The sequence below is a fragment of the Streptomyces justiciae genome (assembly GCF_015163075.1).
Taxonomy (GTDB): domain Bacteria; phylum Actinomycetota; class Actinomycetes; order Streptomycetales; family Streptomycetaceae; genus Streptomyces; species Streptomyces justiciae.
This window is the reverse complement of the sequence record NZ_JADDXU010000016.1, coordinates 1-115,103: the sequence shown is the minus strand read 5'-3', so window position 1 is coordinate 115,103 and position 115,103 is coordinate 1. Positions and strand designations below refer to the sequence as shown.

At 71.8% G+C, this 115,103-nt stretch carries 98 protein-coding genes (1 of these 98 running past the window's edge); 39 read left to right on the top strand and 59 right to left on the bottom strand.

What is annotated here, in order from left to right; all coding sequences use genetic code 11:
* The 7 genes from IQ210_RS35350 to IQ210_RS35320 all read right to left on the bottom strand — a co-directional run.
* Positions 1-410, bottom strand: the beginning of a protein-coding gene (locus IQ210_RS35350; RefSeq protein WP_194083279.1) for a prolyl oligopeptidase family serine peptidase. Its footprint begins 1,555 nt before the window's first position; only the first 410 of its 1,965 coding nucleotides appear in the window; the start codon lies at positions 408-410; its stop codon lies beyond the left edge, outside the window.
* Positions 411-414: 4 nt separating this feature from the next.
* Positions 415-1,719: a M20/M25/M40 family metallo-hydrolase gene (locus IQ210_RS35345; protein ID WP_194083278.1), complete on the bottom strand. Its 1,305-nt coding sequence runs from the start codon at positions 1,717-1,719 to the stop codon at positions 415-417.
* Positions 1,712-2,545: a M55 family metallopeptidase gene (locus IQ210_RS35340; protein WP_194083277.1), complete on the bottom strand. Its 834-nt coding sequence runs from the start codon at positions 2,543-2,545 to the stop codon at positions 1,712-1,714. Before IQ210_RS35340 ends, IQ210_RS35345 begins: the two co-directional genes overlap by 8 nt.
* An 85-nt stretch (positions 2,546-2,630) precedes the next feature.
* Complete coding sequence (locus tag IQ210_RS35335; protein WP_194083276.1) at positions 2,631-3,356, bottom strand: class I SAM-dependent methyltransferase; 726 nt, start codon at positions 3,354-3,356, stop codon at positions 2,631-2,633.
* A gap of 155 nt (positions 3,357-3,511) precedes the next feature.
* A complete protein-coding gene (locus tag IQ210_RS35330) occupies positions 3,512-5,974 on the bottom strand; it encodes an ATP-binding SpoIIE family protein phosphatase (RefSeq protein ID WP_194083275.1) in 2,463 nt (820 codons plus the stop codon).
* A gap of 216 nt (positions 5,975-6,190) precedes the next feature.
* Positions 6,191-8,581 (bottom strand): MFS transporter, encoded by a 2,391-nt coding sequence (locus tag IQ210_RS35325; protein WP_194083274.1) that lies wholly within the window; start codon positions 8,579-8,581, stop codon positions 6,191-6,193.
* Positions 8,582-8,726: 145 nt separating this feature from the next.
* Positions 8,727-9,170, bottom strand: coding sequence for an SRPBCC family protein (locus IQ210_RS35320; RefSeq protein ID WP_194083273.1), 444 nt, complete (start codon positions 9,168-9,170; stop codon positions 8,727-8,729).
* A 171-nt stretch (positions 9,171-9,341) separates the two neighbouring features.
* Here IQ210_RS35320 and IQ210_RS35315 point away from each other — a divergent pair, with 171 nt between their 5' ends.
* Both IQ210_RS35315 and IQ210_RS35310 read left to right on the top strand, forming a co-directional pair.
* On the top strand, positions 9,342-10,373 hold the full coding sequence (locus IQ210_RS35315; protein WP_194083272.1) for an Rv2578c family radical SAM protein: 1,032 nt from the start codon (positions 9,342-9,344) through the stop codon (positions 10,371-10,373).
* A gap of 27 nt (positions 10,374-10,400) precedes the next feature.
* Positions 10,401-11,075 (top strand): HAD family hydrolase, encoded by a 675-nt coding sequence (locus IQ210_RS35310; RefSeq protein ID WP_194083271.1) that lies wholly within the window; start codon positions 10,401-10,403, stop codon positions 11,073-11,075.
* A 3-nt stretch (positions 11,076-11,078) separates the two neighbouring features.
* Here IQ210_RS35310 and IQ210_RS35305 read toward each other — a convergent pair whose 3' ends face one another.
* Positions 11,079-14,960 (bottom strand): nSTAND1 domain-containing NTPase, encoded by a 3,882-nt coding sequence (locus IQ210_RS35305; RefSeq protein ID WP_194083270.1) that lies wholly within the window; start codon positions 14,958-14,960, stop codon positions 11,079-11,081.
* 91 nt (positions 14,961-15,051) lie between these two features.
* On the opposite strand from IQ210_RS35305, the gene IQ210_RS35300 reads away from it, so the two are divergent.
* The 4 genes from IQ210_RS35300 to IQ210_RS35285 all read left to right on the top strand — a co-directional run bounded on the left by IQ210_RS35300 (position 15,052) and on the right by IQ210_RS35285 (position 18,197).
* Positions 15,052-15,519, top strand: a complete 468-nt coding sequence (locus IQ210_RS35300) for an NUDIX hydrolase (protein ID WP_194083269.1) — start codon at positions 15,052-15,054, stop codon at positions 15,517-15,519.
* Positions 15,520-15,651: 132 nt separating this feature from the next.
* On the top strand, positions 15,652-17,223 hold the full coding sequence (locus tag IQ210_RS35295) for an alpha/beta hydrolase (RefSeq protein WP_194083268.1): 1,572 nt from the start codon (positions 15,652-15,654) through the stop codon (positions 17,221-17,223).
* A 57-nt stretch (positions 17,224-17,280) separates the two neighbouring features.
* Positions 17,281-17,679 (top strand): Rid family hydrolase, encoded by a 399-nt coding sequence (locus IQ210_RS35290; protein WP_194083267.1) that lies wholly within the window; start codon positions 17,281-17,283, stop codon positions 17,677-17,679.
* Positions 17,680-17,693: 14 nt separating this feature from the next.
* Entirely contained in the window at positions 17,694-18,197 is a 504-nt protein-coding gene (locus IQ210_RS35285; protein WP_194083407.1) for a GNAT family N-acetyltransferase, read from the top strand.
* Here IQ210_RS35285 and IQ210_RS35280 read toward each other — a convergent pair.
* On the bottom strand, positions 18,184-18,759 hold the full coding sequence (locus IQ210_RS35280; RefSeq protein WP_194083266.1) for an adenylosuccinate lyase: 576 nt from the start codon (positions 18,757-18,759) through the stop codon (positions 18,184-18,186). The genes IQ210_RS35285 and IQ210_RS35280 overlap by 14 nt on opposite strands.
* Positions 18,760-19,148: 389 nt before the next feature.
* Here IQ210_RS35280 and IQ210_RS35275 point away from each other — a divergent pair, with 389 nt between their 5' ends.
* The 9 genes from IQ210_RS35275 (at position 19,149) to pssA (ending at position 30,046) form a co-directional block, all read left to right on the top strand.
* Entirely contained in the window at positions 19,149-20,954 is a 1,806-nt protein-coding gene (locus IQ210_RS35275; protein ID WP_194083265.1) for a 3-hydroxyacyl-CoA dehydrogenase family protein, read from the top strand.
* Positions 20,955-21,090: 136 nt separating this feature from the next.
* Complete coding sequence (locus tag IQ210_RS35270; protein ID WP_194083264.1) at positions 21,091-21,900, top strand: TetR family transcriptional regulator; 810 nt, start codon at positions 21,091-21,093, stop codon at positions 21,898-21,900.
* 390 nt (positions 21,901-22,290) lie between these two features.
* A complete protein-coding gene (gene ccrA, locus IQ210_RS35265) occupies positions 22,291-23,634 on the top strand; it encodes a crotonyl-CoA carboxylase/reductase (protein ID WP_194083263.1) in 1,344 nt (447 codons plus the stop codon).
* A 17-nt stretch (positions 23,635-23,651) separates the two neighbouring features.
* A complete protein-coding gene (locus IQ210_RS35260) occupies positions 23,652-25,700 on the top strand; it encodes a protein meaA (RefSeq protein WP_194083262.1) in 2,049 nt (682 codons plus the stop codon).
* Positions 25,697-26,656 carry an HpcH/HpaI aldolase/citrate lyase family protein gene (locus IQ210_RS35255; protein ID WP_031475710.1) on the top strand — a complete coding sequence of 320 codons (960 nt, stop codon included), beginning with the start codon at positions 25,697-25,699 and terminating at the stop codon, positions 26,654-26,656. Before IQ210_RS35260 ends, IQ210_RS35255 begins: the two co-directional genes overlap by 4 nt.
* Before the next feature lie 4 nt (positions 26,657-26,660).
* The gene (locus IQ210_RS35250) at positions 26,661-27,167 is read left to right on the top strand and encodes a MaoC family dehydratase (RefSeq protein ID WP_059195327.1); all 507 of its coding nucleotides are present in this window, start codon (positions 26,661-26,663) and stop codon (positions 27,165-27,167) included.
* Between the two features lie 5 nt (positions 27,168-27,172).
* Positions 27,173-28,378, top strand: coding sequence for an acyl-CoA dehydrogenase family protein (locus tag IQ210_RS35245; RefSeq protein WP_194083261.1), 1,206 nt, complete (start codon positions 27,173-27,175; stop codon positions 28,376-28,378).
* 170 nt (positions 28,379-28,548) lie between these two features.
* A complete protein-coding gene (locus IQ210_RS35240; protein WP_194083406.1) occupies positions 28,549-29,205 on the top strand; it encodes a phosphatidylserine decarboxylase in 657 nt (218 codons plus the stop codon).
* 22 nt (positions 29,206-29,227) lie between these two features.
* Positions 29,228-30,046 carry a CDP-diacylglycerol--serine O-phosphatidyltransferase gene (gene pssA / locus IQ210_RS35235; RefSeq protein ID WP_126277292.1) on the top strand — a complete coding sequence of 273 codons (819 nt, stop codon included), beginning with the start codon at positions 29,228-29,230 and terminating at the stop codon, positions 30,044-30,046.
* A 54-nt stretch (positions 30,047-30,100) separates the two neighbouring features.
* Here pssA and IQ210_RS35230 read toward each other — a convergent pair whose 3' ends face one another.
* From IQ210_RS35230 to IQ210_RS35210, 5 genes are read right to left on the bottom strand one after another with little or no spacing between them, the layout of a single operon-like run.
* Complete coding sequence (locus IQ210_RS35230) at positions 30,101-31,360, bottom strand: ABC transporter substrate-binding protein (protein ID WP_194083260.1); 1,260 nt, start codon at positions 31,358-31,360, stop codon at positions 30,101-30,103.
* Entirely contained in the window at positions 31,357-32,436 is a 1,080-nt protein-coding gene (locus IQ210_RS35225) for a branched-chain amino acid ABC transporter permease (protein ID WP_194083259.1), read from the bottom strand. The genes IQ210_RS35230 and IQ210_RS35225 overlap by 4 nt, the downstream gene beginning before the upstream one ends.
* Positions 32,429-33,319, bottom strand: coding sequence for a branched-chain amino acid ABC transporter permease (locus tag IQ210_RS35220; RefSeq protein ID WP_194083258.1), 891 nt, complete (start codon positions 33,317-33,319; stop codon positions 32,429-32,431). The genes IQ210_RS35225 and IQ210_RS35220 overlap by 8 nt, the downstream gene beginning before the upstream one ends.
* Complete coding sequence (locus tag IQ210_RS35215; protein WP_194083257.1) at positions 33,316-34,080, bottom strand: ABC transporter ATP-binding protein; 765 nt, start codon at positions 34,078-34,080, stop codon at positions 33,316-33,318. The genes IQ210_RS35220 and IQ210_RS35215 overlap by 4 nt, the downstream gene beginning before the upstream one ends.
* 4 nt (positions 34,081-34,084) lie before the next feature.
* Positions 34,085-34,879 (bottom strand): ABC transporter ATP-binding protein, encoded by a 795-nt coding sequence (locus tag IQ210_RS35210; RefSeq protein ID WP_194083256.1) that lies wholly within the window; start codon positions 34,877-34,879, stop codon positions 34,085-34,087.
* A 181-nt stretch (positions 34,880-35,060) separates the two neighbouring features.
* On the opposite strand from IQ210_RS35210, the gene IQ210_RS35205 reads away from it, so the two are divergent.
* Complete coding sequence (locus tag IQ210_RS35205) at positions 35,061-36,257, top strand: PucR family transcriptional regulator (RefSeq protein WP_194083255.1); 1,197 nt, start codon at positions 35,061-35,063, stop codon at positions 36,255-36,257.
* 39 nt (positions 36,258-36,296) lie between these two features.
* Here IQ210_RS35205 and IQ210_RS35200 read toward each other — a convergent pair whose 3' ends face one another.
* On the bottom strand, positions 36,297-37,415 hold the full coding sequence (locus IQ210_RS35200; RefSeq protein WP_194083405.1) for a glycerate kinase: 1,119 nt from the start codon (positions 37,413-37,415) through the stop codon (positions 36,297-36,299).
* Positions 37,416-37,606: 191 nt separating this feature from the next.
* Here IQ210_RS35200 and IQ210_RS35195 point away from each other — a divergent pair, with 191 nt between their 5' ends.
* The 5 genes from IQ210_RS35195 (at position 37,607) to IQ210_RS35175 (ending at position 41,853) form a co-directional block, all read left to right on the top strand.
* Positions 37,607-38,734, top strand: a complete 1,128-nt coding sequence (locus IQ210_RS35195; protein ID WP_228049028.1) for an ADP-ribosylglycohydrolase family protein — start codon at positions 37,607-37,609, stop codon at positions 38,732-38,734.
* Positions 38,731-39,225 carry an NUDIX domain-containing protein gene (locus IQ210_RS35190; RefSeq protein ID WP_194083254.1) on the top strand — a complete coding sequence of 165 codons (495 nt, stop codon included), beginning with the start codon at positions 38,731-38,733 and terminating at the stop codon, positions 39,223-39,225. Before IQ210_RS35195 ends, IQ210_RS35190 begins: the two co-directional genes overlap by 4 nt.
* A gap of 199 nt (positions 39,226-39,424) precedes the next feature.
* Positions 39,425-40,774, top strand: a complete 1,350-nt coding sequence (locus IQ210_RS35185) for a S8 family serine peptidase (RefSeq protein WP_228049026.1) — start codon at positions 39,425-39,427, stop codon at positions 40,772-40,774.
* 7 nt (positions 40,775-40,781) lie between these two features.
* Complete coding sequence (locus tag IQ210_RS35180) at positions 40,782-41,081, top strand: hypothetical protein (protein WP_194083252.1); 300 nt, start codon at positions 40,782-40,784, stop codon at positions 41,079-41,081.
* A gap of 46 nt (positions 41,082-41,127) precedes the next feature.
* Entirely contained in the window at positions 41,128-41,853 is a 726-nt protein-coding gene (locus IQ210_RS35175) for an SIR2 family NAD-dependent protein deacylase (protein WP_194083251.1), read from the top strand.
* Between the two features lie 231 nt (positions 41,854-42,084).
* On the opposite strand, the gene IQ210_RS35170 is transcribed toward IQ210_RS35175, so the two are convergent.
* From IQ210_RS35170 to IQ210_RS35160, 3 genes are read right to left on the bottom strand one after another with little or no spacing between them, the layout of a single operon-like run.
* A complete protein-coding gene (locus tag IQ210_RS35170; protein ID WP_194083403.1) occupies positions 42,085-42,567 on the bottom strand; it encodes a methylated-DNA--[protein]-cysteine S-methyltransferase in 483 nt (160 codons plus the stop codon).
* 27 nt (positions 42,568-42,594) lie between these two features.
* A complete protein-coding gene (locus IQ210_RS35165; protein WP_322657418.1) occupies positions 42,595-44,079 on the bottom strand; it encodes an AlkA N-terminal domain-containing protein in 1,485 nt (494 codons plus the stop codon).
* 49 nt (positions 44,080-44,128) lie between these two features.
* A complete protein-coding gene (locus tag IQ210_RS35160; RefSeq protein ID WP_194083401.1) occupies positions 44,129-46,174 on the bottom strand; it encodes a heavy metal translocating P-type ATPase in 2,046 nt (681 codons plus the stop codon).
* Positions 46,175-46,231: 57 nt separating this feature from the next.
* Here IQ210_RS35160 and IQ210_RS35155 point away from each other — a divergent pair, with 57 nt between their 5' ends.
* Both IQ210_RS35155 and IQ210_RS35150 read left to right on the top strand, forming a co-directional pair.
* Positions 46,232-46,588 carry an ArsR/SmtB family transcription factor gene (locus tag IQ210_RS35155; RefSeq protein ID WP_194083250.1) on the top strand — a complete coding sequence of 119 codons (357 nt, stop codon included), beginning with the start codon at positions 46,232-46,234 and terminating at the stop codon, positions 46,586-46,588.
* A 19-nt stretch (positions 46,589-46,607) separates the two neighbouring features.
* Positions 46,608-47,753 (top strand): MFS transporter, encoded by a 1,146-nt coding sequence (locus IQ210_RS35150; RefSeq protein WP_194083400.1) that lies wholly within the window; start codon positions 46,608-46,610, stop codon positions 47,751-47,753.
* Positions 47,754-47,762: 9 nt separating this feature from the next.
* Here the strand turns inward: IQ210_RS35150 and IQ210_RS35145 are convergent, their stop codons facing one another.
* From IQ210_RS35145 to IQ210_RS35125, 5 genes are all read right to left on the bottom strand, one after another.
* Positions 47,763-49,505, bottom strand: coding sequence for a SpoIIE family protein phosphatase (locus IQ210_RS35145; protein WP_194083249.1), 1,743 nt, complete (start codon positions 49,503-49,505; stop codon positions 47,763-47,765).
* Between the two features lie 96 nt (positions 49,506-49,601).
* On the bottom strand, positions 49,602-50,327 hold the full coding sequence (gene narI, locus IQ210_RS35140) for a respiratory nitrate reductase subunit gamma (RefSeq protein WP_194083399.1): 726 nt from the start codon (positions 50,325-50,327) through the stop codon (positions 49,602-49,604).
* A complete protein-coding gene (gene narJ, locus IQ210_RS35135) occupies positions 50,327-50,944 on the bottom strand; it encodes a nitrate reductase molybdenum cofactor assembly chaperone (RefSeq protein ID WP_194083248.1) in 618 nt (205 codons plus the stop codon). Before narJ ends, narI begins: the two co-directional genes overlap by 1 nt.
* Positions 50,941-52,443 carry a nitrate reductase subunit beta gene (gene narH, locus IQ210_RS35130; RefSeq protein ID WP_194083247.1) on the bottom strand — a complete coding sequence of 501 codons (1,503 nt, stop codon included), beginning with the start codon at positions 52,441-52,443 and terminating at the stop codon, positions 50,941-50,943. Before narH ends, narJ begins: the two co-directional genes overlap by 4 nt.
* 1 nt (position 52,444) lies before the next feature.
* Positions 52,445-56,098: a nitrate reductase subunit alpha gene (locus IQ210_RS35125; RefSeq protein WP_194083246.1), complete on the bottom strand. Its 3,654-nt coding sequence runs from the start codon at positions 56,096-56,098 to the stop codon at positions 52,445-52,447.
* Between the two features lie 243 nt (positions 56,099-56,341).
* Here IQ210_RS35125 and IQ210_RS35120 point away from each other — a divergent pair, with 243 nt between their 5' ends.
* The gene (locus IQ210_RS35120) at positions 56,342-57,091 is read left to right on the top strand and encodes a YwiC-like family protein (protein ID WP_194083245.1); all 750 of its coding nucleotides are present in this window, start codon (positions 56,342-56,344) and stop codon (positions 57,089-57,091) included.
* Between the two features lie 258 nt (positions 57,092-57,349).
* On the top strand, positions 57,350-57,913 hold the full coding sequence (locus IQ210_RS35115) for a hypothetical protein (protein ID WP_194083244.1): 564 nt from the start codon (positions 57,350-57,352) through the stop codon (positions 57,911-57,913).
* On the opposite strand, the gene IQ210_RS35110 is transcribed toward IQ210_RS35115, so the two are convergent.
* From IQ210_RS35110 to IQ210_RS35085, 6 genes are all read right to left on the bottom strand, one after another.
* Complete coding sequence (locus IQ210_RS35110) at positions 57,914-58,429, bottom strand: O-acetyl-ADP-ribose deacetylase (protein WP_194083243.1); 516 nt, start codon at positions 58,427-58,429, stop codon at positions 57,914-57,916.
* 77 nt (positions 58,430-58,506) lie between these two features.
* Entirely contained in the window at positions 58,507-59,922 is a 1,416-nt protein-coding gene (locus IQ210_RS35105) for a phytoene desaturase family protein (RefSeq protein ID WP_194083242.1), read from the bottom strand.
* Between the two features lie 241 nt (positions 59,923-60,163).
* A complete protein-coding gene (locus tag IQ210_RS35100; RefSeq protein ID WP_194083241.1) occupies positions 60,164-61,009 on the bottom strand; it encodes an inositol monophosphatase family protein in 846 nt (281 codons plus the stop codon).
* Positions 61,010-61,103: 94 nt separating this feature from the next.
* Positions 61,104-62,930, bottom strand: coding sequence for a gamma-glutamyltransferase family protein (locus IQ210_RS35095; RefSeq protein ID WP_194083240.1), 1,827 nt, complete (start codon positions 62,928-62,930; stop codon positions 61,104-61,106).
* Between the two features lie 103 nt (positions 62,931-63,033).
* Positions 63,034-63,705 (bottom strand): response regulator, encoded by a 672-nt coding sequence (locus IQ210_RS35090; protein ID WP_194083239.1) that lies wholly within the window; start codon positions 63,703-63,705, stop codon positions 63,034-63,036.
* Positions 63,706-63,889: 184 nt separating this feature from the next.
* Complete coding sequence (locus IQ210_RS35085) at positions 63,890-65,062, bottom strand: sensor histidine kinase (protein WP_194083238.1); 1,173 nt, start codon at positions 65,060-65,062, stop codon at positions 63,890-63,892.
* Positions 65,063-65,229: 167 nt separating this feature from the next.
* Here IQ210_RS35085 and IQ210_RS35080 point away from each other — a divergent pair, with 167 nt between their 5' ends.
* Entirely contained in the window at positions 65,230-66,237 is a 1,008-nt protein-coding gene (locus IQ210_RS35080) for a carboxymuconolactone decarboxylase family protein (protein ID WP_194083237.1), read from the top strand.
* Between the two features lie 249 nt (positions 66,238-66,486).
* Entirely contained in the window at positions 66,487-67,146 is a 660-nt protein-coding gene (locus IQ210_RS35075) for a hypothetical protein (protein ID WP_194083236.1), read from the top strand.
* Positions 67,147-67,178: 32 nt separating this feature from the next.
* Here IQ210_RS35075 and IQ210_RS35070 read toward each other — a convergent pair whose 3' ends face one another.
* The 9 genes from IQ210_RS35070 to IQ210_RS35030 all read right to left on the bottom strand — a co-directional run bounded on the left by IQ210_RS35070 (position 67,179) and on the right by IQ210_RS35030 (position 78,559).
* Positions 67,179-68,729, bottom strand: coding sequence for an NCS1 family nucleobase:cation symporter-1 (locus tag IQ210_RS35070; RefSeq protein ID WP_194083235.1), 1,551 nt, complete (start codon positions 68,727-68,729; stop codon positions 67,179-67,181).
* A gap of 118 nt (positions 68,730-68,847) precedes the next feature.
* Positions 68,848-69,867 (bottom strand): TIGR03842 family LLM class F420-dependent oxidoreductase, encoded by a 1,020-nt coding sequence (locus IQ210_RS35065; protein WP_194083234.1) that lies wholly within the window; start codon positions 69,865-69,867, stop codon positions 68,848-68,850.
* Between the two features lie 11 nt (positions 69,868-69,878).
* Positions 69,879-71,282 carry a dihydropyrimidinase gene (gene hydA / locus IQ210_RS35060; RefSeq protein ID WP_194083233.1) on the bottom strand — a complete coding sequence of 468 codons (1,404 nt, stop codon included), beginning with the start codon at positions 71,280-71,282 and terminating at the stop codon, positions 69,879-69,881.
* Positions 71,283-71,313: 31 nt separating this feature from the next.
* The gene (locus IQ210_RS35055; RefSeq protein ID WP_059195362.1) at positions 71,314-72,156 is read right to left on the bottom strand and encodes a nitrilase-related carbon-nitrogen hydrolase; all 843 of its coding nucleotides are present in this window, start codon (positions 72,154-72,156) and stop codon (positions 71,314-71,316) included.
* Positions 72,157-72,311: 155 nt separating this feature from the next.
* Positions 72,312-73,859 carry a PucR family transcriptional regulator gene (locus IQ210_RS35050; protein WP_194083232.1) on the bottom strand — a complete coding sequence of 516 codons (1,548 nt, stop codon included), beginning with the start codon at positions 73,857-73,859 and terminating at the stop codon, positions 72,312-72,314.
* A gap of 25 nt (positions 73,860-73,884) precedes the next feature.
* Positions 73,885-75,168: an aspartate aminotransferase family protein gene (locus tag IQ210_RS35045; protein ID WP_194083231.1), complete on the bottom strand. Its 1,284-nt coding sequence runs from the start codon at positions 75,166-75,168 to the stop codon at positions 73,885-73,887.
* On the bottom strand, positions 75,165-76,007 hold the full coding sequence (locus IQ210_RS35040; RefSeq protein WP_194083230.1) for a nitrilase-related carbon-nitrogen hydrolase: 843 nt from the start codon (positions 76,005-76,007) through the stop codon (positions 75,165-75,167). The genes IQ210_RS35045 and IQ210_RS35040 overlap by 4 nt, the downstream gene beginning before the upstream one ends.
* A gap of 170 nt (positions 76,008-76,177) precedes the next feature.
* Positions 76,178-78,175 carry a hypothetical protein gene (locus IQ210_RS35035; protein WP_194083229.1) on the bottom strand — a complete coding sequence of 666 codons (1,998 nt, stop codon included), beginning with the start codon at positions 78,173-78,175 and terminating at the stop codon, positions 76,178-76,180.
* Positions 78,176-78,307: 132 nt separating this feature from the next.
* A complete protein-coding gene (locus tag IQ210_RS35030; RefSeq protein ID WP_194083228.1) occupies positions 78,308-78,559 on the bottom strand; it encodes a helix-turn-helix domain-containing protein in 252 nt (83 codons plus the stop codon).
* A 33-nt stretch (positions 78,560-78,592) separates the two neighbouring features.
* Between IQ210_RS35030 and map the strand changes: the two genes are divergently transcribed.
* Complete coding sequence (gene map / locus IQ210_RS35025; RefSeq protein ID WP_194083227.1) at positions 78,593-79,366, top strand: type I methionyl aminopeptidase; 774 nt, start codon at positions 78,593-78,595, stop codon at positions 79,364-79,366.
* 230 nt (positions 79,367-79,596) lie between these two features.
* A complete protein-coding gene (locus tag IQ210_RS35020; protein WP_194083226.1) occupies positions 79,597-82,140 on the top strand; it encodes an ATP-dependent Clp protease ATP-binding subunit in 2,544 nt (847 codons plus the stop codon).
* Here the strand turns inward: IQ210_RS35020 and ggt are convergent.
* Positions 82,135-83,931: a gamma-glutamyltransferase gene (ggt, locus tag IQ210_RS35015; protein WP_194083225.1), complete on the bottom strand. Its 1,797-nt coding sequence runs from the start codon at positions 83,929-83,931 to the stop codon at positions 82,135-82,137. The genes IQ210_RS35020 and ggt overlap by 6 nt on opposite strands.
* Before the next feature lie 119 nt (positions 83,932-84,050).
* Between ggt and IQ210_RS35010 the strand changes: the two genes are divergently transcribed.
* Both IQ210_RS35010 and IQ210_RS35005 read left to right on the top strand, forming a co-directional pair.
* Positions 84,051-84,809, top strand: coding sequence for a hypothetical protein (locus IQ210_RS35010; protein ID WP_194083224.1), 759 nt, complete (start codon positions 84,051-84,053; stop codon positions 84,807-84,809).
* A gap of 116 nt (positions 84,810-84,925) precedes the next feature.
* Complete coding sequence (locus IQ210_RS35005; RefSeq protein ID WP_194083223.1) at positions 84,926-86,494, top strand: CocE/NonD family hydrolase; 1,569 nt, start codon at positions 84,926-84,928, stop codon at positions 86,492-86,494.
* Positions 86,495-86,646: 152 nt separating this feature from the next.
* On the opposite strand, the gene IQ210_RS35000 is transcribed toward IQ210_RS35005, so the two are convergent.
* A complete protein-coding gene (locus tag IQ210_RS35000; RefSeq protein WP_194083222.1) occupies positions 86,647-87,390 on the bottom strand; it encodes an amino acid ABC transporter ATP-binding protein in 744 nt (247 codons plus the stop codon).
* Between the two features lie 129 nt (positions 87,391-87,519).
* The gene (locus tag IQ210_RS34995; protein ID WP_194083221.1) at positions 87,520-87,927 is read right to left on the bottom strand and encodes a DUF6278 family protein; all 408 of its coding nucleotides are present in this window, start codon (positions 87,925-87,927) and stop codon (positions 87,520-87,522) included.
* Between the two features lie 172 nt (positions 87,928-88,099).
* Here IQ210_RS34995 and IQ210_RS34990 point away from each other — a divergent pair, with 172 nt between their 5' ends.
* Complete coding sequence (locus IQ210_RS34990) at positions 88,100-89,863, top strand: SGNH/GDSL hydrolase family protein (protein ID WP_322657406.1); 1,764 nt, start codon at positions 88,100-88,102, stop codon at positions 89,861-89,863.
* 1 nt (position 89,864) lies between these two features.
* Here IQ210_RS34990 and IQ210_RS34985 read toward each other — a convergent pair whose 3' ends face one another.
* The 4 genes from IQ210_RS34985 to IQ210_RS34970 all read right to left on the bottom strand — a co-directional run bounded on the left by IQ210_RS34985 (position 89,865) and on the right by IQ210_RS34970 (position 93,744).
* A complete protein-coding gene (locus IQ210_RS34985; protein WP_194083219.1) occupies positions 89,865-90,647 on the bottom strand; it encodes an exodeoxyribonuclease III in 783 nt (260 codons plus the stop codon).
* 30 nt (positions 90,648-90,677) lie between these two features.
* Entirely contained in the window at positions 90,678-91,313 is a 636-nt protein-coding gene (locus IQ210_RS34980) for an MBL fold metallo-hydrolase (protein WP_194083398.1), read from the bottom strand.
* Positions 91,314-91,391: 78 nt separating this feature from the next.
* Positions 91,392-92,699, bottom strand: a complete 1,308-nt coding sequence (gene pcaDC / locus IQ210_RS34975) for a bifunctional 3-oxoadipate enol-lactonase/4-carboxymuconolactone decarboxylase PcaDC (RefSeq protein WP_194083218.1) — start codon at positions 92,697-92,699, stop codon at positions 91,392-91,394.
* A 127-nt stretch (positions 92,700-92,826) separates the two neighbouring features.
* Positions 92,827-93,744 carry a LysR family transcriptional regulator gene (locus IQ210_RS34970; protein ID WP_194083217.1) on the bottom strand — a complete coding sequence of 306 codons (918 nt, stop codon included), beginning with the start codon at positions 93,742-93,744 and terminating at the stop codon, positions 92,827-92,829.
* A 123-nt stretch (positions 93,745-93,867) separates the two neighbouring features.
* Between IQ210_RS34970 and IQ210_RS34965 the strand changes: the two genes are divergently transcribed.
* The 4 genes from IQ210_RS34965 to IQ210_RS34950 are packed head-to-tail and all read left to right on the top strand — an operon-like array spanning position 93,868 to position 97,115.
* A complete protein-coding gene (locus IQ210_RS34965) occupies positions 93,868-94,365 on the top strand; it encodes a nuclear transport factor 2 family protein (protein WP_322657402.1) in 498 nt (165 codons plus the stop codon).
* A gap of 52 nt (positions 94,366-94,417) precedes the next feature.
* Positions 94,418-95,305: an alpha/beta hydrolase gene (locus IQ210_RS34960; protein ID WP_194083216.1), complete on the top strand. Its 888-nt coding sequence runs from the start codon at positions 94,418-94,420 to the stop codon at positions 95,303-95,305.
* Positions 95,302-96,144 carry an NAD(P)H-binding protein gene (locus tag IQ210_RS34955; RefSeq protein ID WP_194083215.1) on the top strand — a complete coding sequence of 281 codons (843 nt, stop codon included), beginning with the start codon at positions 95,302-95,304 and terminating at the stop codon, positions 96,142-96,144. Before IQ210_RS34960 ends, IQ210_RS34955 begins: the two co-directional genes overlap by 4 nt.
* Positions 96,141-97,115, top strand: coding sequence for an MBL fold metallo-hydrolase (locus IQ210_RS34950; protein ID WP_194083214.1), 975 nt, complete (start codon positions 96,141-96,143; stop codon positions 97,113-97,115). Before IQ210_RS34955 ends, IQ210_RS34950 begins: the two co-directional genes overlap by 4 nt.
* Before the next feature lie 18 nt (positions 97,116-97,133).
* Here the strand turns inward: IQ210_RS34950 and IQ210_RS34945 are convergent, their stop codons facing one another.
* The 6 genes from IQ210_RS34945 to IQ210_RS34920 all read right to left on the bottom strand — a co-directional run bounded on the left by IQ210_RS34945 (position 97,134) and on the right by IQ210_RS34920 (position 106,230).
* Positions 97,134-98,165, bottom strand: a complete 1,032-nt coding sequence (locus tag IQ210_RS34945; protein WP_194083213.1) for a hypothetical protein — start codon at positions 98,163-98,165, stop codon at positions 97,134-97,136.
* Between the two features lie 123 nt (positions 98,166-98,288).
* Entirely contained in the window at positions 98,289-100,691 is a 2,403-nt protein-coding gene (locus IQ210_RS34940; RefSeq protein WP_194083212.1) for an SWIM zinc finger family protein, read from the bottom strand.
* The gene (locus IQ210_RS34935) at positions 100,688-103,516 is read right to left on the bottom strand and encodes a DEAD/DEAH box helicase (RefSeq protein ID WP_194083211.1); all 2,829 of its coding nucleotides are present in this window, start codon (positions 103,514-103,516) and stop codon (positions 100,688-100,690) included. The genes IQ210_RS34940 and IQ210_RS34935 overlap by 4 nt, the downstream gene beginning before the upstream one ends.
* A gap of 96 nt (positions 103,517-103,612) precedes the next feature.
* Positions 103,613-104,197 (bottom strand): sugar kinase, encoded by a 585-nt coding sequence (locus IQ210_RS34930; RefSeq protein ID WP_194083210.1) that lies wholly within the window; start codon positions 104,195-104,197, stop codon positions 103,613-103,615.
* Positions 104,194-105,342, bottom strand: a complete 1,149-nt coding sequence (locus IQ210_RS34925) for an ROK family glucokinase (RefSeq protein WP_194083209.1) — start codon at positions 105,340-105,342, stop codon at positions 104,194-104,196. Before IQ210_RS34925 ends, IQ210_RS34930 begins: the two co-directional genes overlap by 4 nt.
* Positions 105,343-105,492: 150 nt before the next feature.
* Entirely contained in the window at positions 105,493-106,230 is a 738-nt protein-coding gene (locus IQ210_RS34920; RefSeq protein WP_194083396.1) for a GntR family transcriptional regulator, read from the bottom strand.
* 129 nt (positions 106,231-106,359) lie between these two features.
* Between IQ210_RS34920 and IQ210_RS34915 the strand changes: the two genes are divergently transcribed.
* Positions 106,360-107,361 carry a Gfo/Idh/MocA family protein gene (locus IQ210_RS34915; RefSeq protein WP_194083208.1) on the top strand — a complete coding sequence of 334 codons (1,002 nt, stop codon included), beginning with the start codon at positions 106,360-106,362 and terminating at the stop codon, positions 107,359-107,361.
* 34 nt (positions 107,362-107,395) lie between these two features.
* On the opposite strand, the gene IQ210_RS34910 is transcribed toward IQ210_RS34915, so the two are convergent.
* Genes IQ210_RS34910 through IQ210_RS34900 form a run of 4 tightly spaced genes read right to left on the bottom strand, consistent with a single transcriptional unit; the run spans position 107,396 to position 110,799 of the window.
* Positions 107,396-108,580, bottom strand: a complete 1,185-nt coding sequence (locus IQ210_RS34910; protein WP_194083207.1) for a cytochrome P450 family protein — start codon at positions 108,578-108,580, stop codon at positions 107,396-107,398.
* Between the two features lie 44 nt (positions 108,581-108,624).
* Positions 108,625-109,305, bottom strand: a complete 681-nt coding sequence (locus IQ210_RS34905; protein WP_194083206.1) for a response regulator — start codon at positions 109,303-109,305, stop codon at positions 108,625-108,627.
* Between the two features lie 45 nt (positions 109,306-109,350).
* A complete protein-coding gene (locus IQ210_RS48030) occupies positions 109,351-109,479 on the bottom strand; it encodes a hypothetical protein (protein ID WP_265584736.1) in 129 nt (42 codons plus the stop codon).
* A 60-nt stretch (positions 109,480-109,539) separates the two neighbouring features.
* The gene (locus IQ210_RS34900) at positions 109,540-110,799 is read right to left on the bottom strand and encodes a sensor histidine kinase (protein WP_194083205.1); all 1,260 of its coding nucleotides are present in this window, start codon (positions 110,797-110,799) and stop codon (positions 109,540-109,542) included.
* A gap of 170 nt (positions 110,800-110,969) precedes the next feature.
* On the opposite strand from IQ210_RS34900, the gene IQ210_RS34895 reads away from it, so the two are divergent.
* A complete protein-coding gene (locus tag IQ210_RS34895; protein WP_194083204.1) occupies positions 110,970-111,170 on the top strand; it encodes a hypothetical protein in 201 nt (66 codons plus the stop codon).
* 67 nt (positions 111,171-111,237) lie between these two features.
* Here the strand turns inward: IQ210_RS34895 and IQ210_RS34890 are convergent, their stop codons facing one another.
* From IQ210_RS34890 to IQ210_RS34875, 4 genes are all read right to left on the bottom strand, one after another.
* On the bottom strand, positions 111,238-111,627 hold the full coding sequence (locus IQ210_RS34890; RefSeq protein ID WP_194083203.1) for a ribonuclease domain-containing protein: 390 nt from the start codon (positions 111,625-111,627) through the stop codon (positions 111,238-111,240).
* A gap of 85 nt (positions 111,628-111,712) precedes the next feature.
* A complete protein-coding gene (locus tag IQ210_RS34885; protein ID WP_194083202.1) occupies positions 111,713-112,618 on the bottom strand; it encodes a DMT family transporter in 906 nt (301 codons plus the stop codon).
* Between the two features lie 91 nt (positions 112,619-112,709).
* A complete protein-coding gene (locus IQ210_RS34880) occupies positions 112,710-113,336 on the bottom strand; it encodes a dihydrofolate reductase family protein (RefSeq protein ID WP_194083201.1) in 627 nt (208 codons plus the stop codon).
* Between the two features lie 88 nt (positions 113,337-113,424).
* Positions 113,425-114,240: an AIM24 family protein gene (locus IQ210_RS34875; RefSeq protein WP_194083200.1), complete on the bottom strand. Its 816-nt coding sequence runs from the start codon at positions 114,238-114,240 to the stop codon at positions 113,425-113,427.
* Between the two features lie 100 nt (positions 114,241-114,340).
* Between IQ210_RS34875 and IQ210_RS34870 the strand changes: the two genes are divergently transcribed.
* Positions 114,341-115,103: SDR family NAD(P)-dependent oxidoreductase (locus tag IQ210_RS34870; RefSeq protein WP_194083199.1), on the top strand; the 763-nt coding region annotated here is incomplete at its 3' end.

Genomic DNA, 115,103 nt, shown 5'->3' with positions numbered 1-115,103 from the left:
AGGCGGAGCACCGGGTCCGCCCAGCGCAGGCCGCCGCCCACCAGGGAGACGGGCGTGAGGGGACGCGGCTCCCCGCCGGGCTCGTACCGGTACAGCCGCTGGTCGGCGAAGTTCACGAAGACGACGAGCGGCCGGCCGTGCTGGACAACACCGGCCCAGGGCTGACCGCCGTACTCGATCACCCTGCTGCGCACGTTCCACGGCGCCGGGAGCACCGACTCCTCGCTGCCGTCCGCGCGGCGCCGCACCAGGGTGCGCCGGCCGCCCTCGGTGGGCCGCGGCTCGGTCCACCAGGCCTCGTCGCCGACGAAGCCCGCCCACTCGGGGTGCCCGTCGTGCGCGGCGGCGAGGGCCGCGTCGATGGGCGAGGGCCACGAACCGTAGGGCAAGGTCTGCACGTCGTCCCCCATGTGCCTAGGCGCTCCGCAGGAAACGGTCGAGGACACGGACGCCGAAGTGCAGCGCCTCGACCGGGACCCGCTCGTCCACGCCGTGGAAGAGCGCCTGGTAGTCGAAGCCCTCCGGGAGCTTCAGCGGCGCGAATCCGTAGCCGGTGATGCCGAGGCGCGAGAACTGCTTGGCGTCGGTGCCGCCGGACATGCAGTACGGCACCACATGTCCCTCCGGCGCGAACTCCTCGACGGCCGCCCGCATCGCCGCGTACGTCGGTGAGTCCACCGGCGCCTGGAGCGCGACCTCACGGTGGTGGAACTCCCACTCCACGTCCGGTCCGGTCAGCAGGTCAAGGGTCGTGCGGAACTCGTCCTCGCCGCCGGGGAGATAGCGCCCGTCGACGTACCCCACGGCCTCCCCGGGAATCACGTTGAGCTTGTAACCGGCGTCCAGCATGGTCGGGTTGGCGCTGTTGCGGACGGTCGCCTCGACGAGCTTGGCCGCCGGGCCCAGCTTCTCCAGCAGGGTGTCGACGTCGGTCAGGTCCGGCTCGATGCCGTACAGGACGGCGAGTTCGGTGAGGGCGGCCCGGACGGTCGGGGTGAGCCGCAGCGGCCACTCGTGCTCGCCGATGCGGGTGACGGCGGCGGCCAGGCGGGTGACGGCGTTCTCCTTGTTCACCTTGGAGCCGTGCCCGGCCCGGCCGCGCGCGGTGAGCTTCAGCCAGCCCGTGCCCCGCTCACCGGCCGCGATGGGGTAGAGCTGCCGCCCGGCGCCGTCGTGGAACGTGAACGCCCCCGACTCGCTGACGCCCTCGGTGCAGCCCTCGAACAGCCCCGGGTGCTGGTCGGCGAGGAATCCCGAGCCGTCCTCGGCGCTGGCCTCCTCGTCGGCGGTGAACGCGACGACGATGTCCCGCCGGGGCCGCACGCCCTCCCGCGCCCAGTTCCGCACGACGGCGAGGATCATCGCGTCCATGTTCTTCATGTCGACCGCGCCCCGGCCCCACACGACCCCGTCGCGGATCTCCCCGGAGAACGGGTGCACGCTCCAGTCCCGGGCCTCCGCCGGCACCACGTCCAGATGACCGTGCAGCAGCAGCGCGTCCGCCGACGGATCGGTGCCCTCGATCCGGGCGACGACGTTCGTACGGCCCTTGGTGCGCTCCAGCAGCACCGGCTCCAGGCCCGCCCCGGCCAGTTTCTCCGCCGCGTACTCGGCGGCGGGCCGCTCCTGGCAGTCGCCGCCGCCCCGGTTGGTGGTGTCGATGCGGATCAGGTCCGAGGTGAACGTCACGACCTCGTCCAGCGCCTGCCCGTCAGCCATACTGCTCCTCCACCGCGGCCGAGACGATCGTGGTGACCGCCTTGAAGGCGCGGATTCCCTCGTACATCGTGGCGCTGGTGTACGCCACCTTCCGCTCACCGATCCGCCGCACACCGGGCACGACGGTCGCGGCCAGGGCCAGATGCTCGGCGTCGAACTCGAGCGCGATCGTGAACGGCCCCGCGTCGACCGGTTCATGACGCACCGCCAGGGCCGCCGCCTCCTTGGCCGCCGCGCGGATGTCGGCCGCGGTCCTGGCCGGCGTCCGGCACACCGCCGCGTACCGCGACACATGGTCCTTGACCGCGACCTTCAGCGCCTCCGGCGCATACCCGAGCGCGTCCTCGCAGGCCACGTCGTCGCCGGTGACGAGGACCACGGGTACCCCGTACTCGGCGACCACGCGCGCGTTGAGGAGCCCTTCACTGGCCCGTTCGTCGTTCACCCACACCCCGGTGATGGAGTTGGCGAGGTACGTGTGCGCGAGGACGCCCTCCATGCCGGCCCCGGCGTGATAGCCGACGAAGGCGATGCCGTCCACGTCGCCGTGCTGCACGCCCTCCACCATGGACAGCGACTTGTGCCGCCCGGTGAGCATCTCGGCGCGGTCGTCGAGGCGCTCCAGGAGCAGGTTGCGCATGGTCCAGTGCGCCTCGTTGATCAGCACCTCGTCGGCTCCCCCGTCGAAGAAGCCCAGCACCGCGGCGTTCACGTCGGAGGTGAACATCGCACGGCACCGCTCCCACTGCGGAGTCCCCGGCAGCACGTCGGCCGGCCAGGTCACACCGGTGGCGCCCTCCATGTCGGCGCTGATGAGGATCTTCATGCCGCCTCACGCTACGCGGTTCCGGCACGTCCCGGCAGGCCTGTGGAAAACTCTCACCGGCACAGACCAGTGAAGGTCACACACCTCAGGCCGTACGCCCCACCACCTGCCACTTCGACGGCAGTTCGATGCGGACGCCGTCGGCGGTGTACTCCGTGGTGGTGAGCGGCAGTTCACCACTCGCGAGCACGCTGAGACCGGCCTCGCGCAGATACTCGGGGACGGCGGCGTCGGAGACCTCGCCGGGCGCGATGCCGTGCCGGAAGATCGGCGCCAGCTTGGGTGGCGGGCCCGAGGGGCTCTGGGCCAGGCCCATCAGGACGGGCTTGGCGTCCTCGGAGAGCTCGACGAGGAAGGCCCGGCCGCGGTCGCCGAGCAGTGCGGCGAGCCCGTCGACGAAGGGCTGCCGGTCGTCGGGCTCGCACTGGTGCAGCACGCCCCGCACATAGACGTTGGCGTCGCCCAGCTCCGCGTGCAGTGACTCCGCCTCGCCCTTCTCGGCGGCGTCCAGCACCCGGTAGCCGGCCTGGCCCGCGGGGTCGGCGTGCCGGGCGTGCTCGACGGCTGCCTCGGACAGGTCGACGCCGAGGACACGCGGGAAGCGGTCGGCGAGGAACCGGGTCTGGGTGCCGTTGCCGCAGCCCAGGTCGACCAGGGGCAGGCCGGGGTCGGCCAACTGGGGCTCGAAGAGGGCGAGATGGAGACCGGCGGTGAGCGCGGGCTCCGCGTCCCAGAACACCGCCCCCTGTTCGTCGGGGGCCTCCCGCCAGAAGCCCTCCCAGGCCTCCCGGTACCGACTCGTCACGCTCATGCCCAACTCCCCAGGATGCGTAGCCGACCCGTCGCGAGTGACGGGCCAGTACGGTCTATCGCGCCCTGGTCACGGCTACAAGCGCCGAGCGCATTCCTTCACCCCTCGTACGAGCTGTGTACGCCCCCGGGCGCCCCGCGCGCCCCGGCAGAGTGTCAGCGTCGCGGCAACGTCTGTTCGAACCAGACGGTCTTGCCGGCGTTCGTCCGGCTCGCGCCCCACTCCCGCGCCAGCGTGCTGACGATGCGCAGCCCGCGCCCGAACTCGTCATCAGGACCGGCGTTCAGCAGCGTGGGCAGTTCGTGGTCGTCGTCGTCCACCTCGCACAGCAGCGTCTCGCCCCGCACCAGCCGCAGCTCGACGGGGCGGCTGTGGGAGTGCCGTACGGCGTTGGTGACGAGCTCGCTCACCATGAGCTCGGTGGTGTCGGCCAGCCGTCCCAGCCCCCACTCGTGCAGCTGTTCCCTCACGGTGGCGCGGGCCCGGCCGACCTCGATCGGGTCGAGGGCGAGCCGCCACTCGGCGACGTCGTCCGGCTCGATGCCGTTCAGCCGGGCCATCAGCAGGGCGACGTCGTCCTTGCGGCCGCCGCGCGTGTTGAGGGCGCGGATGATGGTGTCGCAGGCGTCGTCCATGGACGCGGCCGGGTGGGCGGCGGACTCGCACAGCGTGGCCAGCCCCACGCCGATGTCCTCGCCGCGCACCTCGACCAGTCCGTCGGTGCACATCACGAGCCGGTCGCCGGGCTGCACGCGCACGCGTACCGCCTCGAACGGCACCCCGCCGACGCCGATGGGGGCGCCGGTCGGCAGGTTCAGCAGCTCGCTGCGGCCGTCCTCGGCGTGCACGATCACCGGCGGGATGTGGCCCGCGTTGGCGATGTGCACCTCACTGGCGATCGGGTCGTAGACGGCGTACAGACAGGTCGCGAGGTAGGTGTCGCCGAGGCGCTGGGCGAGGTCGTCGAGGTTGCGGAGCAGTTGCGCGGGCGGCAGGTCCATGGCGGCCATGGTCTGCACGGCCGTACGCAACTGCCCCATCATCGCGGCCGAGTTGAGGCCGTGCCCCATGACGTCGCCGACGACGAGGGCGGTGCGGGCGCCCGGCAGCTTCACGGAGTCGAACCAGTCGCCGCCGACGCGGCCGAGCAGGGTGCCCGGCAGATAGCGGGTGGCGATGTCGCAGCCCGCCATGCGCGGCGGGATGTGCGGCAGCATGCTGTCCTGGAGGGTCTCGGCGACGCTCTCCTGGTAGGTGTACATGCGCGCGTTGTCCAGCACGAGGCCCGCGCGGGCGGCGAGTTCGGCGCCTGTGACCCGGTCCATGTCGTTGAACTCGACGCGCTCCGGGTGCCGCAGCAGGATCATGAAGCCGAGGACCACATTGCGGGCCTTGAGCGGGACGACCAGCATCGAGCGGTGCGTGATCAGGGGCCGGATGTCGCGCTTCTCGAACTGCGCGGCGATGGCGTGGCCCATCTGCTCGCTGATGCGGGGCACGAGGACGGGTTCGCCGGTGGTCATGCACTGGAAGAACGGGGTGTGCGCGGGGAACGGCATGGCCTCGCCGACCGGCACCACGTCGTCCCAGCGGCCGGGTTCGTCGGTGTGCTCGACGGCGACCCGGTGCCACATGGTGGTGGTGTCCGGCACGCCCTCGGGGAACCCCTCGCCGGCGACGACCTGTTCGCGCAGATACGTGCCGGCGACGTCGGTGAAGCGGGGGACGACGGCGCGGCTGACCTCGATGATGGTCTTGGACAGGTCGAGGGAGGTTCCGATGCGGCCGCTGACCTCGTTGAGGAATTCCAGCCGCTCGCGTACGGCCGCGTACTCGAGGTCCTCGCCGTCCTCCTCCGCGATGCCCTGCGGCAGCGGCAGACCGTCGGCCGCGGCGCGCGCGGCCCGCTCCCGGCGCGCCTTGCGCTCGGTGCGCCGCGGGACACCCCAGTCGGGGGTGACGGGCACCCGGTCGTTCTGGCTGAACTCCAGGACGGGGTAGCCCAGTTCCAGTATCTGGGAGACGATCCGGGCGCCTTCCTCGACGCTCATGTTGGGCAGGATCTCGGGGAGCCTGCGGGCCAGCTCCTCGGCGCCGGGGAAGTCGGTGTGGAGCGCGAAGGCCGGAGCGATGCGCTCGACGGCGATCTCGTCGTCGGGGTCGTCGGCCTTGAGGGCGTCCGCGTCGGCGGCCAGCACCAGCAGCCGCTCGTCCCCGGGGCCGATCAGGGGATAGGCCCACCAGAGCACGTCCAGCCGCTCGCCCTCGGTGACCGTGAGCCGGGCGCGGCCCGCAGCCGGGTAGGCGAGCCTGCCGCCGAGGGAGGACTCCAGGTCGGGTCCGAGGCCGTCGTAGGCGTCGTACGCCCCGTAGGGCACGGTGTCGTCCTCGTCGGGCAGCGCTCCGGAGACGGGCAGCAGATCGACCGCGGCGCGCCCGATCGCCTCCTCCTTGGCGGCGCCGAACAGGCGGCGCGCTCCCCGGCTCCAGTGGGAGACGAGGCCGGCGCGGTCCACCACGACCACGGCCAGCGGGATGCGTCCGACCGCGGCGGTCTCCACCGCTCCGCTCCCAGCGCCGCGGCCGGGAGGTGTGTCCCTCGCACTGCCACGGTCCATGGCCCAGGCCCTCTCTCCCACGGCTCCGCAAAGATCTGTGCCGACCGTTCCACCGTACGGCCGCGGCCGGTGGTGATGTGCGGCAATGCGGGAATTGACCCCGCCGGATCGACCGCCGCGCGCCCCGCGCGCCCCCTGGCCGGACGGAAACGGCCGGTTGGGGGCGTCGTGGGGTTACTGACGGGTTTTCAGCCGCCGTATCCGGCTTGCTCAGTCTCAGTCCTCGTGCCCCAGCTGGAGGTCCCGTTCCGTGCGGCCGCCGCCCGCGACCTGGAGGACGGTGGCGATCGGCGGGTAGCCCGCGGCGATGACGGTGTACTCGCCGGAGGAGAGGTCGACGAACCGGAACGTTCCGTCGGCGCCGGTGGTGAGCGTGTCCACGACGTTGCCCGCCGCGTCCAGCAGCGTCACGCGCGCGTCCTCGACGGGACGCCCGCCGCTCGCCCGTACCGTCCCGCGCAGCACGGCCCCGCCGGCCAGCTCGATGTCCTGGCGGGTCTCCCGGGCGGCCTGCACGGTGACGGGGAGCGCGGCCGGGCGGAAGGCGGGGGCGCTGGCGGCCAGGGTGTACTCCCCCGCCACGAGTTCGGTGATGACATAGCCGCCCTCGCGCCCGCTGCGCGTGGTGGCGACGACCTCGCCGTGCACGTTGGTGAGGGTGACGGTGGCGTCCCGCACGATGGTGCCGTCCGCGGTCACCACGCTCCCGGCCAGGCGCCCGGCGCCGCCGAGGACGACGTCGAGTTCGACGGGCCGCTCGCCGACGGTCACGGAGACGGCCTGCGGCTGGTGTCCGCCCGCCGCCGCGATCAGGACGTACGACCCCGATCCCGGCGTCGACAGCGCGTACCGGCCGTCCCCGCCGCTCGCGCCCCGGCCGATCTGCTGACCGCCGACGTCGATCAGCGTGAGCGCCGCGCGCGGGACGACGGTCCCGTCCGGGTGCTGCACGGTGCCGCACACCGGGATTCCGGCGGCGTACGGCGAACGGGCCTGCGGGATCGGCGTGTTCAGGGGCGCGGGCTCGGTTTCGGCGGCGTTGTGGGACACCAGAGGTTTCTCCTTGAGGAAGAAGGCCGTGAGCAGTCCGAGGACGAGGACCGGCACAAGGTAGAGGAAGATCCGCGGCATGGCGTCGGCGTACGCCTGGATGTAGGCGTCGCGCAGCCGCGGGGGCAGCGCGTGGACGAGCTGCGGGGTGATGGACTCGGCGTCGGGCAGCCCCGCGGTCGGGGGCAGGCGCTTCGCGAGGGCGTCGGAGAGCCGGTCGGCGAAGAGCGTGCCGAAGATCGCCGCGCCGACCGAGCCGCCGATCTGGCGGAAGTAGTTGTTGGCGCTCGTCGCCGTGCCGAGGTCGGCGGGGCGCACCGAGTTCTGCACGGCGAGGATGAGGACCGGCATCACCATGCCGATACCGGCGCCGAGGACGGCCATCCAGAGGCTGTAGTGCAGCCGGGGCGTGTCGACCTCGAGCCGGGACAGCAGCCACATGCCGAGGACCGAGAGCGCGCCGCCGAGGACGGGCCAGAGCTTGTAGCGGCCGGTGTGGCTGATGAGTTGTCCGGAGATGATCGAGGCGCCGACGATGCCGCCCATCATGGGCAGCATCAGCAGCCCCGACTCGGTGGCGCTGGCCCCGTCGACCATCTGCAGGAAGGTGGGCAGATAGCTGGCGGCGCCGAAGAGGGCGACGCCGACCACCAGGCCCACCAGGCCGGTGATGTTGAAGACCGAGTCCCTGAACAGCCGCAGCGGGATGAGGGGTTCGGGCGCGAAGTGCTCGGCGACGAGGAAGAGGAGGGTGGCCGCCACCGCGCCGGCGCCGAGCCCGAGGATCATCCGTGAGTCCCAGGCGTACTCGGTGCCGCCCCAACTGGTCAGCAGGACCAGGCAGGTGGAGGCCGCGGCGAGCAGCAGCATGCCCAGGATGTCGAGCCGGGCCCTGGTGCGCGGCTTGGGCAGTTTGAGGACGACGGTGACGACGGCCAGGGTGACCAGGCCGAAGGGGATGTTGATGTAGAAGCACCACCGCCAGGAGAGGTGGTCCGTGAAGTAGCCGCCCAACAGGGGTCCGGCGACGGAGGCGAGGCCGAACGCGGCGCCGATGAGGCCCATGAAGCGGCCGCGCTCCCGGGGCGGCACGATGTCGGCGATGATCGCCTGCACACCGATCATGAGGCCGCCCGCACCGACGCCCTGCACCGCGCGGAAGGCGATCAACTGGTCCATCGTCCGGGCCCGTCCGGCGAGGGCGGAGCCGATGACGAAGACGACGATCGCGAACTGGAAGACGCCCTTGCGGCCGAGGAGGTCGCCGAGCTTGCCGTAGACCGGCAGGCCGATCGTGGCCGTGAGGAGGTAGGCGGTGATCGCCCAGGACATTTTGTCCAGGCCGTGCAGCTCGCCGACGATCTTCGGCAGCGCGGTGGCGACGATCATCTGCTCCAGCGCGGCCAGCAGCAGCGCGAGCATCAGCCCGACGAAGACCAACCGCACCCGGCGCGGGCCGAGTTCGACGCTCCCGGCGGGTTCGGGGACGGCGAGCCGCGGGCTTTCCGGGGCCGGTTCGCCCCGGAGGTCCTCCTGCACCAGAGTGGTCCCGCCCACGTGTCCGCTCCCCTCGCCGCGCCCTCACAATTCCCGCTTAATGCGACAACTACGAGCAAGCGCGTCGAGTTACGGCAGACCGGTACGGTGGACGGAGATCCACTCGATCCGGTGAGGGGATCAACGACCCCCGCTCACCGGGGACTTACTTCTCGACCTCGGTGGCGAGGTTGGCGAGCACCGCGTCGTAGATCCGGCTGAGACCCTTCGGGGCGAAGGTCTTCTCGAAGAAGCCGCCGATGCCGCCGGCGCCGTTCCAGACGGTGGTCACGACGACACGGGACTTGCCCTCACCGGCCGGTGTGACCCGCCAGGTGGTGACCATGGAGGAGTTGCGGTCCTTCTCGACGAGCTCGCCGTCGGTGGGCTCGCTGACCTCCAGGAGGCAGTCGCGCACGCGCTTGCTGGTGGCCTGGAGCTTCCAGTGGACGAGGGTGCCCTCGCCGTCGCCGCCCTCGCGCACCTCGTACTCGCTGAAGTGCTCGGGCAGCAGCTTCTGCCGCGTGCCGCTGTAGTCGGCGAGGGCGTCGAACACCTTCTCCGCGTCCGCGGCGACGACCCGCTCGGTGGTGGCCTCGACCTGCGCCATTGGAATCCTCCAGGACCTGGATTTCGGGGGTGGGGCCAAGCCAACCACCCCGGTCCCCGGGCGCCCAAATCGGGGTCGCGCGCGACACGCGGGAGCGCCCCCGGAAAAGACAGTCGCACGATCAAGGGAACATGTGTTCTATTCTCTGCTCAGTGCTACCGAGGAGGCCTCATGCGCTGGGAGAACCTCACAGAGTCCGCCGAACACGGCAGGGCCGACGCCGCCCTGTTCGGCGCCGACGCGGTGACCAGCCGGACGTTCGACACGCCCGAATTCGCCGGCATCACCTTTCACGAGATCCGGGCCCGGTCGATCATCAACCGGGTGCCCGCGGTCTCCCGGATGTCCTTCCAGTGGACGGTCAACCCCTATCGGGGCTGCTCACACGCGTGCGTGTACTGCTTCGCCCGCAAGACGCACAGCTACCTGGACCTCGACACCGGCCTCGGCTTCGACTCGCAGATCGTGGTCAAGGCGAACGCCCCGGAGCTGCTGCGCCGCCAGCTCGGCTCACGCCGCTGGCAGGGCGAGCACATAGCGATGGGCACGAACGTCGACTGCTACCAGCGCGCGGAGGGCCGCTACCGCCTGATGCCGGGCATCATCGGCGCCCTCACCGACCACGCGAACCCGTTCTCGATCCTCACCAAGGGCACGCTGATCCTGCGCGACCTCGACCTGCTGAAGCGGGCGCACGAGGTGACGGACGTCGGCATCTCGGTCTCGGTCGGCTTCACGGACCCGGACCTGTGGCGCACGGTGGAACCGGGTACCCCTGCCCCCGAACGCCGTCTGGACGTCGTCCGCACCCTGGCCGACCACGGCATCGGCTGCGGCGTCCTGATGGCGCCGGTGATCCCGTTCCTGAGCGACGAACCGGCCCAACTCCGCGCCACCGTACGGGCGATCGCGGCGGCCGGGGCGACCTCGGTCACCCCGCTGGTCCTCCATCTGCGCCCCGGCGCACGCGAGTGGTTCATGTCCTGGCTGACCCACCACCACCCGCACCTGGTACGCCGCTACGAGCGCCTGTACGCCGACGGCTCCTACGCCCCGAAGTGGTACCAGCGCCGGGTGACCCGCCAGGTGCACGAACTGGCCCGGGAGTACGGCATCGGCCCCGCGGACACGGGCATGCCCCGCCGGATCACGCCGGTCCCCGAGCCGGACGTCCAGGAGCCGACCCAGTTGACGCTGATCTGACCGGCCGGGCCCGGGCAGAATGGGCGCGTGAACGATGCCCTGCGCGCGGTGGTGTTCGACTTCTCGGGAACGCTGTTCGGGCGGCTGCCCGGCCATGACTGGCTGTTCGACGCGCAGGCCGCGCCGACGCCGGAACTGCGGGCCCGCGTGGTCCACGCCCTGCGCCACCCGGCTGAGTTCGTGGACCGTATGACACCGGCGCAACTCCGCGACTGGACGGACCGGGACCTCTCCCCCGAGGCCAACCACCGCGCCTACGGCACCCTGTTCCGGCTGGCCGGACTGAGCGAGGCCGACTTCGCGCGGATCTACGACCGCCTGGGGTCAGCGGCCAGCTGGCATGCGTACGAGGACACGCTCCCGGCGCTGGAACGGCTCGCGGGAGCGGGGGTGCGTGTGGGCGTACTGAGCAACATCTCCTGGGACATCCGTGAGGCGTTCGTCCGGCACGGCTCGGACCGGTACGTCGAGCAGTACGTCCTCTCGTACGAGGAGGGCCGCGCCAAGCCCGACCCGGAGCTCTTCCATGTCACCGTCCGACGGTTGGGCGTGGCCCCCGAGGAGTGCCTGATGGTGGGCGACGACCCGGTGTGCGACGGGGCGGCTCCGCGGGTCGGCATGGCGTTCGCGGAGGTGGCGACGGGGCCCGTGGGCGTGCGCGAGCCGGTGCTGCTGGAGGCGTTGGCGCGGTTCGGGTGGTGAGGGTCAGCGGGCTCGGAGGCGGGCTTCGGTGATGAGGGGGGCGGGGTCTGAGCCGGTGGGGCCGCACTGGGGGCGGCTCAGGGCGTCGGAGATGTCCCAGGAGTAGAACTCGCCGGTCTCTGTCCTGGTGAAGGCGAGGCGCGTGCCCTTCCGCCAGCCCACCTCTCGCACCGCGGAGCCCTGGTGGTTCAGCACTGTGACACGGCCTCCCGCCGCCACGTCCCAGAGCTGCACGGTCTCGTCCGCGGAGCCGGACAGGAGCAGCGTGCCGTCGGGCGACCAGGCGAAGGAGAGCACGTCCTGGCGGTGGCCCATCAGCGGAAGCCGTGCGACGAGCCCCTCCTCGCCGCGATCGAGCACGAGGACGGTGCCGTCCGTGCAGCCGACGGCGAGGGCCGTGCCCTCGGGGTGCCAGGCGACGGCGGTGAAGACCTTGTCGCCGCGGTACTCGACCACGGTGGCGTCCAGGGTGTTGACGGTGACGAGGTTGTCCTGACCAGCGACGGCGAACTCCGCGCGCAGCGGATGCCAGTCGACGGCACTCAGAAAGCTCGCGTGCCGGGTCCATCCCCGCGGCGTCGGACGGAGAGTGCCCTTGCGGTCGTAGACGCGCGGCAGCCAGGTCCGGTCGCGCGAGACCACGGCCAGCCACTCCCCGTCCGCGGACCAGCGCGCGTCAGTCACGACGTCGTGCGCGTCGGTGAGTACGGCGGTCCTGTGCAAGTCGCTCGACCGGCCCGAATCGCCCAGTTCCTCCCGTAGCTCCCAGAGCGACACACTGCTGCCGCCGTTCTCCACGACAGCGCAGTGGACCCCGTCCGCGCACCAATGGACGGCATCCGGGTCCGCTACGCCCGCGCCTTCGACAAAACTCATGGCCCAGTTGTTCAGTTCACCCTCGGGAGTGGTCTGCCAGATCCGTACCGTGCCGTCATCGGAAGCACTGGCGAGCCGGTGCCCCCGGTGGGACCAGGCGACGTCGCACACTCCTTGGGCGTGCCCCTGGAGCACCTCCAGTTGTTTACTGCCGCGCACATACCACGTACGCACCGTCGCGTCGGCCCCGGCGCTCGCCAAGCTCTGGCCGGAGGGCGACCAGGCCACCCTTCTGACCTGTTCCGTGTGACCGTCGAGGCGGCGATCGGAGTACCCCCCGTGCGAGGGCGCGAGGCCCACGAGTACCTGGTTGTTCTGGTCTCCGCACGCCAGCATGGTGCCGGCCCCCGGTCTGAAGCGCACGGTCCTGACCGGCTTCCGCCGTGCCGGATCCCCCCAGTCCAGGTGTCTCACGCCCTCCCCCTCCGGCACGTGAACGTCGATCACCCCGTCCTCCCGAGCCGTAGCCACCCGCCCGTCGGCAGCGATGTCCGCATCCCACAACCGAACAGCCCGCCCCTCCCCATCCACACTCACGCACGTCCTGACCGGCTCCCGCCCCCTCCCCCGCGCCTCCCACACCCGCGCCGTCCCGTCCGCGCACGCGACCAACACGTACCGCCCGTCAGGAGAGAACCGCACCGACCACGGCCGGTCGTCGAGCGGCACCACCCGCACCTCGTCGCCCCCGGGCCAGGACCACAACCGCAGCGTCTCGTCCGTCGCGACGGACGCGATCAACTCACCGTCCGGCGACCAGTCCACCGACCGCACCCACCCCGGCCCGTCCCCGCGCGCCTCCCTGGCATGCCGGAACGTCGCCCGCACCTCACCGGTGTCGGCATCAAGCACGCGCACGCACCCGTCCTTGGACGCCGTGACGAGCAGCGTGTCGTCCGGCGACCAGGCGACGCCCCACAGACCCGCCTCCTGAGCCCGGAAGCAGCGCAGTTGAGGGTGGGCCGCCATCGCGCGCCGCAGCAGATGCCGCCAGCCGTCGAGGTCGGGCGCGTAGAGCAGCAGTCCCAGCAACAGGTCACCCTGCGCCGAGCCGTCGCCCGCCAGGAGGCGCAGGACGGCCCGAGGGTCGCTCTCGACCAGGAGCTCACCCCGTCTGACCTCGTCGTCCGCCGTGCGCTGAAGGGACTGCGCAACGAGGTCGAGGGCAGCGCCCGACAAGTGGAGGTCGGTCAGAGTCCCGTGCAGTTCCGGCCACGCGGCGGCGAAGGCCTCCCCCATGCGCCCGGACAACACCGACACCAGGCGCATGAGCCGCGAGGCCGGTATCAGTTGGTCCGGCTGCCGTCCGTAGCGGGACCAGTCGACGACCGTCTCCTCGATCTCCCGGCGTGCGCGCAGGGCGTCGTGGTCGCGTTCCAGGTTTTCCCTCAGCCGGGGCCAGTGCACGAACAGGCTCTCGTGGGCAACCTCGAAGGCGTCCTCGGTGAAGCGTTCCCAGCCCGCGTCCCCCGAGCGCGCACGCTCCACCGGATGCCGGACCGTCGTCAGCACCCGGCACTCCACGAACGGCCGCAGCAACCGCAGTTCACGTTCCGGAAGGTCGTGCAGGGCCACGGGACGCCGGGTGTACTTGCCCGACTCGTCGACCGACACGAGCCGCCCGAGCGCCTTGAGGACCGCCCGCTCGGCGTCCCGTACGGTGCTGTGCTCACCGTCGGTGAGGCTGTCACGGGCGATCCGGAACGCCTCCTCGGCCTGGTCCGTGAGGACTTGCTGGACCCGGCCCGAGGTCTCGTACTCGACCCGTGTGATGTCCCTCGGCGGCCGCACGCCGTCGGGGTTGACGTGCCGCCACAGCCGCTGGAGTGCGAAGGCCAGCAGCGGCAGGGCCTCCCCGGCGGCGTCCTCCTGGATGAGGCCGAGGGCCTGGTCGTCGAGCCGCCAGCCCAGCGTGTCCAGGGGCGCGTTGACGATCCGGGGCAGTTCGCTGCGGCCGAGCGGCTTGACGAGATGGTGGTCGCGCAGCAGCGGCTCGAAGGCCTCGAACCGCATCAGCGCGTCCAGGAAGTCGGCCCGCACGGTGTACACCAGCCAGCTGTTCCGACGTACCGCCTCGGCCAGCGCGGCGACGAGCAGCGCAGCGTCCGTGTCGGCCTCGGGCAGCAGCAGTTCCTCGGCCTGGTCGACGATCACGAGGAGCCGCGCGTCCGGCACGCGCGCGGAGATGCCGTCGAGGGTCTCGGCGAGGCCTTCGGGGCGTTCCCGTAGCCGCTGGAGCACGAGCGGCCCGGTGTCCGCACCGAACCCCAGGTCCCGGCGTACCTCGGCAATAGCGTGCGCGAGGGCTGCGAGGCCACCGCGCGCGGGGGTCACCGGGCCGAGGACGATCCAGAAGGGGGCGCTTCCGTCGGAAGCGGCCGGGCGTGAGCGCAGGGCCGGTACCAGGCCGGCGCGTACGAGTGAGGACTTGCCCGCGCCTGAGGGCCCGATGACGGCCAGGGCGCCGTTGCGGCGGCGGCCCAGCAGCGGTCGGGTGAGCGCGTCGATGTCCTCGTCCCGGCCGAAGAAGACACGGGCGTGCTCCTCCTGAAAGGGGTTCAGCCCCGGGAAGATGGCGGTCAGGGCGGCTCCGCGGGAGACGCCGCCCTCGGCGAGCCGCTTGAGGATCGCGCGTTCGGCGTCCGCCATGGACCGCGGGTCGCCGGGACGGACCTTCAGCGCTTGCAGAGTGTCCAGCAGCGCCCGGCCCTGAGCCCCGTCGACCCTCAGCTCGACCACGGGCGCCGAGGGTTTGCGCTCCCGGAAGACGGAGACCTCCCAGACGCACCACTCGGCGGCGGAGCCCGGCGTGGTGACCACCACGAGCGCCTCGGCGGCCAGCAGGTTGCGGCGCAGTTCGTCGCGCCAGGGGTAGGAGACGGCTATGCCGTGGCCGGGCAGCGCGTAGGCGAAGCAGTCCTCGTACCCGGCCGCCCGGAGGGTCTCGACGAGGCGGTGCGCCGTGGCTGCGCCGTCGTCGGCGTGATAGCTGATGAAAACCCTGCCCATGACGCTCCCCCACGGCACACTCGGACGGGCGCATCATGCCCGGTGACGACCCGTCATCACCTTCTTTCCCACGAACTGCGCAGGAGGCGGCGTGAAGCAGGACCACTTCGACGACCCCGAGGCCCCGGTCGCCAACCGGCTGTGGCCGGTCGTCAGCGCGGTGGTGCGCGACGAGGCGGGAGACCTGCTCCTCATCGAACGGTCGGACGACGGGTTCTGGGCGCTGCCGGGCGGACTCGTCGACGTGGGCGAGTCGTTCACCCAGGCCGCGGTGCGGGAGGTGCGTGAGGAGACCGGCCTGGACATCGTGGTCACCGGGCTGGTCGGCCTGTACTCCGACCCGCGGCACGTCACCTCGTACGACGACGGAACCGTGAGCCAGGAGTGCTCACTGGTCTTCCACGGAGCTGTCACCGGTGGCCGGTTGCGGACCAGCGAGGAGTCCCGCACGGTCCGTTTCGTCCCGCTGCGTGAGCTCGCCGCGCTGCGTATGCACCCGTCGACGCGGATGAGGATCGCCCATGCTGTCGAAGGGCGGGACGGTCCTCATCTCGGCTGAGGCATCTCAGCCATTTCGGTGCCGAAACAGTGAATTACGCGATGAATCCGTTCCTCCGAGCGGCCTTTCCGGAACGATGCGGCATGGACCGTGACATTCGCGGTCCGCCAACCTCCGTCCTGGGAGGACTCCATGAGAAAACGCGCAGCCGTGCTGTGCGGCGCCGCTGTCGTCATGGCCGGGAGTTTCACCGCCCTGCCCGCCGACGCGAGCACTCCGCGCACCGCGGACACCGCTCCGGCCGCGAAGCTCACCTGGAAGAGCTGCGGCACCACGAACTACCCGACGCTCCAGTGCGCGTCCCTCAAGGTCCCACTCGACCACGACGACCCGCACGGGCGGCAGATCACGCTCGCGCTGTCCCGTGTCCCGCACACCGCGAAGAAGTCCCAGGGCCCGCTGCTGGTCAACCCCGGCGGTCCCGGCGGCAGCGGTCTGACGCTGGCCGGCTTCGTGGCGGGCTCGCTGCCCAAGGCGGTCGCGGCGCAGTACGACGTCATCGGCTTCGACCCGCGCGGTGTGGGCAAGAGCAAGCCGGCCCTCGACTGCAAGCCCGGCCACTTCAACCCCGTCCGCCCCGACTCGGTGCCGAGCACCCCCGCGATCGAGAAGGCCAACCTCCAGCGCGCCAAGTCCTTCGCGACCGCCTGCGGCAAGAAGTACGCCGACCTGCTGCCGTACATCAACACGGTCCAGGCCGTGCGTGACATGGACTCGATCCGCGCGGCGCTGGGCGCGAAGAAGATCAACTACTTCGGTTACTCGTACGGCACCTACCTGGGCGCGGTCTACGCCAAGCTCTTCCCGGAGCGCGTACGACGTCTGGTCCTGGACTCGATCGTCGACCCGACCGGCGTCTGGTACGACGACAACCTCGGCCAGGACTACGCCTTCAACGACCGCCACCTCGCGTTCATGGCGTGGGTCGCCAAGTACGACGCAACGTACAAGCTCGGCACCGATCCGGCGAAGATCGAGGCCAAGTGGTACAAGGTGCGGGCCCAGCTGGCGAAGAAGCCCGCGGGCGGGAAGGTCGGCGCCTCGGAGTTCGAGGACACCTTCATCCCGGGCGGCTACTACAACGGCTACTGGCCCTATCTGGCCGAGGCGTTCGCCGCGTACGTGAACGACAAGAACGCCGACCCGCTGGTCGAGGCGTACGAGAACTTCGCCGCCGTCGACGCCTCCGGCGACAACGGCTACAGCATCTACACCTCGGTGCAGTGCCGTGACGCCGACTGGCCGCGCGACTGGAGCCAGTGGCGGAACGACAACTGGGCGGTGTACAAGAAGGCGCCGTTCATGACCTGGAACAACGCCTGGTACAACGCGCCGTGCGCGTTCTGGCCGACCGGCTCCCTGGAGCCCGTGGACGTCGCCAACGGCGATCTGCCGCCGGTGCTGCTCTTCCAGGCGACGAACGACGCGGCCACCCCGTACCAGGGCGGAGTGATGGTCCACCGTCTGCTGCACGGCTCCAGCCTGGTGGTCGAGCAGGGCGGCGGGAACCACGGCATCACGCTGAGCGGGAACGCCTGCCTGGACAAGCACCTGGCGGCGTACCTGACCGACGGCACGGTGCCGCGCAGTGGCGGCGAGGTGGACGCGGTGTGCGACGCGCTGCCCGACCCGAAGCCGCTGAGCTCGACGTCGTCGGCGTCGCGCGGCTCGACGCTGCACGGCATGCTCGGCTTCCGCGGCTGAGCGCCATCTGATCCCGCGGGGGCGGGCGTTGTCAGACCCATGGTCCACCATGGACGCATGAGTGAGCTGACCAGGATTCCCGCCCCCGACGGGCTCGCCCCCGCCGCCCAGTACTCCCACGTCGTCATGGGCACCGGCACGTTCGTAGCGATCTCCGGCCAGCTCGCCCTGGACGAGAACGGCAAGCTCGTCGGCGAGGGCGACGCGGCCGCGCAGGCCCGCCAGGTCTTCGAGAACCTCCGCCGCGCTCTCGCCGCCGCGGGGGCGACCTTCGACGACGTCGTCAAGCTCACCTACTTCGTCACGGACATGGCACACATGCCGGCGATCCGGGCGGCCCGCGCCGCGCACATACCCGACGACCGGTTGCCGGCCGCCTCGGCGGTGCAGGTCGCGTCGCTGGTGCGGCCCGAGTTCCTGATGGAGGTCGAGGCGTTCGCGGTGATCGCCCCGTGATCCAGGTCCGGGAGATGACGCTCGACGACTGCGAGCGCGTCGCCGAGATCCGCATCCGGGGCTGGCAGACCGCGTACCGGGGGCTGATGCCGCAGCCGTATCTGGACGCGCTGAGCGTGGCCGAGGACGCCGAGCGCCGTCGCGAGCGCTTCCGGCAGTCCGACGGCAGCGTGGTGAACCTCGTCGCGGAACGGGACGGCGAGCTTGTGGGGTGGGCCGCGCACGGTCCGTACCGGGACGGTGAAGTGCGCACGTCCGACGCCGAGTTGTACGCGATCTACGTCGACGCGGCGCGGTTCGGCGGCGGCATCGGACACGCCCTGCTCCAGGAGGCGGTACGACAGTGCGCGGCCGCTGGTCACTCGCGGCTGTACCTCTGGGTCCTCGCGGGCAACACCCGTGCCCGTGCCTTCTACGAACGGGCGGGGTTCCACCCCGACGGCGCCGAGGAGCCGTTCGAGGTGGACGGGGTTCCGGTGCCCGAGGTGCGGTACGTCAAGAGCCTCACCGCGCGCTAGGAATCCGCGCCAGCGCGTGCACCGCCGCCTCCGCCAGCGCCGGATGCGCCAGAGCCTCGTACAGTACGGGTCTGGCGCGGGCGTCGCCGAGGGTGCCGAGGCCTTCGACGCAGGCGAGTGCCACGCGGCGGTAGGGGTCGTGCGGGCGCAGGCGTCGCTCCAGGGTGGTGATGAGGGCGGGGACGGACTCGGGCGCGCGCAGTTCGGCGAGCAGCCGCACCGGGTGCAGGGCGTAGGCGACCCGCAGTTCGTTGGTGGCCAGGGCCGCCGCCGCGCGGGCGGTGCGCGGGTCGCCGAGGCGGGCCAGGGCGTGGGCGGCGGAGGCGCAGCGCTGCGGGTCACGGTGGTTGAGCAGCAGGACGAGGGCCTCGAAGGCACGGGAGTCGCCGGCCAATCCCAGGCGGAACGCGGCCAGCTCCCGTGCCCACAGCGGCTGTCCGGGCTCGGTCAGCACCGCCGCCAGCTCGTCGAGGTCCTTCGTCTTCGCCAGCCGCTCGTAGACCGCCGACGCCCCCGACTCCTGCCGTAAGCGCTCCGTGAGTGATCGCAACTCTTCGTCCATGAAGGGCAGCCTAGGCGGGGCAAAGGGGGCGAGGGACGTACATCACAAAGACCGGGGGCTGGCGCGCTCGTTACCCGCGGGTTAAGCTCAATCGAGCGAGTTACCCACTCGCGGAACTCCTTGCGGTGGCCTGGTGACGCAGCCGCCGCAAGAGCAGTCGGTTCGGTACCTCAGGTACCGGTACTTCAGTACGACGCGGCTTGGGACAGGGCCGGTCGGCTTCACCGTTCTCCGGGCGTGTGCACGCCCGCGACGACGGCATCGCACCACCGGGCGTGTGCGCAAGTAGCCCGGCAACACCCGCATCTCGCATGTTCCACGCACCCGGTGCGCCCTTCGGCGTACCGGGTCGCGCTCCCAGTCGTCACCCTCATTCCTGGAGTCCCGCGATGGCCGCTCCCCTGTCCGACACCCCTCTGTCCCCGATCCAGACCGTCGCCGTCGTCGGCCTCGGCACCATGGGCACCGGCATCGCCGAGGTCCTCGCCAAGGCCGGCCGCACGGTCCTCGGCATCGACATCAGCGAGGCCGCGACCGCCCAGGCCGTCGCCGCCCTGGAGACCTCCACCGGCCGGGCCGTGGCCCGCGGCCGGCTGACCGAGGAGCAGCGCGCGGACGTTCTCGCCCGGGTCCGCACCTCCACCGACCTGCGCACCGCGGCCGGCGCGGACCTGGTCATCGAGGTGGTCCCGGAGTCGTACGAGATCAAGCACCAGATCTTCCGTGAACTCGACGGCATCGTGCGACCCGAGACGATCCTGGCGACCGGCACCAACGCGCTGTCCGTCACCCGGCTCGCGGCCGACTCGGCCCGTCCGGAGCGCGTGCTCGGCCTGCACTTCTTCAACCCGGCGCCCGCGATGAAGCTGGTCGAGGTGGTCTCCTCGGTGCTGACCGCACCGCATGCCGTCACTGCGGTCACCGATCTCGCGCTCGACCTGGGCAAGGAGCCCGTCGCGGTCGGCGACCGGCCCGGTTTCGTCGCCGACGGGCTGCTGTTCGGCTACCTCAACCAGGCCGCCGCGATGTACGAGGCGAAGTACGCCTCCCGCGAGGACATCGACGCCGCGATGCGGCTCGGCTGCGGACTGCCGATGGGCCCGCTCGCCCTGCTCGACCTGATCGGCATCGACACCGCGCGCACCGTCCTGGACGCGATGTACGCCGAGTCCCACGACCGGCTGCACGCCCCCGCCCCGATCCTCAAGCAGCTCAGCGAGGCGGGCCTGACGGGCCGTAAGTCGGGCCGCGGCTTCTACTCCTACGAGGCACCGGGCAGCGCGACGGTCGTCCCGGACGCCCTGACGCCTGCCGAGGGCGGCTCCCAGGCCCAGGGCCGCACGGTCCGCTCCGTCGGTGTCGCGGGCTCCGGCACCATGGCGTCCGGCATCGCCGAGGTCTTCGCCAAGGCCGGGTACCAGGTCGTCCTCGCCGCCCGCAGCGAGGAGAAGGCACAGGCCGCCAAGGCCCGTATCGGCAAGTCGCTCTCGCGCTCGGTCGACAAGGGCCGGATGACCGCCGAGGCCGCCGCGCAGACCCTGGACCTGATCACCCCGGCGGGCTCCTACGACGCCTTCGCGGACGTCGACCTGGCCCTGGAGGCCGTCGCCGAGGACCTGGAGGTCAAGCAGCAGCTGTTCCAGACGCTGGACAAGGTCTGCAAGCCGGGCGCGGTCCTGGCCACCACCACCTCCTCACTCCCGGTCGTCGCCTGCGCCCGCGCCACCTCGCGCCCGCAGGACGTGATCGGCATGCACTTCTTCAACCCCGCCCCGGCGATGAAGCTGGTCGAGGTCGTGCGCACGGTGCTGACCGCCGACGACGTCCACGCGACGGTCCGCGAGGTCTGCGCCAAGATCCGCAAGCACGCGGTGGACTGCGGCGACCGGGCCGGCTTCATCGTGAACGCGCTCCTGTTCCCGTACCTCAACAACGCCATCAAGATGGTCGAGGAGCACTACGCCTCCCTCGACGACATCGACGCCGCGATGAAGCTCGGCGGCGGCTACCCCATGGGCCCCTTCGAGCTGCTGGACGTCGTCGGACTCGACGTCTCGCTCGCCATCGAGAAGGTCCTGCACCGCGAGTTCCGGGACCCGGGCCTGGCCCCGGCCCCGCTCCTGGAGCACCTGGTGGCCGCGGGCTGCCTCGGCCGCAAGACCGGCCGCGGCTTCCGCGAATATGCCCGCCGCTGAGTCGTCCGGCGACTGGTTCAGAGCGAACGAGGACTGGGGCGGGCTGCTCGACCCCCACGGAAACCCCCCGCCCGCGGCGGGCGGGGGCTCCCCGGGACATGAGCGCCAACCTGCGCACATGCAGTACGTTCGGGTCATGTCCCAGCCCGCCAAGTCCTCACGTACACCAGCTACGCCCGACGCGCCGGAGAGTGCCGCAGGCAGTCGCGCGGCCGCCCAGCGGCTCAAGATGCGCCGAGAACTGGCGGCCGCGGCGATGGAGCTGTTCTCGACCAAGGGGTACGAGGCGACCACCGTCGACGAGATCGCGGCCGCGGCCGGAGTCGCGCGCCGTACGTTCTTCCGCCACTTCCGCTCCAAGGAAGAGGCGATCTTCCCCGATCACGACGACACCCTGATCCGTGCCGAGGCCGTGCTCAACGCGGCTCCCCCGCACGAGCATCCGCTCGACACGGTGTGCAACGGCATCAAGGAAGTCATGCGGATGTACGCGGCCCGGCCGGAGATCTCGGTCGCCCGCTACAAGCTCACGCGCGAGGTGCCCACCCTGCGCGAGGCGGAGATCGCGTCGGTGGCCCGCTACGAGCGCCTGTTCACCCGCTATCTGCTCGGCCACTTCGACGAGCACGCGCACGACGACGACGCCAACGACGACCCGCTGCTCGCCGAGGTCGCCGCGTCCGCCGTGGTCACCGCCCACAACCATGTGCTGCGGCGCTGGCTCCGGGCCGGCGGCCAGGGCGACGTGGAGGCGCAGCTGGACCACGCCTTCGCGATCGTACGGAAGACGTTCGGGACCGGCATCGGGGCCGGCCGCACCGCCACCCCGCAGCCGTCCGCCGCGACGGTCTCCACGCACGGCGAGGTCCTGGTGACGGTCGCCCGCACCGACGCCCCGCTGGACCAGGTGATGCGGACCATCGAAGAGGCCCTCAAGGACCGCTGAGCCCCTTCCCGCGCTGTGATGACGGCCACCCTTCGGGGTGGCCGTTTTGGCATGTCAGAGCCCCTTTTCGAGCGGATTTCAAGCCGTATTCGATCGATCATCGCTCATTTGTTACGTAAAGATTTCACCTGAGAGCAGTTGCTGGCACTCAGTGCCTTGCCAGGTGACACGCGGTGTCATACGTTGAAGGAGTCCGGGCGGCCGGCGTGCAGAGACCATGCGTACGTCGGCTGTCCCAACAAGTCATCGACTTGCCCCGCCCGGACGCCTGCGTCACAGGCAACCTCCCGCGCCACAAAGCGCTGCCGCACACCAAGACCGCCGAACCGACGGCACCGACGTAACCCTCAGCGTCCCTCCCTCAGGACGCGTATCGCCGGAGGCAATACCGTGACCACCAAGGACATCCTGGACGCGATCCAGTCGCCGGACTCGACGCCGGCCGACTTCGCCGCCCTGCCGCTCCCAGAGTCGTACCGCGCGATCACCGTGCACAAGGACGAGACGGAGATGTTCGCGGGTCTGGAGACCCGGGACAAGGACCCGCGCAAGTCGCTCCACCTCGACGAGGTGGCCCTGCCGGAGCTCGGCCCCGGCGAGGCGCTGGTCGCCGTCATGGCATCGAGTGTCAACTACAACTCGGTGTGGACCTCGATCTTCGAGCCGCTGTCCACCTTCGGCTTCCTCGAGCGCTACGGCCGCCTCAGCGAGCTCACCAAGCGCCACGACCTGCCGTACCACATCATCGGCTCCGACCTCGCGGGCGTCGTCCTGCGCACCGGCCCCGGCGTCAACGCCTGGAAGCCCGGTGACGAGGTCGTCGCGCACTGTCTGTCCGTCGAGCTGGAGTCGTCCGACGGCCACAACGACACGATGCTCGACCCCGAGCAGCGGATCTGGGGCTTCGAGACCAACTTCGGCGGGCTCGCCGAGATCGCGCTCGTGAAGTCCAACCAGCTGATGCCCAAGCCGGACCACCTCAGCTGGGAGGAGGCCGCCGCTCCGGGGCTCGTGAACTCCACCGCGTACCGCCAGCTGGTCTCCCGCAACGGCGCCGGTATGAAGCAAGGCGACAACGTCCTGATCTGGGGCGCGAGCGGCGGACTCGGCTCGTACGCCACGCAGTTCGCGCTGGCCGGTGGCGCCAACCCGATCTGTGTCGTCTCCAGCGACCAGAAGGCGGACATCTGCCGCGCGATGGGCGCCGAGGCGATCATCGACCGCAACGCCGAGGGCTACAGGTTCTGGAAGAACGAGCAGGAGCAGGACCCGCGCGAGTGGAAGCGGTTCGGCAAGCGCATCCGTGAGCTCACCGGCGGCGAGGACGTCGACATCGTCTTCGAGCACCCGGGCCGCGAGACCTTCGGCGCCTCCGTGTACGTCACCCGCAAGGGCGGCACGATCGTCACCTGCGCCTCGACCTCCGGGTACAACCACGAGTACGACAACCGCTACCTGTGGATGTCGCTGAAGAAGATCATCGGCTCGCACTTCGCCAACTACCGCGAGGCCTGGGAGGCCAACCGGCTGGTCGCGAAGGGCAAGATCCACCCGACGCTGTCGAAGGTCTACTCCCTGGAGGAGACCGGCCAGGCCGCCTACGACGTGCACCGCAACCTCCACCAGGGCAAGGTCGGCGTGCTCTGCCTGGCCCCCGAGGAGGGCCTGGGCGTGCGCGACGAGGAGATGCGCGCCAAGCACATCGACGCCATCAACCGCTTCCGCAACATCTGAGACACCCGGGGTCATAGATGACTGAGCGTCAGCCCGCCGAAGGCACGCGGGAGAAGGACCGGCCGTGGCTCATGCGCACGTACGCCGGCCACTCCACGGCCGAGGCGTCCAACGAGCTGTACCGGCGCAATCTCGCCAAGGGGCAGACCGGCCTGTCGGTCGCGTTCGACCTTCCGACGCAGACCGGCTACGACTCCGACCACATCCTCGCCCGCGGCGAGGTCGGCCGGGTCGGTGTGCCGATCGCGCACCTCGGTGACATGCGCCGACTGTTCCAGGACATCCCCCTGGAGCAGATGAACACCTCGATGACGATCAACGCCACCGCCATGTGGCTGCTGGCGCTCTACCAGGTCGTCGCCGAGGAGCAGGGCGCCGACATCACCAAGCTCCAGGGCACGACCCAGAACGACATCGTCAAGGAGTACCTGTCCCGGGGGACGCACGTCTTCCCGCCGGGACCGTCGCTCCGGCTGACGACCGACATGATCGCGTACACGGTCTCCCACATCCCGAAGTGGAACCCGATCAACATCTGCAGCTACCACCTGCAGGAGGCCGGGGCCACACCGGTCCAGGAGATCGCGTACGCGATGTCGACGGCGATCGCGGTCCTGGACGCCGTCCGCGACTCCGGTCAGGTGCCGGCCGAGAAGTTCGGTGACGTCGTCGCCCGGATCTCCTTCTTCGTGAACGCGGGCGTCCGCTTCATCGAGGAGATGTGCAAGATGCGGGCGTTCGGGCGGATCTGGGACAAGATCACGCTGGAGCGGTACGGCATCGAGAACCCCAAGCAGCGCCGCTTCCGGTACGGCGTCCAGGTCAACTCCCTCGGTCTGACCGAGGCGCAGCCGGAGAACAACGTCCAGCGGATCGTCCTGGAGATGCTGGCCGTCACCCTCTCCAAGGACGCACGCGCGCGTGCCGTCCAACTCCCCGCCTGGAACGAGGCCCTGGGCCTCCCCCGGCCCTGGGACCAGCAGTGGTCGCTGCGCATCCAGCAGGTGCTGGCGCACGAGAGCGACCTGCTGGAGTACGAGGACATCTTCGAGGGCTCGCACGTCATCGAGGCGAAGGTGAGCAAGCTCGTCGAGGAGTCCCTCGCCGAGATCGAGCGCATCCAGGAGATGGGCGGCGCGATGGCCGCCGTCGAGTCCGGCTACCTCAAGTCGCAGCTCGTCTCCTCGCACGCCGAGCGCCGGGCCCGGATCGAGTCCGGCCAGGAGAAGATCATCGGCGTCAACATCTTCGAGACGACCGAGCCCAACCCGCTGACGGCCGACCTGGACACCGCGATCCAGACGGTCGACCCGGCGGTCGAGGCCCGCGTCATCGCCGGCCTCCAGCACTGGCGCGACACCCGCTACCAGCCGCCCTTCAACCACCCGCGCCCCTGCAAGGCGCTGGAGAGGCTGAAGGAGGCCGCGAAGGGCACCGGCAACCTCATGGAGGCCACCCTGGAGTGCGCCCGCGCCGGGGTCACGACCGGCGAGTGGGCCGGGGCGCTGCGCGAGGTGTTCGGCGAGTTCCGCGCCCCGACGGGCGTGTCCTCCGCGCCGGTGGCCGTCCCCGCCGAGGAGGGCTCGCCCATGGCGGACGTCCGCCGCCGGGTCGACCTGACGGCCAAGGACCTCGGCGTCGGCAAGCTGCGGTTCCTGGTCGGCAAGCCGGGCCTGGACGGGCACTCCAACGGGGCCGAGCAGATCGCCGTGCGGGCCCGTGACGCCGGGTTCGAGGTGGTCTACCAGGGCATCCGGCTCACCCCGGAGCAGATCGTGGACGCGGCCCTCGCCGAGGACGTGCACGCGGTCGGCCTGTCCATCCTGTCCGGCTCGCACGCCCAGCTGGTGCCGGACGTGCTGGAGCGGCTCCATGTGGCCGGTGCCACAGATATCCCGGTGATCGCCGGTGGCATCATCCCGAATGGCGATGCCGAGCAGCTCAGGGCCGCCGGAGTGGCCGCCGTCTTCACCCCGAAGGACTTCGACATCACCGGAATCATCGGCCGCATCGTCGACGAGATCCGGAAAGCGAACAAGCTCGACCCCCTGGAGGTCCCCGCATGACCGTCAACCGTCTGCGTCCCCGCCGCTCGTGTCTCGCGGTGCCGGGAAGCAACCCCCGCTTCCTGGAGAAGGCGCAGGGCCTCCCGGCGGACCAGGTCTTCCTGGACCTGGAGGACGCGTGCGCCCCGCTCGCCAAGCCCGAGGCGCGGCACACGATCGTCAAGTTCCTCAACGAGGGCGACTGGACCGGCAAGACGCGCGTGGTCCGCGTCAACGACTGGACGACCGAGTGGACGTACCGCGACGTCGTGACCGTCGTCGAGGGCGCCGGGCAGAACCTCGACTGCATCATGCTGCCGAAGGTGCAGACGGCCGAGCAGATCGTCGCCCTGGACCTCCTGCTGACCCAAATCGAGAAGACCATGGGCTTCGAGGTCGGCAAGATCGGCATCGAGGCACAGATCGAGAACGCGCAGGGTCTGAACAACGTCAACGAGATCGCGACGGCGTCCCAGCGCGTCGAGACGATCATCTTCGGCCCGGCCGACTTCATGGCGTCGATCAACATGAAGTCGCTGGTCGTGGGCGAGCAGCCGCCCGGCTACCCGGCGGACGCCTACCACTACATCCTGATGAAGATCCTGATGGCCGCCCGCGCCAACAACCTCCAGGCGATCGACGGCCCCTACCTCCAGATCCGCAACATCGACGGCTACCGCGAGGTCGCCCAGCGCGCCGCGGCCCTCGGTTTCGACGGCAAGTGGGTGCTGCACCCGGGCCAGGTCGAGGCGTCCAACGAGATCTTCTCGCCCTCCCAGGAGGACTACGACCACGCCGAGCTGATCCTGGACGCGTACGACTACTACACGTCCGAGGCGGGCGGCAAGAAGGGCTCCGCGATGCTCGGCGACGAGATGATCGACGAGGCCAGCCGCAAGATGGCGCTCGTCATCTCCGGCAAGGGCCGGGCCGCCGGCATGCAGCGCACCAGCAAGTTCGAGATTCCGGAGGCGTAAGGCCATGCAGTTCGGGCGCACCTACGAGGAGTTCGAGGTCGGGGCGACGTACAAGCACTGGCCGGGGAAGACGGTCACGGAGTACGACGACCACCTGTTCTGTCTCCTCACCATGAACCACCACCCGCTCCACATGGACACCAACTATGCGGAGAAGACGACGGACTTCGGCAAGAACGTCGTCGTCGGGAACTACATCTACTCGCTGCTGCTCGGCATGTCCGTCCCGGACATCTCCGGCAAGGCGATCGCCAACCTGGAGATCGAGTCGCTGAAGCACGTGGCGCCGACCTTCCACGGCGACACGATCTACGGCCAGACGACCGTGCTCGACAAATGGCCGTCGAAGTCGAAGAACGACCGCGGGATCGTCTACGTCGAGACCAAGGGCTACAAGCAGGACGGCACGCTGGTCTGCGTGTTCCGCCGCAAGGTCATGGTGCCCACCGAGACCTACATCAAGGAGCGCGGCGGCGAACAGCCCGGCCGCCCGGAACTTCAGGAGGGCTGAGCCCCATGGCACGCCTCGCCCAGACCGCCGGTCTGACCGACGTCCAGCAGGAAATCCTCTCCACCGTCCGCGACTTCGTGGACAAGGAGATCATCCCGGTCGCGACCGAGCTGGAGCACCGCGACGAGTACCCGCAAGCGATCGTCGACGGGCTCAAGGAGTTGGGCCTGTTCGGCCTGATGATCCCGGAGGAGTACGGCGGTCTGGGCGAGTCGCTCCTGACGTACGCGCTGTGCGTCGAGGAGATCGCCCGCGGCTGGATGTCGGTGTCCGGCATCATCAACACCCACTTCATCGTGGCCTACATGCTCAAGCAGCACGGCACGCAGGAGCAGAAGGACCACTTCCTGCCGCGCATGGCGGCCGGCGACATCCGTGGCGCGTTCTCGATGTCGGAGCCGGGCCTGGGTTCCGATGTGTCGGCCATCACGTCCAAGGCGGTCAAGGACGGCGACGAGTACGTCCTCAACGGCCAGAAGATGTGGCTGACGAACGGTGGAACGTCAAGTCTGGTCGCCGTTCTCGTCCGAAGTGATGAAGGACACCCCGAGGGCACCGCGCCCCACAAGTCGATGACGACCTTCCTCGTCGAGAAGGAGCCCGGCTTCGGAGAGGTCCGCCCCGGCCTCACCATCCCCGGGAAGATCGACAAGATGGGCTACAAGGGCGTCGACACCACCGAACTGATCATGGACGGCCTGCGAATTCCGGCCGATCGCGTGCTCGGTGGCGTCACCGGCCGAGGTTTTTACCAAATGATGGACGGGGTCGAGGTCGGCCGTGTCAATGTCGCGGCGCGTGGCTGTGGCGTCGCTCAACGTGCTTTCGAACTCGGTGTCCAGTACGCCCAGCAGCGTCACACTTTCGGCAAGGCGATCGCCCAGCACCAGGCGATCCAGTTCAAGCTGGCCGAGATGGCTACCAAGGTCGAGGCCGCGCATGCGATGATGGTCAACGCGGCACGCAAAAAGGACTCCGGGGAGCGAAACGACCTTGAGGCTGGGATGGCGAAGTACCTCGCCTCCGAGTACTGCAAGGAGGTCGTGGAAGACGCCTTCCGAATCCACGGCGGCTACGGCTTCTCCAAGGAGTACGAGATCGAGCGCCTCTACCGAGAGGCACCGATGCTGCTCATCGGTGAAGGTACCGCCGAGATCCAGAAAATGATCATCGGTCGCAGGCTGCTCGAAGAGTATCGATTCCAGGGCTAGATGTCCGGATACGGGGTGTTTTCTTGGAGAAGAAGATCACACCCCGTCAACACTCTTCGGCCGCCGACTCGGCTTCCTGGCTTGCCCAGTTGTGGTCACCGACCGGTACGATCCCCGGAAAGCCGCCGTCCCCCGTCACAGCGCGGCATCATCCGCTACGAAGGTCATCCATGCCCCACAGCCAAACCTCTGCACCTCGCGACAGCCTCGCCGGCGTACGCCTCGCACGCGGAGCATCGCCGTGGCTTCTCCCGACCGTCGCCACCGCAGCCCTCAGCCTGGTGCGCGCGCGCAAGTCCGGCGCCGCCAAGGCCGTCGCCGTGCCCGCCACCGCGCTCGCGGCGGGCATGCTGTGGTTCTTCCGCGACCCCGAGCGCGAGATCGCCACGGGCCGGGTCATCTCGCCCGCCGACGGTGTGGTGCAGAGCATCATGCCGTGGAAGGACGGCCGCACCCGCGTCGCGATCTTCATGAGCCCGCTCAACGTCCACGTCAACCGCGCGCCCCTCTCCGGCACGGTGACGTCGGTCGAGCACATCCCCGGTGGGTTCGTCCCGGCGTTCAACAAGGAGAGCGAGAACAACGAGCGCGTAGTCTGGCATTTCGACACCGAACTCGGTGACATCGAGATGATCCAGATCGCCGGCGCGGTGGCCCGACGCATCGTCCCCTACATCCCGCAGGGCACGAAGGTCGAGCAGGGTGACCGCATCGGTCTGATCCGCTTCGGTTCGCGCGTCGACATCTACCTGCCCGAGGGCGTGGATGTCGCGGTCGAGGTCGGTCAGAAGACCGTGGCTGGGGTGACTCGCATTGACCGTGATTGATCCTGAGACACAGGCGGGCTGGGTGCCCGAGGCCGACGAGGTGGACGACGAGGAGGAGATGCCTCTTTCTCTCCGCCTCTCAATAGCGGACACCCTCACCCTCGGCAATGCCACGTGCGGGTTCATGGCGGTGTACTTCACCACCACCGGCATCCTGATCCCGGACCTCACCGGCAGCCCGGCGACCGGGATGACCCGCCACAGCGCGGCCACGGCGGTCATCCTGATGCTGTGCGCGGCGGTCTTCGACCTGTTCGACGGCCTGGTGGCGCGAAAGCTGCGCTCCTCCCCCATGGGCGCCGAGCTGGACAACCTCTCGGACCTGATCAGCTTCGGTCTGGCTCCGGCGTACTTCGTCCTCGTCTACGGCATGGTCGCGGACGACGCGCATCAGCGGGTGGCGGCGGTCGGGGCAATCGTGGTGCTCTTGGCCGTGGTGCTGCGGCTGGCCAGATTCTCCTGCGTGACCGTCCCGAACGGCATGTTCCAGGGCATGCCCTCGCCGTTCGGAGCCCTGACGGTCGTCTCGATCGTCCTGCTGGAGCTGCCCTTCGTGGCGACGCTGCTGGCGATCCTCGGCACCGCCTGGCTGATGGTGAGCCGGGTCGAGTACCCGAAGCCGCGGGGTCGCCTCGCCGTGGCGATGCTGACCTGGATCGTCGTGTCCATGGGCCTCCTGGCCGCCTGGGCCTTCGACGCCCCGAGCGGTCAGCTCCTCCTCCAGACGGGCTGCGCGCTCCAGCTGGTCACCGGCGCGGTCATCCCGCTGTTCGCCACGGCCCGCCGGGTGAACAACTTCCGCGACAACCGCCGCGAGGCGCGGGCGGCGCAGTTGCCGTAACGGCTTCATGAAAGAAGGCCCGAACCGATTCCGGTTCGGGCCTTCTCCGTTTTCTCAGGGGTTGTACGTCTTGGCCGCCTCCGAGGCCTCCGCCTCGCGTACGACCTTCATGCCGCCCGTGACGCTCTTGTCGGGCTGGAGGATCACGCTCTCCCGGGACGACGCGGACTTCGGGTCGGTGAAGTCCTGGGTGGGGCCGAAGCCGAGGTCGAAGGTGTTGATCGTGAGCAGGGCCCGGTCGACGCCTTCGCGGGTGAGGTCCTTGTTCTTGCAGGCCTTCTTCAGGGCCTCGCCGAAGGCGGACGCGGCGGTCCAGCCGGCGACGATGCCGTTGTCGAGGGCGTCCTTCGGATAGGCCGCCTGGTAGTCGGCGACGAGCTTCTTGGCCTCCGGGGTGTCCGCGCCGATCGGGAGCGAGGGCGAGGCCACGTAGTAGTTCTTCATCAGCGCCGGGCCCGCCTGGGTGGCCAGCAGCTGGGGTGCGAACGCGGAGTTGTTGCCGATGATCGGCACGTCGAAGCCGCCCGCCGCGGCGACGCCGACGAGCGAGGCCGCCTGGCGCGGGCCCGCGCTGATGACGATCGCCTTGACGCCGGCCTGCTTGAGGGCGGCGACCTGGGCGGTCATGTCGTTGTCGGTCGGTTTGATCTTCTGCTCGACGACGGTCAGCCCCGCCTCCTTCGCCATGTGCTTCGAGCCGACCAGGGCGCTCTCGCCGTAGTCGCCCTCGAAGTAGACGTGGCCGATCTTGTCGCCCTTCTTGATCCCCTTCTCCTTGATCAGGAAGTCGACGGCGTTGATCGTCTCGATGTCGTACGTGGAGCCGATGACGCGGATGTACGGGCTGCCGAGCAGCGCCGCCGACCAGGCCTGCGGCAGCACCAGGCCCTTGTCCTGGCCGTCGACGCGCTGCTTGACCGCGGCGACGAACGGCGAGCCGATGAACTGCGCGAAGCCCAGCACCTTCGGCTCCAGCTCGGTGTAGCCGGAGACGGCCTTCTGCGGGTCGTAGCCGTGGTCGCGGACGGAGAGGGCCACCTCGTAGCCGCAGACGCCTCCGGCGGCGTTCAGCTGCTTCACGTACAGCTGCTGGGCCTGGGTGACGCTCTTGCCGAGGGTGGCGTAGACGCCGGTCATGTCGGTGAGGGCGCCGAGGGTGATCGTCTTCCCGGAGATGCCCTCGCCGGTCTTCACCCCGCCCGCCGACTGCTTGTCGCTGTCGTCGTCCTTGGCCTTGGAGCTGCACCCGGCCAGCAGGAGCAGCGCGGCGAGGGCGCCGGCGGCGGTCCTGGTCGCGTACGTCGTCGTGGTCATCGTTCCTCCGTGAGGGTTCTGGTGCGGCGCCGGGCGGTCACCCTGACCAGACCGCCGGGCAGGAACAGCACCACCAGCACGACGGCGGCGCCGTAGAGGTACCGGGACGCCTCGCCCGGTGCGATCCCGCCCGTGCCGGGGGCGGAGACCAGGGGCAGCGCGTCGCTGTAGCGGGTCAGCAGCTGCGGCAGCAGGGAGACGAACACGGCCCCGGCGACCGCGCCGGAGACCGAGCCGAGCCCGCCGATGACGATCATGGCGAGGTATTCGAGGGACAGCGTGATGCCGAAGTAGTCCGGCACGGTCCGCTGGAAGACCAGGGCGAGCAGCACGCCCGCGAGGCCCGCGTACATCGACGACAGCACGAAGACGGCGGCGCGGTACCGGGCCACCGGGACGCCGATCACTCCGGCCGCGATGCGGTGGTCGCGGATCGCGTTCATGGCCCGGCCCGGACGGCCGCGCAGGACGCCCCGGGCGAACAGGGCACCGCCCAGCAGGGCGAGCAGCCCGGCGTACCAGAGCTTCTCCGCCGAGCCGAAGGGGACGGCGGCGACGAGGAGTTCGCGGTCGTCGAAGGTGAGGCCGAAGAGGTTCAGCGGCGGTACGTCGCGGCCGTTGGCGCCGCCGGTGAGGTCGTGGGCGTTGAACATCACGTGCTGGCCGATGAAGACGAGCGCGAGGGTGGCGATGCCCAGGTAGGCGCCGCTGAGGCGGCCGGAGATGGGGCTGAACAGGCCGCCCGCGACCCCCGCGACCAGCACCGCGAGCACGGCGGCGAGCCAGGTCGGCAGGCCGAGGCCGGTCAGTCCGTCGTCGCCGTCGGCCGCGAAGACGCAGTAGCCGTAGGCGCCGACGGCGAGGAAGAAGGCGTGGCCCATGGAGAGCTGGCCGGTGGCGCCGGTGAGGAGGTTGATGCCGATCGCGCCGAGGGCGGCGGCCATGGCGAAGAGGCCGGCCTGGAGCCAGAAGCGGTCGAGGTAGAAGGGGAGGGCGAGGAGGAGGACGGCCGCGGCGGTCCAGAGGTACGTGCGTGTGCTGAGGGCTTTGAGCGGTCTCACCAGGGCTTCAGACACGGGCGAGCTCCTTCGTGCCGAACAGCCCGGCGGGCCGGATGAGCAGGATCGCGACCATGACCAGGTAGGGGGCGAGATCGCCCAACCCCCGTCCCAGGAAGGTCAGATCGCTCTGGTAGCCGGTGGCCAGCGACTCCGTGACGCCGACGAGCAGTCCGCCGACCAGGGCGCCGGTCGTGGAGTCGAGGCCGCCGAGGATGGCCGCCGGGAAGGCCTTCAGCGCGGCCAGTGACGTGGCCCGTTCCAGGCCCGGCGTCGGGAAGACGGTGAGGAACAGCGCGGCGACGGCGGCCAGGCCCCCGGCCACGGCCCAGGCACCCAGCGACACCCGTCCCAGCCGTACGCCCATCAGCGCGGCCGTCTCGGCGCTCTCCGCCGCCGCGCGCATGGCCACGCCCCAGGACGTGTACCGGAAGACCAGCAGGAACGCGGTGATCAGCAGTGCCGCCGCCACGAACGCGGCGATCCGGGTGTGGGCGAGGGAGATCGGCCCGAGCTTGAGGACCGCGTCGCCCCACGGGTCGCCGAGCGCCAGGACGTCCGTGCCGATGCGGCGGGTCAGTTCGGTGGTGAGCAGGATGTCGACGCCGATCGTGACGATGGCGAGGACGCTGTGGTCGCTGCCGCGGTAGCGCCGCATGACGAAGAACTCCACCGCCGCCCCGACCAGCGCGGCACCCGCGATCCCGACCAGCAGCGCGGGCCAGAAGCCGAGGTCGTCGTGGAGGCTCGCGGTGAAGTAGCCGCCCGCCAGCAGGAGGGACGCGTGGGCGAAGTTGACGACCTCCGTGGCGCGGAAGATCACCACGAAACCGAGGGCGATCAGCGCGTACACCGACCCCAACGAGACGCCGTTCAGCAGGATTTCGGCGAAGGTGCTCATGATCCGGCTCCCAGGTAGGCCTGTACGACGGCCGGGTCGTTCTGTACGTCGGCGGGGGCGCCGTCGGCGATCCGGCGCCCGAAGTCCAGTACGGTCACCGCGTCGGCGAGCCGCATCACCACCCCCATGTCGTGTTCCACCAGCACGATCGAGATGCCGAGGCCGTCACGGACGCCCGCGATCACGGCGGCGGTTCGGCGGCGTTCGTCGGCGGTCATCCCGGCGACGGGTTCGTCGAGGAGCAGCAGGCGCGGCTCCATGCAGAGCGCGCGGGCGAGTTCGGCGAGCTTCTGCTGCCCGTAGGGGAGCGAGCCCGCCGGGCGGTCCAGACAGTCCGCGATGCCGACGAACTCGGCGATCTCGCGGACGCGTTCGCGGTGGACGCGTTCCTCGCGGGCCGCCGACGGCAGGCGGAGTCCGGCCGCGAGGAAGCCGGTTCGGGTGAGCCGGTGGCGGCCCAGGAGCAGGCTGTCCTCGACGGTGGCGCGGGGCGGCAGGGCGAGGTTCTGGAAGATGCGGGCGATCCCGAGAGCGGCGATGCGGTGCGGAGGCATACCGGTGAGTTCGTGGTCGCCGAAGCGGACGCTGCCGGAGCCGGCGCGGTAGACGCCGGACAGGACGTTGAAGCAGGTTGACTTCCCTGCCCCGTTGGGGCCGATGAGGGCGTGGACGGTGCCGGGGCGGACGGTGAAGGAGACGCCGTCGAGGGCGGTGAGCCCGGCGAAGCGGACGGTCAGGTCGCGTACGTCGAGGGTGTCCACCGGGTCACCCGTTCCACCGCGTGAGGGTCCGTGCGCCTGCCGTCTCCGCGTCGGCCGCCGCGTCCTCGTCGACCACGCCCAGATAGCGGCGGCGGACCTCGTCGGAGGCGGCCAGTTCCGCGGCCGGCCCCTCCAAGGTCACCTCGCCGACTTCGAGGACGTACGCGTGGGTGGCGAGGCGCAGGGCGAGGGCGGCGTTCTGTTCGACTAGGAGGACGGCGGTGCCCTGGTCGTTGATCTCCCGGACGGTGTCGGCGATCCGCTCGGCCATGAGCGGGGCGAGGCCGAGGGAGGGTTCGTCGAGGAGAAGGACCTTGGGGGCGGCCATGAGAGCGCGGGCGACGGCCAGCATCTGCTGTTCGCCGCCGGAGAGCAACCCGGCGCGTTGATGGGCGCGTTGGGCCAGGACGGGGAACAATTCGTGAACCCGGGCCAGGGACCGGGCGCGGCCCGCCCGCGCACCGCCCAGGGCGCCCGCACGCAGGTTGTCGGCGACCGTCATACGGGCGAACACCCGCCTGCCCTCCGGGACTTGGGAGACGCCGGCGGCGACCACCCGGTCCGCCGGCAGCCGGTCGAGCCGTCGGTCACCGAGCCGCACCTCGCCCTCGGTGACCGCGCCGCCCTGGAAGGACAGCGTGCGGCTGATCGCGCGGAGCAGCGTCGACTTGCCCGCGCCGTTGGAGCCGAGAACCGTCACCACGGTCCCCTCGGGCACCTCCAGGGACACCCGGCGCAGGGCGCGTACGGGGCCGTATCCGACCGACAGGTCCCGCACCACGAGTCCGGATCCGACCATGGACTTCCCTTCTGTCCTCACTCGGTGTGGCGCTCACCCCAGCACCGGCGGGAGCGCCCGTCCACGGCCCGCGGCGGAATCGCTGCGGGTGCCCAGCGGGCCGGTGCCGCGGTTGTGCGCGTGCACAACGCTGCGTGTCAGGGGCCTGTGCGGGGACGGGAAGCGGTGGCATCCTCCGGCCATGGGAGCGCGACGGCCGCGTACCGGTCATGACTGGAAGCTGCTCGCGGAGTCCTGCACGGCTCTGCTGGAACAGGTGCCGGAGCTCGTCGACGAGCACCTCAGGCAACTCTTCGACCACTCCCCCGTCTACGCGCAGGTGCTGCCGTACGACCAGCAGTGGCGGGAGGCGGAGGAGGCGATGCGGATCGGGATCGAGACGATCTCCGCGCCGCGGGACTCGCCGCGCCGCGACCTGGAGTACGCCGAGGACGCGGGGCGGCGGCGGGCCCGTCAGGGGCTGCCCCTGGACCTGCTGATCCACGCCTACCGCAACGCCGGCTATCTGGTGTGGGACGCGCTGGTGGAGGGCGCCGCCGGGCGGGAGCCGGAGCGGCTGGCGGCGCTGATGCGGTCGACGACGATGGTGTGGTCGGCGGTGGACGCGCAGGCGGAGGCCGCGTCGGAGGCGTACCGGGCGACGGAGGCGGAGCTGCGGCGGCGGACCGACGAGCAGTTGCAGGCGCTGCTCGACGCGCTGCTGGAGGGCAAGGCGACGCCGGGGCTCGCGGCCCGGGCCGCCGCCGGGCTCGACCTGCCGGAGCACGGGCCGTACGCCGTGGTCGTGCTGCGGGCCGAGCGGCGGGAGGCGGCCGAGCGGCCGGTGCAGGGGGCCGGGTTCCGCTTCATCTGGCGGATGCGGGCCGACGGCGAGGTGGGGGTGGTGGCCCTCTCCCCCGGCCAGGGCCTGGACGGGGTGGCTCGGGTGCTCGACGGGCGGTGCTCGGGGCCCGGCGGGATCAGTCCGGTGGTGCCGGGCCTCGCGGAACTGGGGCGGGCCCGGCGGCTTGCCGAGCTGGCGCTGCGGACCTGTCCGCCGGACGGCACCGCCGTCGTACGCCTCGATCAGCGCATGCCGACGGCGCTCGTGGTGAGCCAGCCGGAGCTGGCCGACCGGCTGGTGTCGGACGTGTTCGGCGGGCTGCTCGAGCTGGAGCCCGCCGACCGGGCCGTACTGCTGGAGACCCTGGACGTGTGGCTGACGTGCGAAGGGTCGGCGGGCCGGGCCGCCGCACGGCTGTACTGCCACCGCAACACGGTCTTCAACCGGCTGCGGCGCCTGGAACAGCTGACGTCACGGTCGCTGGCCCGGCCGCGGGACCTGATCGAGATGACGTTGGCGCTGGACGCGTACCGGCTGTCCGGGGCCCGCCGATGAGACTCGCGGGCTCGGCCCAGGAGGTGAGTCCGACGAGGCTCAGCTCAGGAAGTCCCGCGCGATCTGTTCCGCCACCCGTTCCAGGATCGGGCCGGCGTCCGCGATGCACTTCGCCACGTCCGGCTCGACCTCGGTGAGCGGGTACGCGCGGCGGATGCCGGCCTTGCCGAGCGCCTCCGGGGGCAGGGCGAGCCGCCCGCACACCGCGACGACCTCCTTGCCGGCGGCGCGGGCCGCGGCGGCGACGCCCGCGGGGGCCTTGCCGTGCAGGGTCTGCTCGTCGAGGGAGCCCTCGCCGGTGATGACCAGGGTCGCCTTCTCCAGCGCGGGGGCGAAGCCGAGGACGTCCAGCATGACCTCGATGCCGGCGCGGAACCGGGCGCCGATGAGGAGCGCGCCGTAGCCGATGCCGCCGGCCGCGCCCGCGCCCGGCGACGCGGCGTACTCGGCGGCCTTCGCGCCGACCGCGTCCTCCAGCACACGCGCGTAGTGCGCGAGAGCGGCGTCCAGGGTCTCCACGTCGTCCGGGGAGGCGCCCTTCTGCGGGCCGTAGACCGCGGGCGCGCCCTTCGGGCCGGTCAGCGGGTTGTCGACGTCGCTGGCGAGGACCAGTTCCACGTCGGCGAAGCGCGGGTCGAGGCCGGACAGGTCGGCCGACGCGAGATCGGCGAGGCCGCCGCCCCCGGGGGCGACCGGCTCGCCGTCCTTGTCGAGGAACCGGGCGCCGAGCGCGGTGAGCATGCCGGCGCCGCCGTCGGTGGTGGCGCTGCCGCCGACGCCGAAGACGATGGTGCGGGCGCCCGCATCGAGCGCGGCCCGCAGCAGCTCGCCGGAGCCGTAGGTGGACGAGGTGAGGGGGGCGAAGACGCCCTTGGGGAGCCGCTGGAGCCCGCTGGCCTCGGCCATCTCCACGACGGCGGTGTCGCCGCGCAGCGCGAAGGCGGCCGTGACCTCCTGGCCGAGGGGCCCGGCGACCTTGACCTCGTGCCGCTCGAAACCGGCCGCGACCGCGGCGTCCACGGTGCCGTCGCCGCCGTCGGCCACGGGCAGCGCGGCCACGTCGAGGCCCGGCACGACCCGGCGCAGCCCGGCCGTCACCCGCTCGGCGACCTGCACGGCCGTCAGCGATCCCTTGAACTTGTCCGCGGCGATGAGCACCCTCTCGGCGCCCTTGCCTGCAGCGTCAGCCACTTGCCATCCCCTTGCTCTCCGGGCCCGACGCACGTCAGGGCCAGTCGCGCCGCTGCGACCTTAACCGGAGCCCGCCCTCCCCGTCATGCCCTGCCCGGACCTTGAGAAGCTGCTACGACCCCACTGTGCGACCCCGCGGAATCGGGTAAACCGGTCCTATGACCCCTGTGGGCAGTGAGCCAGAGCTCGCCGACCGCGTTCTCGGGGGCTGGCTGGGCCGGATCGCGGGCAACATGCTCGGCAAGCCGGTCGAGCAGGGCGACCTGTGGACGCGGGACCGGATCGACCGCTATCTGAGGCAGGCCGCCGCCCTGCCGCTGACCGACTATCTGCCGGAGCCGCCGAGCGAGAGCGACGGCTTCGAGCTGCGCCCGGAGTGGCGCCAGTGCGTACGCGGCCGCATCCACGGCAGCTGCCGCGACGACGACGTGGACTACGCCATCCTCGGCCTGGACCTCCTGGAGACCCACGGTTTCGCGTTCAGCACCGAGCAGGTCGGTGATCTGTGGCTGCTGCGGCTGCCGTACCTCCAGACGTTCACCGCCGAGCGGGCCGCCTACCGCAACCTCGCCAACGGGCTGAAGCCGCCGCTGACGGCGACGTACGACAACCCGTACCAGGAGTGGATCGGGGCGCTGATCCGCGCCGACATCTACGGCTGGACCTCCCCGGGCGCCCCGCGCCGGGCGGCCTCGCTGGCCCGCCGGGACGCGGTGCTCTCGCACACCGGGAACGGGGTGTACGGGGCGATGTGGGCGGCGGCGCTGGTGTCGGCGGCGTTCACCGCGGCGACCGTGCGGCACGCCCTGGACCAGGCGCTGACGGTCGTACCGGCGAGCAGCCGGCTGGCCCGGACCGTACGCCGGGTGATCTCCCTGCACGACACCCGGATGACCTGGGAGGACACTCTGACGACGGTGGCCGAGGAGACCGCAGGGCTGGGCTGGATCCACACGATCCCGAACGCCGCGGTGCTCACCGCCGGGCTGCTCTACGGCGACGGCGACTTCACCCGGACCGTCACGCTGACCGTCCGCGGCGGCCTGGACACCGACTCCAACGGGGCCACGGCCGGCTCGGTCGCCGGGGTGCTGACCGGCGCGGAGGCGATCCCGGAGCAGTGGAAGGACCCGCTGGAGGACACGGTGCGCAGCGCGGTGTTCGGGTTCGACGGGGTGCGGATCAGCGAACTGGCGGAGCGCACGGTCCACTTGATCGACGGGGTGAGTGACCCTCCGTCTCGACGGTCAGTGACTCTCCGTCCGGGAACTACCCTTCAGGGATGACCAGCGCTCAGGACTTCGCCACGTACATCGCCGGCCTCCCCCGCATCCTCGCCGGCGCCGCCGCCCTCTTCCGTGACAGCGAGGGGCGGGTGCTGCTCGTCGAGCCCAACTACCGTGAGGGCTGGGCGCTTCCGGGCGGCACCATCGAGTCGGACGACGGCGAGACCCCACGTCAGGGGGCGCGCCGCGAGACGCTGGAGGAGATCGGGCTCGACCGTGAACTCGGCCGGCTGCTGGCGGTGGACTGGGTGTACCGGCCGGGCATTCCGCCGCTGGTGGCGTACCTGTACGACGGTGGCGTCCTCGGCGAGGACGAGCTGAAGGCGATCCGGCTCCAGGAGGAGGAGCTGCTGTCGTGGCGGCTCGTGCCGCGTGAGGAGCTGGACGACTATCTGCTGGGGTTCCTGGGCGGCCGGGTGCGCGTCGCGCTGGACGTGCTCGCGGAAGGCGCGGGGACAGCGGAGCTGGAGAACGGCCGACGGGTTTCCTGACGCCTTTTGTTCCGGGTGTCGATTCCCGTCAATTCCCCTGCGGAAATGCGTTCTTGAAGCTACGCCCTTGCGCGTATGGACCCCCTGTATCCGCGCCAATAGCGTGCGAGTCCTCGCCTTATCCGCAGGTACCGGTGGCACGCGGTTCTCCGTGCCACCGGATTCAATTACAGGGGGAAACATGCGGGTAATCGTTCAGATGCGCCCGGAACCCGATCTCGTCCAAGCGGTCGTGGATCCGTCGATCAGCACTCCGCCGGCCGCAGACGTCGCCGGCTCACTCCCCGGCGTCGTACTGGACCCGGACTTCGTGCCGGTGCCGGTGCCGCAGCCCAAGCCGGCGTTCTCCGACGGCGATCCGCTGTCGCTGGACCAGCCGCTCACCTTCTCGCTGGCACCGGAGGACGCGAGCGTCCTGGTGCGCGGCGAGATCCAGGACCGCGACGGCGCCGCCCGGTTGGCGATGCTGACCTCCAAGCGGGCGGACATCGTCGGGATCGCCGCCGACCCGGCCGTCGAGACGATGCCCACCTGCGGCAACACGCCGCCGGTCGGCGACTGGCACGACGTGCAGCGGTTCGTCACGGACGCGCTGACGAGCGAGGGCCTCGACGGGGCGGGCGTCCCGCTGGCGATCGTCGACACCGGCATCAACGTCGCGCACCTCGGTACGGTCCTCGGCTCGCCCGTCACGGTCGACGCGGCACGCAGCTGGAAGCCGCCGGGTGTGGCCGGGAACTTCGGTCAGTTCCCGGTGAACCACGGCACGATGTGCGCGTTCGACTCGCTGATCGTGGCCCGGAAGGTGTCCCTGCTCGACATTCCGGTGCTGCTCTCGCAGCGGCAGGGCGCCACCGTGATGGAGGGCCTGCTCTCCGACGCGATCTCCGCGTACGCGCACCTGTGGGGGCTGCTGGAGCAGATGCCGCGCGACCGGCGCCGGATGGTCATCAGCAACAGCTGGGGATCGTTCAAGCCGACGTGGGACTTCCCGCCGGGGCACCCGGGCAACTACTCCGACAACCGCGCCCACCCGTTCAACCTGATCGTCGCCGCCCTGGAGGTGTCCGGCGCCGACATCCTGTTCGCCGCGGGCAACTGCGGTGTCCAGTGCCCCGACGGGCGCTGCGGCTTCCCGAGCCGGCCCATCAACGGGGCGAACTCGCACCCCAGCGTGCTGTCCGTGGCCGGGGTGGACACACATGACGCCCGGGTCGGCTACTCGTCCCAGGGCCCGGGGCGGCTCGCCGTGCGCAAGCCGGACATCGCCACGTACACGCACTTCAGCGGGTCGAAGGCGTTCGGGCAGAACAGCCCCGACTCGGGGACCTCGGCCGCCTGTCCGGTCGCGGCGGGGGTCGTCGCCGCGGTGCGCGGCAAGCTGTCGGTGAAGGACCTGTCGCCGTCCCGGATGCGTACGCTGATCCGCCGATCCGCGCACGACGCGGGCGGGCACGGCTACGACTTCGACTACGGGTACGGCATCATCAACACCCCGTCTCTGGTCGACGCGGTGCGTCGCGTCGGCAAGAACAACGCCCGCCTGTAGGAGACCCATGGCTCCCGAGAGCCCCACCGTCCTCATCACCGTGACCCTGCCGCCGCGGTCGACGATCGAGGACGCCCAGCGTCGGCTCGGTCTCGCCGACGACGAGGTCGACACGGCGTACGGCCTGGTCCCGGTGGACCCGGCGCACGGTACCTACGCATTGCTGGTGACCGAGGCGGCCGGGGCGAGGCTCCAGGGAGCACCGGAGGCGAGGGGGTCGTACCAGGGCCCCTTCGCCAATCCGAAGATCGAGCCGTTCGGGCCGGTGCGGTCGAAGGACGAGGAGGCGGAGGAAGGCGACGGCTGATTTATCCGTTCGCCCCGTCCCGTCCCGCCGATCTACCCTCGGCCGCATGAACAGGCCCCTCGTCGCCCTTCTCAGTGGCGCAGGAATTTCGACCGACTCGGGGATTCCGGACTACCGCGGCCCCAACGGGCTGTGGCAGCGGGATCCCGAGGCGGAAAAGCTCGTGACGTACGAGTACTACATGAGCGACCCGGAGATCCGGCGGCGGTCTTGGCGCATGCGCAAGGAGAATCAGGCGCTCGCGCCGGAGCCGAATGCCGCGCATTACGCGGTGGCCGAGCTGGAGAAGTCCGGGGTGCCGGTTCGGGTCGTCACGCAGAACGTCGACGGACTGCACCAGCTCGCCGGGATGCCGGCCCGCAAGGTGCTCGAACTGCACGGCACCGCGCGGCAGGTGGTGTGCACGAAGTGCCATGCGCGTGGCCCCATGGAGGACGCGCTCGCGCGGCTCGACGCCGGGGAGGACGACCCGGCCTGCCTGGACTGCGGCGGGATTCTCAAGTCCGCGACCGTGATGTTCGGCGAGCGCCTCGACCCCGTCGTCCTCGGTGAGGCCGTCGCCATCACCAAGGCCTGCCAGGTCTTCATCGCCGTCGGCAGCAGCCTGCAGGTGCAGCCCGCCGCCGGGCTCGCCGGCGTCGCCGCCGATCACGGAGCCCGGCTGATCATCGTCAACGCCGAGCCGACCCCGTACGACGACCGCGCCGACGAGGTCATCCGCGAACCGATCGGCACGGCCCTGCCGGAGCTGCTGCGCCGGCTTCAGGGCTAGGGCCTGTCCGGCGGATCAGGTCGCAGGAGAGGTGCGGCGCCTCTTTGATGCTGGTGAGCGGGGTCTGGTGCGTCGGGATGCAAGGCGGAGGAGGGCGGCGACGCGGTGGGGGCACCTCCCGCTCGAGCGCAGTCGAGAGTGGGGGAGTCGGCAACCGACGACAACGCCGCAGGCCGGCGTGCCAGACCCCGCGTCTGCGGCATGATCCGCCGGACAGGCCCTAGCGGCGGGCTAGAAGAGCGCCGCACCCCGCTCGAAGTCCAGCAGGCGCTGCTTGCGTTCCAGGCCGCCGCCGTAGCCGGTCAGGCTGCCGTCGGAGCCCACGACGCGGTGGCAGGGGACGATGATGCTGACCGGGTTCTTGCCGTTGGCGAGGCCGACCGCGCGGGAGGCGCCCGGGTTGCCGAGGGCTTCGGCGAGGTCGCCGTAGGAGCGGGTCTCTCCGTACGGGATGCGCAGGAGCTGCTCCCAGACGCTGCGCTGGAACGGGGTTCCGTGCAGGTGGAGTTCGAGGGTGAACTCCTTCAACTCGGAGGCGAAGTAGGCCTCCAGCTGGTCGATCACCTCCCCGAAGGGGCGGTCGTCGCGTGCGCCGAACGTCTCCTGGGCGGGGCGGTGGCGCTGGTCGGTCATGTAGAGGTTGCTCAATGTGCCGTCCGTTGCGACCAGGGTCAGCGGGCCGTACGGGCTGTCGATCACGGTGTGTTGCTTCAGAGCGGGAACAGTGGTCACGGAAGGTCCTTATACCGGAAGGAAGTTGATCGGGTGGCTGTCGGTCGCCCACAGGTACTGCACCGCGTACGCCCGCCAGGGCCGCCAGGCCGCCGCTCGCGTGGTCAGCGCCGCCGGGGTCGAGGGCAGGCCCAGCTCCTGGGCGGCCTTGCGGATGCCGAGGTCGGTGGGGAGGAACGCGTCGGGGTCGCCGAGGGCGCGCATCGCGATGACGTCGGCCGTCCAGGGGCCGAAGCCGGGGAGGGCGAGGAGGCGGGCGCGGGTCTCGGCCCAGTCCGTCTCGACGCCCAAGTTCAGGGTGCCGTCCGCCAGTTGGCCGACCAGGGTGGTGAAGGTCGTGCGGCGGGTGCGGGGCATGGCCAGCGACTCGGGGTCCAGGGCGGCGAGTTGCTCCGGCGACGGGAAGAGGTGGGTGAGGCCGCCCTCCGGATCGTCGACCGGGTCGCCGTGGGCCGTCACCAGGCGGGCGGCGTGGGTGCGGGCGGCGGCGGTCGAGACCTGCTGGCCGAGGACCGCCCGGACGGCGAACTCCGCCTCGTCCACCGTCCGCGGCACCCGCCGCCCCGGCGCCTTCGCGACCAGCGGCGCCAGCACCGGGTCGGTGCGCAGCTGGTCGTCGATCGCGACCGGGTCGGCGTCCAGGTCGAGCATGCGCCGGCAGCGGCTGATGGCGACGGTCAGATCGCGCAGGTCGCTCAGGGTGAGCCGGCAGGCGACGTGGTCGGGGTTCGGGGTCAGGGCCACGATGCCGTGGCCGTACGGGAGTCGGAGCGTGCGGCGGTAGGCACCGTCCCGCCACTCCTCCACCCCGGGCACGGCGGTCGCCGCGAGGTGCCCGAAGAGGTTGTCGGGGTTGAGGGGGGCGCGGAACGGCAGCCGGAGCGTGAGCACCCCGGGGGTCACCGCACCCGCGTTCCTGCGCGGTACCCGGGTCCGCAGCTCGCTCGGCGAGAGAGCGAAGACCTCGCGGACGGTGTCGTTGAAGGTGCGGATCGAGGAGAAACCGGCGGCGAACGCGATCTCCGCCATCGGTAGCGCCGTCGTCTCGATCAACAGCCGTGCGGTCTGGGCGCGTTGGGCGCGAGCCAGCGCGAGCGGGCCCGCGCCCAGTTCGGCGAGGAGCTGGCGTTCGACCTGCCGGGTGCTGTAGCCGAGGCGGGCGGCGAGTCCCGGCACGCCCTCGCGGTCCACGACCCCGTCGGCGATGAGCCGCATCGCCCGGGCCACCAGGTCCGCGCGCTCGTTCCACTCGGGGGAGCCGGGGCTGGTGTCGGGGCGGCAGCGCTTGCAGGCCCGGAACCCGGCCTGCTGGCAGGCCGCCGCGCTCGGGTAGAACGTCATGTTCGCGGGCTTGGGCGGCACGGCCGGGCAGCTGGGCCGGCAGTAGATCCGGGTCGTCAGGACCGCCGTGAAGAACCACCCGTCGAACCGGGCGTCCTTCGACTGGACGGCGCGCACGCAGCGCTCGGTGTCGGTGTGCATCCCCTTCTGCATGGGTCCAGCATGGTGCAGCTGCGGATGGTCGGCTGGCGGGAATCCGACATCAACCTCGCGCTGGCTGCACCGGCCCGGATCGCCAGGCCGCCTCCCGCAGCAGCCGCAGCCCGTTCAGGCCGACGAGGACGGTGGAGCCCTCGTGCCCCGCGACGCCGAGCGGCAGCGGCAGATGTCCCACCAGGTCCCACACCACCAGCACGGTGATGAAGGTCCCCGCGATCACGAGATTCTGCACGACCAGTCGTCGGGCGGCCCGGGACAGCCGTACGACCGCCGGTACGGCCGTCAGCTCGTCCCGCACCACGACCGCGTCCGCGGTCTCCAGCGCCAGGTCGGAGCCCGCGCGGCCCATCGCGACACCGGAGTGGGCGGCGGCGAGCGCGGGCGCGTCGTTGACGCCGTCCCCGACGAACAGCACCTTGCGACCGGCGTCCTGCAACTCCCGTACGGCGTTCACCTTGTCCTCGGGGAGCAGCTCGGCGCGGACGTCGGTGAGCCCGGTGGCCTCGGCGACGCGGGCCGCGGCGCGGGCGTTGTCGCCGGTCAGGAGGACGGGGGCGGTGCCGGTCAGGGCGGTGAGGTCGGCGGTCGTGGCGGGGGCGGCGGGGCGCAGGCGGTCGGTGAGGGCGAGGGTGCCTACGGGGACGCCGTCGCGGGTGACGTGGACGACGGTGGCGTCGGAGCCGGCGGTGGCGTCGGAGTCGGCCGCCTCCGCGGGGCCGGCGGTGGCGTCGCTGTGGGTGGTTTCCGCCCGGCCGATGCCCACCGGCCGGCCCTCGACGGTGGCGTCGCTGTGGACGGTCTCCGCCCGGCCGACGCCCACCGACCGCCCCTCCACGGTGGCCGTGACCCCACGCCCCGGCACCGCGGTGAAGTCCTCGGCGCGTGCGATCCGCAGGCCGCGTGCGCGCGCCGCCGTCACGATCGCCCGCGCCAGCGGATGCTCGCTGGGCAGCTCGGCCGCGGCGGCGAGTCCCAGCAGCGCGTCCTCGTCGAGCCCGGAGTCCCGCAGCGGCCGTACGCCCGTCACCTCCGGCGCGCCCTCGGTCAGCGTCCCCGTCTTGTCGAGCGCGGCCAGGTCGATCTCCCCCAACCGCTCCATCGCGACCGCCGACTTGACCAGCACCCCGTGCCGGCCCGCGTTGGCGATGGCGGACAGCAGGGGCGGCATCGTCGCGAGGACGACCGCGCACGGCGAGGCGACGATCATGAACGTCATCGCGCGGAGCAGCGCGCCGGTGAGGTCGGCGCCGAAGGCGAGCGGGACGGCGAAGACGGCGAGCGTGGCGGCGACGATCGCGACCGCGTACCGCTGCTCGATCCGCTCGATGAACAGCTGCGTCGGCGCCTTGGTGCGGGACGCCTCCTCGACCAGGGTCACGATGCGGGCGATGACCGAGTCGGCGGGGTCGCGCTCGACGCGGACACGGAGGGCGCCGGTGCCGTTGAGGGTGCCGGCGAAGACCTCGTCGCCGGGGCGCTTGACCACGGGGAGGGGTTCGCCGGTGATGGTCGCCTGGTCGGCCTCGCTGACCCCGTCCAACACCCGCCCGTCGGCGCCGATCCGCTCCCCCGGGCGGACCAACACCACGTCGCCGACGGCGAGTTCGGCGGTCGGGACGACGGTCTCCGCGCCGGAGTCGGTCACGCGGGTCGCGGTGCTGGGCGCGAGGTCGAGCAGGCCGCGTACGGAGTCGGCAGTGCGGGCGGTGGCCAGGGCCTCCAGGGCGCCGGAGGTGGCGAAGATGACGATCAGCAGCGCCCCGTCGAGGACCTGTCCGATGGCGGCGGCGCCGAGGGCCGCGACGATCATCAGCAGGTCGACGTCGAGGGTCTTCTCGCGCAGCGCCCGCAGCCCTTCGAGCGCGGGCTCCCAGCCGCCGGTGACGTAGGCGACGGCGTACAGCGGGCCGTACGCCCAGGCGGGGGCTCCGCCCAGGTCCAGGGCGAGGGCCGCCAGGAACGCGACCGTCGCCGCGAGCGCCCAGCGGGCCTCGGGGAGGGCGAGGACGCGGGTGCGGCGGTGGGGCGCGGTGGGAGCGGGGGCAGGGGTGCGATGGGGGGCAAGAGTCGCTGACACCCGGCCCACCATACAGGAACACATGAAGACTCATTCATCTGTTCATGTGCGGTGGGTAAGATACCCCGCATGGGTCATGGAGCCGTCACCAGCACCGCCGAGGACCGCGTACGCCTCGACGCGGGGAACGTCGCGAAGGTCGCCACCACGCTCCAGGCCCTGTCGACGCCCTCCCGGCTGCTGATCCTGGCGCGGCTGCGCGAAGGGCCGCTGCCTGCCACGGAGTTGGCGGCCGAGGTGGGGATGGAGCAGTCGGCGTGCTCGCACCAGCTGCGGCTGCTGCGCAACCTCGGTCTGGTGGTCGGCGAGCGCCGCGGCCGCTCGGTGGTCTACGCGCTGCACGACCACCATGTCGCCGAACTCCTCGACCAGGCCGTCTACCACGTGGAGCACCTGCGCCTTGGCCTCAGTGACAACGCCGACTGAAACGGCTCCCGCGCGCCGCATGTGGCCGCTGTACGCGGCCGGTTTCACCACCGCGTTCGGCGCGCACGGCATCGCCGCGAACCTGGGCGCCGACACCGACGACGCGGTGACCTCGCTGCTCGTCCTGGGCGGACTGCTCGCGCTGTACGACGGTGCCGAGGTGTTGCTGAAGCCGCTGTTCGGCACGATCGCCGACCGGGTCGGGGCGCGGCCGGTGCTGCTGGGCGGGCTGGTGGCGTTCGCCGTGGCGTCCGCGTTGTACGCCCTCGCCGACAGCCCGGGGTGGCTGTGGGCCGCGCGGCTCGGTCAGGGGGCGGCCGCCTCCGCCTTCTCCCCCGCCGCGTCCGCGCTGGTGGCGCGGCTGAATCCGGCGGCCAAGCACGGGCGGGCGTTCGGGAGTTACGGCTTCTACAAGTCGATCGGCTACACGCTGGGCCCGTTGCTCGGCGGGGTGCTGGTGTGGGCCGGCGGCCTGCGGTTGCTGTTCACCGTGCTGGCTGTGCTGGGCGCGGCGGTGGCGCTGTGGGCGCTGGTCGCCGTACCCGTCGTACCGCCGCTCCCCCGGGCCCGGCAGACGGTGGTGGACCTGGCACGGCGGCTCGCCGATCCGGCGTTCCTGGTGCCGACGGCCGCGCTGGCCGGGGCGACCGCCGCGCTGTCGGTGGGCGTCGGGTTCCTGCCGGTGTCGGGGGCGGTGGCCGGACTGGGAACAGTGGCGACCGGGGCGGCGGTGTCGGTGCTGGCCGCGTGCGCGGCGGTCGTCCAGCCGCGGGCGGGGCGGGCGTTGGACGCGGGGCGGATCACCACGCGGGGCGGGCTGACGGCCGGGCTGCTGCTCGCGGCGGCGGGGCTGGCCTGCGCGATGCTGCCGGGTCTGACGGGCATCCTGCTCGCCGCCGCCCTCGTCGGCGCGGGCACGGGCCTGATCACCCCGCTGGGCTTCGCCGCCCTCGCCGCGTCGACACCTCAGGAACGACTGGGCCAGACCATGGGCGCGGCCGAGCTGGGCCGCGAACTGGGCGACGCGGGCGGCCCGTTGCTGGTCGCGGGGGTGGCCGCGGCGGCGACGCTGACGTACGGGTACGGGGTGCTGGCGGTGCTGCTGATGGCTCTGGGCCTGGGAGTACGGCGGCGGGCCCGAGCTCAGCGAACCGCGACGTCCTGAACGCCCGCCCTACACCCCCCGTGCCCGAGCCGCCAGCAAGGCGATGTCGTCGTGGACCGAGCCCGTTGCCGCGTGGGCCAGGATGCCGTCGAGGATCTCGTCGAGGTCGCCGCCGGGTGGCAGACGCAGGTCGGTGAGGCGGGTGAGGGACGTGTCGATGTCCTCGTCGCGGCGTTCCACCAGGCCGTCGGTGTAGAGGAGCAGGGTGCCGCCGGGCATGCCGGGGCGGGTGACGGTCTCGTAGGCGCCGAGGCCGGTGCCCAGTGGGGGCCCGGCGGGGAGCGGGACCAGTTCCACGTGGCCCTCGGCGGTGATCCGCAGCGGCGGCAGGTGGCCGGCGTTGGCGTAGCTGATCGTGTCGGTGGCCGGGTCGCCGAGGGCGAGCAGGCAGGTGGCGACGCGGTCGAAGCCGGACGCGGCGATCATGCGGTCGGCGGCGTACAGCATCTCGTGGAGCGGCAGCCCCGAGGAGAACGCGAGCGCCCGGAGCATCGACCGGTAGTGGCTCATCGCGACGGCCGCCTCCACCCCGTGGCCCATCACGTCGCCGATGACGAGGAGGTTGCGGCCGTGCGGGAGGGCCAGCGAGTCGTACCAGTCGCCGCCGACCACCGCGCTGTCGTCGGCGGGCAGATAGCGGGACGCGGTCTCCAGGTCGGGGTGCGGGAGGGTCGGCTCGCTGAGCAGGGCCCGCTGGAGCTCAAGGGCCATGGTGTGCTCGCGGGCGTAGTGCCGGGCGCGTTCCAGGGCGCGGGAGGCGCGGCCGGCGAGTTCCTGGGCGACCACGCCGTCCTCCACCGTGAAGGCCGGTGAGGAGCCCGCCCGGACCATGGCGAGGACGCCCACGCTCCGGGAGTCGGTGGTGAGCGGCACGACCAGGCCGGAGTGGATGCCGGCGGCGCGGTACTCCGCCAGCCGGTCCGCGTACGGGCCGCGCAGTCCTGGTGGCCGTCTGCCCGGCACAGTCGTCAGCAGCGGTCTGCCGCGTTCCAGGACCCGCCGCACCGGGGACGTCGGGCCGTGCTCGTTGACCTCGCCGAGCACGGGCGGCCTGCCGAGCCGCCGGTCCAGCTCCGGGCTCCGGCTCACGGCGGCGCGCCGCAGCCGTACCATCCCGCCGGGCGCGGGCCCCGGCGGGCCGTCCTCGACGACCAGGTCGACGGAGGCCCCGTCCGCCAGGTCCCGCACCACGAAGTCGACGAGTTCCCGGCAGGTCCGCTCCAGGTCGAGCGTGGTGCCGATCCGCAGAGTGGCCGCATGGATCATCGCCATCCGGCCGTGGGCCCGCTCCAGCTCGGTGACGTACCGGCGCGGCTCGGTCACCTCCACGCCCACGGCCACGAGGCCGATGACCTCGCCCCGCTCGTCGTAGCGCCGGTGGTAGGTGCACTGCCACTCCCGGCGCACCCGGTGGGCGCCGGTGCCCATGCTGCCGGAGACGACGACGTCACGCGGACGGCCGTCGCGCAGCACCGCCCGGGGCACGTCGACGGGCCGCTCCACGCCCGGCATGACCTCGGTGAGGGTGCGGCCCAGGTGCTCCCGCACCGGTACGCCGTTGATCCGGGCCATGTGAGGGTTGACGTACACGTAGCGCAGCCGGGTGTCGAGGACGGCGACGGCCGCCGACCCGCCCTCCACGATGTCCCGCAGCAGCCGGTACTCCCGCCCCAGGTCCCCGTCCGCGCCCGCCGGCAGCGCTTCGACGTCCGCGGACAGCAGGGTCCGCGGGAGAGGGGGGTCCGTCCCCACTGGCACCTCCCGTTCTCCGGGACAGGGGGTTCCATGATCGGGCCGGACGGTGCGGAGCGCATGTCGCGGCGCCTACCGGACGCGTTCCCACGGCGCCTACCGGACGCGTTCCCAGCCCCGGCGCAGCGGCCGCTGGGCCTGCCGGCGCGGGTCGCGGCGGCGGTAGACGACGTACGGGCGGAAGAGGTAGCGGACGGGGGCGGTGAACATGTGGATCAGCCGGGAGTACGGGATCAGGGTGATCAGCGCGAAGCCGAACAGGATGTGCAGCTGGAAGGCGAGGGGCGTGTCCGCCATCAGCGCGTAGTCCGGCCGGAAGGCGAACAGCGAGCGGAACCAGACGGAGATGCCCTCGCGGTAGTCGTAATCCCCGGTCGCGCCCGCCGAGTTGAGGATCGTCGCGGTCAGTCCGAGCAGCATCGCGCCGATCAGGACCCCGTACATGAGCCGGTCGCTGCGCAGGCCGGCCCGGCGGACGGCGGGGACCTTCAGCCGCCGGTACACCAGGATGCCGATGCCCGCCACCGCGGCGACGCCCGCGACCGCGCCGGTGGAGACCGCGAGCAGGTGGTACGTGTGGTCGTCGACCCCGACGGCGTCCGTCCAGCTCTGCGGGATCAGCAGGCCCACGACGTGTCCTACGACGACGAAGGCCATGCCGAAGTGGAAGAGCGGCGAGCCGATGCGCAGCATCCGGGACTCGTGGAGCTGGGAGGAGTGCGTGCTGATGCCGTACCGGTCGTAGCGGCCGCGCCAGATCGCGCCCGCGACGAGCAGCACGAGGACGACGTAGGGCAGGACGCCCCACAGGAGCAGGTCCATCAGACGCCCGGCCTTTCCGGGAGGGTCGGCCACGGCAGATCGATGCCGGGGCCGAGCGGTTCGAGTCCGACGCGCTCGCGCGGCGGGCCCTGCCGGGCCAGCGCCTTCGCCTCCTCGCGGGTGGCGGGCGTGGGCCCGGGGAGGGTGCGGCAGACGGCCTGGAGCAGGAGGGCGTACGGCGTCCCGTGCTCGGTCAGCGCCAGGCGCAGCAGCTCAAGTCCCGCGCGGTGCTCCTGGAGGAGTTCGGTGCCCGCCTGTTCCTCGATCGCGGCGAACTCCAGCATCACCGGCAGGAAGTCGGGCAGTTCGTCGCCGTCGAGGCGCCAGCCGTGCGCGGCGTAGGTGCGCTTGACCCGGACCAGGGACAGGCCGCGGTTGCGGGTGTCGCCGTCCGTCCACCAAGTCAGGTACGGGCAGCGGCGGTTGCGGGTGTCGAAGACGGACGTGTAGTGCGCGGCCAGGTCGAGGGGCCGCTCGCCCTCCGCGTACGCCAGGAAGTCCGCCACCTCCGGCCCGACCGCCAACTCGGCGATGAGCGGCAGCTGTCGGTAGAAGGTCTCGTCCGGGTAGGTCAGCAGGCGGGCCGCCGCGAGCCGGACGCACGCCTCGGGTGTCATGCGGACCTCCTGCGAGTCGGCGAGAGGTTGAGCAGGGTGGGCTTGCCCGGCTTCTCGCCCACCGGGCAGGCCGCGTCCTCGCCGAGCAGGGCTTCGGCGTCCGCGCGGGCCGCGCTCGGGATGACGTACCGGTCCTCGTACTTGGCGACGGCGAGCAGCCGGAACATCTCCTCCAGCTCGTCACCGGTGAGCCGTACGGCGGCGGCGATGCCCGGGTCGGGTGCCTCGCCGAGGTTGCGGGCGCGCATGTGGACACGCATGGCGGCCATCCGGCGCAGGACCGCCTCGACGGCGTAGGTGTCGCCGGCGGTGAGGAGTTCGGCGAGGTACTCGACGGGGATGCGCAGGGTGTCGATGGCGCCGAAGAGCTTGCCGGCGTCCTCGCCGTCGTGACCGGTCGCGGCGACCGCGTCGACGACCGGGGAGAGCGGCGGGACGTACCAGACCATGGGCAGGGTGCGGTACTCCGGGTGCAGGGGCAGGGCCACCTGGTAGGTGCGGATCAGGTCGAAGACCGGGGAGCGGCGGGCCGCGTCCAGCCACTCCTCGGTGATGCCGCTCGCCCGTGCGGCGGCGGCCACGGCCGGGTCGCGCGGGTCGAGGAAGGCCTCCAACTGGGCCGGATACAGGTCGTGTTCGTCCTCGACCGCGGCAGCCTCGGCGACGCGGTCTGCGTCGTACAACATGACGCCGAGGTAGCGCATCCGGCCGACGCAGGTCTCGGCGCACACGGTCGGCATGCCGAGTTCGAGGCGCGGGAAGCAGAAGGTGCACTTCTCGGCCTTGCCGGTGGCGTGGTTGAAGTAGACCTTCTTGTACGGGCAGGAGCTCACGCACATCCGCCAGCCGCGGCACCGGTCCTGGTCGACCAGGACGATGCCGTCCTCGGCGCGCTTGTACATCGCGCCGGACGGACAGGCGGAGACGCAGGCCGGGTTGAGGCAGTGCTCGCAGACGCGCGGGAGGTAGAACATGAAGCTCTGCTCGAACTCGAAGCGGATGCGTTCACCGACCTTCTGGACGAGCGGGTCCTTCGGGGCGTTCTCCGGAGCACCGCCCAAGTTGTCGTCCCAGTTCGGGCCCCAGGTCACCGTGTCCATGGGTTCGCCGCTGGTCTGCGAGTACGGGCGAGCCACCGGCAGGTCGTCGCCCGCGGGAGCTTCGGTGAGGCTCTTGTAGTCGTACGTCCAGGGCTCGTAGTAGTCGTCGAGGGCGGGCAGGTCGGGGTTGGCGAAGATGGTGCTCAGCCGCTTCGCCCGACCGCCCGCCTTCAGCCGCAGTCGTCCCGAACGGGTGCGTTCCCAGCCGCCCTTCCAGCGTTCCTGGTCCTCCCAGCGGCGGGGGTAGCCCTGGCCGGGGAGGGTCTCGACGTTGTTGAACCAGACGTACTCGGTGCCCTGGCGGTTGGTCCACACCTGCTTGCAGGTGACGGAACAGGTGTGGCAGCCGATGCACTTGTCGAGGTTCATGACCATCGCCATCTGGGCCATCACTCGCATGTCAGTACTCCACGTCCTGCTCGCGGCGGCGGATGACCGTCACCTCGTCGCGCTGGTTGCCGGTGGGGCCCAGGTAATTGAAGGCCCACGTCAACTGGGCGTAGCCGCCGACGAGATGGGTGGGCTTGAGCATGATCCGGGTCAGCGAGTTGTGGATGCCGCCCCGCTTGCCGGTCTTCTGGGTCTTCGGGACGCCTACGGTGCGTTCCTGGGCGTGGTTCATGTAGACCGTGCCGGGCGGCATCTTGTGGGAGACGATCGCGCGGGCGGTGATGACGCCGTTGCGGTTGACGGCCTCGATCCACTCGTTGTCCTTGACGCCGATCGCGTCGGCGTCCTGCGGGGACATCCACACGGTCTGGCCGCCGCGGCCGAGGGTCATCATGTGAAGGTTGTCCTGGTACTGGGAGTGGATGGCCCACTTGTTGTGCGGGGTGAGGAAGCGGACGGCGACCTCGCGGCCCTCCTCGCCGGCGCGGGGGCCCAACTCGGGTTCTCCGTACAGCCGGTGCATGTTGAGCGGCGGCTTGTAGACGGGGAGGGCCTCGCCGACCTCGTGGAGCCAGTCGTGGTCGAGGAAGAAGTGCTGACGTCCTGTCAGGGTGTGCCAGGGCTTGAGGTGTTCGGTGTTGACGGTGAAGGCGGTGTAGCGCCGCCCGCCGGACTCGCTGCCCGACCACTCCGGTGAGGTGATGACCGGGACCGGGGCCGCCTGGGTGTCGGCGTACGTGATCCGCTTGCCCTCGTGCTCGGCGGCCAGGTGGGCCATCTGCTGCCCGGTCCTGCGCTCCAGGGTGTGGAAACCCTGGGTAGCGAGCCGCCCGTTGGAGGTGCCGGAGAGGGCGAGGATGGTGTCGCAGGCGCGGCGGGCGGTGTCGAGGCGGGGGCGGCCGTCGGCGACACCGCCGTGCACGGTGCCGTTCTTCTCGCGCAGGTGGGCGACTTCCTCGCCGACGTCGAAGGTGACCGCCTTGGTGGTGACGCCGAGGGTGTCGACGAGCGGGCCGAGCGCGGCGAACTTCTCGCCGACGGCCCCGTAGTCGCGCTCGACGACCGTGAGGTTGTACATCGTGCGCCCGGGTATCGGCTCGCACTCACCCTTGCCCCAGTCGAGGGCCACGCCGCCGGGCTGGGCCATCTCGCCGCCCGCGGTGTCGTGCTGGAGGGCGGTGGCGACCAGGTCCTTGCGAACGCCCAGGTGTTCACCGGCCAGCTCGCTGAAGCGGCGGGCGATCGCGAGGAAGGCGTCGTAGTCGGTGCGGGCCTGCCAGGGCGGGTCGATGGCCGGGGTGAAGGCGTGCAGGAAAGGGTGCATGTCGGTGGACGACAGGTCGTGCTTCTCGTACCAGGTCGCGGCCGGCAGCACGACGTCGCTCAGCAGGGTCGTGGACGTCATCCGGAAGTCCAGCGACAGCAGCAGGTCGAGCTTGCCCTCGGCGTCCTCCTCCCGCCACAGCACGTCCCGCGGGGCGCACCGCGGGCCGTCGTCGGGCAGGTTGGAGTGGGTGCCGAGGAGGTGCTTGAGAAAGTACTCGTTGCCCTTGGAGCTGGAGCCGAAGAGGTTGGCCCGCCAGACGGTCATCACCCTCGGCCAGTTCCCCGGGGCGTCCGGGTCCTCCGCCGCCAACTCCAGTGTCCCGGCCTTGAGTTCCGCGACCGCGCTCGCCACGGGGTCCTCGCGGTCGCCGAGTTCGAGCGGGTTGCGGTCGAAGGTCGGGTACGAGGGCATCCAGCCCATGCGGGCCGACGCGGCGAGGCAGTCGGCGCCGGTCATCCCGGTGAACCGGCCGTCGCCGAGGGGCGAGGCGAGGGACTCGGTGGGCAGGGTGTCGTACCGCCACTGGTCGGTGTGCAGATAGAACCAGCCCGCGCCGATCATCTGGCGCGGCGGCCGTGACCAGTCGGAGGCGGCGGCGAGGGTCGCCCAGCCGGTGACCGGGCGGCACTTCTCCTGGCCGACGTAGTGCCCCCAGCCGCCGCCGTTGCGGCCCTGGCAGCCGGTGAGGGTGAGCAGGGCGAGGAAGGCGCGGTAGATGGTCTCGGAGTGGAACCAGTGGTTGGTGCCGGCTCCCATGAGGATCATGCAGCGGCCCTCGGAGCGCTGTGCGGTGTCGGCGAACTCCCTTGCCACGCGTACGGCTTGGGCGGCGGGGACCGACGTCAGCGTCTCCTGCCAGCCCGGGGTGCCGGGAGTCGTGGCGTCCTCGTACGACGAGGGCCAGTGGCCGGGGAGTCCGGGGCGGCCGACCGCGTACTGGGCGAGCATCAGGTCGTACACGGTCGTCACGAGCCGTCCGCCGACCCGGCGCACGGGCACGCCACGCGTCACGGTCCCCTCGGCGCCCTCCTCGAAGCGGGGCAGCACGATCTCGGCGGTCTCACCGTCGCGTTCGTGGAGGCTGAGGCGGGGAACGGTGTCGCCGAGGTCGAGGTTCCAGTCGGGCTCACTGCCCCAGCGGTGGCCCAACGTGCCGTTGGGGACGGTCGGTTCACCGGTCGTGTCGTCGAGCAGGACGGGCTTCCACTCGGCGTTCTCGACGTCCCGGCCGAGGTCGGCGGCGTTGAGGAACTTGTGCGGGACGAGTCCCGAGTCCGACTCCTTCAGGGTCACCAGGAAGGGCAGGTCGGTGAACTTCCGTACGTAGTCGGCGAAGAACGGCGTCTCACGGTCGACGAAGAACTCCTTGAGGATCACGTGCCCCATCGCCAGGGCCAGCGCGCCGTCCGTGCCGGGGTGCGGGTGCATCCACTCGTCGGCGAACTTGGTGTTGTCCGCGTAGTCCGGGGAGACGGCGACGACCTTCTGGCCGCGATAGCGGGCCTCGGTCATCCAGTGGGCGTCGGGAGTGCGGGTGACGGGGACGTTGGAGCCCCACATCATCAGATAGGCGGCGTCCCACCAGTCGCCGGACTCGGGGACGTCCGTCTGGTCGCCGAAGACCTGCGGGGAGGCCACCGGCAGGTCGGCGTACCAGTCGTAGAACGACAGCATCGGGGCGCCGATGAGGGAGTGGAAGCGGGCGCCCGCCGCGTGGGAGGCCATCGACATCGCCGGGATCGGGGAGAAGCCGGCGATGCGGTCGGGGCCGTACCGGTCGATGGTGTGCACATGGGCGGCGGCTATGATCTCGACGGCCTCCTCCCAACTCGCCCGCACCAGGCCGCCCTTGCCGCGGGCCTGCTGGTAACGGCGGCGGCGCTCGGGGTCGTTCTGAATGTCGGCCCAAGCGAGGACCGGGTCGCCGAGGCGAGCCTTGGCCTCGCGGTACAGCTCCAACAGGGCGCCGCGGACGTGCGGGTGGCGAACGCGGGTCGGCGAGTACGTGTACCAGGAGAAGGACGCCCCGCGTGGGCAGCCCCGCGGCTCGTACTCGGGACGGTCCGGGCCGACGCTCGGATAGTCGGTGGCCTGGGTCTCCCAGGTGATGATGCCGTCCTTGACGAACACCTTCCAGCGGCACGAGCCGGTGCAGTTCACGCCGTGCGTGGAGTGCACCACCTTGTCGTGGCTCCAGCGGTCCCGGTAGAACGCCTCCGCCTCGCGGCCACCCGTGCGGGTCACCGACCGCAGGTCGTCGGAGACCGTGTCGCGGCTGAAGAACCGCCCGGCCCTGATCAGGAGGTCGGCGGGGTCACCGCCCGGCTTCTTCTGCAACGGGACTCCTCGAACGCGTCAGCACGACTTCGGGGTTTCGACCGACGCCCTACGCGGCGGAACGAACGCGTCATCGACCCTAGGAGCGCCCGACCGGCCGAAGCAGTCGCCAATGGTCCCGCCCGGCAGGGACCAACGACCGGAATTGCGGCCGAGGGCCGTTGGTCCCGAAGGGAGGGACCAATAGCGGCCCGAGGGCCATCGCCCCGGTGGCAGGCTGGGACGCGCGATCGGAGGGACGGCATGGCTGCACGGGCGATACGACGCTGGCTCCCCGGCCAGCACGGGGCGTGGGCGATGCTGCTCGTGCCGTTCCTGGCGGGGATGCTGCTCGCCGACCCGACGCCCTGGCATGCCGCACTGCTCTTCGCGTGGCTCGTCGCGTACCTGGCCGCCCACCACGTGCAGCAGTGGCTGCGGCTGCGCCGCAACTCCCGCAATCCGAAGGCGGCGGCCCGCCACACCGTCCCCGCCGCGGTGTTCACGGCGGCGCTCCTGCCGCCCGGTCTCGCGCTCGTCGTCCACGCGCCGTGGCTGCTGCTCGTGGGCCTGGCCGCGCTGCCGTTCTTCGCCATCAACTCCTGGTACGCCTGGCGCAATCAGGAACGCTCCCTGGTCAATGGGCTCGCCGCGGTCGTCCCGGCCTGCGGGATGCTGCCGGTCGCCGCGCTGCTCGGGGGCGGTACGTGGGCGGAGGCGTGGCGTCCGGCGCTGGCCTGTCTGCTCTACTTCGCGGGGACCGTGCCGTACGTGAAGACGATGATCCGGGAGCGCGGGAGCGAGGCGTACCGGTGGGCCTCTGGGCTGTACCACGGCGCGGCGGTCGTGGTGGCGGGGCTGCTCTCGCCGTGGCTCGCGGTGTTCTTCGGCGTGTGCCTGGTGCGGGCCGTGGTGATGCCGGGGCTCGGCCGGGTGCGGATCGCGGTGGTGGGGGCCGTGGAGGTCGTGCTGTCGCTGGCGCTGCTCGCGGTGCTGCTGCCGGTGTACGGCTGAGCCGCACCCCTGACGGCCTGCCGGTGTACGGCTGAGCGCACCCTGACGGCCTGCCGGTGTACGGCTGAGCGCACCCTGACGGGCGAACGCGACGGCTTAACCGGATGGCGCTGCCGCCGCGGCGAAACAGCCTGGTCAGGGTCATCACGCCGAGGGCGCGGGCCGGCCGTGGGGGCGCTTGATCGGTTTGCAGGGCATCTGACCCGTTCTCACGGTGGGCGCAAGGACTGAAGCTTCGAGCGCTTCGAAAGGATCTTCATGCGCGCCCTTGTCTCCCGCGGCCTCCTCGTGCCGCCCCTGGTCTGCGCCGCCCTCGTCTTCGGCCAGGCCGGCACCGCCGCCGCCGTCGGTGACGTGGGCCGAGCCGTGCCGGGCCCGAGCATCGCGGAGGCGGCTGTGCGGGCCGACGCCGGGATGGACACGTTCCTGGACTCGCTGCTGTCGGAGAGCACGCTGCCGGACGGCACGCGTCTCGATGCCGGCACGCGTCTCGACCCGGCCGTGACGGACGGCGCCCGGCTCGACCCGGCCGCGGCCACCTCGTACGCCGAGGAGATCCGTGCCTGGAGCGCCACCGTCCAGGAGCGTCTGCGCGGCCTCGACACCCCCGCCGACCGGACCGTGGCCCAGGCCGCCGACCCGGTGGACGACCTCGTCGCCCAGGTGCAGTCCGCGGTCAGCGGTCTGCTCAGCTCGCTGACCTCGCTGGACCTCGGCGGGGTGCTGAGCGCGGTGACCGGGCTCCTGTCGCCCGTGCTCGGCCTCGTCACGGGGCTGCTCGGGAGTGCGGTGCCGGAGCTGCCCGACGTTCCCGTGACCTGATCAGCCGGCCTGTGCGGCGAACACCTCGTACGCCTGCTCGCCGAAGAGGACGAACCGCACCTCCGTCACCGAGGTCCGCGCGGCCCGCACCGTCTCCACGGCGATGCGGGCCGCGTCGTCCATCGGCCAGCGATAGACGCCGGTGGAGATCGCCGGGAACGCGACCGTACGGGCGCCGAGCTCGTCGGCGACCTTCAGCGACTCCCGGTAGCAGGAGGCGAGCAGGTCGGAGCGGTCCTCGCTCGCGCTGAACACCGGGCCGACCGTGTGGATCACCCACCGGGCGTCCAGCTCACCGGCCGTGGTGGCGACCGCCTGGCCCGTCGGCAGCCCCTTGCCGTACCGCGAGGCGCGCAGCGCGCGGCACTCCGCGAGGATCGCCGGGCCGCCGCGCCGGTGGATGGCACCGTCGACTCCGCCCCCGCCGAGGAGCGAGGAGTTGGCCGCGTTGACGATCGCGTCGGCGCTCTCGCGTGTGATGTCGCCCTGGACGAGCGTGATGGTGGTCTCGGTCATGGGACCCACTCTGGCCCGAGGCGGCTCACCGTGCCACGGGCAGCGCGCCCAGCCCCCGGATGGCGGACCGCGTCCGCTCAGGCCTGCTGCTGCCGCAGCCGCCGCCACACCGCCTTCGCCGCGTTGTGCCCGGACATGCCGTGGACGCCGGGGCCCGGCGGGGTGGCCGAGGAGCAGATGAAGACGGCCGGGTGCGGGGTGCCGTACGGGGACAGGGAGAGCTTGGGGCGCAGCAGGATCTGGAGGCCGGTGACCGCGCCGGAGCCGATGTCTCCGCCGACGTAGTTGGCGTTGCGGGCGGCCAGTTCGGGCGGTCCTGCGGTGGCGCGGGCCAGGACCCGGTCGCGGAACCCCGGGGCGAAGCGCTCCAGTTGGCGTTCGAGGGCGTCGGTGAGGTCGCCGTCCCAGCCGCTGGGGACATGGCCGTAGGCCCAGAAGACCTGCTTGCCCTCGGGTGCCCGGGTGGGGTCGACCACGCTTGGCTGGACGGTGATCATGAACGGCTTGTCGGGGGCCCGGCCCTCCCGGGACGCGGCCCGCAGGGCGGTGCCGATCTCCACGCTGCTCGCGCCGATCTGCACGGTTCCGGCGGCGCGGGCCTCCGGCGCGGTCCAGGGCACCGGGCCGTCGAGCGCGTAGTCGACCTTGAAGACGCCCGGGCCGTACCGGTAGCCGTCGTAGTACCTGCCGAGGCCGGCGATCCGGGCCAGGGCGGTGGGCGAGGTGTCGAAGACGTACGCGCGCGCGGGCGGCAGGTCGTCGAGGCGCTTGACCTCGTAGTCCGTGTGGACGGTGCCGCCGAGGTCCTTGAGGTACGCGGCGAGCGCGTCGGAGATCGACTGGGAGCCGCCGCGGGCGACGGGCCAGCCCCGGGCGTGCGCGGCGAGGGCGAAGACCAGGCCGATGGCGCCGGTGGCGAACCCGGACAGAGGGGCCATGACGTGGGCGACGAGGCCGGCGAACAGGGCCTTCGCCCGCTCGTCGTGGAAGCGGCGCATCAGCCAGGTCGACGGCGGCAGCCCGACCAGCCCGAACCGGGCGAGGGTCACCAGGTCGCGGGGCAGCGCGGTCAGCGGCAGCGACATGAAGTCGCGGGCCAGGGTGTCCCACTTGGGCAGGAACGGCTCGACGAGCCTGCGGTACGCGCCCGCGTCGCGCGCCCCGAACGAGGCGGCCGTCTCGGCGACCGACCGGGACAGCACGGCGGCGGTGCCGTCGGTGAAGGGGTGGGCCATGGGCAGCTCGGGTTGCAGCCATTCCAGGCCGTACCGCTCCAGGGGGAGGGCGCGGAACGCCGGGGAGTTGATTCCGAGGGGGTGGGCCGCGCTGCACGGGTCGTGCCGGAAGCCGGGAAGGGTGAGTTCCTCGGTGCGGGCTCCCCCACCGATGGTGTCGCGGGCCTCGAAGACGGCCACGGAGAAGCCGCGGCGGGCCAGCTCCACGGCAGCCGTCAGTCCGTTCGGCCCCGCACCCACCACGACCGCATCGAGCATCGACGGCACCTTCGGACCCCTTCGTCAGCCGATGGCCACTGGATCAGGATATGACGGGGCACCGACAGAGCCGGGCCGCGGGGGCAGTTCGGCAGCGCCGGGATGTCCGCACCGTCACCGTCCGCGGAGGCGGCTCCGCGGTTCGGACGTGTCCGCGCGGTCACCGTCGGTCGATGAGCGAGGGCCGGCCATCGACCCCGTACCGTCATCCGACCAGCCACCTCTCGTGCCGCGCTGGACTTCAGACCGTGTCCGCCAGTACCTCCGCGATACGCCGGGCCGTGGCGATGTCCCTGGCGGCGGTGAACGGCAGGGCGTTGCCGCCGGTGATGCGGAACGGCTCGCCGGTGCGGGTGAGGTGGGCGCCGCCCGCCTCCTCGACGAGGAGCAGCCCGGCGGCGTGGTCCCACGCGGCCTCCCAGGAGAACGCGGTGGCGTCCAACTGCCCGCGGGCGATGGCCAGATACTCCAGGCCGGCCGAGCCGCAGGGCCGCGGCGCGAGTCCGTCCCGCCACAGTCCGCGCAGGGCGTGCTTCTGCTCGTCCGTCGTGTAGTCCGGGTGGGACGTGGCCACTTCGAGGTCGCGGCCGGGCTCGGGCGGGCCGGCGTACAGCCGCTCCCCGTCGAGGAACGCGCCCTGACCCCGTACGGCCGTGGCGAGTTGGTCGCGGGCGGCCGCGTACGTCCACGAGGCGCGCACGACGCCGCCCTGCGCCAGCGCGATCAGCGTGCAGAAGCCGGGGTCGCCGTGCACGAACTGCCGTGTCCCGTCGACCGGGTCGACGATCCAGACCGGGGCGTCGCCGCATATCGCGTCGTACGAGGCCGGGTTGGCGTGCACCGCCTCCTCGCCGACCACGACCGAGCCGGGCAGCAGCGCGCCGAGCACCTCGGTCAGATACTGCTCGGCGAGCCGGTCGGCGTCGGTCACCAGGTCGTGCGGTCCGCTCTTCTCGTCGACCTCGTGGGCGGCGAGCCGGCGGAAGCGGGGCATGATCTCGGCCGCGGCGGCCTTGCGGACCGCCTCCTCCACGTCGGCCGAGTGGCGGGCGAGAAACTCGTCGATGGTTTCCGTGTCTACGATCATGCCCCCATGAGAGCACGCGCCACTGACAATCCCCACCCGGCGGGTGGATGCCGGGTGGAATCGGGATGAACTCGCGAAGGCGCAGGCCCGGGGCTCATCGCCCCACGGCGTACCCCTGCATCCCGCGCGGGTTGGCCGCCGCCGACAGCACCCCGGTCTCCGGGTCCCGCGCGACGGCGCACAGCCGCCCTTCCGACCAGGCGTCCCCCACGGTCACGTCGTGCCCGCGCCGCCGCAGCTCGTCGACGACCTCCGCGTCCATGCGCGCCTCGACGGTGACGCTCCCGGGCCGCATGCCGCGCGGGTAGAAGGAGCCGGGGAAGCTGTCGTTGTGCCAGTTCGGGGCGTCGACGGCGCCTTGCAGATCGAGGCCGCCGCGCACGGCCGCCCGCAGCGCGACGGCGAGGAAGAAGTGCAGCTGCCACTGGTCCTGCTGGTCCCCGCCGGGCGTGCCGAACGCCATGACCGGCACTCCGTCGCGCAGCGCCAGGGAGGGCGTGAGGGTGGTCCGGGGCCTCCGGCCAGGGGTGAGCGAGTTGGGGAGGCCCTCCTCCAGCCAGGTCATCTGGAGCCGGGTGCCGAGCGGGAAGCCGAGCTCGGGCACGACGGGGTTGGACTGCAACCAGCCCCCGCTCGGGGTGGCGGCGACCATGTTGCCCCACCGGTCGACGACGTCGAGGTGGCAGGTGTCGCCGCGGGTGGCACCGTCGGCGCCGACGCCGGGCTCCCCCGGTACCGGGGAGGTGGGCGGCTTCGCGACGGTCGGCTCGCCGACGCCCATGGCGCTGCCCCCGGGCTCCTCGGCGGCCACCAGGTGCGCGTGCTCGCACAGCCGGGGCGCCCGCCCGCCGGGGCTCCCGGGCCGCAGTTCGTACGAGGCCTTCTCCCCCACGAGCTCCCGCCGCCCGGCGTTGTACGCGTCCGACAGCAGCTCCGCGAGCGGCACCTCACCGGCGTCCCCGTACCAGGCCTCCCGGTCCGCCATGGCGAGCTTGCAGCCCTCGACGAGCAGATGCACGTACTCGGCGGACCCGTACGCCGGAAGCTCCGCCGGCAGCAGGGCGAGCTGCTGCAACAGCACCGGTCCCTGGCTCCAGGGCCCGGCCTTGCACAGGGTCCAGCCGTTCCAGTCGTACGTCGCCGGCGCCTCGTAGGTCGCGGACCACCCGGCGAGGTCGGCGGCCGTCAGCGTCCCGGTGTGCCGCTCCCCGCTGGTGTCCATGGTGGGCCGCGCGGCCTGCCGCACGAGCGCTTCGCCGATGAAGCCGGTACGCCACACCTCCCTCGCGGCCTCGATCTGCGCGACCCGGTCCCCGGCCCCGTCGACCTCGTCGAGCAGCCGCTTCCAGGTGGCGGCGAGGGCGGGATTCCGGAACAGCTCACCGGTCCTCGGAGCCTTCCCGCCCGGCAGATACACCTCCGCCGAAGAGGTCCACTCCGTCTCGAACAGCTCCCGTACGGTCTCGACGGTGGCGCCGACGTTCTCCACGGGCGCGTGGCCGTGTCCGGCGTACCCGATGGTGTACTTGAGGACGTCGGCGAGGGACTTGGTGCCGTGGTCCCGGAGCAACACCATCCAGGCGTCGAAGGCACCGGGGACGGCGGCGGCGAGGGGCCCGGTGCCGGGTACGAGATCCAGCCCGAGCGAGCGGTAGTGCGCGACGGTGGCCCCGGCGGGCGCGACTCCCTGCCCGCACAACACACGTACGTCCCCACCGGCGGGCGCCAGCAGGATCGGCACCTCCCCGGCAGGGCCGTTGAGATGCGGCTCGACGACGTGCAGCACGAACGCCCCTGCCACGGCGGCGTCGTACGCGTTGCCGCCGTCTTCCAACACCGCCATCGCCGACTGCGAGGCCAGCCAGTGCGTGGAGGAGACCATGCCGAAGGTGCCCTGGAGGGTGGGGCGGGTGGTGAACACGGGCGGACTCCTCACGACGCGGCGACGGTTCGCTGATCGTACGCAGACGCCGCCGGCGGCTGGACGGCCTGCCCGGCCCTCTCCCCTGCCTGTCTCGTCCCGCTCATCCGGCCGTCCCTCCCCGGGCCGTCACCAGCCCCGACTCGTACGCGAACACCACCAACTGCGCCCGGTCCCGCGCCCCCAGCTTCGTCATCGCCCGGCTCACATGGGTCTTCGCGGTGAACGGGCTGATCACCATGTGCTCGGCGATCTCCTCGTTGCTGAGCCCGCGCGCGGCCAGTGCCGTGACCTCGAGTTCGCGGCGGGTGAGGCACTCCAGACCGGGGGCGGTGGCGCGGTCGGGTGGGCGGGAGACGAACTCGCCGATGAGGGTGCGGGTGACCGACGGGGACAGCAGGGCCTCGCCGCGCGCCACCACCTCGATGGCCTGCAACAGGTCCGCCGGTTCGGTGTCTTTGAGGAGGAAGCCGCTGGCGCCCGCCCGCAGCGCCTCGAACACGTACTCGTCCAGGCCGTAGTTGGTGAGGATCACGACCCGGACGGCCGCCAGCGCCGGCTCCGCCGCGATCCTGCGCGTCGCCTCGATGCCCGTCATCACCGGCATCTGTACGTCGATCAGCGCGATGTCCGGCACCTGGGCGCGAACCAGCTCCACGCCCCGTTCCCCGTCCGCCGCCTCCCCCACCACCTCGATGCCGTCCTCGGCATCGAGCAGCGCCCGGAAGCCGGCCCGCATCAGGGCCTGGTCGTCGACGAGGGCGACGCTGATCACGCGGCCACCTCCAAGGACAGCTCGGCGCACATCGCAGAGCCCCTCACGCCGGCACCTCCATGGACAGCTCGGCACGCATCGCCCGTCCCCTCACGCCGGCACCTCCAAGGACAGCTCGGCACACATCGCCCGTCCCCTCACGCCGGCACCTCCAAGGACAGCTCGGCACACATCGCCCGTCCCCTCACGCCGGCACCTCCAGCGGCAGTTCCGCCCGTACCGAGAAGCCGCCCTCCGCGCGCGGAGCCGCCCGCAGGGTGCCGCCCAGTGCCGTGACGCGTTCGTGCATGCCGCGCAGGCCGATGCCGGGGGTGACGGGGCGGTTCGGGTCGGCGTTGCCGTCGTCCTCCACCAGCACCGTCACGCACTCGTCCCCGTACGCCAGTCGTACGCCCACCTTCGCCGGCCCGGCATGTCGCGCCGCGTTCGTCAGCGCCTCCTGGACTATCCGGTACACCGCCCGGTCGACCGTCGCGGCCAAGGGCTTCTCCTCGCCCTCCAGGGTCAGTTCCACCGCAAGCCCTGCGGCCCGAGCCCGCTCCACCAGCAACGCCGGCGTGCCCGTGGGCTCGTCGGTGCGCAGCACCTCCAGCGTGGCCCGGAGTTCGCGCATGGCCTCGCCGCTCGCCTCCTGGATGGCGAGCAGTGCCTCCGGTACCTCCTCGCCGCGCTTGCGCGCGAGATGCACCGCAACGCCCGCCTGGAGCTTGACGATCGAGATGCTGTGGGTCAGAGAGTCGTGCAACTCCCTGGCGATGCGCAGCCGTTCCTCTCCCGCGCGGCGCAGCGCGACCTCCTCCCGGGTGCGTTCCGCCTCCAGGGCGCGCTGTTCCGTCTGGCGCAGGTAGGCCTGCCAGTTGCGGTCGGCCAGGCCGGTCACGACCGCGCACAGGAACCAGCCCATGAGCAGCGCGGCCTGCTCGACGATCTGCCGGGTCGTCGGACCGGTCGCGAGATACGCCACCAGGAACACCCCGCCCGCGACGGCCGCCCACGCGCGGTGTCCCACGCGGGCCGCCACGTGGCTCGCGGCGATGACGGGGAGGGCGGCGGGCGGGCCCGGGTGGGCATGCAGGACGTACGCCGCACCGCTCGCCATCGCCACGGCCAGCACCACCCTGGGTGCCGTGCGGTACAGCGCCAGGACGGCCGACGCGACAGCGATCAACGCGTAGTCGACGACGGTCGTGTCCGTGTCGAAGGCCGCCGTGACCCCGACGAGCGCGCCGACGAGAACCGCGAGGACCACATCGACGAGCCGCTCACGCGCGGCTGCCCGAGTACCCGGCCCACCGCCCGCCCCCGTTGTCGCCCCCGACGCCGTACCTGCGGCCGTCCCGCCCTGGATCCCGCTCATGTCCGCAGACTAAGCCGCCGCACCGACCCCCGCGTCAGCCCTGTGGACAACTCCGCGGCTACTCCCCCCGTAGTAGTCCGGCACCCCCTCCGGCCTCGGTGTCGCAGCGGCAACTCCCTTCCGCCGTACGACGACCGGGCCCCCACCCCCGGCGCACGCTGTCGTCCATGTCCACTTCATTCCGCTACACCGAGCCCCTGCCGCCCAAGGCGGCCACCGGACGCACCGCCGAGGTCTACGCGCAGCTCTCCCGCGACTTCGGCATCGACGAGCCGCCCACCTTCGTGGTGCTGTCCTCCGCACCGGAACTCCTCGCCGCCACCTGGGCGTTGACGCGCGAGTCCCTGATCGCCGGCCCCGGCAGCCGTACCGGCAAGGAGCTCGCGGCGCTCGGGGTGTCGCTCGCCAACAAGTGTCCGTTCTGCGTGGACGCGCACACCGTGCTGCTGCACGCCACCGGCGACCACGCCATGGCCGAGCGCATCGCCAAGGGGCATCAGCCGGAGAACGAGAAGCACGCGCGCGTGCTGGACTGGGGACGCCGGAGCCGGGTGCCGGGCGCCACCCTGGGCGACGGGCCGCTGCCCTTCCCGCGCGAGGAGGCACCGGGCTATCTCGGCACCGTGCTCGCCTTCCACTTCATCAACCGCGTCGTGTCCGCCCTGCTGACCGAGAAGATGCTGCCGTGCAACCTCCAGCGGTTCCGCACGGTCCGCAGTCTCGCGGGCCGCACCCTCGCCCGGACCGTGCGCCGCACCGCCGTGCCCGGTGAGAGTCTCGCGCTGCTCGACCGCCCCGACCCCGGCGAGGCCCCCGCGTGGGCGGGCGGCACGCCGGTCGGTGTCGCCTACGCGGCGCTGCTCAGGGCCGCTATGGCGGGCGCGGGCCTGCTCACCCGCGAGGACCAGGACGCGGTCGAGGAGGTCCTTCAGGACTGGAACGGGGAGCACCCCTCACTCGCCCTCCCCGGCGTCCCCGGCCGGGACGAGCGGCCCGGGGCGCGGCTCGTGCTGCTGGCCGCGCTGGCGCCGTACCGCATCACGGACGAGGACGTGGCGGCGTGGCGCCGGCCGGAGCACACCGACCACTGCCTCGTGCACCTCGTGTCGTACGGCGCGTTCCTCGCGGTCGACCGGATCGAGTCGGCGTTCCACCGCGACATCGCACGGACATAACAGGACACTCGGCGCGTCAACTGCGGTCCTCCGTCACCGCACATGCACGGAGCGAGTTGGCACTACCGCCCCACAGGGACTCGTGTGACACTGGCGTCCCGTCCACAGTGCGGACACCCTCCGCACCGCCTCCCGTCCACCGTGCGGGCGCCCCCGCACCGCCCCGTCCGTGTCGCGGGCGAACCCCGCACCGCCCCCCGTCCGCTGTGCGGACCCGTTCCGCACCCATCCCCCACGAGAAGTGCGCCTGTGCGTTCCCTGCCTCTGCCGCTCGCCCTGACCGCACGTCTGTCGCCGGTCGTCGTGCTCGCCGCCGCGGGCTGGACGCTGTCGTCCGGCCCCGCCTCGACCGGCGACCACGAGTCCGCGTCGAAGGGCGGCGGCGGCACCAAGTCCGCGTCGGCCCCCGCCACCGCAGCGGCCACGAAGACGTACGCCGCCTCACCCGCCCCCTGCGGCAGCGTCACGGTGAAGAACATCAAGTCGCTGGTCCCGGGCGCCAAGACGGCCGGCAAGGAGATCCCGTCGACGGACACGAAACTCCGCCGCACCTGCTCCTGGAACGCGCTCAAGGGCTACGACTACCGCTGGCTCGACGTCTCGTACGAGATCACGGACTCGGACGAAGCGGCGGAGAAGACGTACAAGGAGCGCATCGAGGAGAAGAGCGGCGGAGGGGACGTCCCGGGCCTCGGCGACCAGGGCTACTCCGTCGTGAACCTCACCACGGAGGACAAGCAGCAGACGCGCGAGGGCGTGGTGATCGTCCAGGCGTCCAACGCGCTGGTGGTCGTCACGTACAACGGCAGCGACTTCGAGTCGAAGAAGGCACCCGACACCGACGTCATCAACAAGGGCGCCATCAAGGCGGCGAAGGACGCGGTGGCGGCGTTGGAGGGCGGCCAGTAGCTCCGCCGACCGGCCCTCCAACGCCATGCCCGTCACACGCGTTCCTGCTCCCTCCCCAGCGGCAGCATCAGCGCGACGTACAGCACCAGCGAGGCGCCGAGTCCCACGGCCCAGCCGTAGTCGGCCAGCGGCTTGAGGAACGGGATCAGTCCGTCCGTCGGGAACGGTCCCGTCTTGGACCCGTCGGCGCCCACGCCCGAGTACGAACCGCCGACCGCGAGCACACCGCCGACGACGAAGGCGAGGATCGCCCGCCAGTTCCAGCCGTTGGAGTACCAGTAGCGACCGCCCGGCGTGTACAGGTCCGCCAGGTGCAGGACCGTACGGCGCACGATCCAGTAGTCGGCGATGAGGATGCCCGCGACCGTGCCGAGCAGTCCGCCGACCACGCCGAGCCAGGTGAAGATGTAGAACTCCGGCGTCGAGATCAGCTTCCACGGGAAGATCAGGATGCCGACGACACCCGTGATCAGCGCGCCCGTACGGAAGTTGATGAGCTTCGGCGCGAGGTTCGCGAGGTCGTACGCCGGTGACACCACGTTCGCCGCGATGTTCACCGAGATGGTCGCGACCAGCACGATGATCAGCGCGAAGAGCAGACCGAAGGCGTTGTCCGCCTTGGCGGCAAGGGTGACCGGGTCCCAGATCGCCTCGCCGTAGACGACCTCGGAGCCGGAGGTGACCAGCACCGCGAGGACCGCGAACAGCGTCATGGTCGTCGGCAGACCCAGCGACTGCCCCCACGTCTGCGCCTTCTGACTGGCACCGAAGCGCGTGAAGTCGGGGATGTTCAGCGACAGCGTCGCCCAGAAGCCGATCATGCCCATCAGCGACGGGAAGAAGACCGGCCAGAAGTCAGGCCCCCAGCCCAGCTTCGACGGCTGGTCGAGCAGCGCGCCGAAGCCGTCCGCCTTGACCGCGATCCACACCAGCAGCACCAGCGCGCCGACGATCACGAAGGGCGCGGCCCAGTTCTCGAAGTGCCGCAGGAAGTCCATGCCGCGGTAGATGATCGCGATCTGCAACGCCCAGAACAGCAGGAAGCACAGCCACAGCGGCCACGGGTTCCCGGCGATCTTCCCCGCGTTCTCCCAGTGCCCGCCGGTGAGTTTGGAGCCGAGGGCGAAGATGCCGCTGCCGCCGATCCAGGTCTGGATGCCGAACCAGCCGCAGGCCACGGCCGCCCGGATCAGCGCCGGGATGTTGGCGCCGCGCAGCCCGAAGGAGGCACGCGCCAACACCGGGAAGGGGATGCCGTACTTGGGGCCGGCGTGCCCGGTCGCCAGCATCGGCAGCAGCACGATGATGTTGGCCAGGGCGATGGTGAACACGGCCTGCTTCCAGTCCATCCCGAGCGCGACCAGGCCGGAGGCCAGGGTCCAGCTGGGGATGCAGTGGGCCATGGAGATCCACAGGGCCGCGAAGTTGTACGTCGTCCACTTGCGTTCGGAGACCGGTACGGGACGCAGGTCCTCGTTGGCGAAGGGACTGTCGGCGGGAAAGGCCTCGGGGCTGAGTTCGATACGGCCGCCGGCGTCGGCGGACTGGGATATGTGCGACCCCGTGGGGACTGTGTCGGTCATGGGCAGGCCAATCAGTGAGCGGGACGGGAGAGGCCGTGCGGGGGCCTTGGGCCCCTCTCCGCCCCGGGACGGCGGGGAGAGAGGGGTGTCAAGGTGTGGGGGGTCGGAGAGGTGGGGCTCAGGCGTTGACGGCGGGGATCACCTTCGTGCCGTAGGCGTCGATGGTCGTCTCCTGCGCGTCGTGCATGTCGTAGACGGCGAACTGGTCGACGCCCAGCTCGCGCAGGGCATTGAGCTTCTCGATGTGCTTCTCGACGGGCCCGATGACGCAGAACCGGTCGACGATCTCGTCCGGGACGAACGCGGTGTCGGGGTTGTCGGCCCGTCCGTGATGCGAATAGTCGTACCCCTCACGGGCCTTGATGTAGTCCGTGAGTTCGTCCGGTACGGCGGCCGAGTGCTCGCCGTACTTCGACACCAGGTCGGCGACATGGTTGCCGACCATCCCGCCGAACCAGCGGCACTGCTCACGCGCGTGAGCGAGCGCCTCGGGCGAGTCGTCCTCGGTGACATAGGCGGGGGCGGCGACACAGATCTTGACGTCGGACGGGTCACGACCGGCGGCGACCGCCGCGTCCTTCACCGCCTTGACCATGTACTCGGTGAGATACAGGTCGGCGAGCTGGAGGATGAACCCGTCGGCCTCCTCCCCCGTCATCTTCAGCGCCTTCGGACCGTACGCCGCCATCCACACGGGGAGTTCGGCGTCCTCCTTGATCCAGGGGAACTTGATCACCGTGCCGCCGAGGTCGGCCTCCTGGCCGGAGCCGAGGGCGCGGATGACCTTCATGGCCTCGCTGATGCGGGCCAGGGTGTTGGGGGTGCGGCCCGCGACGCGCATCGCCGAGTCGCCGCGGCCGATGCCGCAGACCGTGCGGTTGCCGAACATGTCGTTGAGGGTGGCGAAGGTGGAGGCGGTGACCTCCCAGGTGCGGGTGCCCGGGTTGGTGACCATCGGGCCGACCGTCAACTTCGTGGTGTTGGCGAGGATCTGACTGTAGATCACGAACGGTTCCTGCCAGAGCACCGCGGAGTCGAAGGTCCAGCCGTAGGTGAAGCCGTTGCGCTCGGCGCGCTTCATCAGGCTGACGACCTTCGAGGCCGGCGGGTCGGTCTGCAGGACGAGTCCGAAGTCCATGGGCGCCACTCCTAGTTGAGGTACTGACAGGTGGAACGGGGGGTGTAGACGCCGTGCCCGGCATGCCCGGTGTACTCCCGCTCGGTGATGACGAGTTCGCCGCGCGAGAGCACGGATTCGACCCGGCCGGTGACGCGCTTGCCCTCGTACGCCGAGTAGTCGACGTTCATGTGGTGCGTCTCGACGGACATGACCTGCTCGGCGTGCGGGTCGTAGATCACGATGTCCGCGTCGGCGCCGGGGGCGATGGTGCCCTTCTTCGGGTACATGCCGAACATGCGGGCCGGGGTGGCGCAGGCGATCTCGATCCAGCGGCGGCGCGTGATGTGTCCGTCGACGACGGCCTGGTGGAGCAGGTCCATGCGGTTCTCGACGCCGGGGAGGCCGTTGGGGATCTTCGAGAAGTCGCCGCGGCCGAGCTCCTTCTGGCCGACGAAGCAGAAGGGGCAGTGGTCGGTGGAGACGACCTGGAGGTCGTTGGTCCTGAGGCCCTGCCACAGCTTGGCCTGGTGCTCCTTGGGGCGAAGGGGCGTGCTGCACACGTACTTCGAGCCCTCGAAGTCCGGCTCGGCGAGGTTGTCCGTCGACAGGAACAGGTACTGCGGGCAGGTCTCGCCGAAGACGTTGAGCCCCTCGTCACGCGCCCGCGCCAGCTCGGCCACTGCCTCCATGGCCGAGACGTGCACGACGTACAGGGGGGCGCCCGCGACCTGGGCGAGCTTGATGGCGCGATGGGTGGCCTCGGCTTCGAGGAGGGCCTTGCGCACCTCCCCGTGATAGCGCGGGTCGGTCTCCCCGCGCGCCAGCGCCTGCTCGACCAGCACGTCGATCGCGATGCCGTTCTCGGCGTGCATCATGATCAGGCCGCCGTTCTCGGCGGAGCGCTGCATGGCACGGAGGATCTGGCCGTCGTCGGAGTAGAAGACGCCGGGGTAGGCCATGAACTGCTTGAAGGAGGTGACGCCTTCCTCGACCAGCAGGTCCATCTCCTTGAGCGTCTCCTGGTTCACATCGGAGACGATCATGTGGAAGCCGTAGTCGATCGCGCAGTTGCCCTCCGCCTTGGCGTGCCAGGCGTCGAGGCCCTCGCGCAGGGAGTGGCCGACGCTCTGCACGGCGAAGTCGACGATCGTGGTCGTACCGCCCCAGGCGGCGGCCCGGGTGCCGGTCTCGAAGGTGTCGGAGGCGAAGGTGCCGCCGAACGGCAGCTCCATGTGGGTGTGGGCGTCGACGCCACCGGGGATGACGTACTTCCCGGTGGCGTCGATGGTCCGCTCGCCGGTGAACGCTTCGGCGGCGGACGTGCCCGAGGCGGCGAGGGCGGCGATGCGGCCGTCCTCGATCAGCACGTCGGCGTGGATCTCGTCGGACGCGGTGATGACGAGACCACCGCGGATGACGGTACGGCTGCTCATGGTCCCTCTCCTGCCAGGGTGATGGGTTCGGTCAGGGTGCGGTCAGCGGCGGGTAGGCGTCCGGACGGCGGTCGCGGTAGAACTGCCAGCGGTCGCGGACCTCGCGCAGCTTGGCCAGGTCCAGGTCGCGGACGACGAGTTCGGTCTCCTTGTCGGAGGCGACCTCGCCGACGAACTGGGCCTCCGGGTCGACGAAGTAGGTCGTCCCGTAGAAGTCGTTGTCGCCCAGCTCCTCGACGCCCACCCGGTTGATCGCGCCGACGAAGTACTCGTTGGCGACGGCCGCGGCCGGCTGCTCCAACTGCCAGAGGTAGGCGGAGAGTCCGCGCGAGGTGGCCGACGGGTTGAAGACGATCTCGGCGCCCGCGAGGCCCAACGCCCGCCAGCCCTCCGGGAAGTGGCGGTCGTAGCAGATGTAGACGCCGATCTTCCCGACCTTCGTGTCGAAGATCGGCCAGCCGAGGTTGCCGGGACGGAAGTAGAACTTCTCCCAGAATCCCGGAACTTGGGGAATGTGGTGCTTGCGGTACTTGCCGAGGTACGAGCCGTCCGCGTCGATCACCGCGGCCGTGTTGTAGAGGACTCCGGGCTGCTCCTCCTCGTACATCGGCAGAATCAGGACGATGCCCAGCTCCTTGGCCAGCGCCTGGAACCGCTTGACGATCGGCCCGTCCGGGATCTGCTCGGCGTACTCGTAGAACGCCTTGTCCTGGACCTGGCAGAAGTAGGGCCCGTAGAACAGCTCCTGGAAGCACAGGACCTGAGCACCCTGCGCGGCCGCGTCGCGGGCCGCCTGCTCGTGTACCTGGATCATCGATTCCTTGTCGCCCGTCCACGCGGTCTGGAAGAGGGCGGCACGGATCACTCTGCTCATCGGGACCTCCGGTCGCTCGGTGTGCGAGAAGACTAGGAAGCCCGAAAACCGGCTTTGAGTTGCAGCGTGTCACGTCTGCGGGCGTGCGGCGTGCCACGGTGTCACCCTTGCGCAAGCCCATGTTTCACCGCCGTTTTCCCAGGTCATGGCATGTTTCAGCTCTGTTGCGCGTCGTGCGCGAGGAGCGCGATGTGCACCGAGGCGGCCTGCTCGAAGTCGTCGAGGTCGACGCCGAGCCGGGTCTGTATCGCTTCGAGGCGCCGGTACAGCGCGGGGCGTGAGACGTGGTGGAGCTGGGCGGTGCGGGACTTGTTGCGGCCGGTCGCGAGATACGTCCGCAGGACGGCCAGCAGCCCCTCCCCCGGACCCGAGTCGCACAGCAGCCCGTCCAACTCCCGCTCGGCGAAGGACTGCACATGCGGGTCGTCCCGCAACAGCCGTATCAGGCCCCGCAGATGGACGTCCTTGAGGCGTACGACGGCCGGAAGGTCGAGCGCCCCGGAGGCGACCGCGTCGGCGACGTGCTGGGCCTCGCGCATCCCGGCGGGGACGTCGTCCCAGACCGTGCGCGGGTCGGCCGCGGCCACGACGGTCTGCGTCAGCCGGGCCGCGAAGTTCGCCGTCAGGACGGCGGCGTCCTGGTCCCGGGCCAGGCTCAGCAGTACGGCGGTCACTCCGTCGGCGAGTTCGGCGACGAGCCCCGGAAGCCCCAACAGCCGCAGCACCCGGTCGAGTTCGGCCGGATCTCCGTCCCGTACGACGAGCGGCACGAACGTCCGTCGGTTGACGGGCAGTCCGGCGGCCCGCGCCCGCGGCAGCAGCTGCCGTGCCGGTACGACCCCGCTGACGAGGTCGGTGAGCAGGCTCTGCGCGGACTGCTCCTCCCAGGTGTGGGCGGAGTTGCCGCCGAGCATGCGGTGCAGGACGAGGGCCTCGGCGGCCCGGTCGGCCAGCAGCCGTCCGGAGGCGGTGTCCCCGCGATAGCCGCACAGCAGGATCTGCCCCCAGCGTTCCCCGCGTCCGCCCAGTTCGGCACGGATCCAGCCGTCGCCCTCGGTGCCGCCGGCCTGCCGGGCGATGCGCTCCCAGTCGCGCAGTACGTCGTCCACGGCCGGCCGCTCCCCGGCGGTGGCGAGGACGCGGTGGGCGAGGTTGGTGACGACGACCGGGCAGGCGCTGTGCTGGGCGACCTCGTCGAGGAGTCGCTGGAGCGGGGCGCCCGCGGTGATGAGGCCGGTGAGGGAGGTGCGGACGGCCTCGGACAGGCTGACGGCCGCGAACTTCCGCCGGACCAGCCGGGATTGCACCTCCTCCGTCAACTCGGCGAAGGGGAAGGGCCGGTGGAGGACGACCATGGGCAGCCCGCACCGCTCGGCGGCCCGGCGCATCACGTCCGGCGGGGCCGGGAAGGCGCGGCCCAGACCGAGGACGACGGCGGCGGCCTCGGCGCGGTGCAGCGACTGGATGTACTCGGCCTGCGCGCCCTCGTCGCCGGCCAGCAGCACGCCTGTGGTGAGGACCATCTCGCCGCCGGTGAGCATGACGCCGACGTCGGCGGCCTCGGCGACATGCACCCAGCGCACCGCCCGGTCGAGCTGGGCCGCGCCGGCCACCACCTCGGGCTCCCCGGCGAGCACCCGTTCCAGGGTGAGGACCTGGCGGACGGACAGGGCCGGTTCCAGATGGTCCAAGGTGGTGGTCATGGCGTACGTCCCTTGCTGCGTGCTGCTACTGAATGCTCCTCAGAGCGTTCTCGAGGATCGCGGCGCCCTCCTCGGCCTCCGCGACGGTGAGGGACAGCGGCGGGGCGACCCTCAGCGCGCTGGTGTTGTGGCCGCCGCCCTTGCCGATGAGCAGCCCGTCCGCGCGGCACGCCTCCAGCACCGCGCTCGCCGCGTCCGGGTCGGCCTGGTCGGTGCCGGGTTTCACCAGCTCGATGCCGAGCATCAGCCCGCGGCCCCGGACCTCGCGCACGCCGGGCACCTGCGCGGCGACGCCCCGGAGCCGCTCGATGAGGAGTCCGCCGACGCGCCGGGCGTTGCCCTGGAGGTCGTGTTCCAGGAGGTACGACAGGTTCGCGAGCCCCGCCGCCATGGTGATCTGGGTGCCGCCGAACGTCGAGATGCTGTTGGCGTCCAGGCAGTTCATGATCTCGGCGCGGGCGACGACACCGCCGATGGACATGCCGTTGCCGATGCCCTTGGCGAAGGTGAGGATGTCGGGCGGACCGTGCTGCCCGTGGGCCTGCCAGCCCCAGAAGTTGTCGCCGGTGCGGCCCCAGCCGGTCTGCACCTCGTCGGCGATCCACAGGATGCCGCGCTCGGCGAGCACCTCGCGGAAGGCGGCGTACAGCCCGTCCGGCGGAGAGGTGAAGCCGCCGACGCCCTGGATCGGCTCGGCGATCAGGGCGGCGGGCGGGCGGGTGTGGCCGAGGAGGTCCTTCAGGTCCTCGACGCAGGCCGCGATGAAGTCGTCGTCGCTCAGCTCGGCGTACGGGCCGCGGGTGCGGACGCCGCCATGGACGTACAGCGTCTGGAGCGGGGACAGCGAGGTCGGGGACCAACCGCGGTTGCCGGTGATGCCGACGGCGCTGAAGGAGCGGCCGTGGTAGCTGTTGCGCATCGCCAGGATGGTGTTGCTGCGGCGGTAGGTGGTGGCGAGAAGGAGAGCCGTGTCGTTGGCCTCGGTGCCGGAGGTGGTGAAGAAGACGCGGGCGTCCGGGATGCCGGACAACTGGCTGATCCTCTCGGCCAGTTCGACCATGGGCCGGTTGAGGTAGAGCGTGGACGAGTGGATGATCCTCCCGGCCTGTTCGCTCACCGCCTTGGTGACCTCGGGCAGCGCATGGGCGGTCATCGTGGTCAGGATGCCGCCGAAGAAGTCGAGGTACTTGTTGCCCTCGGCGTCCCACACGTAGCGGCCCTCGCCGTGCGTGATCTCCAGCGGCTCCTCGTAGTAGAGGGCGAGCCAGTCGGGGAGGACGGAACGATGACGTGCGAACAGGTCGTTCACGGCTGCACCAGCCCCTCGTACGCGTCGGGCCTGCGGTCCCGGTAGAAGGCCCACTGCTGCCGTACCTCTTCGATGAGGTCGAAGTCGAGGTCGCGGACGACGAGTTCCTCGACCTTGTCACTGGCCGTGTCCCCGACGAACTGACCGCGCGGGTCGACGAAGTACGACGTCCCGTAGAAGTCGTTGTCGCCGTACTCCTCGACGCCGACGCGGTTGATCGCGGCGACGAAGTACTCGTTGGCGACGGCGGCGGCCGGCTGTTCGAGCCGCCAGAGGTAGCTGGACAGGCCGCGGTGGGTGGCGGAGGGGTTGTAGACGAGCTGGGCGCCGTTCAGGCCGAGTTGACGCCAGCCCTCCGGGAAGTGCCGGTCGTAGCAGATGTATACGCCGACCTTTCCCACGGCCGTGTCGAAGACCGGCCATCCCATGTTGCCCGGCTTGAAGTAGTACTTCTCCCAGAAGCCCTTGACTTGCGGGATGTGGTGCTTGCGGTACTTGCCGAGGACGGTGCCGTCGGCGTCGATCACGGCGGCGGTGTTGTAGTAGAAGCCGGACTGCTCCACCTCGAAGACCGGCACCACGATCACCATGCCGGTCTCGCGGGCGAGGTCCTGCATACGGCGCACGGTCGGCCCGTCGGGCACCGGCTCGGCCCACCGGTAGTGCTCCGGCTCCTGGACCTGGCAGAAGTAGGGGGCGTTGAACACTTCCTGGAAGCCGATGATCTTCGCACCCTGGCGGGCCGCCTCGCGGGCGTGCTCCTCGTGTTTCGCCACCATGGACTCGGTGTCGCCGGTCCAGGTGGCCTGGACCAGAGCGGCACGAACGACGTTGGCCATGAGCTGCTCCTTCGACGGGACGTCAGAGCCTCTACGCCCGTAGATGCAGGCCGTAGAGGGTCGAAAGTAAGCCTCTCCAGCAGCCTTGCCAAGACCATCGTCGTTAACCCGCGGAGTCGATCACGTTTCACACTCACGTGGGTGAGCGGAGGCGGGTCGGCCGGGCCTGCTCAGGCCGTGAAACCTGCGACCCGGAGCGCGTGGACGAGGTCCCAGTGGCGTTCCTCCGAGACCCCCTGGGAAGCCTCCAGCAGCAGGGGTACGAGGGTCTGCGGCCCCGGTGCGGCGCTGCGGGCGGCCTCCTCCGGGGTGCGGACGCGGACGTACGCGTCGAGCAGCGCGCGCACCTCACGCCGGCGCCCCTCGTGGACGAGCCCGAGCACGGCCTGCCCGATCTCCTCGGCGGGCCGTACGACGCCCTGCCGCAGCACCTGCTCCCCGTCCGTGCCGCGCCCCGCCTCCACCAGCGCGTCCGCCGCCGCGACCAGCCGCTCCGCGGGCAGCGAGGCCGCCTCCCACAGCAGGGTCGCCCAGTCGGCGCCGAGCCCGGCGTGCTGGAGTTCGGCGGCGAGCAGCGGGAAGCGGGCGGCGGGCCAGTAGGCGGCGTCGACCAGCAGCGCGTGCGCCTCCCCGCTGCGCCCCTCGCGACGCAGCCGTACGAGCTGCTCGACGGCCTGCGCCACCTCCCGCCGGTCCCCGTTGTCCAACCGCTCGACCTGCGGCTCCGGCGCCTCCACCGCCGCACCGGCCCCGGCGAACCGGGCTCCGCGCGGGGTGCGCCGCCCGGTGGCGGGCTGGGCCGGAAGAGTCGGCGCCGCAGCGGGCGGTACGACGACAGGAGCGGCGTCCTCCTCGACCATCCCGGCGAACCGCGCACTGCCTCGGCGGCGTTTGCGCTGCTTGGGGGTGGGTGCGGCGTTGGTGGCGGGCCCGGAGCCGGCGGAGGGCGCCTCGGCCTGCCCACCGACCGCGCCAGGACCATGGGCGCCCTCGGGGGTGCCGGGCCCTGACGGGGAGTCCGCGGCCACGTTCGCGGGATCACCGAGGCCGTGGCGGGCGTCGGCCGTCGGGGCGGGGGCCTGCCAGTGCCGCTGACCAGCAGCGCCGGGGGAATCGGCCGGGAAGCCTCCGGGGCCGGAGCTCTGGGCGGCCGTCCGGGCACCGGGCCGCTCGGGGCGCTGATCCGCGAAGACCGGGACACCACCCGCGAAGACATCGCCATCCACTCCCTGGGCGGCCGTCCGCGCTCCTGCTTGCCATCCCTGGCCCGCGGGCCCCTGCCAGGCGTCCCGTGGGCCGTCCGCCGCGGCGCGCTCGTGCCACTCCTGGCCCGCGCCGCCTCCCCCGGAGCCCGGCGCGCCGCCGGGACCGGTCTCCCTCGCGGCTTGCGTCGGCCAACCGGTCGCGCCCGCCTCCGCAGCGGTACGTGCGTCACGCTGCTGCGGCATGCTCGACGGCCCACCGCCGTATGGGCCACGACCGGGCTGCTGCCCGGCACCAGGACCCGCCTGCCCCACACCACCGCCACTCGCGCGGGCCCCGCCCAGGCCCGCCTGCCCGGTGCCACCCGCCCGCGCCCCTCCGGCCTCGTCGCCGACGCGGAGCACAGCCCCGTCGTTCACCTGCCCGCGCCGGATCACCTGGGCCTGCCCGCCCCCCGTGCGGCGGTCCAAGTCGGCCATGCGGGTGCGGAGTTCGGTGCAGCGGGCGGTCGCGCGTTCGTGGTCGTCGCGGGCCCAGGCGAGGTCCAGGCGGATCGCGTCGGCGGCTTCCCGGGTGGCGGCGGTGGCGAGCAAGTGGCCGAGTTCCGCCTGGCGTTCGGCGGCGTAACGCTGTTCGCGGAGCATCACGTCGAGGCGGTCACCGAGGGCGTCACGGGCGCCCGGCCGGGCGTCGTACGCGGCGAGGGCCTCGGCGTGCAGGGCCCGGGCCCGTTCGACTTCGGGCGCGGCGACGGCGGGACCGTACTCCGTGGCGAGGTCCTGGAGGAGGGCCTCCACCACGTCCCAGGGCGGCACTTCACGCCCTTCGAGACAGGCCTGCATCCCCTCGGGGTCGCGCTGCCAGAACACCGCGCACCAGCCGCCGCCCTGATCCAGGCGCGCCAGCAGACCGTCCAGGTAGTTCACGAACTCCCGTATGCACCCTGGGAGTTGATCCACTGCCATCGTTCAACTCCCGCCAGACCGGAGCACTCCGGTCCGTAAGACAACACGAGCCGTGTTACGAACACGCTACGAAGAGTTTTCGGACTGGACGCAGAGTACGCCGCACCTTCCGGAACGTGACGTGCGGCAAGGTCACACGGGAGCCAGCGCGCACCTCTCCACGATCTCGTCCATCGACAGCCCGAGCGTCCGCGCCAGCGCCGCCACCGTGAAGAACGCCGGCGTCGGCGCACGGCCGGTCTCGATCTTCCGCAGGGTCTCGGCCGAGAGGCCCGCGCTCGCCGCGACGTCGGCCATGCTGCGACCGCCGCGCGCCTCACGCAGCAGCCGGCCGAGCCGCTCGCCGCGTTCACGCTCTTCGGGGGTCAGGGGGGTGCGCACCATGCCACCCATTCTAATACCGGTATAGTAATTGGCATGGTGGAGCTGAAGACAGACACATCGATCGACGCCATGTACGAGGCCGGGCAGGTCGTCGGACGTGCCCTGACGGCCGTGCGCAAGGCCGCCGACGTGGGCGTTTCCCTGCTGGAGCTGGACGAGGTGGCCCACGACGTCCTCCGGGAGGCGGGCGCGTCCTCGCCCTTCCTCGGCTACCGGCCCTCCTTCGCGCCGACTCCGTTCCCGGCCGTCCTCTGCGCCTCCGTGAACGACGCGATCGTGCACGGCATCCCGACCCGCTACCGGCTGCGCGACGGCGACCTGGTCTCCGCGGACTTCGGCGCCGAACTCGGCGGCTGGGTGGGCGACTCGGCGATCAGTTTCACGGTCGGCACACCGCGCGAGGCGGACCTGCGCCTGATCGAGGCGGCGGAGCGGGCCCTGGACGCCGGCATCGCGGCGGCCGTCGTCGGCAACCGCATCGGCGACATCGCGCACGCGATCGGCACGGTGTGCCGCTCGGCCGGCTACGGCATCCCGGACGGCTTCGGCGGACACGGCATCGGCCGCCGGATGCACGAGGACCCGGGCGTCCCGAACGAGGGCCGCCCCGGCCGGGGCATGAAGCTGCGGCACGGCATGGTCCTCGCCATCGAGCCCATGGTGATCGGCGGCGGCACGGACGGCTACCACGCCGACGCCGACGGCTGGACCCTGCGCACCAACGACGGCTCCCGCGCGGCCCACGCCGAGCACACGGTGGCGATCACGGACGCGGGCCCCCGCATCTTGACGGCCCGAATCGACTGACGCCCTCGGGGTCGTCCTGAAGGTGCTGCGCGGCAACGATCGTGCGATCGTGTTCTACGAGCGCCAGGGCGGCCCGCGCACGGCCGGGCGTCCGCCGTAGAGGTGCACGTGGGTCGTACGACGGAGAAGTGGTCGCAGGTGTAACCGGCTGCGGCCCGGGTTACCCGACTCCGGCACGTCGATCAGCGAGGGCGTCCCGGGCCCCGCAGGGACGCCGGATGGGAACGGCCATGAGCAGCGGCTTCAGCGGACCCGAAGGCTACGACCCCTTCGGCGAGTTCCTCGCCCGTTTCTTCGGCGGGCCCCGCCCCGGCCCCCGGCAGATCAACATCGGCCAGCTGCTGAGCCAACCGGCCCGGGAGCTGGTCCGGGGTGCCGCCCAGTACGCCGCCGAGCACGGCAGCCGGGACCTGGACACCCAGCATCTGCTGCGGGCCGCGCTGTCCGCCGAGCCGACCCGGAGTCTGCTCAGCCGGGCCGGCGCGGACCCCGACGAGTTGGCGACGGAGATCGACGAGCGGTCGGGCCCGGTGATGCACCCGCCGGGCGAGGCCCCGCCGCCGACCTCGCTCTCGCTGACGCCTGCCGCGAAGCGGGCCCTGCTCGACGCGCACGACCTGGCCCGGTCCCGCGGCGCCGGTTACATCGGCCCCGAGCACGTCCTCAGCGCGCTGGCCGCCAACCCCGACTCGGCGGCGGGCCACATCCTCAACTCGGCCCACTTCGCGCCGACCGGCCTGCCGCCCGAGGCCGCCCCCGACGCCGGTACGGCCCGCACCGAGCGCCCGCGCGACACCGGCACCCCGACGCTCGACAAGTACAGCCGCGATCTCACGGACCTGGCCCGGCGGGGCGGTATCGACCCGGTCATCGGGCGGGACGAGGAGATCGAGCAGACCATCGAGGTGCTCTCCCGGCGCGGCAAGAACAACCCGGTCCTCATCGGTGACGCGGGGGTCGGCAAGACCGCCATCGTGGAGGGGCTCGCCCAGCGGATCGCCGACGGGGACGTGCCCGACGTGCTCATCGGGCGGCGGGTGGTCGCCCTCGACCTGACGGGCGTGGTCGCGGGCACCCGCTACCGGGGGGACTTCGAGGAGCGCCTCAACTCGATCGTCTCCGAGATCCGCGCGCACTCCGACCAGTTGATCGTCTTCATCGACGAGCTGCACACCGTGGTCGGCGCGGGCGGTGGCGGCGAGGCCGCCTCCATGGACGCCGGCAACATCCTCAAGCCCGCCCTCGCGCGCGGTGAGTTGCACATCGTCGGCGCGACCACGCTGGAGGAGTTCCGCCGGATCGAGAAGGACGCGGCGCTGGCCCGCCGTTTCCAGCCCATCCTCGTGCCCGAGCCGTCCGTCGCGGACGCGTTGGAGATCCTGCGCGGGCTGCGCGACCGCTACGAGGCCCACCACCAGGTCCGCTACACCGATGAGGCGTTGACGGCGGCCGTCGAGCTGTCCGACCGCTATCTCACCGACCGCCGCCTGCCCGACAAGGCGATCGACCTCATCGACCAGGCGGGCGCGCGGGTACGGCTGCGGGCCCGCACCAAGGGCACGGACGTACGCGCCCTGGAACGCGAGGTCGAGCAGCTCGTCCGGGACAAGGACCAGGCCGTCGCCGACGAGCAGTACGAGCAGGCCATGCAACTGCGCGACCGCATCACGGAGTTGAAGCAGCGGATCGGCGAGGCGGCCGGCGACGGCACGGCCGACGAGGGCCAGCACCTGGAGGTGACCGCCGAGGCCATCGCCGAAGTGGTCTCCCGGCAGACGGGCATCCCGGTCGCCAGCCTCACCCAGGAGGAGAAGGACAAGCTGCTCGGCCTGGAGGAACACCTGCACCAGCGGGTCGTCGGCCAGGAGGAGGCGGTCCGGGTCGTCTCCGACGCGGTACTGCGCTCCCGCGCGGGCCTCGCCAGCCCCGACCGCCCGATCGGCAGCTTCCTCTTCCTCGGCCCGACCGGCGTCGGCAAGACGGAGCTGGCCCGCGCGCTCGCCGAGGCGCTGTTCGGCAGCGAGGAGCGCATGGTCCGCCTGGACATGAGCGAGTACCAGGAGCGGCACACCGTCAGCCGTCTGGTCGGCGCCCCGCCCGGATACGTCGGCCACGAGGAGGCGGGCCAGCTGACGGAGGTCGTCCGCCGCCACCCGTACTCGCTGTTGCTGCTGGACGAGGTCGAGAAGGCCCACCCGGACGTCTTCAACATCCTCCTCCAGGTCCTCGACGACGGCCGCCTCACCGACTCGCAGGGCCGCACGGTCGACTTCACCAACACGGTCGTGGTGATGACCAGCAACCTCGGCTCCGAGGCGATCACCCGGCGCGGCGCCGGCATCGGCTTCGGCGCGGGCGGCGCGGAGGCCGACGAGGAGGCGCGGCGCGAACAGATCCTGCGCCCGCTGCGCGAGCACTTCCGCCCCGAGTTCCTCAACCGCATCGACGAGATCGTCGTCTTCCGCCAGCTCACGGAGGAACAACTCCGCCAGATCACCAACCTGTTGCTGGACCGCACCCGCCGCATGCTGCACTCCCAGGGCGTCACCGTCGACTTCACGGAGACGGCGGTCGACTGGCTCTCCCGCAAGGGCTACCAGCCGGAGTACGGCGCCCGCCCCCTGCGCCGCACGATCCAGCGCGAGGTCGACAACCAGCTGTCGCGGCTGCTGCTGGACGGCCGGGTGCAGGAGGGCGGCAGCGTCACGGTGGACGTGGAGGGCGAGCAGCTCGCGTTCCGCACGGAGGGCGAGCCGCCCGCCCCGGAGCTATGACGCGGGGTACACCACCTGCGCCGAGCCGCCGCCGCGCCGTACGGTCTCGGCGGCGGCCAGCCACTTCCCACCCGGCAGCCGCTGCACCCCGGTAGCCGCCCCGATCTCGGCGTTCAACCGGAACCCGTGCCCGATGGCCTCCAACTGTGTCCTCAAGTCACTGTTGTAGAGCCCGGGTTCGAGTTCGGTGGTGGTCTGGTTCCGCTGACTCGCCCGCGGCGCGGCGATCGCGTCGACGAGCGGCATCCCCCGGTCCACGAACTCGGTCAGCACCTGCAGAACCGTCGTGATGATCGTCGCCCCGCCGGGCGAACCCAGCGCCACCACCGGCTTGTTGTGCTGGTCGAGCACGATCGTCGGCGAGATGGACGACCGCGGCCGCTTCCCGGGCCCCGGCAGGTTCGGGTCGTGCACGGCCGGGTTGGCGGGAACGAAGGAGAAGTCGGTCAGCTCGTTGTTGAGGATGAACCCGCGCCCGGGAACGGTGATCCCGCTGCCGCCGGTCTGCTCGATGGTGAGCGTGTAGGAGACGACGTTCCCCCACTTGTCGGCCACCGTCAGATGCGTGGTGTTCTCGCCCTCGTACGTCGTCGGCGCCGCCGTGCCATCCGAGGAGCACGCCGCGGGATTCCGCGGATCACCCGGCGCCAGCGGGCTGGTCAGCACCGCGTCGTCCTTGATGAGGCACTCGCGCGAGTCCGCGTACTGCTGCGACAGCAGCCCCTTCGTCGGCACGTCCTCGAAGGCGGGGTCGCCGACCCAGCGGCCGCGGTCCGCGAACGCGATCCGGCTGGCCTCGATGTAGCGGTGCAGGTACTGCACCTCGCTCGCCTTCGAAAGGTCCGTGTTCTCCAGGATGTTGAGCGCCTCACCGACCGTGGTGCCGCCGGAGGAGGAGGGGGCGATGGAGTAGACGCCGAGGCCGCGGTACGAGGTCTTCGTCGGCTTCTGGAGCTTGGCCTCGTAGGCCGCGAGGTCCTTCTCCGACAGGTCGCCGGGACGGGCGTTCCAACCCGAAGCGGGGTCCACGGGAGGCTTGTTGACGGTGTCGACGATGTCGTCGCCGAGGTCGCCGTGGTAGATCGCGCCGACGCCCTTCTTGCCCAACTCGGCGTAGGTGCGGGCGAGATCGGGGTTCTTGAAGGTGGAGCCGACGACGGGGAGGGCGCCGTTCGGGAGGAACAGCTTCGCCGTGTCGGGGAAGTAGCGGAAGCGCGTCTCGTTGAGGGCGGTCTGCGCGCGGAAGGTGTCGTCGACCGTGAACCCGTCGCGGGCGATCCTCTCCGCCGGTTTCAGGACCGTGCCGAGGCGTCTGCTGCCCCACTTGTCGAGGGCGGTCTCCCAGGTGGCGGGTGTGCCGGGGGTGCCGACGCTCAGGCCGCTGGTCACCGCGTCGGCGAAGGCGAGGGGCTGGCCGTTCTCCACGAACAGACCGGAGTCGGCGGTCAGCGGGGCCGTCTCCCGGCCGTCGATGGTGTGCACCGTACGGGACTTGGCGTCGTAGTAGACGAAGTAGCCGCCCCCGCCGATGCCGGAGGAGTAGGGCTCGGTGACGCCGAGCGCGGCGGCCGTGGCGACGGCGGCGTCGACCGCGTTGCCGCCCTTCCTCAGCACCTCGATGCCGGCGGCGGAGGCGTCCGCGTCGACGCTGGCCACGGCACCGCCGTAGCCGACGGCGACGGGCACCTTCGGTGGTGTCGTGGCGGTTGTCGGTGGCGCCGCCGCCCCGACCGACACCACGGCGGCCGAGACCGCGAGCACCGACAGTTTCCGCGCGACAGGGCGACGCATGCGCACCTCCACTAAAGGGCCGTTCGCGCAGCCTATTGCAATGCCCTGCCCCCGTCAGGAGCGCGAGGAACAGGCGTCGTCGAACACGGGTTTGCGTATCCCCGCTACCATGCGCGCCCATGAATGACGACGTGCGCAACATCGTCCTGGGCGTGGTGGCCGCCGGCATCAGTGCCATGCTCGGCTGGCTGGCCCGGACCTACCTGTGGAAGCGGAAACTCCGGCGCAAACAGGCCTTCTTCGGGCTGCCCGACCACTCGGAGTCGCTGCTCGTCGTCAACCGGGACGCGGCCAGCCCCGACCTCGCGGTGCACCGCTACGACGTCTTCGCGCTCCTCGAACTCTCCGCGCTCATCAAGGACTGCGGCGCGCACGCCGATGTGATCACCCAGGACGCGGCGCGGCAGGGCTTCGGGGAGCGGACGGAGTTCTGCGTGGGCGGGCCCGGGTCGAACCGCCGGATGGCGGCCCACATGCACGCCATGCTGCCCGGGGTGCGGGTGAACCTCGACCCGGAGCCGGGGCCCGACCGGCTGGCCTTCCAGATCGGCAGCGAGCGCTACCGGATGGAGAAGGGGCAGAGCGAACACGTGCTGCTGGCGCGGCTCACGGCCGGCCAGTCGGGCCAGAGCCGGCCGGTGTTCCTGTTCTGCGGGCAGACCGCCATCACCAACCAGGCCGCGACCCGCTACCTGGCCCGCAATCACGAACGGCTGGCCCGCAAGCACGGGAGCAATTCGTTCGTACTCCTGCTGAAGGTGGTCAACTCCCAGGCGTACGGTCCGGACGTCGCCGAGCTGGTCGCAGATGTGACCCGAGCTGCACAAACGCCCCTGCCCGCACCGGCCGCTCCGCGCAACTCCCACCGCGCCTCCTGAATTCATTCACACCACAACAATCGTTACTCCCACGTAACTTACCGACGGGTTACCTCCGGTAAACGGCCGAGGTTACCGTTCGGTCACTTTGCACTGACACGAGTGAGGAGTGACCCGTGGGACACCATCGCAAGGCCCTGCGCACGACCGCCGTGGGCGCCGTCTCCGCGACTCTGATCGCCGGTAGCGCCCTCGGGTTCGCCCCGGCCGCCCAGGCCTCGACGGGCGGCATACGATTCGTCGACATCGCCGGCGACGGCGGCACCGTCCTCAAGGCGAACGTCATCACCCCGGTGGGCGCGGACAGTTCGCGCCGCTACCCGCTGATCGTGTTCCCCACGAGCTGGGGCCTGCCCCAGGTCGAGTATCTGGCACAGGCACAGAAGCTCGCGAACTCCGGCTACATCGTGGTCAGTTACAACGTGCGCGGCTTCTGGCAGTCGGGCGGACAGATAGAAGTCGCCGGACCACCCGACATAGCCGACGCCTCCAAGATCATCGACTGGGCGCTCGCCAACACCCCGGCCGACGCACAGCACATCGGCATGGGCGGGGTGTCGTACGGCGCCGGCATCAGCCTGCTCGCGGCCGCGCACGACAAGCGCGTCAAGGCGGTCGCCGCGCTCAGCGGCTGGGCCGATCTGATCGACTCGATCTACTCGGGCCGTACCCAACACGTCCAGGCGGCAGGCCTGCTGGACGGCGCGAGTGTCGTCACGGGACGGCAGAGCGCCGAACTCCGGGAGATCTTCGACAACTTCTACGCCTCCAACCTGTCCAAGGAACAGGACATGATCAATTGGGGGAAGGAACGTTCTGCCGCCACATATGTGGACCAGCTGAACAAGAACGGCGCGGCGGTCATGATGGCCAACGCCTGGGGCGACTCGATCTTCCCGCCCAACCAGTACGCCGACTTCTACGAGAAGCTGACCGGCCCCAAGAGACTGGAGTTCCGCCCCGGCGACCACGCGACCGCCGAGCTGACGGGCCTGTTCGGGCTCCCCAACGACGTGTGGACGGACACCGAGCGCTGGTTCGACCACTACCTCCAGGGCGACGACAACGGCATCGACCGCGAGCAGCCCGTCCAGCTCAAGTCCCGTTCCACCGGCGGCTACGAGGGCTACCCGGACTGGAAGTCGGTCGGCGCCACGACGAAGAAGCTGGCCCTGTCCGGCACGACCACCCTCCACACGAACGTCGACTCGGGCGCGGACGGCGGTGTCGTCTTCCTGTCCAGCATCCTCGACCAGGTCGCCCAGCTCCCCCCGGTCGCCTCGATCCCCCTGCTCCCCCGCCGCTGGGCGGCCGTATGGCAGTCGGGGAAGTACACGACCGCCCAACAGGTGCGCGGCACCGCGAAGTTGCACACCACCGTCACCCCGACCAAGGAGAGCGGCACCCTCGTCGCCTACCTCTACGACGTGGGGCCGCTCGGCCTCGGCAAGCTGGTCACCCACGCGCCGTACACCTTCCACGGGCGGGCGCCCGGCAAGGCGTTCGGCCTCGACCTGGAGCTGTACTCCACGGCCTACGACGTCCCGGCAGGGCACCGTCTGGCCCTGGTCGTCGACACGGTCGACCCGCTCTACATCGAGCACAACCCGTCCGGCGCGCAGCTGACCTTCTCCTCGCCGGCGAACGACCCGTCGTACGTGTCGATTCCGCTGCGCGAGCAGTGATCTCCGGCCGGCGCGCCGGGCGGGTATGGCTCTTGTGAGCTGCCACCCCCTACGGTCTCGGGGCCGTGGGGGGGGGCCCACCGGGCGGCAGCGAGATCGCCGTCATCACAGCGATGAACGGCACATCGTAGTCGAGGGGCGGCGCCGTCCCGTCAATGCTTGAGGATCTTGGAGAGGAAGTCCTTGGCGCGGTCGCTCTCGGGGTTGGTGAAGAAGTCGTCGGGGGCGCGGTCCTCGATGATGCGGCCGTCGGCCATGAAGACGACGCGGTTGGCGGAGGCGCGGGCGAAGCCCATCTCGTGGGTGACGACGACCATGGTCATGCCCTCGTGGGCGAGTTGCCGCATGACTTCGAGGACCTCGTTGATCATCTCCGGGTCGAGGGCCGAGGTCGGCTCGTCGAACAGCATCGCCTTGGGCTCCATGGCGAGGGCGCGGGCGATGGCCACGCGCTGCTGCTGGCCGCCGGAGAGCTGCGCCGGGTACTTGTCCGCCTGGTCGGCGAGGCCGACGCGGTCCAGGAGTTGGCGCGAGCGTTTGTCGGCGTCGTCCTTCTTGGTCTTACGGACCTTGACCTGTCCCAGCGAGATGTTCTGCAGGACCGTCTTGTGGGCGAAGAGGTTGAAGGACTGGAAGACCATGCCGACCTCGGCGCGGAGCCCCGCGAGGGCCTTGCCCTCCTCCGGCAGCGGCTGTCCGTCCAGCCGGATCTCCCCGGAGTGGATGGTCTCCAGCCGGTTGATCGCCCTGCACAGTGTCGACTTTCCCGACCCTGACGGGCCGATGACCACGACCACCTCCCCCTTGCCGACGGTGAGGTTGATGTCCTGCAGGACATGCAGCTCCCCGTAGTACTTGTTGACGTCACGCAGCTCGATCAACGGATCGACGGCCATGCCCAGCCCTACCCACTCTCAGCTGTGTCGCGGTTGCCGCAACCTATCGAGACAATAGTGGAGTTAATACACGACACGCACTTTTCGGGCATTAGCCGTATTTAAGCCCCGCTTATGTGCGTGCACGCTCTAGGCCTCCGCCACCTCGCCGTAGACCTGGGAGAGTTCGGGCACCCCGCTGGCCGCCCAGTCGTGGCCGTCGGCGACCACGTCGAACTCCCGGCCGGAGGCGAGCCGGATCACCGGCTGGCCGTCCGCCCTGATCCCCCACACGGCGCCCGGTACGGTCCGCACGATCACCGTCCCGAGGTACAGCCCGGCGTCGTTGCCGAGCCACTCCAGCACCTCCGGGTCGTCCCGCCACCGCGGCACCAACTGGTCCAGGGCCTCCAACGAGGCGACGGTGTCGTCCAGTTGGACACCCGACCCGGCCGCCTGGTGGCGCAGCAGCTCACACTCGGCGAGGAGTTCGGCGATGCCCTCGGCGTCGTGCGCCCCGGGTTCCTCGCGCCGGTTGCCCAGAAAAGGGATCTTCATACGCCCAGCGTGTCATTCGCACCGGCGTGCGCACCACAGGCGCGCGGGCAGTCGATTCCGGGCGACTTCGCGCCGAGTTCGCGCATGGCGCGTTGACGGGTCACCCAGGGCCTCCCTACCTTCACCGTGCGTCACGCGTCTCGTCCTGACCGGTCGTGAACGGGGGAATCAGGTGCGCCGAGGTGTCCGCAGGTCCGTTGTCGTCCTCGCCCTGTTCACGGCGTTGACGCCGACCGCTCCCGTGCAGGCGGCGCAGGTGCGCGGCACCACGGAACCCCTGCCGCTGGAGCGGCTCTTCGACAACACGGCCGTCAGCGACGACGCCCGTCCCGGCGAGGCGGACTTCGACGGCACCGGCGCCTCGCTGTCGGCACGGGACCTGACGGCGGCGGGCTGGACGCCGGGCCGGACGCTGACCGTGCAGCGGGCCCGGCTGACCTGGCCGCGCGGGGAGCCGGGCGAGCCGGACAACGTGCGGGCCGCCGGCCAGTCGGTGCGGGTGACCGGCCGCGGCGACGCGCTCGCCTTCCTGGTGGCGGGTACGGACGGCGGCGACGTGCCGGGCACGGGGGCGGTGTCGTACACGAACGGCACGACCTCCTCGTACCGCCTGACCGCCCCCGACTGGCGCACGGGCCCGCTCGCCACGAAGGCGGTGGCGCTGCCGCACGTGAACACGCCCGGCGGTCAACTCACCGCGCAGGCACGGCTGTACGTGGTGACGGTGCCGCTCGTGCTGGGGCTGCCGGTCGCCTCGGTACGGCTGCCCAACTCGCCGGGTCTGCATGTGTTCGCCGTGTCCGTGCGGGGCGACACGCCTGGCTGGACGGGGAGTTGGGCCGCTGCCACGGCCGGGTATCCGGCGGTGGGGCCGTGGAGCGACCGTACGCTGCGGCTCGTCGTGCACACGTCGGTGGGTGGGCCTCGGGTGCGGCTGCGGTTCGACAACACCTTCGCGGCGGGACCGGTGCGGATCGGGAGCGCCACGGTGGCGGTCCAGGGCGCGGGCGCGGCGGCGCGGGAGGCGCCGGTGGCGGTGGCCTTCCGGGGCTCGGCGGGCGTCGAAGTGGCCGCCGGGGCACAGGTGTTCAGCGATCCGCTCGACTTCGAGGTGCCCGCGGACAGCAGTCTGCTGGTCAGCTTCCATCTGCCGGGTACGGTGGCTGCGGCGCCCGTGCACCGGCTCGCGCGGCAGCGGTCGCACGTCAGTGAGGCGGGCGACCACACGGCGGACGCCTCCGGGACGGCGTACACCACCGTCCTGACCAGCTGGCCGCTGCTCACCGGGGTGGACGTGGGCGGCGGGCCGGGGTCGGTGGTGCTGCTCGGGGACTCGATCACCGACGGGGAGAAGTCGACGGCCGACGCCGACCGGCGCTGGCCGGACGTGCTCGCGGACCGGCTGCTCGCCCAGGACGAGGTCCCGCACTACGGCGTGCTCAACCAGGGCATCTCCGCGAACCGCGTGGTCTCCGACCGCTATCCCGGCGACGGTGTCTCCACCGACACCGGCGGGGTGAGCGCCCTGCACCGCTTCGACCGGGACGTCCTCGCGCAGACCTCGGCGCGTACGGCGGTCGTCTTCCAGGGCGTCAACGACGTGCGGTGGGGTGCCACGGCCGACGACGTGATCGCCGGGCTGCGCGAGCTCGCCGACCGGGGGCATGCGCGCGGGCTGCGGATGCTGGCGGCGACGATCGCGCCCTGCGAGGGCGAGGCCCGCTGCACGGCCGCGGTCGACGCCGAGCGGGTCGAGGTCAACGCCTGGCTCCGGGACGCCGACGCGTTCGACGGCGTCCTCGACTTCGACCGGGTCGTACGGGACCCGGCCCACCCGGCGCGGATGCTGCCCGCGTACGACAGCGGGGACCATCTGCATCCGGGGGACGCGGGACTGGCCGCCCTCGCCGGGTCGGTCGACCTGAAGCTGCTGTGAACTACGGCACGTCCAGGTCCACGACCACCGGTGCGTGGTCCGAGGCGCCCTTGCCCTTGCGCTCCTCGCGGTCCACGTAGGCGTCGGTGACGGCCTTCGCGAACGGCTCGTTGCCGTACACCAGGTCGATGCGCATGCCGCGGTTCTTGGGGAAGCAGAGCTGGCGGTAGTCCCAGTACGTGAAGGGGTGCTCGTACTTCAGGGGGCGCGGGACGACGTCCGAGAGGCCGGCCTCGCGGAGGGAGGCCAGGGCCGCGCGCTCGGCCGGGGTGACATGGGTGAGGCCCTCGAAGGCGGCCACGTCGTAGACGTCGTCGTCCGTCGGCGCCACGTTGTAGTCACCCATGACCGCGAACGGGCGGCTGCCCGCCGCGTCACCGGCGACGGCCGCCTTGAGGGCCTCGAACCACTGGAGCTTGTAGGCGTAGTGCGGGTGGTCCACCTCTCGGCCGTTGGGCACGTACACCGACCACACCCGGACGCCGCCGCAGGTCGCGGAGATCGCGCGGGGCTCGGGGGCGCCGTCGTAGCCGGGGTCGCCGGCCAGGCCCTTGACCACGTCCTCGATGCCGACGCGGGACAGCACCGCCACGCCGTTCCACCTGCCGGTCGCGTTGACCGCCGCCTCGTAGCCCAGCTCGCGCAGCTGGTCGAACGGGAACTGCTCCTCGGCCAGCTTGGCCTCCTGGAGGCAGAGCACGTCGGTGCCGCTGCTCTCCAGCCAGGCCAGGAGCCTCGGCAGGCGGGCGGTGATCGAGTTCACGTTCCAGGTAGCGATGCGCATGCCTGACAACCTACCGGCCCCCACTGACACTCACAGCGACGTGCTCTCCCCGGGCGCGAGACGCAGGTGCTCGGCACCGCCGAGGGCGCCGATCTGGTTGTCGTAGATCGGCCGGGCGAGGTCGGTGAGGAGGGCGTCATGGACGTCGTAGGCCCGTTGCGGCTTGACCTCGCGGACGTAGTCGATCACCTCGGAGATCTTGCTCCAGGGTGCCATGACCGGCAGCATCAGCGTCTCCACCGCGTGGTCGGGGACGGTGAGGGCGTCGCCGGGGTGGAAGACGCGGCCGTCGTCGACGAGGTAGCCGACGTTGGTGATGCGCGGGATGTCCGGGTGGATGACGGCGTGCAGCTCGCCGTGGACCTGGACGTCGAAGCCGGCGGCGGTGAAGGTGTCGCCGTGGCCGACGGTGTGCACGCGGCCGGGGAAGGCGGCGGAGATCTTCTCCGCGACGGACCTCAGGGTCCAGATCTCGGCGGCCGGGTTGGCCTCCATCGCGGCGCGCAGCCGCTCCTCGTTGAAGTGGTCGGGGTGCTCGTGCGTGATCAGGATCGCGTCCGCGCCGACCGCGGCGTCCGCCTCGCTGAACATGCCCGGGTCGAGGACGAGCGTGCGCCCGTCCTTCTCCAGGCGGACGCAGGCGTGCGACTTCTTCGTGAGCTTGATGGTCATGGCACCATCCTGCCTCCTGGAGGGGCGGCCGCGGCGGCTCAGCCTGGTGCTTCCACTGCCCGTCTCACGCGCTCACTCCTCCGGCGTCGTCTCCTCGCGGATGACCTGCTGGGCCACCTTGAAGGCGCTGTTGGCCGCCGGTACGCCGCAATAAACGGCCGCCTGGAGGAGCACCTCCTTGATCTCGACCGGGGTGAGGCCGTTGCGCAGGGCGGCGCGGACGTGGAAGCCCAGCTCGTCCAGGTGGCCGCCCGCGACCAGCGCGGTGAGCGTGACGCAGCTGCGGGAGCGGCGGTCGAGGCCGGGGCGGTCCCAGATCTCGCCCCAGGCGTAGCGGGTGACGAACTCCTGGAAGTCACCGGAGAACTCGTCGGCCTGCGCCAGCGCCCGGTCCACATGCGCGTCGCCGAGCACCTCTCGGCGCACCTTGAGCCCGGCGTCGTACGGGTCGGGCCGCCCGCCCAGGGCCTGGGGCGCCGGGGCGGCCGGGGCGATCTCGGCGATCGGCACGGCCTGCGGCGGCGGTCCCGCGGCGGCCAGGACCGGCTTGACCGGGGCTGCGGGGATCGCCATCTGGCCGGTGGTGGAGTCGTAGGCGGGCTGCCAGGCGGTGGAGAAGTGCCGGACCAGGAGGTCGGTGACGGCCGCGGGCTGTTCCACCGGTACGAGGTGGGAGGCGCCCGGTACGACGGCGAGCCGCGCGTCCGGGATGCCGGCGACGAGCGTACGGGCCTCGGCGGGGCCGGTGACCTGGTCGTCGGAGCCGACGAGGACGAGGGTCGGCACCCCGACGTGGGCGAGTTCGGCCCGTACGTCGAACGCGGCGAGGGCCTCGCAGGCGGCGATGTAGCAGCCGGGGTCGGTGGTACGGACCATCTGCACGGCCCAGTCGGTGATCGCGGGCTGCGCGGCGGCGAACCCGCCGGTGAACCAGCGGTCGGGGGACGTACGGGCGATGGGGTCGAGGCCGTTCGTCCGGACGATCACGCCGCGCTGCCGGAACTCGTCGGGCGTCCCGAACCGGGGCGAGGCGGCGATCAGCGCGAGCGAGGCGATCCGCTCCGGGTGCCGCAGCGCCAGCTCCAGACCGATGGCGCCGCCGAACGCGCAGCCCGCGTAGCCGAAGCGCTGCACGCCGAGGGCGTCGAGGGTGGTGAGCAGCCGGTCGGTGACGTCACCGACCGAGCCCGCCGGGTACGCGGGCGCACCGCCGTGGCCCGGCAGGTCGAAGCGGAAGACCCGCCACTGCTTGGCCAGCTCGGGGACCTGCCGGTCCCACATGTGCCAGGTGGTGCCCAGTGAGGGACCCAGGATCAGGACCGGTGCGTCGTCCGGCCCGTCGAAGCGGTACTGCAGGGGGTTCTTGGGTGTCTCACTCACGCCCTGCACGCTCTCACATCTCACCATTTCCCACGCGCGTGGGTGGGCGACCCCCGCAAGGCGTCCCACGTTGTGGCGGGTTCGCGAAGATCCTTGACAGCCGGTCGTCCCAGGCCGGGTGGTGGGATCAGGCGGCGTCGAGGTGGCGGTCGTCGCCGACGAGGGCGCGGACCTCGGCGATCAGGCGGGTGATCAGGGGTTGCGGAGCCTGGTCGTGCCACACCACCGCGAGGTCGAAGGGCGGCGCGTCCGTGACGGGGATCCAGCGCACGGGGCCGCCTGGCAGCAGGGCGCGCAGCGGCTCCGGGGCGAACCAGACGCCGTGGCCGCGGCCGACCTCCAGCAGGCAGTCCTCCACCGTGGGCACGACCGGTCCGCGGGGTGCGGGACGGCCGTCGGGCCGGGGGTCGGCGAGCCAGTACCGGTCGGCTTCCGGCGAGGCGAGCACGTCGGGACGCAGCACCGGATCGTCGGCGAGGTCGGTGAGCGTGAGAGTGGTGCGGTCTGCCAGCGGATGGCGGGTGGACAACACCACGGCCCGGCGGTCGGTACGCACGACCGAAGTGTGCAGCCCGACGTCGCCGAGGGGCAGCCACATGAAGGCCGCGTCCGCCCGCCCGTCGCCGAGGAGTTCGAGCTCCTCCCTGGGATGCCGGGCGCCCTTCAGCGTCACCCGCAACCCGGGCACGGAGGCCTCCAGGGCGTCGGCGATGTCGACGGCGAACAGACTGGTGGCCGCCGGGCAGCAGGCCAGCCGCAGCGTGCCGCGCTGAGCGGCGGCGACCGCGCGGACCCGGGCCGCGAGGCGGGCGACGTCGTCGACGACGGTCGCGCCCCCGGCGGCGAGTTCCTCTCCGGCGGGGGTGAGCAGCACGCCGCGGGAGGTGCGTACCAACAGGTCGACGCCCAGGGCGCGTTCGAGCTGCCGTACGTGGGTCGAGACCGCCTGCTGGGTCAGATGGAGAGCCTCGCCGGCGCCGGTGATGGACCGCCTTCGAGCCACGACCAGGAACGAACGCAGATGGCGCAGGTCGATGTCACTCACCCCGCCACCCTAGCTGTCACAGCGAATTGCGGTGCCCGGCACAAGACTTCTCTGTTTCTCCCGCGCCGTCGCGGCGGGCCAGACTCGTCGCGTCGATCACAACCCGCCGACAGGGGAGACTCAGTGAGCACGACCGACCAACTCGCCGTTCCCGCCACGGACTTGCGACGCCTGATGGACCGCCAGGCCGTGATCGAGACCTGCACCCGCATGGGGTGGCATGCCGACCGGAGAGAGTGGGCCGCGTTGAAGGCGGTGTTCGCGGACGAAGTACGGCTGGACTACACGAGCCTGAACGGCGGAGAACCGGCCGTGCTGGCGCCGGAACAGATCGTGGACGCCTGGTCGCGGGTGCTGGGCGGGTTCGACGCGACCCAGCACCTGATCGCCGGCCATCTGGTGGAGCCGGCGGACGGCACCGCCGTCTGCACCGCCTCGTTCCAGGCCACGCATCGACTGGCCAACCCGTTCGGGGCGCCGCTGTGGACGCTCGGCGGCACCTACCGGTTCGACCTGGTCCGGGTCGACGGGCGGTGGCGGATCAGCGGTGTGGTGATGACGGCGACCTGGGCCGACGGCAACCAGGAGCTGATGAACCTCGCGGCGGCGAAGGCCGGATGATCCGGCCGCTCTCGTCGCTCGACCTCAACCGACCATGCGGAAAGGACCGTTCGTGACGACCCAGCACAAGGTCACCTTCTCCGGCCGGGGGAACACCCTCACCGGCAACCTGTTCCTGCCAGACGGCGGCGACCCGGCGCCCGGAGTCGTGGTGGCCGGGACCTGGACCAGCGTCAAGGAACTGATGGCCGACCGGTACGCCGAGCGGCTGGCCAACCGCGGATTCGCCGCCCTGTCCTTCGACTTCACCGGCTTCGGGGAGTCGCAGGGCGAACCGCGCGACGTGGAGGACCCGGCGCGCAAGGTCCGCGACATCCATGACGCGGTGACGTTCCTCGCCGGCCACCCCGCCGTGGACGCCGACCGGCTGGGCGCGTTGGGCATCTGCGCCGCCGCGATGTACATGGCCGACAACACCGCCCACGATCCGCGGATCGGCTCCCTCGCCCTGGTCGCGCCCTGGCTGCACGACGCCGCGATCTGCGAGGCCGCTTACGGGGGCGCGGACGCCGTCGCCCAGAAGATCAAAACGGCCCGCGAGGCCCGCGACCGGTTCACCCGGACCGGCGAGATCGACTACGTTCCGGTGGTCAGCGCCTCGGACGAGCGCGCGGCCATGCCGTACGACATCGACTTCTACCTCAACCCTGCCCGTGGCGGCATCCCCGAGTGGCCCAACCGCTTCGCCGTCATGGCCTGGGAGGACTGGCTCACCTACGATTCCCTCGTGCTGGCGCCCCGGATCACCCGGCCCACTCTGCTCGTCCACAGCGAGGACGCCGCCATTCCCGACGGCGCCCGCCGCTTCCACGCGGGCCTGGCCGGCCCCCGGGACATCCTGTGGACGCAGGGCACCCAGTTCGACTTCTACGACCAGGAGCCACAGGTCACCCTGGCCGCGGACACGGTCGCCGCGCACTTCGGACGGACCCTGCGATGATCCTCGTCACCGGAGCCACCGGTCAGGTCGGCGGCGAAGTTGTCCAGGCCCTCGTCCGGGCGGGGCAGCCGGCCCGTGCGCTGGTACGCCGGCCCACCGAGCTGCCGGTCGAACAGGCCGTGGGCGATCTCGACGACCCGGCCTCGGTCGCCCCCGCCCTCGACGGCGTCCGCGGGGTGTTCCTGCTGCCCGGCTACCGCGACATGCCGGGGCTGCTCGCCGAGATGCGGCGGGCCGGGGTGGAGCGCGTGGTGCTGCTCTCCAGTCTGGCCGCCGTCGCCACCGACACCCGTAACGCCATCTCGGAGTTCATGATCCGGTCCGAGACGGCGGTCCGCGGCTCGGGCCTGGCCTGGACGTTCCTGCGCCCCAACGCCTTCATGTCCAACGCCCTGCGCTGGCTGCCCCAGTTGCTGGCGGGCGACACCGTCAGGGACGCCTTCGGTGACGTGCCGATCGCCTCCGTCGACCCCTACGACATCGCCGCCGTGGCCGTCCGGGCGCTGCTCGACGCCGGGCACGAGGAACGCGTCCACCTGCTGAGCGGACCCGAACGGCACCTGCCCGCCCAGCGGTTGGCGATCCTGGCCGAGGTGCTCGACCGCGATCTGCGCTTCCACGCCCTGACGGACGAGGAGGCCCGGGCCGACATGACCGGACGGATGCCGCAGGAGTACATCGACGCGTTCTTCGCCTTCTACGGCGACGGGACCATCGACGAGTCCCTGATCCACCCCACGGTGGAGAAGGTGACGGGCTCCGCGCCGCGCACCTTCCGGCAATGGGCCCTCGCCCACCGCGACGCCTTCGCCCCTTCCCCTGACGGGGGTTCCGGGTGAACCGGCGGCCACGGCGCCTGCTCGCCCTGGGCGCCGTCGGGTGCGCCCTCGCGACGGCGGTGGTGGGCTGCGGGGACGAGCCCGCCGCGCCACGGCCGGGACGGTACGCCTCGCCCGACCCGGGTTCCGTCAACACCTACTGGATCGAGGCGCCGGAGGGGCTGGTCGTCGTCGACACGCTGCGCACGCCGGCCGACGCCCGTCGCGCGATCGTACGTATCCGGAAGACCGGGAAGCCGGTCGTCGCGCTGTTGCTGACGCATTCCCACCCCGACCACGTGGGTGGGGCCGGCGCCTTCCACAGGGCGTTCCCCCAGGCCGTGCTGTACGCGTCCCGGGGCACCGACAAGGCGATGCGCGAGGACCGGCGGGGCTTCTATCCGCTGGCCCGTTCGGCGAACCCGAGCTTCCCCACCGAACTCACCTATGCCGACCGGGTCTTCGAGGACGGTACGCCGGTGCGCGTGGGCGGTCTGCGGCTCGAGACCGCCCGGTTCACCGACGGTGAGTCCGACACGGCGACGGTCTACTACCGCCCCGACACCGCCGACCTCTTCTCCGGCGACCTGGCGGGCAGCGGTGTCACGCCCGCGCTGATCGAGGGGAACACCTGCGGCTGGCTGCGGAACCTGACCCGGCTGCGCGCGCGGTTCCCCGACGCCGGGACCATGTACCCGGGGCACGGGGCACCCGGTCCGGCCGGGGCGCTCATCGACGAGCAGCGCCGGTACCTCCGGCGGTTCCGGGCGCTCGTCCGCCCGGCCGTCGCGCCGGACTCGCCTCGGGGCGCCACGGTCACGTCCGGCGAGCGGACGTCGATCATCGCCGCGATGGAGCGCGCCTACCCGCACCAGCCTCCGGTAGCGGACCTGCCGACGCTCGTGCAGGAGAACGTCAAGGCCGTCGCACGGGAGCTGACTGGGGAGGACCCCACCCGGGTTCCGGCCGCCTGCGCGGCTCCGGCGCCTTAACGGCGGTCGGGCGACGGGTTACGGCACCGGGGCGACGGCGGGGCCGCGGACGGTCACGCCGTAGCGGGTCCGCATGCGGCGCAGTTCCCACAGTGCGACGGCCGTCACCGACACCGGGCCGCCCAGCAGGGAGCAGAGCTGGACGGCGGGCGGGCCCTGTTCCGGCATGCCGCTGTCGATCAGGTTGAAGAGCGCGAACACCCACACGAACACCGTCGTCACCACGGGCGGCAGCATCGGATGGACATGGCCGGTGTTGAAGGCGCTGCGGGCGGAGTAGAGCGAGGCCAGGACGAAGAAGGGAAGGCCCCAGGCCAGCGCGACCAGCCCCACGATGCCCACGCAGAACCCCTGCCAGCCGCCCAGGTCGGTCTTGGCCACCTGGGCGATCCCGAAGAGGGTTCCGCCGAGGACGACCACGGTCGTCACGTACCAGCCGACCGCCTTCAGCGGGACCCGGAGCCGAGAGCGGAGGTGGGGTCGCAGGTGCGGGGGCGCGTAGTAGATGAAGCCCAGGATGACCAGGGGGCCGCCGACGATCAGCAGGACCGGGGCGATGAGCGCCTGGGCGGCGCTGCCGGCCGCCGCGTCCTGCCAGCCGCCCTTGTCCGTGCCGTAGGCGAGGAACAGGACGACGGTGGCGGCGGCGCCGAGGACGGTGCGGGCCACCTGGACGCGGTCCACGGTGCGGTCCTGGATGCGGTCCTCGCCCGCCTGCACGAACAGCCGGGTGGCGACCCGGTGCGCGGAGCGGATGACGCCGCCGGTGAGGTAGGGCACGGAGAAGAACCACAGCCGGCTGCGGCGCCGCGGCGCCCGCCCGCGGCTGGGCACGGGGGCGGGTGGCACGTAGGGGTACGGGTTCTGCGGCGGGTACGGCTGCTGCGGCGCCGCCGGCCCGTAGGGGCCGCCCTGGGGCGGCAGCCCGTAGGGGTTGTGCGCCGGCTGCCCGGGAGGCGGGCCCCAGCCCTGACCGCCGCCCGCGTTGCCGCCGGGATGTCCGGTCTGTCCCCCCGGGCCCGTGCCGGGGCCCCATCCGCCCGTTGCCATGTCTTGTCCCCCGAGGTGTTTCCCTGTCAGTTCACTGTGTCGCACGGCGACATCGCGGCAGTGTAATGGCTCATGTGCCGACCGCCGTCACACGGTTTGTGGCGACATGGTGCGCAAAAGGTGTCAGCTCTCCGGCGAGGCCCCGAGCCCGGTCAGGGCACCGACCGGGTCGAGGTCGGGCGTGCCGCGGGGCCACCAGTCGTCGGCGCCGGGGTCGGACTCGTAGGCGTACCACAACCCGTCGCGGCCCAGGCGGAGTTGGACATGGCCGCGGGGGTGGGTGAGACGGTTGCGCCAGGGGCGGAAGGCCGGGAGGTCGGCGGCGAGGAGGAGCGGGCGGGCCCGGTCGAAGCGGCCGGCCGGCGGGTCCCAGGGCTCTTCCAGTACGGCGAGCCCCTCGAACCCGCCCTGCCGCCAGGCGGCGACCGCGCGCGCCAGGTCGGACGGGGTGCGGTCGGCGGCGGAGGCGAGGGAGGCGTACAGCGAACGGGTGGCGGCGGTGAGGCCGGAACCTGGGCGGGCCGCGGCGAGCCGCACCGCGTCCTGCCACAGCGTCAGGTCGGCGACCGGGTCACGGCCGGTGGCGAGCAGGGCGTGGGCACGGGCCGCGGCGTCGGTCGCGAGCTGGTCCAGCGCGAAGGGGTCCGGGCCGCCCGGGGCCGCGGGATAGACCGGGGGCTGCTCGGGGTGCGGCGGCACGGGCAACGGGGCTGGGAGGGGCGGGAGTTGCCGGGGGGCGAGGGCCTCGGTGGCGCGTACGCCGGGCAGGGGCGCCGGGCCCTTCTCCTGGGCGGCGCGGGCCGCGCGGGCGGCGCTCAGCCGGGAGAGGGTGTCGAGGAGTTCGCGCTCGCCCCGGCCGCGCAGCAGGAGCAGCACGAAGGGGTCGGCGTCGAGCAGGCGGGCGGTCTGGTAGCAGAGCGCGGCGGCGTGCTTGCAGGGGTGACCGCGGTCCGGGCAGCTGCAGTGCGGGTCGAGCTCGCCGGGTCCTGGAAGCAGCCGCACCCTGCCCTCGGCCAGCGAATGCGGCATCTCCTTGTCGAGCAGCGCGGCGATGTGCCCGGGCCGCTCGGCGGCGGCGTCCAGGAACCACTGCCATTCCGCGTCGTCCAGCGTCCGCAGCCGCACCTGGACCCGGTAGGGGCGAGGACGGCTCCCCTGCACGTACGCGAGCACCAGCCCGGGGGTCACGGTGATGGCGTCGACATTCCCCTGCTCGGCATACCCGCGCCCGCGCGCCAGCCGTTTCGCGTCCAAGGCGCCCTCCTCCAGCGCCCTGACCCAGGCATTGCCCCACCATGTCTCGGCGAAGCCATGCTCACCGTCTTCGGCACGGGGGCCGAACGCCGGGAAGGTGCGCCGGAGTTCGCCGTCCCGGCCGGGGGCGGCCATGGAGCGGGGGTGATGGGGGGATGCGGCCGGCGAGTGCGGCTCGGCGTTGCCGCCGAGTGAAGGTGCGGGGGGCGTCGAGGGCTTCGGCCAGGTGGGGGCGGGGGCGGTGTCCGGCTCGATCTGTGGGGCGGTGCGGGGTGCGGGCGTGGCGGTCGGTGCTCCCGGCGGGGTGGCGCCGAGGGCGGCCGCCGAGTCGGCCGAACCGCCGTGGCCCGCCTGGCTGTCGCCGCCCTCGCGCTCGGTCGGCTCGTCCTCCTCGCGGGGCATGCTGAAGGCGTCACCGATGAGTGCGCGGAGGTCGCGAGCCCGCACACCGTCGCCTCGCCCGCCGCGCGGGGAGCCGGATGCCACCGGGGTCGACCGCGGTGCCGGACGCCCGCCCCGACCGGCCTCGACCGCGCCCTCCTGCTGAGCCCGCCGCGCTTCCTTGCGCGCGGCACGCAGGGCTTCCCGCACACGGTCGGCAGCCCCGTCCGAAGCGGCCCGGTCGGCCGTCCCCACGCCGAAGGCACTGTCGGGTCCAGTCGGTTCCAGGGCTCCCTCAGCGGGGATGACGGGGACGCCTTCGGACCTCGGCTGGTCCGGAGCGGGTTCCTTGTGGCTCCCAGACTGGCCCGGAGCGGGTTGCCTGCGGCTCCCAGGCTGGTCCGGAGCGGGTTCCCTGCGGCTCCCGGACTGGCCCGGAGCGGGTTCCCTGCGGCTCCCGGACTGGCCCGGAGCGGACTCCCTGCGGCTCCCAGACTGGCCCGGAGCGGACTCCCTGCGGCTCCCAGACTCGTCATGAGCGGGTTCCCTGCGGCCTCCGATGCCCTCGGGCACCTCGCCGCGCGCGGCGCCCTGGACGCCGTCAGCCTCCGGCAGGTCACGCTCGGGTTGGCCGTCTCCTCCTGCCACTCCCCGCCGCTCCGACCTCGCACGGCGCAACGCCGCTCGTGCGGCGTCGCCGGGCCGGGCCTCCCGGCGCTCCCCCTGCACCGGTCCGCCGCCCTCGCTCCCCTTCGCCTCGGCAGCCGGTCCGGAGGCGGTTCCCTCGGTCGGGGCGCCGGAGACGCCCGAGCCCTCCGCCTCCTCCAGGGCCTTCCGCTCCCGTGCCTCCCGCAGCGCGCGCCGCGCCTCGTCCGCCGGGCGGGCGGTCATGATGTCCTCCGCAAGGAGACCAGGTCCGTCAGTTCGCGGTCCGTCAGTTCCGTGAGGGCCGATTCGCCGGAGCCCAGGATCGCGTCGGCCAGCGCGCGCTTCGCTTCGAGCATCTCGGCGATGCGGTCCTCCACGGTGCCCTCGGTGATGAGGCGGTGGACCTGGACGGGCTGGGTCTGGCCGATGCGGTAGGCGCGGTCGGTGGCCTGTTCCTCGACGGCCGGGTTCCACCAGCGGTCGAAATGCACCACATGGCCCGCGCGCGTGAGGTTCAGGCCCGTGCCCGCGGCCTTCAGGGACAGGACCAGGACCGGGGTTGTGCCCGCCTGGAAGCGGTCCACCATGCGTTCGCGTTCCGGCACCGGCGTGCCGCCGTGCAGCAGGTCCACGGGCACCGCGCGGGCGGCGAGGTGAGCGGTGATCAGGCGGGCCATGCCGACGTACTGCGTGAAGACGAGCGCCGAGCCGTCCTCCGCGAGGACGGTGTCCAACAGCTCGTCGAGCAGGGCGAGTTTGCCGGAGCGGAGCACCAGCCGCTCGGCCGCCCCGGCCTCCTCCTTGAGGTACAGCGCCGGATGGTCGCAGATCTGCTTCAGGGCGCCCAGCAGCTTCAGCACCAGGCCCCTGCGGGCGATGCCGTCCGCCGTCTCGATGGCGTACATCGACTCACGGACCACCGCCTCGTAGAGGGAGGCCTGTTCGCGGGTGAGCGGGACGGGGTGGTCCGTCTCCGTCTTGGGCGGCAGTTCGGGGACGATGCCCGGGTCGGACTTCTTGCGGCGCAGGAGGAAGGGGCGGACCAGACGGGCCAGCCGTTCCACCGCCTCGGTGTCCTCGCCGTTCTCGACCGCTCGGGCGTGGCGGGCGCGGAAGGACTTGAGAGGGCCGAGGAGCCCTGGGGTCGTCCAGTCGAGGAGGGCCCAGAGTTCGGAGAGGTTGTTCTCGACGGGCGTGCCAGTGAGGGCCACGCGCGCGGGGGACGGGATCGTGCGCAGCGCCTTGGCCGTCGCCGAGTACGGGTTCTTGACGTGCTGGGCCTCGTCCGCGACGACCATGCCCCAGTGCTGCTCGGCCAGCCGCGCGGCCGTCGACCGCATGGTGCCATAGGTGGTCAGGACGAAGCCGCCCTCGAGGTCGTCCAGGGTGCGGTCGGGGCCGTGGAAGCGGCGGACGGGGACGCCGGGCGCGAAACGGGCGATCTCCCGCTGCCAGTTGCCGAGGAGCGAGGCCGGGCAGACCACCAGGGTCGGTTCGCGGCGGGCGCGCTTGAGGTGCAGCGCGATCACGGTGATCGTCTTGCCGAGGCCCATGTCGTCGGCGAGGCAGCCGCCGAGGCCGAGGGTGGTCATGAGGTCCAGCCAGGCCAGGCCCCGGAGTTGGTAGTCGCGCAGGGTGGCGTGCAGGCCCGGGGGCGGCTCCGCGGGCCGGACTCCCGTCGTCAGGCGGTCGCGCAGGGCGGCCAGCGCGCCGACCGGTACCGCCTCGACCGTCTCGCCGTCGACCTCCGCGCTGCCGGTGAGGGCGACGGAGAGGGCGTCGACCGGGTCGAGCAGGCCCAGTTCGCGCTTGCGGGCCTTGCGGACGAGCGCCGGGTCGACCAGCACCCACTGGTCGCGCAGCCGGACGACGGGCCGGTGAGCCTCGGCGAGCGCGTCCATCTCGGCCTCGGTGAGCGGGTCGCCGCCGAGCGCCAACTGCCAGCGGAACTGGAGGAGTTCCTCGCTCTCGAAGAAGCCGGTGCCGTCGGTCGCCGAGCCGGGGGCCGGTCGTACGACGGCGGCGGCGCTGAGGTCCTGCGCCAGGTCCCGGGGCCAGTGCACGGCGACCCCGGCGGCCGCGAGCCGGGTCGCGGCGACGCCGAGCAGCTCGCCCAACTCGTGCTCGGACAGGGCGAGTACGTCGGGGACGTCCTGCTCGGCGAGCCGGTCCAGGGGCGGCCAGACCCGGGCCGCGCGCCGCACGGCGAGGGCCGCGTCCACGCGGGCGCGGGGCCCGAACACCGCGTCCGCCTCGCCCGCCCACAGGGCCGCCGCGTCGGCGACGAGGGTGGGGTCGGCGAGGCTGTGCACCTGGACGATCGCGGCACCGGCGCTGCGGACCTGCTCGTCGGCGTCGAACAGGTCGTAGGCGGACAGGTCGAGGCGGAGCGAGATCCGCACGCCCGCGTCCATGCCGGCGGCGACCTCCGCGGCCCAGTCGTGCGCCCCGGGCAGATGCTGGGGGCGGCGGTCGGCGAAGGGCCTGCCGGAGGCGAAGGGGGCGGCCGGGGTGCGCGGGAGGGTGTCGGCGACGGCGTCCAGGAAGGCGCGCATCAGCGCTTCCGGCTCGGGCAGCCGCAGCGGGCCCGGGCCTGGCAGGGGCACCGCATGGCCTTCGTGGGGCAGGGCGGCCGCGATGGCACGCAGGTGCGCGATGTCGTCAGGGTCGAGGGGGCCGGCCCGCCAGGCGTCGTGGCCCGAGGCGGTCAGGCCGGGCAGGAGGCAGCCGCGGGCGGCGAGCCGCAGGGCGTGCAGCGCGGCGGCGCCCCAGCAGGCGGTGGCGGGATGGGCGGCGGGGTCGCGCCGGGCGCGCGCGAGGAGGGGCAGGGCCTCGGCCAGGGGGAGGGTGAGCGCGGGGGCGGTGCGGCGGCGGACACCGGCGCCGTGAGGTCGTACGACAGTGAGGTCCGTGAGACCTGCCGAGTCCTCCGGCAGCGGGCCGTCCTCGGGGTCCCAGAAGGCCATGCGGCCCTCGCGCGGGAGGGGCGCGGGGAGGAAGACGGCGGCGAGGCGCGCGGAGAGCGGCCGGGTCGCCCGCTCGGCCACCGCCGTGACCGTGTCACTCATACGTCCTGCCACCTCCCCACCCGTGTGTCGGATCAGACGTCTACGACTCTACGGGCGGGGTCTGACAATCGGCTCCGGCGACGGGCCGCACCCCTCCTACGGGACCGTGCGCGAGACGACGTACACCATCGGGTTGGCCGGGTCGGCGGTGTTCACGACGATGTCCTGGGTCGGCGCCGGGTTCTTCTGCTTGTGGACCAGGCCCGCCCAGGGGCCGGGGCCGGTGAAGGTCCAGCCGGTGATCTTCTGGTCGCGGGCGCTGATGGTGATGTCGCCCTGCTTCAGGTCCTCGCGGCCGACGCCGACGCCCGCGAGGAAGGTGTCCAGGCCCGCGTTGGAGGTGCGGAACTGGACGTAGAGGCGGCTGGTCTTCCAGTTGTTGGTCTCGTAGTAGGCGATCCGGTCCGCGGGGTGCGGGACCGGCACCTGGTACAGCCGGCGCTGGACCTTCGACGGGTATCCGGCGGTGAGGCCGGTCGCCGAGTACTTCGCCTCCTTGTCCTTGCCGCTGTTGCGGCTCTGGTTGGCGGAGATCACCAGATAGCCGGCCGGGACGCCGATGAGCAGCACGATGATGAGCAGCGTGAGCGCCCGGCGGCGGTTGCGGTGCCGGCGGTCCTCGGTGGGGCGGGGCGGCTCGTCCGGGGAGTGGGCCGCCTGGCGGGGCAGCGAGGCCGTCACAGGGACTCCCGGGTGGTGCGGCGGGCCTCCGTGTACTTCGCGTAGCGCTCGTACCGCTCGACGCGGCGTCGGTTGGCGCGCCGGAAGCGGCGGGCGACCAGCCGCGCCAGGTCCGCGGCGCCGACCATGCCGGCCTCGGGGCCGAGCTGGGCTCGGACTATGCGCGCCTCGGGGCGGTAGCCGCGGCCGGTGAGCTGGCGCTTGAACGCGTCCCGCGCGGGACCGATCAACAGCTCGTCGGCGGCCGAGACACCGCCGCCGATCACGAAGCAGGACGGGTCGAGGGCGGCCGCCAGGTTGGCGATGCCGACGCCGAGCCACTGGCCGATGTCCTGGAGCAGCTCGATGCACATCGCGTCGCCCTCGCGGGCCAGCTCCGTGATCATCGGGCCGGAGATGTCGCCGATCTGGCCCTTGACGTGCTCGATGATCCCGTACGCCACCGGGGAGTCGGCGGCGGCCAGTTCCTTGGCCTCGCGCACCAGCGCGTTGCCGGAGCTGTACTGCTCCCAGCAGCCGCGGTTGCCGCACGGGCAGCGGTGGCCGCCGGGGACGACCTGCATGTGGCCGAACTCGCCCGCGACGCCGAACTTGCCGCGCTTGACCTGGCCGTCCTCCAGGATCGCGCCGCCGATGCCGGTGCCCAGCGTGATCATGACGAGGTGGTCCTCGCCCCGCCCGGCGCCGAAGCGCCACTCGGCCCACGCGGCGGCGTTGGCGTCGTTGTCGACGAGGACGGGCACGGCGAGGCGGCCCGCGAGGCGGTCGCGCAGCGGCTCGTTGCGCCAGGACAGGTGGGGGGCGAACAGGACGCGGTTGCGGTCGGCGTCGACCCAGCCGGCCGCGCCGATGCCGACCGCGTGCACGTCGTGCCGGTCGGAGAGGTCCAGGACCAGTTCGACGATGGTGTCCTCGACGACCTTGGGGCTCTTGGACTTGTCCGGTGTCTCGGTCCGGAGCTTCTCCAGGATGTTGCCGTCGGCGTCGACGACTCCCGCCATCACCTTGGTGCCGCCGATGTCGATGCCCACGGTGGGCACGCGGGGTGCGGTGAGGTGGGAGCGGCGCTCGCGGGTGCCGACCGTGCGCAGGGCCGGGGCGCGGCGGGAGCCGATCGGGGCGCTGAAGTTGCCGTAGGTGCTCATCGGCCTCGATTCTGCCTCACCGCCGGTATGGGTGCCGTACGGGGAAACACCGGGGCGGTTCCGGGCGGCCGCAATGTCCTGACATTGCGACCAAGTCGGTCGCGCACGAGCGGCACTTCAACGCCCCACCAGAGCCCCTGAGGCGATTCCCTACGGCCTCACGAGCAGCTGGAACTCGAAGGAGTAGCGGGTCGGCCGGTACGTGTGCGTGCCGAACTCGACCGCGCGGCCGGTGTCGTCGAAGGTCACCCGCTGCATGGTGAGCAGCGGCGCGCCCTCCTCCTCGGCGAGCCGCTCGGCCTCGGCGGCGGTGGCGGCGCGGGCGCCGATGGACTGGCGGGCGCTGTGCAGGGTGATCCCGGCGGAGCGCATCAGCCGGTACAGGCCGGTGGACTCCAGCTGGGCGGTGTCCAGGTCGAGCAGGCCCGGCGGGATGAAGTTGCACAGGTACGCCATCGGCTCGCCGTGCGCGAGGCGCAGCCGCTCGACGCGGTGCACGTCACTGTCCTCGGCCACGCCGAGGGCGGCGGCGACCTCGGCGGAGGCCGGGACGACGGTGTTGACGATCACCTTGGTCGCCGGGCGCTGGCCGGCCGTCTCCAGGTCGTCGTAGAGGCTGCTGAGCTCCAGCGGGCGCTTGACCTGGCTGTGCACGACCTGCGTGCCGACGCCGCGGCGGCGTACGAGCAGGCCCTTGTCGACGAGCGACTGGATGGCCTGGCGGACGGTCGGCCGGGACAGGCCGAGGCGCGCGGCGAGCTCGATCTCGTTGCCCAGCAGGCTGCCGGGGGTGAGCGTTCCGTGCTCGATCGCGGCCTCCAGCTGCTGGGACAGCTGGAAGTACAACGGCACCGGGCTGCTCCGGTCCACGCTGAGGTCGAGTGTCACGGTCGGGTCCACATCTGGTTTCGGCACGGGCCGAGCGTAGCTCCGTGGCCGGTTGACGGGAAGTTGTGTAGTCAGATTGTCCAGACATATGCATTGACAGCGGGAGGTCCGCGACCACATTTTGTTCACATGCGCATCGGGGTCATCGGGACGGGCCGGATCGGCACCATTCACGCGAACACGCTCAGCCGGCATCGCGACGTCGGGTCCCTGATCCTCACGGACGCGGACGGCGCACGGGCGCAGGCGCTCGCGCTCCGGCTGGGCGAGACGGCCGCGCCGGGGGTGGACGAGATCTTCCAGTGGGGCGTGGACGGGGTGGTGATCACCACGGCCACCTCGGCGCACGCCGAGCTGATCGGCCGGGCGGCGCGCTCGGGGCTCCCGGTGTTCTGCGAGAAGCCGATCGCCCTCGACCTGCCCGGCACGCTGCACGCGATCACCGAGGTCGAGACCGCCGGGACGGTCCTCCAGATGGGCTTCCAGCGCCGCTTCGACGCGGGGTACGCGGGCGCGCGGGAGGCGGTGCGCTCGGGCCGGCTCGGGCGGCTGCACACCGTACGGGCCCTCACCTCCGATCAGGCGCCGCCGCCTCCCGCGTGGCTGCCGCTGTCGGGCGGGCTGTACCGGGACACGCTGATCCACGACTTCGACGTGCTGCGCTGGGTGACCGGGCGCGAGGTGGTGGACGTGTACGCGGCCGGGTCCGACGCCGGGCCCAGGATGTTCCGCGAGGCGGGCGACGTCGACACCGCCGCGGCGGTCCTCACCCTCGACGACGGCACGCTGGCCACGGCGACGGCGACCCGGCTGAACGGGGCGGGCTACGACGTCCGCATGGAGCTCGCCGGCGAGCTGGACCAGATCGTGGTCGGCCTGGACGACCGCACCCCGATCGCGTCCACCGAGCCGACCGGCCCACCGGCCGCGGACAAGCCGTGGGCGGGGTTCCTGGAGCGGTTCGGACCGGCCTACGAGGCCGAACTGAACGCGTTCGTCGAGGTCGTACGAGGTGAGCGCGCCAACCCCTGCGACGGGCGCGAGGCGTTGCAGGCGCTGCGGATCGCCGAGGCGTGCGAGGTGTCACGGCGGGAGCGGCGTCCGGTGCGGTTGGGGGAGATCCTGGGCTGACCCCCGGTAGGCGGACACCGGGGGCTCACCGGATCTACCACCGCACCGGCAGGCTCCGCATCCCCCGCATCAGCATCCCCGGCAGCCACTCCCCCGAGGGGCCGTCGAGGGCCAGGTCCGGTGCCCGCTCCAGCAGCGTGCGGATCGCCGTGCGGCCCTCCAGGCGGGCCAGGGGTGCGCCCAGGCAGTAGTGGATGCCGTGGCCGAAGGCGAGGTGGCCGCGGGTGTCGCGGTGGATGTCGAAGCGATCGGGGGCGGGGTAGCGCGCTCCGTCGCGGTCGGCGGCGGTGAGGCCGACCATCACCGCGTCGCCCCGCGCTATGTGCGAACCGCCGATCTCCAGGGGCTCGGCGGCATACCGGAACGTGCCGTTCTCCACCGGGCCCTCCCAGCGCAGCGTCTCCTCGATCGCGCCGTCGATCAGGCTCATGTCGGCGCGCAGGGCGGCGAGTTGGCCGGGGTGGGTGAGCAGGGCGTACACGCCGCTGGTGATGAGGTTGACGGTGGTCTCATGGCCCGCGATGAGCAGGACGAAGGCCATGCCGCGCAGTTCCTCCGGGGAGAGGCGGTCGCCGTCCTCGGCGGTGGTGCGGATGAGGTCGCCGAGGAGGTCGCCGCTCGGTCCGGCGGACCTCTTGTCCTCGATGAGGCCGGTGAGGTACTCGGCGAGCCTCACGAACGCGTCGTACTCGCTCTCGGCGCTGGTGGGGGCGACGGCCTCGCCGGAGATCTTGCGGAACTCGGTGCGGTCCAGCTCGGGGACGCCGAGGAGTTCGCAGATGACGGTCAGGGGCAGCGGGTAGGCGAGGGACTCCACGAGGTCGGCGCGGCCCTGCGGGAGCATGGCGTCGAGCAGGTCGTCGGTGATCCGCTGGATCCTGGGCCGGAGTTCCTCCACGCGGCGCATGGTGAAGGCGCGGGAGACCAGGGAGCGCAGCCGGGTGTGCTGGGGCGGGTCGGCGACCAGGAGGTACTTGCCGATCAGCTCCTCGTCGAGGAACGTCACGCCGATCTTGCGGCCGTCCTTGGACAGGCGCGGGTCGGTGAGGGCCGCGCGCGCCTCCTCGTACCCCACGATCAGCCAGGTCTCGTGGTGGGCGTCGGGCGACGGCAGCCGGACGCGGTGCACCGGTCCGCGGGCGCGCAGGCGTGCGTACACCGGATGCGGGTCCGTGCGGAACGCCGCGCCGTACTCCCCCAGGTCGATCACTTCGCTCATGCCGATCCCTCCCCGTTGCCCCCCACAACGCGCGGGACCGCCCGCTAGTGCCCGTCCTCCTCCAGTTCCTCCAGAAGCCCCGCGTCGTACGCGAGGAGGGCGATCTGCACCCGGTTGTTGAGGTCGAGCTTGGCGAGGACGCGGGAGACATGGGTCTTGACGGTGGCGACGCTCATGTAGAGCTCCGCGGCGATCTCGGCGTTGGACAGGCCGCGGCCGACGGCCACCGCCACCTCGCGCTCGCGGTCGTTGAGGGCGGCGATGCGCTCCCGCGCGCGTGAGCGGCGCGTGTCGGCGGCGGTGCCGGCCGCGTGCCGCATCAACTGCCGGGTGACGGTGGGCGACAGGACGGGGTCACCGGCCGCGACCCGGCGCACCGCGTCGACGATCTCGGCGGGCGGTGTGTCCTTCAGGACGAACCCGGCGGCACCCGCGCGCAGTGCGCGCAGCACCTGGTCGTCGGCGTGGAAGGTGGTGAGGAGCACGACCTGCGGGGCGTCGGGGCGGGCGCGCAGCCGCTCGGTGGCGGTCAGGCCGTCCATGGACGGCATCCGGATGTCCATGAGGACGACGTCCGGGCGGCTGCGGTCGACGAGCGCCTCGACGTCGCTTCCGTCGGCGGCCTCCCCGACGATCTCGATGCCGTCGGCACCACCGATCATCAGGGACAGGCCGGCCCGCACCAGCGGATCGTCGTCGACGAGGAGCAGTCTGATCGCGGTCATGGGGCTTACGTAATCACGGTTTCGAGGGGCGCAGGTGCCATGCCGTCAGCCACGCAGCAGCACCCCGTGCCGCGTCCGCGGCCGCCGGATCTCCCACCAAGCCAGGGCCGTCACCGAGGCCGGTCCGCCCAGGAAGGCGAGGCGCGAGATCAGCGGCGGAGCGGTCTTCCGCACCCACGTCAACGGCGGCGCTCACAACGGTCAGTACGCCTCCCGCGAGGTGACCGGCTCCGCTCACCCCCAGGGCAGCCAGGCCCGTACCCCGAAGCCCCCGTCCGCCTCCGGGCCGTGTTCCAGGCGGCCGCCGGCCAGGGTCGCGCGTTCGGTCAGGCCGATCAGCCCCTGTCCGGAGCCGGGTACGGGGGTCACCTCGCCGTCGGGTGCCGGATTGCGGACGGAGACGGTGAGGCCCTCGCCCGGCGCGCCCTCGACGGAGACGGTGACCTCGGTGCCGGGGGCGTGTTTGCGGGCGTTGGTGAGGCCCTCCTGGGCGATGCGGTAGGCGGTACGGCCGACGGAGGCGGGGACGGCCGCGGGGTCGGTGACGCGGGTGTCGAGGACGACCTTCATGCCGGCCTCGCGGGACTCGGCGACCAATGCGTCGAGGGCGGCGAGGGTGGGCTGCGGGCGGCCCGTGTCGTCCTGGTCGCCCGCCCGGAGTACGCCGATGATCTCCCGCAGGTCCTGGAGGGCCTCGTGGGCGCTCTCCCGGATCACGCCGGCCGCCCGGGCGACCTCCTCCCGGGGGGCGTCGGGCCGGAACTCCAGCGCGCCTGCGTGCACGCTGAGCAGGGTCAGCCGGTGGGCGAGGACGTCGTGCATCTCGCGGGCGATGGCCTCGCGGGCCAGCCGCTGCGCCTGCTCGGCGCGGAGCCGGGCCTCGGTCTCGGCGCGCCGGGCGCGGTCCCGGAAGCTCAGCATGAGCTGCCGCTTGGAGCGCACGACCATGCCGCAGGCCACGACCACGGCGGTCATCAGCACGAAGATGATCACCGAGGCGAGGTAGGGCAGGTCCGGGTCGGGGCGCAGCCAGAAGTAGAGCGGGATCAGGGCGATGTTGGCGCCGCCCACCCAGGCCACGTACCGGAAGGGCCGGTGCACGGCGAGGGTGAACAGGGCGATCATGCAGGCGCCGCCCGCGGTGTCGGAGACGATGCCCACGGGGACCGTCGCGACGGCCAGCCCCAGCGGCCAGCGGCGGCGCAGCCAGACCGCGCCGCAGGCGACCGCGCCGATCAACTGGTCGAGGTGGGCGAGGTCGTCGGCGACATGGGGGTTGTCGGCGACGGCCTCCGCGCCGACCAGGCCGAGGGCCACGGCCACCGCGAAGCAGCTGAAGTCGACGAGCCAGTCGCGCGCGGTGCGCCGGGGCCGGCGTCCGGCGCGGTCGGTGTCCGGGTCGAGTTCGTTGAGGACGGCCGAGGGCAGCAGCCAGCGCCGGCCCGCGAAGAACTGGGGCACCGCCGTCTGCTTGTCACCGCTCACGGTCGACAAATCTACGCACGGAATCCCGGCGGCACCTCCACGCGGACGGCATCACCTACCAAAGTCGCGGGAGCGGCGACTTTCGGCGCGGCGGGGTCGCGCGGACCGGGTACTTCCGGCGGACAGGGCTCGCCCCGCGGCCGATGACTGTGGGGGGACCGCGGGGCGAGGGTCGTGTCATGAAGCAACTGCTGGAGCTGATCGGATTTCTCGCCCTGGTGCAGGGCGTCGCCGGCCTCGTGAACGAGTTCACCGACTGGCACTGGGGACTCGTGCAGAAGCTGGGCTTCCTCGACGGCTACGAGCTCTACGCGAGCATCGCCCTGGTGGTGCTGGCGATCGCGCTGTTCGCCGCCGCGGAGAGCCGGAAGTCCGGCTGAACGCGGACCGGACCTCCGGCTGGTCTCACTGTTCCTCGACGCCTCGGTGGGGTTTCGACCGGTCGGCTCAGCAGCCGTAGTTGATCAGGTCGAACGTGGCGTAGTGGTCCGCGGTGTAGTAGTCCTCCTGGTACTCCTCGCCCGTCACGATGCGGCGCGCGCCGCGCGTGGAGGAGCCGGGCGTCTTGACCGTGTACTCGTGGTAGTACCCGGTGGACTGCGAGGGCAGGACGCCTTCCCGGTTCTGGAAGACGCTGCCGTCCTGGGAGTACGGGTAGGGGCCGCCCTGCTCGATCAGCTTCAGGGTGTCGTACGCCTGGGAGGGCAGGTCGCTGTAGCAGATGCTGCCCACCGCGGCGGCCGCCGGGGACGCCGTGGCGACGGTGCCGCCGACCAGGAGGGCGGACAGGACGGCGGCCGCCGCGCCGATGCGGGTGATGCGTGGGGGGAATCTCATGCCCTCATGATGACGCGCGTAGACCATGGCATGTCAATGACAACTCCGGAGATTTTCCCGTCAAGTCCGATGAATTTTCCGGGAGTTAACTTGCGGCCCTGCGCCCCCACGCGGTCCCCACAAGCACCAGCGCACCGCCCGCGAGACCGAGCGCGCCGAGGCGTTCGCCGCCCAGGGCGATGCCCGCGAGGGCGGCCCACAGGGGCTCGGTGCCGAGCAGCAGGCTGACCCGGGACGGGGAGGTGCGGCGGACCGCCCACATCTGCACGAAGAACGCGAAGAGCGTGCAGAACGCGGACAGGAACAGCAGCCCGGTCCACTCCCGTGGCCCGAAGTCCGCGGCCGTCCCCCACGGCGTGGCGTCGGCGCCGGTCGACAGCAGCGCGAACACCGCTACGGCGGCGCCGAGTTGGACGATGGTCAGGGACAGCGCGTCGGCGCCGCGCACCGCCTTGAGACGGGACATGGCGAGGACGTGGACGGTACGGGCGAGCGCGGCGAGCAGCATGAGCAGGTCGCCGAGGGAGGGCCGGGTGAAGCCGCCGCCCTGGGTGAGCAGGACGACGCCGAGCACGGAGAGGGCGGCGGCGCCGAGGAAGTCCCGCGAGGGGCGGGTGCGGGTCACGGCGGCCTCGGCGAGCGGCGTGAAGATCATGGTCAGGCTGATGATGAGGCCGGCGTTGGTGGCCGAGGTGTGGACGACGCCGTACGTCTCCAGCAGGAAGATCCCGCTGAGGATCAGCCCGAGCACCCCGGCGCCCCGCCACTGGGCGGCGCTCAGGGCGCGCAGCGCGCGCCATCCGGCGACGGCGAGGACCGGCAGGACGATCGCGAAACGCAGCACCAGGACCGCGATCACGGTCCGCGCGGTGGTGATGTCCTTGGCGGCGAGATAGCTCGCACCCCACACGACCGCCACGAGCAGGACGGGCAGGTCGGTCAGCCAGGTGCGGCGGGGCGCGAGTGCGCCCGGTACGGCGATCGAGGACATCGGTGCGGCTCTCCCGGTCTCCGACGGAGGTGTGGAGACGTCGGTGGCTCGCACGTGGAGCGATCACCGTACCGGTGCGGCTGACCTGGGGCTAGGCGTTTTCCGGGAGGTCGAACGAGCCGTACTCCGGGCGGCCCGCCTTGTCGTACGTCTGGATGGAGACGCCTTTGGAGGTGATGAGCCCTCTCCGGTGCTGGAAGGCGGTCGGGAGGCTGCCCTCGGTGAAGAGGTGGCGGCCGGCGCCCAGGACGACCGGGACGGTGATCACGTGGAAGGTGTCGATCAGGTCCAGGTTCAGCAGGGACTGAAGCAGGGCTCCGCTGCCGTGAACCTGGAGCTCGCCGTCGGTGCGCTCCTTGAGGGCGGTGACCTCCTTGGCGAGGTCGCCGCTGATCACCGTGGTGTTGTTCCACTCGGGGCCGGTGAGGGTCGCCGAGGGGACGTACTTCGGCAGGGCGTTGAGCCGCTCGGCGATGAGGTTGTCGGGGTCGGTCACCTTCGGCCAGTACGCGGCGAAGATGTCGTACGTACGACGGCCGAGGAGGAACGCGCCGACCTGGCCGAAGACGTCGGTGACGAAGCGGTCGAAGTCCTCGTCGTCGTACGGGACCATCCAGCCGCCCTGCTCGAAGCCGCCCCTGGGGTCCTCCTCGGGGCCGCCCGGGGCCTGGTAGACGCCGTCGAGGCTGACGAAGATCTGGGAGACGAGCTTGCCCATGGCGGGTGCCTTCTCTCGTGGATGGGGTCTGCTGTCATCACCTCAGACCCCACCGGCACCCGCAACTCATCGGTGGCGCCGCGCGGCCTCAGCCCGCGTGCGTGGAGAACAGGCCGCCCGTGGGGCCCTGCTTGTCGCCGCCCTGGGCCTTCTTCAGGGCGTTGGCGAGGCTCTCGATGGTCAGGGACTGGAGGATGACCCGGCCGTTGCCCTCCAGGGTGGCCAGGGAGAGGCCCTCGCCGCCGAACACGGCGTTCATCAGGCCCTGGCGGTTGAGGCCGCCGACGCGCTGGACGCCGTACTGGATGCCCTCCTCGAAGGCGACGACGCAGCCGGTGTCGACCTCGATGCGGCCGCCGAAGTCGGCCGGGTTCAGGTCGATGAAGTTGCCGGCGCCGGCGATGATCACGGTGCCGCGGCCGGTGAACTTCTCCAGGACGAAGCCCTCGCCGCCGCTGCGGCCGGTCCTGCCGCCCTGGAAGGCGATGCCGAAGTCGACGGTGGACTCGGCGGCGACGAACGCGTCCTTCTCCGCGAACCACGCGCGCGTGCCGTCCAGCTCCAGGGCGCGCATCTCGCCGGGCAGGACGCCCGCGAAGCCGACGGTGCCCTCGCCGCCGGTGGACGTGAAGTACTGGAACGCCAGTGACTCGCCCGCGAGGGCGCGCTGGCCGACCTGCATGGCGGTGCCCATGGCCTGGCGGAGCATGCCGCCCATGCCTGCGGCGCCTGAGCCGCCGGTGGGTTGACCTGCGTTCGACGGGCCGCTGAGGCGGGTTTCCATGGTCACGTTCGTGGTCTTGAACAGGAACTTCCCGGCCTCGCAGTACACCGTCTGGCCGGGCTGGAGGCTGACGACCGCCATCTGCATGGCGTTGCCGACGATTTCTTGCTGAAGGGTCACGTGGGGAGAACGCGGGAGGCGGAGGGAAGAGTTCCGGGCGGTCGAGCTTGATGTCCGTTCACCGCCGGTGTGTGGGTGCTCGGGCCGCTGGGATGGACCCATGACAACGACTTACGGAACTCTGCACGGCAAGGTCGCCCTCGTCACCGGTGGCAGCCGGGGGATCGGGGCGGCGACGGTGCTGCGGCTCGCGCGGGAGGGCGCGGACGTGGCGCTGACGTACGTGAACGGCAAGGAGGCGGCCGCGGACGTCGTACGGCGGGTCGAGGCGCTGGGGCGGCGTGCGGTCGCCCTGCGGGCGGACTCCGCGGACCCGGAGGAGGCGGTGGGGGCCGTGGCGGGTGCGGCGGATTCGCTGGGCGGCCGTCTGGATGTGCTGGTGAACAACGTGGGCGTGGGGGTGCTGGGGCCGCTGGAGGGGCTGTCGCTGGTCGACGTGGACCGGGTGCTGGCCGTGAACGTGCGCGGGGTGTTCCTGGCCTCGCAGGCTGCGGCCGCGGTGATGGGAGCCGGTGGGCGGATCATCACGATCGGTACCTGCATGACCCAGCGGGTGCCCGGGCCCGGTGGCACGCTCTACGCGATGAGCAAGTCGGCGCTCGTGGGGCTGACGAAAGCGCTGGCCAGGGAGCTGGGTGGGCGGGGGATCACGGCGAACATCGTGCATCCCGGGCCGACGGACACGGACATGAACCCGGCGGACGGGGCGTATGCGGCGGGGCAGGCGGCGATGACGGCGTTGGGGCGGTTCGGGACGGTGGAGGAAGTGGCGGGGGGGGGGGGGGGGGTGGCGGGGGGGGGGGGGGGGGGGGGGGGGGGGGGTTGGGGGGGGGGGGGGGGGGGGGGGGGGGGGAGGGGGGGGG

Bases quoted from the DNA above. Each gene is read 5' to 3' on its own strand.
- IQ210_RS34945 (WP_194083213.1), bottom strand. From the start codon at position 98,165: ATGGCAACGGGCGGATGGGGCCCCGGCACGGGCCCGGGGGGACAGACC.
- IQ210_RS34890 (WP_194083203.1), bottom strand. From the start codon at position 111,627: ATGAGATTCCCCCCACGCATCACCCGCATCGGCGCGGCGGCCGCCGTC.
- IQ210_RS35260 (WP_194083262.1), top strand. From the start codon at position 23,652: ATGACTGAGCGTCAGCCCGCCGAAGGCACGCGGGAGAAGGACCGGCCG.
- IQ210_RS35030 (WP_194083228.1), bottom strand. From the start codon at position 78,559: ATGGTGCGCACCCCCCTGACCCCCGAAGAGCGTGAACGCGGCGAGCGG.
- IQ210_RS35185 (WP_228049026.1), top strand. From the start codon at position 39,425: ATGCGCCCGGAACCCGATCTCGTCCAAGCGGTCGTGGATCCGTCGATC.
- narJ (WP_194083248.1), bottom strand. From the start codon at position 50,944: ATGACACCCGAGGCGTGCGTCCGGCTCGCGGCGGCCCGCCTGCTGACC.
- IQ210_RS35050 (WP_194083232.1), bottom strand. From the start codon at position 73,859: ATGACCACCACCTTGGACCATCTGGAACCGGCCCTGTCCGTCCGCCAG.
- IQ210_RS35280 (WP_194083266.1), bottom strand. From the start codon at position 18,759: ATGGACGAAGAGTTGCGATCACTCACGGAGCGCTTACGGCAGGAGTCG.
- IQ210_RS34880 (WP_194083201.1), bottom strand. From the start codon at position 113,336: ATGGGCAAGCTCGTCTCCCAGATCTTCGTCAGCCTCGACGGCGTCTAC.
- IQ210_RS35255 (WP_031475710.1), top strand. From the start codon at position 25,697: ATGACCGTCAACCGTCTGCGTCCCCGCCGCTCGTGTCTCGCGGTGCCG.
- IQ210_RS35290 (WP_194083267.1), top strand. From the start codon at position 17,281: ATGAGTGAGCTGACCAGGATTCCCGCCCCCGACGGGCTCGCCCCCGCC.
- IQ210_RS35285 (WP_194083407.1), top strand. From the start codon at position 17,694: ATGACGCTCGACGACTGCGAGCGCGTCGCCGAGATCCGCATCCGGGGC.
- IQ210_RS35320 (WP_194083273.1), bottom strand. From the start codon at position 9,170: ATGGCGCAGGTCGAGGCCACCACCGAGCGGGTCGTCGCCGCGGACGCG.
- IQ210_RS34940 (WP_194083212.1), bottom strand. From the start codon at position 100,691: ATGACCGCCCGCCCGGCGGACGAGGCGCGGCGCGCGCTGCGGGAGGCA.
- IQ210_RS35150 (WP_194083400.1), top strand. From the start codon at position 46,608: ATGTGGCCGCTGTACGCGGCCGGTTTCACCACCGCGTTCGGCGCGCAC.
- IQ210_RS35035 (WP_194083229.1), bottom strand. From the start codon at position 78,175: ATGGCAGTGGATCAACTCCCAGGGTGCATACGGGAGTTCGTGAACTAC.
- narH (WP_194083247.1), bottom strand. From the start codon at position 52,443: ATGCGAGTGATGGCCCAGATGGCGATGGTCATGAACCTCGACAAGTGC.
- hydA (WP_194083233.1), bottom strand. From the start codon at position 71,282: ATGAGCAGCCGTACCGTCATCCGCGGTGGTCTCGTCATCACCGCGTCC.
- ggt (WP_194083225.1), bottom strand. From the start codon at position 83,931: ATGCGTCGCCCTGTCGCGCGGAAACTGTCGGTGCTCGCGGTCTCGGCC.
- IQ210_RS35000 (WP_194083222.1), bottom strand. From the start codon at position 87,390: ATGGCCGTCGATCCGTTGATCGAGCTGCGTGACGTCAACAAGTACTAC.
- IQ210_RS35160 (WP_194083401.1), bottom strand. From the start codon at position 46,174: ATGGTGGGCCGGGTGTCAGCGACTCTTGCCCCCCATCGCACCCCTGCC.
- IQ210_RS35065 (WP_194083234.1), bottom strand. From the start codon at position 69,867: ATGGACTTCGGACTCGTCCTGCAGACCGACCCGCCGGCCTCGAAGGTC.
- IQ210_RS35040 (WP_194083230.1), bottom strand. From the start codon at position 76,007: ATGGCCAACGTCGTTCGTGCCGCTCTGGTCCAGGCCACCTGGACCGGC.
- IQ210_RS35210 (WP_194083256.1), bottom strand. From the start codon at position 34,879: ATGGTCGGATCCGGACTCGTGGTGCGGGACCTGTCGGTCGGATACGGC.
- IQ210_RS34925 (WP_194083209.1), bottom strand. From the start codon at position 105,342: ATGAGCACCTACGGCAACTTCAGCGCCCCGATCGGCTCCCGCCGCGCC.
- IQ210_RS34885 (WP_194083202.1), bottom strand. From the start codon at position 112,618: ATGTCCTCGATCGCCGTACCGGGCGCACTCGCGCCCCGCCGCACCTGG.
- IQ210_RS35010 (WP_194083224.1), top strand. From the start codon at position 84,051: ATGAATGACGACGTGCGCAACATCGTCCTGGGCGTGGTGGCCGCCGGC.
- IQ210_RS35295 (WP_194083268.1), top strand. From the start codon at position 15,652: ATGAGAAAACGCGCAGCCGTGCTGTGCGGCGCCGCTGTCGTCATGGCC.
- IQ210_RS35055 (WP_059195362.1), bottom strand. From the start codon at position 72,156: ATGAGCAGAGTGATCCGTGCCGCCCTCTTCCAGACCGCGTGGACGGGC.
- narI (WP_194083399.1), bottom strand. From the start codon at position 50,327: ATGGACCTGCTCCTGTGGGGCGTCCTGCCCTACGTCGTCCTCGTGCTG.
- map (WP_194083227.1), top strand. From the start codon at position 78,593: ATGGTGGAGCTGAAGACAGACACATCGATCGACGCCATGTACGAGGCC.
- IQ210_RS35245 (WP_194083261.1), top strand. From the start codon at position 27,173: ATGGCACGCCTCGCCCAGACCGCCGGTCTGACCGACGTCCAGCAGGAA.
- IQ210_RS35315 (WP_194083272.1), top strand. From the start codon at position 9,342: ATGCGCTGGGAGAACCTCACAGAGTCCGCCGAACACGGCAGGGCCGAC.
- IQ210_RS35205 (WP_194083255.1), top strand. From the start codon at position 35,061: ATGGGAGCGCGACGGCCGCGTACCGGTCATGACTGGAAGCTGCTCGCG.
- IQ210_RS34985 (WP_194083219.1), bottom strand. From the start codon at position 90,647: ATGCGCATCGCTACCTGGAACGTGAACTCGATCACCGCCCGCCTGCCG.
- IQ210_RS35110 (WP_194083243.1), bottom strand. From the start codon at position 58,429: ATGACCGAGACCACCATCACGCTCGTCCAGGGCGACATCACACGCGAG.
- IQ210_RS35330 (WP_194083275.1), bottom strand. From the start codon at position 5,974: ATGGACCGTGGCAGTGCGAGGGACACACCTCCCGGCCGCGGCGCTGGG.
- IQ210_RS35020 (WP_194083226.1), top strand. From the start codon at position 79,597: ATGAGCAGCGGCTTCAGCGGACCCGAAGGCTACGACCCCTTCGGCGAG.
- IQ210_RS34935 (WP_194083211.1), bottom strand. From the start codon at position 103,516: ATGAGTGACACGGTCACGGCGGTGGCCGAGCGGGCGACCCGGCCGCTC.
- IQ210_RS35270 (WP_194083264.1), top strand. From the start codon at position 21,091: ATGTCCCAGCCCGCCAAGTCCTCACGTACACCAGCTACGCCCGACGCG.
- IQ210_RS35340 (WP_194083277.1), bottom strand. From the start codon at position 2,545: ATGAAGATCCTCATCAGCGCCGACATGGAGGGCGCCACCGGTGTGACC.
- IQ210_RS35275 (WP_194083265.1), top strand. From the start codon at position 19,149: ATGGCCGCTCCCCTGTCCGACACCCCTCTGTCCCCGATCCAGACCGTC.
- IQ210_RS35070 (WP_194083235.1), bottom strand. From the start codon at position 68,729: ATGACCGACACAGTCCCCACGGGGTCGCACATATCCCAGTCCGCCGAC.
- IQ210_RS35085 (WP_194083238.1), bottom strand. From the start codon at position 65,062: ATGAGCGGGATCCAGGGCGGGACGGCCGCAGGTACGGCGTCGGGGGCG.
- IQ210_RS34910 (WP_194083207.1), bottom strand. From the start codon at position 108,580: ATGAGCGAAGTGATCGACCTGGGGGAGTACGGCGCGGCGTTCCGCACG.
- IQ210_RS35345 (WP_194083278.1), bottom strand. From the start codon at position 1,719: ATGGCTGACGGGCAGGCGCTGGACGAGGTCGTGACGTTCACCTCGGAC.
- IQ210_RS35230 (WP_194083260.1), bottom strand. From the start codon at position 31,360: ATGACCACGACGACGTACGCGACCAGGACCGCCGCCGGCGCCCTCGCC.
- IQ210_RS35115 (WP_194083244.1), top strand. From the start codon at position 57,350: ATGCGCGCCCTTGTCTCCCGCGGCCTCCTCGTGCCGCCCCTGGTCTGC.
- IQ210_RS35220 (WP_194083258.1), bottom strand. From the start codon at position 33,319: ATGAGCACCTTCGCCGAAATCCTGCTGAACGGCGTCTCGTTGGGGTCG.
- IQ210_RS35165 (WP_322657418.1), bottom strand. From the start codon at position 44,079: ATGCAGAAGGGGATGCACACCGACACCGAGCGCTGCGTGCGCGCCGTC.
- IQ210_RS35100 (WP_194083241.1), bottom strand. From the start codon at position 61,009: ATGATCGTAGACACGGAAACCATCGACGAGTTTCTCGCCCGCCACTCG.
- IQ210_RS35120 (WP_194083245.1), top strand. From the start codon at position 56,342: ATGGCTGCACGGGCGATACGACGCTGGCTCCCCGGCCAGCACGGGGCG.
- IQ210_RS35190 (WP_194083254.1), top strand. From the start codon at position 38,731: ATGACCAGCGCTCAGGACTTCGCCACGTACATCGCCGGCCTCCCCCGC.
- IQ210_RS35250 (WP_059195327.1), top strand. From the start codon at position 26,661: ATGCAGTTCGGGCGCACCTACGAGGAGTTCGAGGTCGGGGCGACGTAC.
- IQ210_RS35175 (WP_194083251.1), top strand. From the start codon at position 41,128: ATGAACAGGCCCCTCGTCGCCCTTCTCAGTGGCGCAGGAATTTCGACC.
- IQ210_RS35080 (WP_194083237.1), top strand. From the start codon at position 65,230: ATGTCCACTTCATTCCGCTACACCGAGCCCCTGCCGCCCAAGGCGGCC.
- IQ210_RS34995 (WP_194083221.1), bottom strand. From the start codon at position 87,927: ATGAAGATCCCTTTTCTGGGCAACCGGCGCGAGGAACCCGGGGCGCAC.
- IQ210_RS34915 (WP_194083208.1), top strand. From the start codon at position 106,360: ATGCGCATCGGGGTCATCGGGACGGGCCGGATCGGCACCATTCACGCG.
- IQ210_RS34955 (WP_194083215.1), top strand. From the start codon at position 95,302: ATGATCCTCGTCACCGGAGCCACCGGTCAGGTCGGCGGCGAAGTTGTC.
- IQ210_RS35195 (WP_228049028.1), top strand. From the start codon at position 37,607: ATGACCCCTGTGGGCAGTGAGCCAGAGCTCGCCGACCGCGTTCTCGGG.
- IQ210_RS35105 (WP_194083242.1), bottom strand. From the start codon at position 59,922: ATGCTCGATGCGGTCGTGGTGGGTGCGGGGCCGAACGGACTGACGGCT.
- IQ210_RS34895 (WP_194083204.1), top strand. From the start codon at position 110,970: ATGAAGCAACTGCTGGAGCTGATCGGATTTCTCGCCCTGGTGCAGGGC.
- IQ210_RS35335 (WP_194083276.1), bottom strand. From the start codon at position 3,356: ATGAGCGTGACGAGTCGGTACCGGGAGGCCTGGGAGGGCTTCTGGCGG.
- IQ210_RS34905 (WP_194083206.1), bottom strand. From the start codon at position 109,305: ATGACCGCGATCAGACTGCTCCTCGTCGACGACGATCCGCTGGTGCGG.
- IQ210_RS35155 (WP_194083250.1), top strand. From the start codon at position 46,232: ATGGGTCATGGAGCCGTCACCAGCACCGCCGAGGACCGCGTACGCCTC.
- IQ210_RS35180 (WP_194083252.1), top strand. From the start codon at position 40,782: ATGGCTCCCGAGAGCCCCACCGTCCTCATCACCGTGACCCTGCCGCCG.
- IQ210_RS35305 (WP_194083270.1), bottom strand. From the start codon at position 14,960: ATGGGCAGGGTTTTCATCAGCTATCACGCCGACGACGGCGCAGCCACG.
- IQ210_RS35240 (WP_194083406.1), top strand. From the start codon at position 28,549: ATGCCCCACAGCCAAACCTCTGCACCTCGCGACAGCCTCGCCGGCGTA.